The following is a 113964-nucleotide window of genomic DNA, read 5'->3' on the forward strand; positions in this document are numbered from 1 at the left end:
TCACCAGCACGCCAAGGCCAAGCGCCAGCAGCAGTCGATCCTGCTGCTGCAGCAGAAACGCAACCGCGAGCGCATCGTCGGGATTGCGCGACTGAGCCAGTACAACGTAGCCGACCGTGCGGCCGTCCACCTCGACCGGACGGCGGATCGTATCGACGGAGGCAAACGCAATCACCCAGCGCCGCGCGATTGTCCCTGCCAGCAGCTGTTCGTGCGCGTCGAGCACGCCGACGCGCTCGGCCAGGTTTGTCGGTATCGTGGCGCGGGGGGACGGCCGCTTCCCGTGTTGAATCTGTTCGCCCAGCCAGACCGCCGCATCGCGCGGTGCCGGTGGCAGGAACGACCAGTTGCCGCTCTGCCGATAGCGCTCGGCGAGGCCATCGGCGAGTGCGCCCAGGAATACCGCGTCGGCATCGTTCCGGCGTGCGGAAAAATTGTCGAACAAGGTCCAGCGCACCAGTTCCAGGCCGATCGCCGCAATGAGCAGGATGGCGGCGAGCAACGCGACAAACAGGCGATGGCCAATCGACAGCCTCAAGCGCGCATCCCGGCGAAACGATGGCGACACGCTAGACAAGATCTGCCGCAGCCGCAAGCTGCATGCCGACAGGCATCGTTGCTGACGCCTACGCCAGGCGTCGATGTCAAACCGCCATCTTCCGTTGCTGCCTGTTCCAGGCTCGCCGCTGTCTGCTCGCCACGTTGCGTTGCCCCGAAAAGCAGCCGCCGCTCGTGAAAAACCAACGCCCCGGCACACGGCCGAGGCGTTGGCTTTTATAAAGTTACAACACCGAACTTACTCGATGACGAATTCTTCGCCGTCGATCGCACAAATATCCACGCCATATTCTTCCAGCGGTTCGTGGCCAGCGATTTCATAACGGAAATCGTACTTGCAGACCGACGTACCGGCGATGGAGACCGACAGCGTACCGCCGGTCGGAATCGAACCCTGCAGGATATTGCTGCCCCATTCGCCGCTCGACGACGGGCCGCCGTACAGCGCCTTCATCGTACCTGCGGTCTTGTTCACGACCGTGAACTCAACGTCGCGCGCGCTGGCAACGGTAGAGCACAGAGCAAGCGCCGCAGCGACGGCAAAAAGCGTGTTACGCATAAGTTTTCCCCTGTTTGGCGTAGTGCCGGAGCGGAGAGTAGGGCCGTCTACATACGCCTAGCAATGGGGATTTTCGAGCACGGGAATCCGCCGTTCAGGTTCGCGCTGCGCGACGCTGCCGACTCGATGCCTGCTCGTAAGCGGGCGCCGCTTTTCGCTACCCGGCGTCAAGCCGGCCAGCGGCTTCGTACCATGAGTTTCGCCCCATGCCCTCGCCTGCTGCTTCCCGCACAATGCCGCATCGCGCTGACTTTCCTGCCATCGAGGTGACCGTGTTCCCTGCCGCCTGCCGTGCATACGTGGTCCTGCTGTTCGTCGCCATGGCTACCACTGCCACGGCCGCATCGGCAGACAGTCGTCCTTCCCCCGCGGCCAGCCTCGCGCCCTGTACCCTGCCCGGCGTCGCTCACCCGGCACGTTGCGGCAGCATCGAGGTGCCGGAAAACCCCGACAAGCCCGACGGCCGCCAGCTGTCGCTGAACATCGTCGTCCTGCCGGCGCGCAATGGCCATGCCCTGCCCGACCCGGTGGCCTTTCTCAGCGGCGGGCCAGGCCAGGCCGCGACCAGCGACCCGGCCCACCTCAGCACCATCCTTGCCGGCATCAACGAGGAACGCGACCTGCTGCTGCTCGACCAGCGCGGCACCGGCAAGTCCGCGCCGCTGCGCTGCCCGTTGGTGGATGCCGCCGATACCGCGCCCAACCTGCGCGACATTTTTCCGCCGGCGGCGATCAAACGCTGCATCAAGGCACTGTCTGCCACCGCCGACCTGACCCAGTACTCGCTGCGCCACTTCGCCCGCGACCTGGAAACCGTACGTGTCGCCCTCGGCTACGAATCGCTGAACCTGTACGGCTTCTCCTACGGTACTCGTGCCGCACAGGTATACCTTCGTACTTATCCCAAAACCTCGCGAACCGCCTACCTGGGCAGCATGGCGCCGATCGACGCGGACGTGCTGCTGGAATTTCCCGACGCCGCGGAACAGACGCTGGTCCGCACCTTCGACGCCTGCGCAGCCGATGCGGCCTGCCATGCAGCTTTCCCGGCACTGCGCCAGGAATTCGCGACACTGCTTGAGCGGCTGGACAGCGGCAGTGTCGTGGTGACCGCGGCCGGCACGAATACGAAAGTCACCCTGAGCCGTGGACGCTTCGCCGAACGCCTGCGCTCGATGCTCTACACACCCGAGAGTGCCGTCAGCGTACCGTGGGTGCTGCACCAGGCGCATGAAGGCAATTGGCAACCCCTGGCCGACGGCATGCTCGACTTCGCCCGCTCCATGGATGCGCAGGCCAGCATGGGCCTGTTCTTCAGCATCACCTGCAACGAAGACGTCGCCTTCCTGCGCGAAGCGGATATCCGCGCCCGCGCCACGCCACGCCAGTTCGGCGACTTCCGCATTCGCAGCCAGCAGGCGGCCTGCGCGCTGTGGCCGCGCTACCGCGTGCCCGACGGCTATCGCAAACCCATCCAGACCGATGTGCCGACCATGCTGGTCTCCGCCGAGCTCGACCCCGCCACACCAGCCTCGCTGGCTGCGCGCGCCGCGCCAGGCTATACCCGGCACGTGGAAGTGTTGCTGCGCGGCCAGGGCCACAGCGGCTGGACCGATTGCATCGGCGAACGCTATGCGCAGCTGCTGCGCCAGGGCACGGTGGAAGGCATCAGCCGCGAATGCCCGGCCACGCCATGGCCGGCATTCCAGCTCAAGGCCGAGGAAGCACCAGCCGACGGCAAGGGCTGAGCCGTCCTCGTTGCACGGGCTTGCAGCAGACTGCCGCTTCGCCTGCGCGTCGCAGCAGTCTGATCCAGCGAATCACTTCGCCGGCATGAACAGACGCTGCATCGCCCACAGCAGTCCGCCGGGAAACGTGGTTTCGTGGTACGCGCCGTCCACCACGCGCGTATGCAGTTTCAGGCCCGGATACTGGCGCGCCTGCAGCTGTTTCGCCATCGCCTGCTGGTCGCCGACCATGTCGACGCAGTTGCTGCCACCGCACTGGCCGGGACGTTCGTTGCCGCCCACGGCGAAGAAGATAGTTGCCTTCAGATCGCGGTGTTCCTTGGCGTAGTCGCGCTCGGCCTGGAACAGCATGCGCTTGCCGTACCAGAGCGAAGTGCTGGTAAGAATGTAATTCTGGAAAAGAGATGGTTCGTTGAAGGCCACCCACAAGCCGAACAGACCGCCGTACGACTGGCCTGAAAGCGTGCGTCGCGCCGCATCAATGCGGTAGTTGCGTTCGACCTGGGGCAGCACCTGGCCCTTGAGGAAATCCAGATACGCGCGCGCACCGCCGGTGACGTAGGGCTTGCGCGCGTCCACACTCGGCGTGTAGTCGCGGCCGCGGCTGTCGGCCGGCGTATTCTCGCTGGCGTAGCCGATGCCGACGATGATGAATTCCTCGAACAGCTGCTGCGAGAACGGTACGCGCGAAACACCCGAGGCCACCTGGAACGTATACGGCCCGTCGTTCAGATACACGACCGGATAGCGGCGTTGCGCGTTCTCCGGCTTGTCGTAGCCGGGCGGTGTCTTGACGTAGACCTCGTAATGCCGCTGCGAGACATCGTCCTTGAGCGTATACAGCGCGCTGCGTTCGATCTGGTAGGGCGGCGGCGCGGGTTCGTTCTCGGCGCGAGCAGTATCGAAGATGGCGTGCGAAACGAACACGGCGACAAGAACGCACAGCCAATAACGCATAGAGATCGAAGCCATTGTGTCCGAGCTGGGGCGAGATCGTCTGGGATTTTGCCGCGCATCACAAGTGCGTGTGATGACCGCTAGTGAACACTCGTCGACGCAGCGAGTTCCAGTCCGAGCTTGTCCAGGCCTTCCTCGGTACCGCGCAGGCGCAAGGCACGATCCTCGTGCCCGTCCAGATAGGCAAGCTGCTCGGTGTAGACCATGCGCGTGCCGCGCTGGCTGGCGAAGAACTCGACCGTCACCAGCGATGCCGACAAGCGGCGTCCGTCGAGCCGGATGTCGTAGGCGAAGACGATGCGCCGCGCCGGCGCAATGTCGAAGAAGACTTTCTCGATTTCCTGGATGCGGCCATCCGGATACGCCACGCGATGCGTCTCATGCCCCAGCGGGCGAAAGTCGAGGCGATAGCCGGTGGTGTATTCGGCATGGCAGTCCGACCAGCGCCGCTTGGCCTCCGGGTCGGCCCATGCCATGAACACCGCTTCTGGCGTGGCGTCGAACTCGCGCTCGATGACGAAATCGGTATGTGTGCTCGGAATGTGCGTCATCGCGCAGGCTTCCTGGTCTGTTGGGCGAGATAGAGTTCAAGACGATCGAACTGGCTGTTCAGCAGCTTCCTGCGCCTGGCCACCCAGGCCTCCATCGCATCCAGCGCCTTGGGCTCGATCGTGTAGGTGCGCACGCGGCCAACCTTTTCCGAGACGACAAAGCCGCCCAGTTCCAGCACGGCCAGGTGCTTCACGGCGGACGGCAGTGCGATACCGAGCGGCCCTGCCAGGTCGGATACCGATGCCGGCCCGCGACTGAGGCGGTCCAGCATGCCGCGGCGATATTCGTCCGCCAGTGCAAAGAACAGGCGATCCAGCTGCGCCGATTCCGCCACGCGATTCACTTCAGCTGTCCGCCGGATCGAAGAAGCGTCGCGACAGGCCGGCACGGCCTGGATAGAACCTGAAATACGGCCGCGCGTTTTCAATGACAGCGGCCACCGCAGGATGGGTGACCAGGCGTTCGAAATAGGCCGACAGCTGCGCGTGCTCTGGCGGTACTGGCAGATAAGTCACGGCATAGAACAAGGCCGGCGCTGCGGTGCAATCGGCCATGCTGAACGAGTCGCCGGCCAGCCATGTCCGCCGCTGCAGATGCCGGTCGATGATGGCGTAGCTGGTCGACAGGGTTTCGCGCGCACGCGCAACGCTGCGCGGATCGCGCTCGGCTTCCGGCTTCAGCAGATCGGCAGTGAGCGCCTGCATCGGCGTCATCACGTACTGATCCAGCAGGCGGTCCCACAGACGCACGTCGATAGCCGCGTCCGCATCATCCGGAATGAGCTTTGCGTCGCGCTGCGAATGATGGCGCTGCAGGTGCTCGATGATGATGCTGGTCTCGGGAATCGCCCGCCCCTGGTCCACGAGCAAAGGCATTTTTCCCAAAGGCCACAACGCCAGATGGGCGTCGCGCTCGGCCGGGTCGGCCAGATTGAGCAGGCGCTTGTCCACGTCCACACCCAGCATGTCGATCGCGATCAGCACTTTCTGGCAGTGGGAGGAGAGTGGGTGGTAGTGCAAGGTGAGCGTCGTCATGGGCATCCAATACTTTCCTTGAAAGGAAAGTGTCTGGCCATCGAAGCGGCAAGTCAAGCGTTGCGACCAGCACCAATACCGGGAAGCCGATCCGGTGGCCTGGTTGGCGGCGACACTAACGGCGGGTTAGCGATCCCTGCCCGGCAGAGCGGTGGCGGTCTTCTCGTCATCCGCAGCCAACCGCAACAGCAATGCCTGCGATCGCCCGGTATCCACCGCTGCGTCGCCGCCAGCCACCAGAGCGATGCGCCCGACTCCAGGAAAACGGGCCAGATCCGCCCCCGACCTCAACCCGTCACCATACGGCGCTATAGTAGGCCGGCAAGTCTTGCGCTCACGATTTTGGGGAATCGTCCATGCCGTCCACCGCTCTGCCGCGCCTTGTCCGCGCCTGGCTGCTGATCAGCCTGTTGTCCTGCCTGCCTTCGCTGGCTTTCGCCCAGTGCGTCAGCCTTACCACCCTCGGTTCGGCGGTCACACAGAACTTCGACACGCTGTCGAATACAGCCGGCTCGACCACGAACAACCTGACCATCACGGGCTGGTTCCTGACCGAAAGCGGCGGTGGCGCGCGGGACAACGAGCAGTACGGGGTGGATACCGGCGCCTCGACCACCGGCGACATGTATAGCTATGGCGCCGCAGCGGCGACGGACCGCGCGCTGGGCCAACTGCGCAGCGGCACGCTGATTCCGCTGTTCGGCGCCTGTTTCACCAATAACACCGGCTCGACGCTGGCCAGCCTGGCCGTGGCGTATACGGGCGAGGAATGGCGCCTGGGCACGGCGGCGCGCACCGACACGCTGGCGTTCGAGTACAGCACCACCGCGACCGACCTGGTCACGGGCGCCTGGACTGGTGTCACGGCGCTGAATTTCGTCACGCCGGATACCGCGACTGCCGGCGCCAAGAACGGCAATGCCGCGGCCGACCGCACGGCACTGGCCAGCACCATCTCGGGGCTGAGCATTGCCAACGGCGCCTCCTTCTGGATTCGCTGGAACGATACCGACGCCAGCGGCGCCGACGACGGCCTGGCGGTCGACGATTTCTCGCTGACGCCGCAGGCGCCGATCGCACTGCCCAACCTGAGCATCAACGACGTCATTCTCAACGAAGGCAATGCGGGCACGACTTCGTTCACCTTTACCGTCAGCCTTTCCGCGCCGGCCGGCCCGGGCGGCGTCACCTTCGACATCGCTACCGCCGACGGCACTGCCGTCGCGCCGGGCGACTACGTGACCAAATCGCTGACCAGCCAGACTATCCCCGCCGGCAGCAGTACGTATTCCTTCACGGTGCTGGCCAACGGCGACACGACGCCGGAAACCAACGAGACCTTCTTCGTCAACGTGACCGCGGCCACCGGTGCGACCGTCACTGACGGCCAGGGCCAGGGCACCCTCGTCAACGACGACGCGGCGCCCAACCTCACCATCAACGATGTGTCGCTCAACGAAGGCAATGCGGGCACGACGACGTTTACCTTCATCGCGAGCCTGTCGGCACCGGCGCCAGCCGGCGGCGTGACGTTCGATATCGCCACGGCCAACGGCACGGCAATCGCCCCGGGCGACTACACGGCGAGTTCGCTGACCGGCCAGACCATTCCGGCCGGCAGCAGCACGTATACTTTTTCCGTACTGGTGAACGGCGACATCACGCCGGAAAGCGACGAGACGTTTGTCGTCACCATCACCAATGCGACCAATGCCATCGTCACCGACGGCCAGGGTCAGGGCAACATCGTCAACGACGACCTGTCGCGCATCCACGATGTGCAGGGCAACGGCGCGTCCACGCCGATTCCCGGCGCCACGGTGACAGTGCAAGGCATCGTCATCGGCAATTTCCAGGGCGCGGGCAGATTGCAGGGCTTTTTCCTGCAGGAAGCCGACGCGAATGCCGACGCGGATCCGGCCACGTCAGAAGGCATTTTCGTGTCGTGCGGCAGCTGCGCCACGCCGGTCGCCGAAGGGCAGGTCGTGCGCGCCACGGGCGTGGTTTCGGAAAGCAACAACCTCACCCAGATCAGCGCGACCACGGCCGGCGCCGTTGTCGTGACCAACGCGGGCAACAACCTGGCCCAGGTCACGCCGACGACGATCGATCTGCCCGTGGTCGGCGCGATCGACGATTTCTACGAGTCGCGCGAAAGCATGCGCGTCACCTTCGTCGATACGCTCGCCGTCAGCGACTATTTCGAAATGGCGCGCTACGGCCAGCTGGTGCTGATGGAAGGCGGCCGGCCGCGCGCATTCACCGAGTTCGCCACGCCGAGCGTTGCCGGCTACACCGCCTACCTCGACAACCTGGCGCGCCGCCGCGTGCTGCTGGACGACGACAACAACGCGCAGGAGTCTTTCCTCACCCAGCCCAACGGCATGCAGTCCGTCTATCACCCGCGTGCCAACGGCGGTTTCTCGTTCGGCACGCAGGGTACGGATTTCTTCCGCGGCGGCGACCTGGTCAACGGCCTGACCGGCGTGCTGGATTTTTCCGACCCCGCCGGTGCCGCGTCGCCGAGCTGGCGCGTACGCCCCGTTGCCGCAACACCGCCGACGTTTACCGTTGCCAATCCGCGCCCGGCCACACCGCCGGCCGTCGGCGGCGCGATCAAGGTCACCGGCCTCAACCTGCTGAACTACTTCACCACCATCGATACCACGGCCAGCAGCAGCGCCGGCCCCTGCGGCCCGGGCGGTACGCTGGACTGCCGCGGTGCCGACAGCGTGGCCGAGCTGAACCGCCAGCGCGAGCGTGCCTCGGTCGTGATCTGCAGCCTCAACGCCGATGTCGCGGCGCTGATCGAGCTGGAGAACACCACCCCCAGCGCCACCATCACCGACCTGCTCGGCGCGATCAACGCGCGCTGCGGCGGCGCGCATCCGTATGCCTTCGCCAATACCGGCGGCACGCTGGGCACGGATGCGATCCGCGTGCAGCCGATCTACCGCACGGGCATTGTCTCCCCGGTAGGTTCGCCACTGAGCGATCTCGACCCGGTGCATAACCGCCCGCCGACGGCACAGACTTTCGACGTGGTCGACGCGACCAATGCGGCCTTCGGCCAGCGCTTTACCGTCATCGCCAACCACTTGCGCGCCAAGAGCTGCAGCGGTGCGACCGGCGGCGACGCAGACACCGGCGATGGCCAGAGTTGCTTTACCGCCGCACGCACCGCACAGGCCACGCGTCTGCTCAGCTGGATCAGCAGCACGGTCATACCCGCCGCCGGCGATCCGGATGTGCTGCTGCTCGGCGACTTCAACGCCTATGCGCAGGAAACGCCGATCGCGACGATTGTGGCCGGCGGCTATACCGATCTGGAAACCGCGTTCGAAGGCCCGGCCGCGTATTCCTACGTGTTCGGTGGCGCGCTCGGTCATCTCGACTATGCGTTTGCCTCGGCCTCGCTCAACAGCCAGGTGATCGGCGCGAGCGCCTGGCACATCAACGCCGACGAAGTGCCGCTGCTCGACTACAACGACGAAGTGGCCGACGTGGGCGAATCGGCCTTCGAGGAAAAACCCGACGGTTCGGCCCTGGTGCCGCCGCGCGTGGTGTTCCAGCCCGCATCGCCCTACCGCGCGTCGGACCACGATCCGGTGCTGGTCGGCCTGTTCGCGGTATCCGACCTGGCCGTCACCCTGACCGACTCGCCCGACCCCGTCGTTGCCGGCAACAACCTCACGTATACGATTACCGTAAGCAACAATGGACCGGATGCGGCAACCGCCGCGAGCTGGAGCCTTTCGCTGCCACCGGGCCGCAGCTTCGTCTCGCTGCCGGCCGTGGCCGGCTGGACGTGCACCACGCCAGCGGTCGGCAGCGGCGGCACAGTCAGTTGCAGCAATCCAGGCTTCAGCGTCGGCAGCGGCGTGTTCACGCTGACGGCGGCGGTGGACCCGTCCATTGCCGCGGGCACGGTACTGACGGCCACCGCGACAGTGACCTCGGCCAGCGGCGATCCCACACCCGGAAACAACAGCGCCACCGCAACGACGACCGTCGGCACCTCGGCCGACCTCGGCGTGACCAACAGCGCCGCGCCGGCAACGGCGATCAGCGGCCAGGCCATCACCTACACCATCACCGCGAGCAACGCCGGCCCCAGCGACGCGGCCGGCGTGTCGCTGAGCAATCCCCTCCCGGCCAATACCACCTTCGCCTCGCTGGCTGCGCCGGGCGGCTGGAGCTGCACCACGCCAGCGGTCGGCGCGACGGGCACGGTGTCTTGTACTGCCGCGAGCCTCGCTGTCACGTCGGCGGTGTTTACCCTGGTGGTGACCGTGGATGCGGGCACGACCGCGGCGAACATCACCGATACTGCCACTGTGTCGTCAGCGACCAGCGACCCGAACCCGGGCAACGAATCGGCCACGGCAACAACACCGTTGTCGGCGGAAGCGGACCTCAGCGTCACCCATGTCGCCACCCCGCTCTCTGGCCCGGACCTCGCGCCGGGCGAGAGCATCCAGTACGCGATGACGGTGACCAACGTAGGACCGAGCAGCGCCGCCCTGGTGACCCTGTCCAACATCATGCCGCCGCAGACGACACTGAACTCCCTGACCGCGCCGCCGGGCTGGAGCTGCACCACGCCTGCCCTGGGCAGCAACGGCACTATCAGCTGCACCCGGCCCACCCTGGCGCCGGGGTCGTCGACGATTACCTTCGTCGTCCTGCTGGATGCGGGCTACCTGGGCAGTACGGTCGTCGACACGGCGAGCGTCACCTCCGCCACCACCGATCCGGCTCCCGGCAACGAGACACAGACGGCGACCACGCCAGTGCTGGCGTCGGCCGACCTGGCCGTCAGCAATACCGCCTCGACACCGACGGCGATCAACGGCCAGCCCATCACCTATACCGTGACGGTGACCAACAATGGCCCCAGCAACGCCGCCACGGTGGCGATGAACAATCCGATTCCGGCCAATACCACCTTCACCGCCGCAACCACGCCGCCGGGCTGGAACTGCACCCTGCCGGCGGCCGGCGGCACCGGCACCGTGGCCTGCGCCAACGCCAGCCTGGCGCCGGGCTCCGCGGTGTTCAGCATCACCGTCACCGTGAACCCCGGCGCGCCGGTCACCATGATCGTCGATACGGCAACCGTCAGTTCGGCGACGGGCGACCCGGCCACGGGCAATGAATCGGCCACGGCGACGACATCGACGCCGGTGTCGTTGCAGTCGTTCGAGGTGGATTGAGTACTGAAGCGGCTATACGCGGGGTGCCTGCTTCGGCAGGCATTTCGCCCTGTCCATCGACGCAGCTCGCGCACGTTTGCACCGATCAGGCGTGCAGCATCCAAGCAGGAATACAAACCCACGCCGAATGCGGCCCTGGAAACTTCTGCCACCATCCGTTGCCTGCCCGCTGAAACGATTCTGCGCGTTGGTCAGATACGCGGTGGCCATCGTAGCTAGGTCCGGCTTGCGGTCGTAAACAGCAGGCAATCCGCCGTTTCCTACGCCGCGGTATGGCACTACTTCACCAGCTCCACCTCCACTGCCGCGCCTGCCGCCAACCTTCGCGCGCTCTCCAGCGACTTCACCTTGAAAAAGGTACTTGTCAACTCGGTGCCGCTGGACGGCGGCAGCTGGTCGCGGTCGGGTCCGGCGTTGACGATGGCGACGATCTTGCGCACGCCCAGGAACTGCATCGCCACGGGCCGGCCGTCCAGGGCGGCCAGGTTGTCGTCGCTGCCCGTGTATTCCTCGGCCAGTCGCAGCGCTGCACTGCTCGCCGCGTCGCGGTCGGCGGCCTGCAGCAGGAACACGTCTTCGCAGACGTAGATTTCGCCGGCCGGTGCTTCGCGCGGATGGATGGCAAAGGCGAGATGGGCGGTATACCAGGTCATAACGTTTTCCGAACCAAGGGCAGCGATGCAGGCAGCTGCTCGCTACTGCGGTGGACGCGCCAGCAGCGGCAAAACCCCCAAGCACTTAGGCCATTGCTGACGAAAAGCTGTAGCGATCGATGATCCCTGTACAGCCGCGCTTACGTACGTACCTGCACAGGCCCGCTCCGGTGCAGGGCCTGCCCAGGGAAAAGCGCCGGCTGTCTGAGGGGGTGAGTCATGGCCATGCGTTTTCCTGTCGTCGCGCGCGCGTTCGGCGCGCTGTTGCTGCTGCTGTTGCTGCTGCTGTTCGCGCTGCCCGCGCCGGCCGCGGTGATCTGGGCCCAGGGCGGTGCCCTGGTCGCCTGCTATCCGGGCAATCAGGAGGACCTGAGTTCGGCCGGCTGCCCGTGCGCCAGCAACAACGAATGCCGCACCACCTGCTCGCTGCAGACCGGCACCTGCGCCAGTGTCACCGGCGCCGCCGTGTGTGCGAGCGGCAATACCATCAACGCCAGCGTGAACGGCTGCGCCTGCAGCAACGACAACGAGTGCGTCGGCAACTGCAACCAGACCACCCATACCTGCGGCGGCGTGACCAATGCGCCGGTGTGTTCGATCGGCAATGGTGTGAAAGCCAGTACGAACGGCTGCCCCTGCGCGTCCAGCAACGAATGCCAGGGCAGCTGCGTGGCCTCGACCGATACCTGTGGCGGCGTGGTCGGCGCGGTCGACGACAATCAGCCCGCCATCGCCGGCACAGCGGCCAGTGCAGTGATCGCGCTCGGTACGGCAATGACGGATACGGCGACGCTGAGCAGCGGCATCCTCGCACCCGATGGCAGCATCGGCTTCGAACTGTACGGACCCAGTCAAGCGACCTGCATCGGCGCGCCGGTGTTTACCGCGTCGGCGAATGTGGCCGGCAATGGCAACTATGTCTCGGCCGCGTTCATGCCCATCCAGCCCGGCTACTACCGCTGGGTAGCGCGCTACAGCGGCGATGCCTACAACCTGACCGCGGCCACCACCTGCAGCGACGCTAGCCAGCGGGTGCTGGTGCAGGTGCTGGACCGCATCTTCTTCAACGGCTTCGAATTGCCGCCGCCGCAGTAAGCCACTGTCTTCACCACCGCACCGATGGCGGCGAGCGCAGCGGCTCGCCGCCGCTGCCGCGCCTATGCGGCGGCGTTGTTGCGGCGCAGGTCTTCCACCGCGTCGGCACTCAGCCACAACACGGTATTGAGGAAGCTGGCGATATACCCAAGCACCTGCGCACGCGGCCCCTGTACCCAGGTGGCCGAGCCATAGAACGCGTTCTGCTGCATCTGCAAGTCGGCCAGGCTGGCATAGGCGCGCACGAGGAAATAGCAGTCGGGCTCGTGCGGCGAGGGGCCGAAGGCGACGACGTCCATCGCCGGTGCGAGCAGGGGCATCACCTCGCCGACAACTACATTGTGGAAATCAGCCAATGTGCCGGGCTTGAGCCGGTACGCACGGATTTCGATCAGACGCTTCATGGCAGGCCTCGCTGGTAGCGCCGCGGCGGCGGTCTGCACCGACAGTGCCACGCTCAGGGCCGCGCAACCAGGGCTGCGCCTGCGGTGCCGCAGCGCTGCAACAAGTGGCATTTCCGTACTTGTCCGGATTGCTTCGCGCCGCCATCGACTATAGGCAGCGACTATAGAGTTGATCGTATCAATCGATTTCCCCGATACCCAGGCGCGCCTGATACTCGGCCCCGGGAGAGCGGCAGTCCTCGTTCGATAGCAGAGGCATGCCAATGTATACAAACACAACAATGCGGTGGCTGGCGCTGGGTATGGCCGCCATGGCGGGAGTTGCGCAAGCGCAGGGAACCTTGACCCGGGACAACGGTGCGCCCGTCGGGGACAACCAGAATTCGCAGACGGCGGGCGCCGGTGGCCCCACCTTGCTGCAAGACGTGCAATTGATCCAGAAGCTGCAGCGCTTCGACCGGGAACGTATTCCCGAACGCGTCGTACATGCGCGCGGCACCGGCGCGCACGGCGCGTTTGTCGCCACGGCGGATATTTCCGCCCTCACCAAGGCCGCCGTGTTCGCCAAGGGCACGACCACGCCGGTGTTCGTACGCTTTTCCACCGTGATCCACGGCCAGCATTCGCCGGAAACCCTGCGCGATCCGCATGGCTTCGCCACCAAGTTCTATACCAGCGAAGGCAACTGGGACCTGGTGGGCAACAACCTGCCGATCTTCTTCATCCGCGACGCGATCAAGTTTCCCGACATGGTGCATTCGCTCAAGCCGTCGCCGGCAACCAATATCCAGGACCCGAACCGCGTCTTCGATTTCTTCTCCCACGTACCCGAATCCACCCACATGCTGACGCGCGTGTACTCCGACCTCGGCACGCCGGCCGGCTACCGCTTCATGGATGGCAGTTCGGTGCATGCCTACAAGTTCGTCAACGCCGCGGGCGAGTACCGCTACGTGAAGTTCCGCTGGGCCAGCAAGCAAGGCGTGAAGTCGCTCGATGCGAAACAGGTCACCGAAGTGCAGTCGCGCGATTTCAATCACCTGACGCGCGACCTGGTCGACGCAATCGCCCGCAAGGAATTTCCGCAATGGGATTTGTATATCCAGGTGCTCAAACCCGAGCAGCTGGCCGCATTCGACTATGACCCGCTGGACCCGACCAAGATCTGGACCGACGTGCCGGAAAGCCAGATCGGCACGCTGACCCTGAACCGCAATCCCGCCAACGTGTTCCAGGAAACCGAGCAGGCCGCGTTCGCACCGGCCAACCTGGTACCCGGCATCGAGCCGTCGGAAGACCGCCTGCTGCAGGGACGCATCTTTTCCTATGCCGATACCCAGCTCTACCGCGTCGGTACCAACGGCCTGCAGCTGCCGATCAACCGGCCCAAGGGCACGGTGCTCAACGGCAACCAGGACGGCGCGGCGAATTTCGGCGCGACCACGACCGATGTGAACTACCAGCCCAGCCGGCGTTTTCCGATGAACGAGAACGCCCAGGCCAAATACAGCAGCCTGCCCCTGAACGGCACTACGCAGCAGGCGCGCATCCAGCGCACGCTGAATTTCCGCCAGGCCGGCGAGTTCTATCGCACGCTGGACGCGACGGCGAAAAAGAACCTGATTGCCAACCTGGCCGGCGACCTGGGCCAGGTCACCGACGCCACCACCAAGACCACCATGCTGGCGCACTTCTACAAGGCCGATGCCGACTACGGCACACGCCTGGCGCAGGCGGTCAAGGGCGATGTCGCCCAGGTCCGTCGCGTATCCGAATCGCTGGCTGAGTAAGCCGGCGTAGCCCGCCGCCGCCGCGCAGCCGCTCTCCCAAGACGGAGCGGCGGCGGCGGGCACCTTGTAGTTGTCCACATTGAGGAGAATTCCATGCGTATTCTGTTCGCACTGCTGCTGTCGCTGCTGGCTGCAACCGCCTGGGCGCAGCCGGGCACCGGCACGCTGGACGCAGCCAGTGTCCAGCACTACCTGTTCGATGCCGCGCGGGCGGGCAAGACCGACCTCGTCGCCGATCTGCTCAAGGCCGGCGCACCCGTCGATGCGGCCAACGGCGCCGGGCATACGGCGCTGATTCTCGCCGTCTACAACGGCCGGCTGGACACGGCCGACACGCTGCTCAAGGCCGGCGCCGATCCGAACCTCGGCGACCGCCGCGGCAATACCGCGCTGATGGGGGCGATCTTCAAGGGCGAGGAAAGCCTGGTGCAGCGCCTGCTGGCCGATCCGCGCACGCGGGTGGATGCGCGCAACGGCGCCGGCCAGACCGCCGCGATGTTTGCGGCGCTGTTCGGCAAGCGCAGCGTGATCGAACAGCTGGCCGCGCGCGGCGCGGATTTCGCCCTGGCCGATGCGGCGGGACAGACAGCGCAGAAGCTGGCCTTGCAGCAGGGCAATGGCGAGCTGGCGGCGTATCTGCAGCAGTTGTCGGGAAAACCGCGTCACTGACCCGGCACGCCACAGTACAAGGCATCACCACGAGCGCCGCGGCAAGCCGGACACTAGCGCGGCAGATACTTGCCCGGTACACAACGGCTGGCCCGTTCCTGCCGCGGCTTCGCCGCAGCGGCCGGCGACGCCCAGCGCTGGCGCAGCTGCGCACTACGCAAGCACGCCGCACTGATGCCACCACGCACGCGCAGGCCCAGCCACAGCCCGGCCGCCAGGCCGCGATTGAGCCACTCGTTGCGCCGCCCCAGCAGCACCGGCCCCAGCAGCCGCGCAGCAAAGTACAGGTGTTCATAGCGATACAATGGATATAGAGCGGCCTGGTAGCGCCGCGTCACCGCCTTGCGGCCATAGCCCGGCGTCGGCGGCGATTCGACCAGCCAGGCCGCGAACATGATCTGGTCGTCGCTGAGCTCCAGCATGCGGCCCAGGCCGACGCGCAAGCGCTGCCACAGCGACACGCGGCTGCGCTGCCCTTCTTCGTCCAGCATGGCCAGGAACATGCCGTAGTGGCGCGCTTCGTCCTGCGCCAGGGTGTTCAGCAGGGTGCGGCCGGTTTCGTCGCTGCAGGCGTCGCGCAGCACGCGGTAGAAGGTGCTGGCCAGTGCCTCGACCACGCAGCGCGCGATCAGCTCGCCGGCAATGTCGCCGCGCACCGAGCTGCCGTCACAGGCGTGGTAGTGAACGCCGGCCAGATAGGCCTGCATCAGGCCGTCGAAGGGAAACTCGGCGCGCAGCGATTCGCACAGGCGCCGCAGCGCGCGGCCGTGTTCGCGTTCCTCGCCGTTCCAGCCGTCGATGGCTTCGCGCCAGCGCGCATCGCGCGGCGCGAATACGGCGCGCAGGTAGTCGCCGTACTGATCGGCGCGCGACTCCACCAGCGCGGTCGTACGCAGGATATGCAGCAAGGCATCGCCATAGCCCTCGCGCCGCACGCGGGAATAGGCGAAATCGGTATGCCGCCAGGGACGCGCAGCGGGTTTGAGAAAGTTCATGCAAGGCTCCGGCAACGAGGCCTGCAGCGTCACGCCGTCGGCGGCCGCCGGACCGGCGCGGATCGGGCGAGTTCAGGCAAGTTCGGGCGGCGCCGGGGCAGCGTGCATCGCCGCTGGCGGTGGCGTGCGCGGGTTTGCATACTGCGCTTCCGCCCCTGCCGCCGCATTGCCCATGGAAGCGCGCTATTTCCGCACACCGGCCGAGTTCCGCCGCTGGCTGCACACGCATCATGCGAAGGAAACCGAACTCTGGGTCGGCTTTCACAAGGTCGGCAGCGGCGAAGCCAGCATCACCTGGCCGCAGTCGGTGGACGAGGCGCTGTGCTATGGCTGGATCGACGGCCGCCGCCAGCGCATCGACGAGACGCGCTATCGCATCCGTTTCAGTCCGCGCAAAAGCAGCAGCATCTGGAGCGCGGTGAATGTCCGGCGCATGGCCGAACTGGAAAAGGCCGGGCTGGTACAACCCGCCGGCGCCAAGGCATTTGCGGCACTGCGCGCCGACCGCACCCAGGTGTATTCGCACGAGCGCCGGCCGGAAAGCCTGGATTCGCCCTACCGCGAACAGCTGCAGGCCCATGCCGTAGCGGCCGCTTTCTTCGACGCGCAGAACGCGTCGTACCGGCGCGCCTGCTGCAACTGGGTCAATGGCGCCAAGCAGGAAGCGACGCGGCAGCGCCGCAACGACAGCCTGGTCGAGCATTGCGCACGCGGGGTGCACCTGGCGCAATTCACGCGGCGCTAGGCACGCGGCAGGCACCCAACACTTAGCTTTCTATCCTTTGCTGCACCGTCCTCGCTGCACATAGTCCCCTCGCAACGCTCGCCATGACGGCCCGCGTCGCGACGGCGATCCGCTCAGCGGTCGACCAGCTTTTGCAGGTGCTCGGGATAGCGCGCGCCCTGTACCGGTATCTGCGCCGCCGCGGCGGAGATGCTGTCTATCTCGCCAGCACTCAGTTCGACCGTAGCGGCAGCGAGGTTTTCCTCCAGCCGGTGCACCTTGGTCGTGCCCGGGATCGGCACTATCCACGGCTGCTGCGCCAGCAGCCAGGCAATGGCGATCTGCGCGCGGGTCGCCTGTTTCTGTGCGGCGATGCTGCCGAGCAGGTCGACCACGGCCTGGTTGGCCTTGCGCGCCTCGACGGAAAAACGCGGAATGCCGCTGCGGAAATCGCCGCTCTCGAAGGAGGTGTTCTCGTCCATCGCACCGGTGAGAAAGCCCCGGCCCAGCGGGCTGAACGGAACGAAGCCGATGCCCAGCTGCTGCAGCGTCGGCAGGATTTCGGCCTCGGGCTCGCGCCACCACAGCGAATACTCGCTTTGCAGTGCCGTCACTGGCTGTACCGCATGGGCGCGGCGAATCGTCGACGCACCGGCTTCCGACAACCCGAAATGGCGCACCTTGCCCTGGGCGATCAGGTCTTTCACCGCGCCGGCCACGTCCTCGATGGGCACGTTCGGATCGACGCGGTGCTGGTAGAACAGATCGATCACGTCGGTGCGCAGGCGCTTGAGCGATGCCTCGGCCACCTGGCGGATATGCGCGGGCCGGCTGTCCAATCCCTGCTGCTTGCCGCTGGCGGCATCGATGGCGAAACCGAATTTGGTCGCAATGACGACCTGGCTGCGCACGGGTGCCAGCGCCTCGCCCAACAGTTCCTCGTTGGTGAACGGGCCGTAGACCTCGGCGCTGTCGAACAAAGTCACGCCGCGCTCGACCGCCGCACGCAGCAGCGCGACCGCCGTTTTCTTCTCGGTGGGCGGGCCGTAGCCGGAACTCAGCCCCATGCAGCCCAGGCCGATGGACGAAACCGCCAGACCGCCTTGGCCGAGCCTGCGAGTCTTCATGGACTGTCTCCTATTGCCACGGCAGCCGCCCGCTCCGGGCGCCGGCCTGTTTCACGAAACCGACGACGAACCACTACCCGCCTCGCCGACGGCAGCGCACCCACGCCCCGGTAGCCGCACCGGTGCACCGATCGCGCTGTCGGTGCCGCGACGTCAGCCATGCGTTTCCTTGAACGGCGTGCGATGCGGCGCGGCCTCGGGCTGCACGCGGGTGAAGACCTCGCGCACCAGCGCGTTCACCGCCGGCAGGCGGTGGCGCAGCCAGACATGGCTGGAATACGCGCTCGCCCCCAGCGCCGCCTTCGGCTCGGCGGCGGTACGGCCGAAACTCAGTTCGCTGCAGCCCAGCTCGATCGCGTCTTCGATCAGGCTCTGCAGCAGGCGCAGATACAGCGGCACGTTGGCGTTGACGGCGTAGTCCAGGCCGACGTAATAGCCCAGCGCGCGCTCGCCGTCCTTGATCAGGGTGATGAAACCGGCGATATGTTCGTCGTTGCGGATCAGCGTCGTGCGCATGCGCGCCGGGCCGGCCAGCGCCGCCAGCGCGCCGAAGTAGCCGCGCGGCAAGGACGACAGGCGTGTCGTGGCGCGCTGTTCCACCGCGCTGTACAGCGCATGCAGGCGCTCATCGTGCGCCGCCGCGTCGGCATTGCGTTCGACCCGGTAGCCGGCGTCCTGTACCTGCTTGGCCACTTTCTTGGCCTTGCTGCGGTAATTCGAATTGAGGTCGGCCAGGTAAGAAGTGAAATCTTTCCACTGCGGACGAATGACCATGGCCATTTCCGGCTCGGTCGCCAGCGGCCGGTAGCTGAAATCGCGCAGGGGTGCGGCGCCCGCATGCCGCGCGTCGTCGAGGTCCTTGATCATCACGTAGTCGATCTGGCCGTGCAGACGGTCGGCACGGCGGATGCGGTACAGCGCCTCGGCCACGCCGTGCCACAGCACCTGCGGCTCTTCGTCGGCGGCAAAGGCCAGGCCGTGGAAACCGCTGGAAACCAGGCTGCCGCAGACCAGCAGGCGCGTACGCAATTTTTCCAGCGCCTTCTTGCGCACGCGCGATTCGGGCAGGTTGGCCATCTGGTCGCCGCGCACTTCCAGCACCTGGGCGGCCAGCGCCACGATGGGCCGGCCGTCGCGATAGACCAGGGCATAGCGCTGCTGCATGCCCTCGGGCGCATAGGTCTCCAGCAGGCGGCGGTAGTCGCGCGACATGAAGAACGAAGCGCCCCGGGTCAATGCATCCCAATGTTGCGGATTGAGAAAATCCACTTTGTCGGCCAGCGCGCAATCCAGGCCGCCCGGCCGCGCGCGCTTGTCGTGCCGCTGCATGGCGGCCTTGATCTCGTCTACTGCGCCGCGTAGGCCCTTGGCCATGTTTGCATCCTGCTGAGGTCGTGTGGGGCCGATTCAATCAGCCCTGGGGGAAAAACGCACGCTGCGCATCGACAGGGAACCCATGTCGAAGCCTTCGATCGGGAAATCGACGCGGTCATCCGCATCGCTGGCGCCGACGGCGTAGAGCAGCGGCAGGAAATGTTCCGGCGTGGGATGCGCCATGCGGCCGTCTTCGCCGGCGAAGATCTCCGCAACCGTCTCGCGCTGGCCGCCAAGCAGCGCCTGCGCAATGGCGCTGTCGAAACGCGCCGCCCAGTCCGGGGTACGCGTATCCCCGGCCCGCCAGGCGCGGAAGGCATGGCCGAGGTTGTGGGTGATATTGCCGCTGCCGAGAATCAGCACACCCTGGTCGCGCAGGGGCTTGAGTTGCGCGGCGAGGGCTAGGTGCTCGCCCGCGCTGGCGCGGCTGTCGAGGCTGAGCTGCAGCACCGGCACATCGGCAGCCGGATACAGATGGCGCAGTACGCTCCAGCTGCCGTGGTCCAGGCCCCAGTCGTCCAGCGCCTGGATGCGGCCCGGGCTCAGCGCCGCAATCTGCGCCGCCAAGGCCGGGTCGCCGGGCGCCGGGTAGTTCACTTCGTACAGGGCCGGCGGAAACCCGCCGAAATCGTGGATGGTCCTGGGCCGGGCCTGTGCGGTCACGCGGCTGCCCGCTTCGACATAGTGCGCCGACACCGCCAGGATGGCGCGCGGCTGCGGCAGGCTGGGCGCCAGCTCGCGCAGCGCGCGGCTCCAGCGGTTGTCCTCGATCGCGTTCATGGGCGAACCGTGGCCGATAAACACGACGGGCAGGCGGGCATTCATGACAGGCATCCGGCAAAAGAATCCGGGCTATATCGGGGTGCGATCGTGCGCATCAAGCCGGCGAAGCCAGACCTGCCGCCGACGGCACCGGCGACCGCCAACCCGCGGCGGACAACGTCGCCTTTCCGGGTATTGCGGCGGTGGGCTTGGGGGATATGGCGGGTGTCCGCGTCACAGCCTTAGTCAATCCCATGACGCGCGACCGTACGAGAGCAAGCGATGCAGGCGGCGTTCAAGGCGCCCCCGTGAGATGGCGCTGTTAGGCCGCCGCCTGCATCGGCCGCGATTGTGCGCTGGCCTGCGCCGTGGCAGTGCCTGCCAGAGGTCAACATTCGTGCCGGGCCCGGCGTTTCCGCGGGTTTTGCACGGCAAGGCCGCTGCCTGCAGCATCGCTTGGCCTGTGCTAGCGTGCCGGCGGCCGTGTCAGGGAAGTGCGGCGGGTGAATCGGCAGAGAACGTTTGCGGGCTGATCCATGCGGCTGCGCAGCGCTCGCAGCACACGAACTTTGTTTTTCTGGAGATAGCGACATGTTGAAGAAACTACTTGTAATCAGCCTGCTCGGCGCTGCCGCAGCCAGCACTGCCCAGGCCGCATCGCCCGGCTTCTACGTCGGCGCCGGCATCGGCCAGGCGCGCTACGACGACACGATTCCCACGCAGATCCGCGACGCCTACCGCAACGATCCGGGCTATTCCTTCGTTTCCGCCAGCATGGTCGACGACACCGACCAGGCCTGGAAGATCTTCGGCGGCTACCGCATCCTGCCCTGGCTGGGCGTGGAGTTTTCCTGGGTCGACCTGGGCGAGGTGCGCAGCAATTTCGTGCTGCGTTCGCTGGTGCCGCTGACCAACGCCAATGCCGTCATCGACGGCCGCTACAAGATTTCCGGCCCCAGTGGCACGGTATTCGGCGAACTCGACTTCACCGACAATTTCTCCGGCCTGCTGCGCGTCGGCCTGTACAACGCCAAGCTCGACTACAGCGAAGGCGGCCTCAACGCCGACAATTCGCCGCACAGCTACAGCCATTCCGACAGCACCACCAAGATCACCTACGGCCTGGGCCTCAACGTGCGCGTCAACCCGTCCTGGGACGTACGCCTGGACTGGGACCGCTACACCGACGTAGGCCGCCGCTTCGCGCTGCGCAACGAAACCAACGGCCGCTTCGACCATATCGACCTGATATCGCTGAACCTGGCCTACCGCTTCGGCCAGTAAACCCGTTTCGGGAAAAAGAAGCGGGGGGATCGCTGCGGGCAAATACCTCTGGATGGTGCCTGCAGCGGCCCCTCGCTTCTTCTTTTTTCCCGTTGTTGCTTTCTACTCGCGGCGGTAGTCGATATTCATAGTGCGGGTTTCCTTGCCGTCCTTGAATTCGTACCAGTCGAAGCCGTAGTGCTTGTCGTCGTAGATGCGCATGACCTGGCGCACCTTGACGATGTTCTGCGGCTTTAGCGGATCGGGCATTTCACCGAGGAAGGTCCAGGCGTTGCTGGCCTTGTCGTAATCACCCCAGGACAGCCAGAAGCCGGTCGAACCCGAGTCGATCCAGGTGCTGAAGAACTTGCCGCGCAGGTTGTCGAAACCGAGCTGGCCCTGGCCCTGGAACGGCTGGCCGAAGAACAGCCCTTCGAAACTCATGGTCACATAGCGGCCGCCGTAGATCGCCACGGCCTTGGATGACCCCGTGCTTTCCAGCGCCGCTGCGGCCGAGTCCATCCAGACCTGGCTTTTGGTCTTCCAGCTGCCGACGAAATAAGCCAGCTGCTTGTGTTCCGGACGCAACTCGCTCATGCGCTGGTAGGCGTCGGCCTGGGCCTTCTGCTCGGCCGTCATGGGCGGTGCGGCCTTGTCCTCGGCCGCAGCCGTGGCGGCCATTCCTGCCAGGAAGATACTTGCAACGACTGCGACTGCGCGCTTCATGCCTGTCTCCTGTCGGTGCCCGGATGGGCGCGCCGATGATAGCGGCCATCGAAAAAAGAAATCCGCGTCGCGCCAACCCCGCCTGCCGAAAGCCGCCGTTGTACCGCCACCCCACACGACGGAGCACGACCATGCGCAGCACTTCCCTGAGCCTGGCGATAGGCCTCACCCTGGCAATCGGCCTGGCTGGCTGCAGCCAGAAATCTTCCCCGCTGCAAGACGGCGTCGTCAAAAAGGAAGACGACCGCGCCCAAGGCGAAGTGCAGGCGCAGCTGGCCGAAGCACGCGCCGACAAGGAAAAATCCGCCAGCGGCAAGGACGCCGCGATCCGCGACGAGATCGTCGCCGTCAGGCCGGTGACGCACCCCGAACCCGGCACGCCGCCACCGCCGGCGATGTCCCTGCCAAAACCTGCTACCGAACTCGCGGCCCAGCCATTGGAAAGCCGCAAAGCCATCGACAACTATTCCGGCCTGATGCGTCACCGGGCCGTTCGCAGCACGACCCCAGCCGACGCCAAGGCCGGCGCCCCCGCGTTCACCAACGCGGCGCCGATGGTCACCGCACCGCCGGCCACCCCCGAACCAGCCAATACCGAACGCTATCAGGACCACGCCGACAATCCGCTGCAGATTGCCGCCGACAACCCGGTGTCCACTTTTTCCATCGACGTCGACACCGGCAGCTATACCAACGTCCGGCGCATGCTCAATGCCAACCAGCTGCCGCCTTCCGACGCCGTTCGCGCCGAGGAATTTCTCAACTATTTCGACTACGGCTACGTTCCTCCGGCCCGGCGCGACGTACCGTTCAGCGTCACCACCGAACTGGCCGCCGCGCCCTGGAATGCCGGACGCAAATTGCTGCTGGTCGGCATCAAGGGCTACGAAGTACCGCGCGGCGATATTCCGCCGTCCAATCTCGTCTTTCTGATCGACACCTCCGGCTCGATGAACTCATCGGACAAACTGCCGCTGCTGCGCGATGCCTTCAAGCAGCTGGTGCCGAACCTGCGCGAACAGGATCGCGTTTCCATCGTCGTCTACGCCGGCAGTGCCGGCCTGGTGCTGCCGCCGACACCAGGCAACCAGCACCAGCGCATCCTGGAAGCCCTCGACGGCCTTTCCGCCGGCGGCTCTACCAACGGCGGCGCCGGCATCCAGCTGGCCTATGCCATGGCGAAACAGTCGCTGATCAAGGGCGGCGTCAACCGCGTCGTACTCGCCACCGACGGCGACTTCAACGTCGGCACCACCGACGACACGGCGCTGAAAACCCTGGTGGAAAACGAACGCAAGAACGGCGTCGCGCTGACCACGCTCGGCTTCGGCGCCGGCAACTACAACGAACAGCTGGCCGAACAGCTGGCCGACATCGGCAATGGCAACCACGCCTACATCGACACCCTGGCCGAAGCGCGCAAGGTACTGGTGGCGGAAGCCGGCTCCACCTTGTTCACCATCGCCAAGGACGTGAAGATCCAGGTCGAGTTCAACCCGGCCGTGGTCGCCGAATACCGCCTGATCGGCTACGAAAACCGCGCCCTGCGCCGGGAAGATTTCAATAATGACAACGTGGACGCAGGCGAGATCGGCGCCGGCCACGACGTGACGGCGCTGTACGAGCTGAGCCTGGTCGGCGACGGCAGCGGCCAGGTCGATCCGCTGCGCTACGGCGGTGGCGACAAGCCGGCCAACAGCGTCGGCGCGGCAGAAATTGCGTTCGTCAAACTGCGCTACAAGCAGCCGGACGAAGACAACAGCCGCCTGATCGAGCGTCCGGTGCGCAAGAGCGAACTGCGCGACAGCGCCAGCGAAAACCTGCGTTTTGCCGCGGCAGTGGCGGCGTTTGCCGACAGCCTGCGCGGTGGCAGCCACCTGGGCAAATTCGACCTGGGCCAGGTAGCGGCTCTGGCGCGCAACGCCCGCGGCAAGGATGCGGACGGTTATCGCGCGGAATTCATCAAGCTGGTGGAAACGGCACAGCGGTTGAAAGGCGACGAGAAAGCGCAGGCAGTCGCGGTGATTGCGGATTGAGGACGGATATCACGCCGGGTAGCGTCGATCTGCAGCGGTGCGTGAAGCCGTCGATCTGCGCCCTAAGCCCTTTCGTCCAAACGTTTTGGGGGGAGAGGGTTGGGAGAGGGGCAGGCATGGCTGCCAGGCCCGGCGTGTGATTTTCGGCGTACGCCACGCGTGTTTGTGCTATCGGCGACAAACGGAATGTCGAGGAAGATTCAAGCGCCTGCACCCTCTCCCCCACGCTTCGCTTGGGGGAGAGGGTGCTTTCCTGCCTCTGAACCTTGTCGCCAGGACCATGGCTTTCCCTGTCTTTTCCCTATCATCAATAGCAAAAAATCTGATTTTCCATTCGGTACAAATCGTCCGGACAAATCCTTAGTGCTCTACCACCGTCCGCAACAGATCACTGTCGAACATCGCCGCCGGCGAAATCACCGTCTCGTCCAACGGGATGCGCTCGCCGTAGCGCTGGCGCAACTTGGCCTTCACCACCGGCGTATCCAGGTCGAACTGGCGCAGCAGCTGGGTCTCTCCCAGGCGCACGCCGAACGCGCGCTGGTAGGCCTTCCACACCAGCTCGGAGCAATAGATGCGCTGGTCCGACCACTCGAATGTCAGGTCATACGGTTTGCCCTGCAGGGCCAGCGCTTCGCGGCGCAAGCGCGCCGCGCCGTGCGCGTCGAGCCGCGTATCCGCTTCGGTCCAGCGTTTGGCGACGTAATGTCCGCCATCGCCCCGCGCGATCCATTGCGGCAGCGGCGTGAACTTCACCGTGGCCGCCGCTTCCAGCACAAACGGTTTGCCGTCCTGGTGCAGCACCAGCCCCATATGGCTATAGCGCGAGTGCGTGGCACGCTGGATGGCGGCGCTCTGCGCCGAGCGCGAGGTGTGGAAGAGGATGTCGCCATCGCGCAAGGCCGGCTCGGCCGCGTAGGCGCCTGGCAGCAAAACAAACAGGCCCAACAGCAGGGTGCAGATAACCAGAGAACGATGCAAAGTAGGGGCAACCATCGACATGGGTGAACTGCTCCGATGAACGTCCTGCGACGAATGGCCGTGGCCGCGCTGGCCCTGGCCGTTCTGGCCTACGCCGCCTACGCCGCCCTGTTCTATACCGCGCAGCGCCAGCTGTTGTTTCCGCTGGCCGATACCGTCCGCCATCCGTTCCGCACCGCTCTCACGACACCGGCGCAGCTGGTCGAGCCGACCGTATCGTTCGGCCATGCCCGCGGCGTGTTTCTGCCCGCTGCGGCCACACCGGCACCGGCCCTGCTGTTTTTCCACGGCAACGGCGAAACCATCGACCAGCACCTCGATACGCTCGCCGCGCTGAACACGCTGGGCCTGAATGTATTCCTGCTCGAACTGCCGGGCTATGCCGGCGCCGACGGTGCACCGACCTTCGACAGCCTGGTCGAGGCATCGACCGCCGCCTACGACTGGCTGGCCCAGGACAGCCGCGTGGACAAGCGCAAAATCGTCGCCTTCGGCCGCTCCATCGGCGGCGCGCCCGCGGCGGAGCTGTCGCGGCATCGGCCGCTGGCGGCGCTGGTCTTGCTGTCGACGTTTGCCTCCACCGCCGACCTGGCGCGGGATCACTTCTTGCCGCCGTTCCTCGCGCTGGACCCGTTCGACAGTGCCGCGCGCATCCGCGAATTCTCCGGCGCGGTGCTGCTGATGCACGGCGACAACGACGAGGTCATTCCGGCCGCGCATGCGCGCAGGATGGCCGGTGCATCGCCGCGTGCGCAGCTGCACACGGAACCCTGCGGACATAACGACTGCCGCTATTTCGGCGCCGCGCTGCTGCCGTTGCTGCGGACCTTCCTGCAGGCGCACCAGGTATTGCCCACACCATGATCAAGCTATCTGCGCCTAGCCATCGTTGTCTGTCGATAGGCGCGGCGATACTGCTGTCGCTGGTCAGTTTTGCGACGCCGGCACAAAAACCCGCCGCAACGGTATTCCCCGACAACCTGCTCGCCGCCGCGCAGCAGCAGATCGGCGTGACGCTGTACTACGACGCCGCCTACGCGCGCCTGGCCTATCCGAACGGCGACGTGCCGCGGGTGCGCGGTGTCTGCACCGACGTGCTGATCCGCGCCTATCGCGCGCTGGGCATCGACCTGCAGCAGCGCGTACACGAAGACATGCGCGCGGCCTGGGCGGCTTATCCCAAGCTCTGGGGCCTGCGCGGCACCGACCGCAATATCGACCACCGCCGCGTGCCCAACCTGGCCACCTTCTTCACGCGTCACGGCAAGGTACTGAAGGTGAGCCAGACCGATGCCGCCCTGTACCAGGCCGGCGATATCGTCACCTGGCGCCTGCCCAGCGGCGTGCCGCACATCGGCCTGGTTGCCGCACGCCGTTACGGCGGACGGCCGCTGATCGTGCACAACATCGGCGGCGGCACGCAGCTGGAAGACATGCTGTTCGACTACACCATCACCGGCCACTACCGCTTCGAGCCCACGGCCGCCCCCTAGGCGGCCGCGGGCCAAGCCGCGCATCGTTCGCGCTTACTTCGCCTTCGGCAGCAGCGCGGCGCGATCGGGCAGGTTCACCGGTACGCCGTCAGCGTTGCAGCTGCCGCTGGCGCACAGCTGCTTGCGCAGCAGCGGCGCGCTCTGCACGATGATGTGGAAAATGACATTTTGTTCCAGCTCGCCGTGGAAGGCCTGCGCGCCGGGGCCGCGCGCGAAGATGGCCACGTCTTCGCCGCCATGGCTTTCGCTCATGAACGGCACCACCGATTCCTGCATGTAGTCCGGCGCCTGGGTATCGACCTTGCGCAGGTCGGGCCGCGCCGTCGACGGGCCCTGCAGCTTCTTGTAGTAGTGCGGATAGGTCTTGGGGCCTTGCGGCTGGCTGTCGCTGGGGCCGGTATAGCCCGGGCCGTTGGCATAGCCCAGCGTGGTATACGGCAGGCCGAGCTGGTCCAGCGCCAGCGCTTCGCCGGAGTCCTCGAAATCCGACCCGCCGTGGACCAGGCCGAGGATGGGATTGCCGCGCTGCGGATAGCCGGAGAAATACATCGTGTGGGAATGATCCGACGTGACGACGATCAGCGTATCCGCGGCATCGGTATCGTCCATCGCCGCCTGGATCGCGTCGGAAAACGCGATGGTGTCGGTCAGCGCGCGATAGGCATTGCCCGCATGGTGGCCGTGGTCGATGCGGCCGCCTTCCACCATGAGGAAATAGCCCTTCGGATTCTTCTTCAGGATCTTCAGCGCCGTGCGCGTCATCTCGGCCAGGCTGGGTTCGTCGGCGGCGACGCGGCCCTTTTCCTCGGGCGGATTCAGCCGGTCATGGTCAAAGCGCATGTGCGAACGCTCGAACAGGCCGAGCAGGTGCGTGGTCGCACCAATATCCACCTTGTCGAACTGTTCCTTGTTCCACACGTAGCTGGCGCCCGGGCGGGCGCTCCACTGGGCGATCAGGTCGTGCTGGTCCAGGCGCTTGCCCGGGCGGCCGGGTTCTTCCGGATCGCGCTGGGTGGGCAGCATGAAGTTTTCGCGGCCGCCGCCGAGTGCCACTTCCAGGCCGTTGCCGAAGGGCTGCTCCACCAGCTGGCGGGCGAAGTCCAGGCAGTCGCCGCCCTTGGGCGAATTGGCCACGTCCACGTCACCTTCCCAGTTGCGCTCGGGCAGGTGGCCATAGGTCGCCGCCGGCGTGGCATGGGTGATCTTGGTCGTGGTCACCGCGCCGGTGGACAGGCCGGCGAGTTCGGCCAGCTCCAGCCCGCTGAGCAGCTCATCGCCCTTGCTGGAAGCGCAATCGGCGCGGTCGGCGCCCTGGCCCACGCCGATGAAGCCGGCCTTGGTCTTTACGCCCGACATGATCGCCGTCATGGTGCCGGCAGAATCCGGCGTCTGCGAATCGGTTTCGTAGGTGCGGCTCAGCGCGGTGTAAGGCAGCGTCTCGAACGACAGCCGCGCGCTTTCGCCGTCCTTGCCCTGGCGCTGGCCGAGCAGGATATGCGCCGCGGCAATGGTCGGAATGCTCATGCCATCGCCGAGGAACACGATCACGTTCTTCGCCCGCGGCGGCGTGGCGCCGACATTGGCGTGGGCAGCGGCGGCACCGGCAGTGAACCACCACGCCGCGGTTTCCTGCTGCGGCCGCTGGATCTGCGGCACCGCAATCGGCGTCAGCGTAGCGGACGCGTGCGGCGATGCGGTGGGTTGGCTGGCACAGGCGGTCAGGCCCAGCGCCAGCAGGCAGGGCAGCGGATGCAGTCGCTTCACGGTGGTCTCCCGGTCGAATTCGCAAAGTAAGTGGCCAGTGTGACAGCCCGGCGGCACGCGCACTATGGGGCCAGGGTTGGGCTGCAGGCCCATCGGCGGAAGGTGGGCCGTCACGGCCCGGACATGCGGCCAGGCGCATGCCGGTGCTAAGGTGCGCGCCCAACCTCCAGCCTGCGCAGCCGCCATGCACCGTCTCCTGCTTGCCTTCAGCGTCGCCGCCACCCTCGCCGCCTGCACCAGCGGCGGCCACAAGAAAGGCCCGCAACTCGAGGACGGCGCCCGCGCCGACGTGGCCCTGCTGGAGACCACCGACCTGCACGCCAACGTGCTCAGCTTCGACTATTTCAAAGGCGTGCAAGACCCGACCCTGGGCTTCGAACGCGTCGCCACGCTGATCCGCGCCGCACGCAAGGAATACCCCAACACCTTCCTGTTCGACGACGGCGACACCATCCAGGGCACCGCCCTGTCCGACCACCAGGCCCTGGCCGAGCGCCTGCCCTGCACGGAAAAGCTCGCCACCTACAAGGCCATGGATGCGCTGGGCTACGACGCCGCCACCATCGGCAACCACGAATTCAACTACGGCCTGGATTTCCTCGCCCAGGTCACCGGCGCGCGCATGAACGCCGACGGTGTCGATGCACAGGACTGCGTCGGCCCAACCTTCCCGTTCGTGCTGTCCAACGTGTTCTCGGCGCGCGACGGCAAGCCGATCTACCAACCCTTCCTGGTGGTGGAAAAAACCATCACCGCGTACACGCCCGACGGCAGCGCGCTGAGCGTGCCGCTGCGCGTCGGCGTGCTGGGCTTTGCGCCGCCGCCGATTCTCAAATGGGACAAACGCAACCTCGAAGGCAAGGTGACCACGATGGGCGTGGTCGAGGCCGCGCAGAAATACCTGCCGCCCCTGCGCGCGCAGAACGTAGACCTGGTCGTCACCGTGTCGCACGGCGGGCTGAACCCCGACACCTACAGCGACACCATGGAAAACGCCAACTGGCATCTGGCCGGCGTCGCCGGCATCGACGCCATCCTGCTCGGCCACAGCCACGACACCTTCCCCAACGCCAGCAACCCCAAGTCGCGCTTCAACAGCATGGCCGAGGTGGACAACGAACGCGGCTTCGTGCGCGGCGTGCCCGCCGTGATGGGCAGCTTCTGGGGCAAGGGCCTGGGCGTGATCAAACTGGCGCTGGAACGCAAGGACGGCCGCTGGCAGATCGCCAAGGACAAAAGCTACAGCGAAGTGCGGCCGATCTGTCCCAAGGACCACGAGTGCGTGCCCGCCGACGGCGAAATCGCCAAACTGGTCGACCGCGAACACCGCGCCACCATCGCCTGGGTCGAGACCGCGATCGGCCAGACCGACTATCACCTCAGCACCTATTTCGCCGACCAGGGCGACGTGAGCGCCCTGGGCGTGATCAACGCCGCCCAGCGCGACTTCACCCGCGACTGGATCAAGAGCGAACGCCCCGACCTGGCCAACATCCCGGTGCTGTCCGCCGCCGCCGCGTTCAAGGCCGGCTTCGCCGGGCCGGAAGACTACAGCGACGTCAAGCCCGGCAAGGTCACCATCAAGAGCGCGGCCGATCTCTACCTGTATCCGAACACCATCGCCGCCGTGCAGATCGACGGCGCCATCCTCAAGGGCTGGCTGGAAAAATCCGCCGAACGCTTCAACAAGGTCGACACCACCTCGGCCGAGCCGCAGGCGATGATCAACACCCGCGTACCGACCTACAACTTCGACGTGATCCAGGGCGAGCTGCTCTACACCATCGACCTGACCCGCGCCCCCGGCCAGCGCATCGTCAAGCTCGACTACCAGGGCAAGCCGGTAGACCCCAAGCAGCCCTTCCTCGTCGCCACCAACAACTACCGCGCCAGCGGCAGCGGCAGCATTCCGGGGCTGGACGGCAAGAACATCGTGTTGTCCGCCGAAGTGACCAACCGCGACGTGGTGATCGCCTGGCTCAAGGCGCATCCGCAACTCACGCGCCGCGACATCGAAGCCAGCCCGGTGCGCTTCGTGCCGCTGAAACTCAAGGCCCCGCTGACCTTCCGCAGCCGCGCCGGCCAGGCCGACGTGGCCAAGGGCAACGGCGTGCGCGGCATCAGCCAGATCAAGGACAACGGCGATGGGACGGCAACTTATGGCTTCATGCCGTAAGAGCGTCTAGCAAGAAGCTATCCGTTCCGACAGGCTTGGCTTGAGCCCTCTCCTTCAAGGGGGTGAAGGTGAGGGGCTAACGGCTAGCAAGTCTGCCGTTTTGTCAGACGCGCCCAAGACTTGGCAAACAACCGATACCCATGAACACGATGCCAGCGCAGGGCCAAAACCCTGCGCTGAGTCCGCCGCGTCGGCAGCCAGCCTCGCTACACTCGCGGCATGAGCAAGAAGACCGACGCTCCCGGCGGTGACGCCGAAGCCAACGCCAGCCTTCCCAAACCGCGCAGTCGCGCCAGCAAACCTGCTGCAAGCGCCGACGCCGATAATTCCGCCACAGCGAAGCCGGCCGCGCGCCCACGCACTGCCGCACGCAAGACCGCCAGCGAAACCGCAGCAGGCGAATCGCCGCAAGGATCGTTGATCGCCGATACGGGCGAAGCCGCCACCGCGCCGAAGCCGCGCAGCCGCGCAACACGCAGCAGCACAGCCGCAGACGGCGAAGCCGCCGCCACCAAGACACCGGCGCGATCTTCCTCCGGGCGATTTGCGCCGAAGCCGGCGGCCGCTACGCCCGAGGCAACGCCGTTGGCGACAGCGGCCGATGCGCCGCCTGCGGCAGTACAGCGTGCGTCGCCGCCAGTCGCGGCGAAATCCACCCCCGTACCCACCGCCGCCGCGACACCGGCGAGCAGAGCATCCACTGCCGCGCCGGCGACGCCAGCACCGCCCGTCGCACCGGCTGCCGCGACCGCAACGCCAACACCGCCCGTCGCAGCACCACCATCAGCCGAAGCGCCTGTCGTTGCACGCACCGCGGTTTCACCTGCAACAGCAGCGCCGACAGCCGCACCGGCCGCTGCACCACCGCCGTCAACACCAGGCGCGACGGCATCACCACCAGCGGTGGCAGCGCCGGTAGTCACGCGTCCGGCCGACGCATTGCCCACTGCGACGCCGCCCGTGGCAAGACCGACCACCGGTGCGCAGCAGGCCACCGCCCCACCGATCAACACGCCGCCGGCAGCACGTCCGCCGATAGCGCCGGTTGCCGCTGTCACTGCGCCCGTTGCGGCGAAGCCGGCGACAGTCGCAGCGGCGCCCGCATCACTACCGTCGCATGCAGCGCCGCTTGCCCCACGTCCACCGCCGCCGGGTGGGGCGTCCGTCACGGCACCGGCAGCGGTGAAACCCGCGCCGGCGGTGCCAGCTGCAGCACCACCGGTGACCGCGTCCGCGCCTGCCGGGCGTCCCGTTGTGCCGCCGCCCGCGGCGGCCGCGGCAACGCATTCCGCGGCGACCGCATCGCCGGTGCCTCCGGTCACTGCACCCGCGACCGCTTCACGCACAACTGGCGGCGCACACCGCCCTGGCGCCGGACCGGCCTCTGCGCCCCCGGCCGCCAGACCCTTGGCGCCAGCGCCGGCCAGCAGCACGGCACCCGCATCCCGTAGCACCGTCACACCGCCACCGCCGTCCCCACCCGCGCCGGCAACGCCCCAGGCACCCACCCATGCAACCGCCCCTGCACCACCGTCCACCGGCCCGACCCACGCCAGCAGCACACCGGTGCCGTGGATGAATACCGACAAGATTCCACCGCGCAGCGCGACGCCCGCAGCGACCGCCGCCGCAGACCCCGGCAAAGCCAAACCCGCCCACAAGGCCAAACCCGCCGCCGCCAAAGCCGCCGCACCCGCGCATCCCGCCGACGCCTCGGCGCGCTCCCGCGGCGTGCTCGAAGCCCTGCTGCGCCTGCTGCCCGCGGCCTGGCGCGACACCACGCGCGACTACCTCGTGCTGATGCGCATGGACCGCCCCATCGGCGCGCTGCTGCTGCTGTGGCCGACCTGGTGGGCGCTCTGGCTGGCCCAGCACGACTTCCCGCCGCCGCACCTGCTGGTCATCTTCACCGTCGGCGTATTCCTGATGCGCGCCGCCGGCTGCGTCATCAACGACTACGCCGACCGCTGGCTGGACCCGCAAGTCGAACGCACCAAAGGCCGCCCCATCGCCGCCGGCCGCGTCACGCCGCGCGCCGCCCTGGTGCTGTTCGGCGTGCTGATGCTGCTGGCCTTCGGCCTGGTACTGCTGACCAACGCGCTGACCGTGAAGCTATCCCTGGCCGGTGCCGCACTCGCCACCTTGTATCCCTTTGCCAAACGCCACACCCACCTGCCGCAAGTGGTACTCGGCGCCGCGTTCGGCTGGTCCATCCCCATGGCCTTCGCCGCCGTCAAAGGCGGCGGCATCAACGTCGGGTTATTCGATGCCCTGCCCCCGCTGTGCTGGGTACTGTTCCTCGCCAACGTCGTCTGGGCCACCGTCTACGACACCGAATACGCCATGGTCGACCGCGACGAAGACATCAAGGCCGGCTCCAAATCCACCGCCATCCTGTTCGGCGACGACGACCGCATGATCATCGGCGTGCTGATGGGCACCTTCGTGATGGCGCTGGTACTGATCGGCAGCCGCGCCGAACTGCACTGGTCGTACTACTTCGCCGTCGTCGCGGCGGCAGGGCTATGCGGCTACCAGCAGTGGCTGATCCGCACGCGCGAGCGCGCCGCGTGCTTTGCGGCGTTCCGGAATAATTTGTGGGTGGGGATGGTGGTGTGGGCGGGGGTTTGTTTGGCGCTGGCGATAAGGCACTGAGATCGCAAAGGGCGAGCCGCCGAACCGTACATCTCCAGCAGCATCGCAATCGGTCGAGGTGGTGGGTTTCGCGTCCCGTCACGTCGAATTGCGGGTCGCCTGCTGCAGCGTGTTGACCGATCACTCAATCCCGCGCATGGACGTGACGAGGGTTTTGTCGTGGAAGCGGTAGGTTCGGCCACATTCGTTGATCGCAGCAACTTTACGCAGCGCGTCTGGCTCGCTTTCACCAGCTGCGCGCAACGCGGCATAAAGTTGGTGGAATTCGGTTTCGAGATCGCCTGCAAAAATTCCCGGATCGTCGGAACCCAGGCTGACCAGGATCGGAGGGTCTTCAGCCTGAAGATATTCGGGCACCCGCATCCACCGCAACGAATGATGCTCCAGAAAGCTCTGGTACTGACTGATACGCACGTTGCTCGACGGTAACGTTTCGACGATGACACCACGCTGGCCGATATGGCGCATCAACGATTGCTGAATAACAACATATTGCGATGCGTCAAGGAACCCTGCATCGACTTCAATGATCTCGTCGGCACGTTTGATGACATCGGAATCACTTAACCAGCGCCACAGCAACGCAGTTGCGTCAGGTTGTTCACGGACAACACGCCGTACCCGATCGATCTCCAACTGCCAGTGATTGCTAAGAGCGTCACTGGCGGCGCGCGAGCCCGTGCAGCAACGCAATAGGGTCTTCCGACACACGCCGCGCAGCGCCATGGCACGCTCAAGAACAGCTGCAGGTTGCCATTGACCAAAAATGTTTTGTCCCTGACTTTCAAACTCGCGCTGCAACCTAGGCACACATGCCTGCATGCCAGGAACATCCCTCACTAGCTGCCATGCAGCAAGAAGCGCGGTTAGCCATTCCCCGCGCGCGAGCAGGATACGACCCGGCATACGTTGCAACCACAGACTCGGCGAGATACCCATCGCGGTGCCATGGCCTATCCGATCGCCACGCTGCAGTTCAAGCAGGTTGAGGGCGTCCCACATGTAGCTAATGCCAGAAAGCAAATGGCGAAAATCCTCACCCGCGTGAAACGTGCAATGCGGGAGTCCGGCTGCACGACAAACACGAAACACTGGCGCGAACACGTCAGGGGGGGCATGCAGCTCGTTTGCTGCCGCGTCGATACCTCGCACCCACCGAGAAAGACGTGGCCAGCGCCTCAACGCAACCAGCAAGATGCCGGAATATCGGCGAAGTTTTTGATCGAGATCATAGTGTCGATACAGCTTCTCGACCTTAGGGGGCGCCAGCTTGACGAAGTGTACAACCAGCGCAAGTTGCAATACGCGCTGATTGCCTGGTCGCGTCGAATCCAGCTCGACGAGAAGCCTGGACAGAGGACGATAAGACGTGCTCATCGACCTGCGGCCTACCGTTTTCAGGTAGTGCAAATAGCCTTGGAGCACCGCTCTAATTAATTCGCTTAGCTCACGGAGCGTGTCTTTCGGCGCAATTCGTCCTTCAACATAGCCAGTGACGCTATGAAATCCCGATCCATGCATCGCCAGAAAACGTTGCTGGTAGGTACGCTCGGTAGGGTCGCGTAACTTGGTCAGTGTGAGCTTTTGGAACTGGTCAAAACCGTGAGAACTTTCGTTCTGAACGAGTAGCCGATAATACTGATTCTGCAGCAGTAGATACGTGTGGAACATGCCTCCAATCACGCCACTCGGCCGCGTGTCGAGCCTACGTATCAACTGAGTCTGCCACTCCAGTTCGGCTTGAATATCCAGGCCAACTCGCAATGACTGGCGTAGCCCAGCGAATGCTGGCGCCCTTTGGTAGCCGCCGCCGAGTAGTGCTTGGCAGGACTGTGGGAGCGTCATAGTCATGGGCAGACGTTCAGCGGCAAAGCATACAAGCCATTCGCGCAGTCTTGCCGCGAGGCATAGCCGTTTGAACAGCTCAGCCGGCGTCAACTCCGGATCGACCTGTCGCACGAGGTCACGGACACGCTCCCTATCCCTTCCGATGGACCATGCCTGATCGAAATCGCGAGTGTACTTACGTGGCGCGTCGAGAGCGCCAAGCCAGCAAACCTCGGCTTGGCTACTGCCATTCAAATGCAAGTGCGTTTCATGAAGACCTTGCTTTGCAAGGTATTCGTCGATTGACGCATTCGCGGGCTTGAGCAACGGCACAGACAAACGCCCCCAGGAGGCTGAAGGCACTGGCGTCATTCCCAAACGCGCCGAACGATCGTCGCGCCCTTCGCGGCTGGTCGCATTGAGCGAAACGGCGGCCATTGCCTGGATCGGTAGCGATGACATGCGGCTGGCAACTCCTTGTTGCCAGGCGCCGAACTTCAAGTGATCGACGTAAATCTTAAGGTGCCTGTATTCGACAAACTCACTGACCAGCTGGTGCAGCGCGGACCGCACAAGGCATGAGCGATACTGAGCGCCCACGGACACTTGTCGCCATGCCATATCGAAAACGTGATCTGGGTAACGCGCAGCCCAGGGCTGGTACGCCAAGTAAACTGGCTCTCGCAACAAATCCCAAGTCGATCGCCCATTGAACGGCGCAGCGCGCAGATACTTAAGCACGCGGTAGTCCGATAGCAGTAGCGTTGAAAGCAGCGCGCTTGTAGACACCAATTGGCCGTTCATCGGCCTTTTTTGCCCGACGTTACGGCTTTTTTCTTAGCCGGTTCTTTGGTCTCCGGTTTAGGCCGTGCCTTGATGGCGGGTTTTTTTTTCGCGGAAGATCCGCCTTCCTCATTTAGGTACGATGGGTGCGCATTCGTCGCATCCAGCACAGGGGCACGCCGTGTCTGATTCGCTGTGACGATACCATCGTAGCTGGCTTTATTGCGACAGCTACCTTTAGGAAGTAATTGCTCGAACATCTCCCGATACTCCGCACGCTCGTAGAGCAGACCAAGTACTAGCGGACACGTCGCAACGATGGCCATCAACGGCCAGCGCTCAGGCAACAACTTCGTAGCCTTGAGCTTTTTTAGAAAAGGTTTTGGACTAGTTCGCGGATTACCGCGATTGACGGGCTCAGTTTCATTTGTCTGTGCGCCGATGACAAAGTGATGCTCAGCCTCTTCCACAAAAAACGCATTGAGTAGACAGACCGCGAACATTTCTACCAAGTCCGCCGCTACATTGGGCTTTTCCAACTTGGGACCAAATGCTTCGGCAACATTCTCGAGGTTATGTAGTAAGCGGTTCGCGACTTTACCGACAAATATAGAGGATGGTGCCAGAAATCTTTTTAGTAACTCGACATCGCTCAGCCATTCCTCCACAGGTATCAGCAATTTTTCGATTAGTTCATCATCGGCTTCTTCCTCGGTATCTAACCGACTGCTCGCACGTCGCCTAATCTCGGCTTCGGCGGTAGCGCCCCAGCTCGGCGCAGGAATCGTCAGAGTCGGATAGGTCTTTCGAAGTAAGTGTCTAATGTCTTCGATCGACAAACCTTTCCCAGCTTTGTCGTTCTTGGCATTGTACTGCTCGGATAGCAAACGCTCGACCAATCCCAGGAGGGTGAACAGCGAGGCATATGTTCGAATCCCCTTTCTCTCAGAGATTTTTATGAGACTCAGCTGAATCGCGGCCGATTCGGCGGCCGAATCTTTGCTAGAAAGGAAATACGTGCCAAGCTGGACGTCTTTCGACCGTGGCGTCGAGTAATGCGATGCTATTTGGCCTGTGGCGCGGCGCCCCCAATCCAGCGCATATTCGTCACGACCTATGCCGAGGTACTGTCGAAAGCGCTGCCGTCCGAGATCGGATTGTTCGTTATAACCACCGCCATCGCGCGTCAAAACATAGAGTAGGACGTTAAGTGGGCCGCGACAGAGATAACGCAGCATCGCGCCCGGTTGACCATAGCAGAATCGTGCAACTTCGGCGGCAAGGGCGGCTGAACAGTTGCGAATGTCCTCATCGTCCGAGGTCGGCGACAGATAAGGCGCCGTATCTACATCGTCGCCACCACGCGTGAGATCGAACACCGCGCGACAGAGCTCCGGCGAGCTGCGCTCGGACAACGCGTCGGTATCAATACGCAGCTTGTAGAGACTCGTCAGCGTCAACCCCCGCATTGCGGCGCAGAAAGCGTTGAACAGCTCGCCAGGGTCGGTTCGGCCCGAGTCGCAGTTGGGCCATTCAAGATGAGGCGCACAGTGCGCCATCAGATCAATAACGGATCGCAACGGCTGCTTCAACAAGTAGACGCGAAACAAAGCAACATCAGATTTGGTACGAATGCGTAATGCCGAGCGGATCAGTTGATCGATTTGCTCGCGAACATCGCATTTCGCGTTGTCCCAAGAAAACTCGTACCTATACGTGTTCGTCGACTCATCCATCGTGTTCCAGAGCGGCGCTAGCGAAGCGCGCCGATGCGTAGGAAACAGTTTTAGAAGGTATTGCTCTTCAAGCTGGTCGATCATGCGTAGATATTGGTCAGACCGTCCTTTGTGCGCTATGTTTTCTGTATTTGCATTGCCGAATATGACCCTGCCGCCGATGGTTTTCGCGAAATGACGTCGGACTAGCAAAGCATAGAGTTCCATGTCACCAGCAACTACTACCATCATGCGCGGCATATCTAGATACTTACGTATGCATTCAAGCAGACCCACCGCGTGGCCTGCGTGTGTGTCCGCGTCATCGAAAGCCAGCATCAATGCATCGACTTTCAAAATTTCGCAGGCAAGGTCGAACAATTTGTGCAACTTCTTGCGTAAATCGAGACTATCTCCAGCGCGCTCCAATCCCCAATCGAGAAACAGCTCCGGATCAAGATCATTAAGCGCGTGATGTCCCTGTTGGAACAGCGCCAAGCCACCTGCAACGTTTTTAAAAGCTTCGCGCCAGCCTTGGCGAGATTTTTCGCAGTCGAGGCTGCCTTGCACTTCCAACTGCTTATCTACGCATTTGGCAATTTGCCGCAGTATGACAAGAAGCGGGATTTCGCTGTGCTCGATCCGACTCGGGTCAATAAGCGGCAAGAAGCGCATTCGAAATTTTGCTTCTTTCTTTTTCTCGAAAACCTCTTTGAGATGGCGGAGAAAGGTTGATTTTCCCGCGCCACGCGTACCGTCGAGAAAAAAAGTCCACCCACTCGCGCTTGGATAGCTATCCGGTTCAACCACGTATTCCGGCACGCGGAGGTCGTCAAGTCGATCAAGGTGGTCCCTAACACTGCGGCGGAAGCTGTCATATTGGCGGCGGTGAATAGGCTCGCGTGTTTCGGACGGATCGCGACCCGCTCCAGTAGATCCTGATTGCGCTTGCCATTCCGGACGATCCAGTTTGATGACAACCGATTCGAGATTGGGTGCGTGGCCAATAGACGGGGTTGGGACCTGATTCGACACGCCGTTCCTCCTGAATCGAAACCGCAAGTTGATCGAAAGCACACCAAATACCCTAGCCGACGGCGCGCGCTGTGAACCTTACGGCAGTTTGTTGCCGTCGCGCAATGTATACGAGCGGCCCTGGGAGAGAAACGCCGATACCGGCGCAACAGACGATGTGTATCACACATGCGCCGGCGCGAAGTGCTTTGCGGAACTCTCAATACTCGATGTACTGCTGAGGATCTTTTATTGGCTGGGCTGCCGGCTGCGGTTTCTATTCTCCGACGAACTGAAACTATCGTCTCTGGAACCCAATGTTGTCCCGCGCTCAAATGGCATACCGCCACTGATCTGCAGCCGCCATGGACTTTCGCTACCTGACAGAATTTTCGGACGTAGGATCAAGAACAACACTTGCCCGTGCGTTGGACATTCTGGAAGCTCAGGCGAGAAAACCTGGCCCAGCCTTGGCTAGCTCGCACCTCGCAGCAGAGTGGTTCCGAATTCGTCTTTCGCCGCTGAGCCACGAAGTCCTCGCCGTCGCCTGGCTCAACCCCAAACTCCACCTCCTCGAATTCCGCGAACTCGCCCACGGCACCCTGGACCGCGTGATGGTTTATCCGCGCGAAGTGGTGAAGTCCGCGTTGGCGGCCAATGCCTGGGCCGGCATCCTGGCCCACAACCATCCCTCGGGTGACGCGGAGCCGTCGGATGCGGATATCGCGCTGACGCACGAACTGCAGGCGGCACTGCGCCTGGTCGACGTGAAGCTGCTGGACCATTTCATTGTCACCGCCGCGCAGCCGCCGTTTTCGATGGCACAGGCAAGGCTGCTGGTGCCGGAACCCGGCCTGCGCCCAGCGCTGGCATTGGCGGGACGGGTGAAAGGCCGGCGTAAGGCGGCGCGCCCGTAGGAACGCGGCGCACAGCCGGCGCGCTGTCGGTGGGGTTTGCCGATTGACGGTTTATGCGGAAACGCCGCCACGGTGGGCGGCCCGGCCCAGGGATTGGCCCGTTTCCGCTCCCGGCTGCGCGCCCTGGCTTTCGGTCAAAAAGCCCGAAACGCGGCGCTTTTTTTGCGGTGCTCCGCGCTTTTACCGTGGAACTCGGCGCTTTGACGGTCGCGTTCCGCCCTTTTTTCGCGGAACGCCGCGGAGTGAGCGCGGAACCCCGCCGTTTGGGCGCGGAGCACGGCGCGTTGACCGTGGCGCTCCGCCCTTCTGGCGCGGAACGCGGCGCTTCGACCGCGGCCTTCCGCGCGGAAAGGGTGGAACTTCGCGTTTTGACGGCGGAATGCCGCGCTTTGCGGGCGAATGCTTCGGCCGGAATGGCCGGCCGCCCCCCGGCGGCCGCCGGGTCCGGTGCACGGCAGCGTCGGCGGGTTCGCCACACGGTGCAGCCCGTTGGCTGCGGCGTCTGGCACGCCGTTGTTGATTGCTACAAAACAGTTTTGATCAGAAACGCCCGAACTATTCAACGAATGGAATAACACAGCGCCGCGCCCCTGCCACGGGCGCGGCACTGTGCGGCAGGCGCTGGCGGGTCAGGTGGCGGGCGGGTTGCTGCCGCCGTTGTCGCCGGCGGCTTTCTTGGGCTTGCGCGGCGCACGGGCGAAGCGCACCGACAGCTGTTTGCACAGGGCATCGAGCCCCTGCGCCTTGCCACCGGCGCGCAGGGCGCCGTAGCCGCCCAGGGCCAGCACCATGATGTCGCTGCCCAGGGCGGCCTCGGTATCCCAGGCGCGTTCGGACAGGCGTTCCATGCGGCGGAACAGGGGTGTCAGCTGGTCGAAGGTGAGCACGTCTTTCTTGCCTTCGGCCAGGTCGAGAATGGGCGGGATGAGTTCGGGGTTCTGTTCCATGGCCAGCAGCGTGGCATCGCAGAAGGGCTTGGATTGCTGGCCCATGCGGGTAAGGCTGCGGCGTTCCTGCGGGGTGAGGGAGACGAAACCCGCGAACAGGGTTTCCAGTTGGGTGATGGCCGCCTCGGCGGCGGCCAGTTGGTCGTCGGTCAAGGCGAGATCGACAAGGTTCTGGGTCATGGTGCTCTCCGAGTGAAAGGGGCCGGGGCGGCGGTGGGCGCTGCCCGCGCGATGCCGCTGCCCGGTGACGGCCGGGTGGCGCACCGGGCGGCGGCAGGGACCGAGTCTTTCACTGGATGCACATGTATGCAATGGAACTATACGCTGTAGTTAAGAAATACACTTACGTATGGAATGGGCGTATGGACGGCGAGAGGAATACGTTCCGTGCGGGCTGCGGCTTTTGTAGCGGCGATGTCGAATACGGGTGTTCGTCATTGTTTTCGCATGGCGGCACTACGCCGGCGAATCGGCGGCGTGAGTGAGGGCGTGGCGTTTTTCCGGGCGGTATTGCGCCAAGCGGAAGGCCGCGGCGGGCGGGCGGCCCTGCCGGGGAGCGTGCAAGATAGCCCGCACCCACGGGCGCTGCCCCGACGGCCGGACGCCAACCGGCGCCGGTTGCTCATTCCTGCCAGAACGCCGCACCACGCACTTGCTCATACACACGATCGAACACGCGCAGGCCGTCGCCAGGCTCGTGCCGCTCGACGGTCGGCGGTGCCGCCAGTTGCATGACCGCCCCACCCTCGCCGGCATAGCGGGGCCACTGCGGCAGTCCCTTGCCCGACGGGTCGCCGCGCTTGACGAAGTTCACCCAGTAGCTCGCCATCTGCTGCGCCAGGCGCTGGTCGGCGGCGCTCCAGCGCCAGCGGGCCTGGTCCAGGTGATCGAACATGTACCACAGCTCGGCGAAATGGCCCGCGCCCCAGTTTGCGTACACCGACCCGGCCGGAAACGGCGGGCGCTGCGCAAACCGGTAGAAGTACACCGGCTGCGTGCCGGCCAGCGCCTGCAGGCGTGCCCAGGCCCACATATCCCAGCCAAAGCGCAGGTCGCGCTCGAAATCCAGGCGGGCCTGCTGCGCCTGCGCATCGGTGGCAGTTGCATAGGCCGCGAGCAAGGGCGCCGGCAGCTTGCCGAAACGGCGTTCGATATCTGCCGCGAATGTCGCCGCTTTCACGGCGCTCACATCGACCAGCGAGCGCGCTTCCTCGGCGTTGGAACCGATCAGCAGCGGCACAGCGTTGTGCTGCCGCGCGCGATAGGCCGCATACGGCGTCAGCGGCAGTACATCGGGCTCGATCACCGGGTGACTGAGCGCCGCCGCCGCCGCCGTCAGCAACGCCGCCGCGGGCAAGGCGCGCAGTTCGCGTATCGAACCTGCGCCCACCGACGCGGCGTATTTCTCGCCATCGCGTTCGGCATTCGCCAGTTGGTAGGACGGCGCGAGTTGCTCCGGTTCGAACACGCCGCCGCTTTGCCCGATCGCGCCGTGGAACAGACCCTTGGCCCGCGGCGAAGCGAGCAGCAGGCTGACCGACATGGCACCGGCCGATTGCCCGGCAATGGTCACCCGCGCCGGATCGCCGCCAAATGCGGCAATATTTTTTTGCACCCATTGCAACGCGGCCATCTGGTCCATCAGGCCGTAGTTGCCCGAGCCGTGCCGGGCCGATTCCGCCGTGAGCTGCGGATGCGCCAGGAAGCCGAATACGCCCAGCCGATACGCTACGCTGACGACGACGATGCCCCGGCGCGCCAGGCGGTCGCCCCAGTACAGCGGCATGGCCGCGGAACCATTGGTATAGCCGCCGCCATGAATCCAGACCAGCACGGGCAGGCGCTGGCCGGCGCGCGGGGTCGGTGTCCAGATATTCAATGCCAGGCAGTCTTCACTCACCACGGGCGGTGTTTCGCCCGGCATCGACACGCCGGTTTGCAGGCAGGCCGGCGCAAATGCAGTTGCCTTGCGCACGCCTTCCCAGGCCAGCGGCGGCTGCGGCGGCATCCAGCGCAGCGCGCCAACGGGCGACGCGGCGAACGGAATGCCCTTGTACGCGGTGACGCCACCTTCGCGCACACCGACCACGCTGCCGCTTTGCGTCAACACCGGTTTCGCCACGGCCAGGCCGCTACCAAACAGGAAAACTGCGGCCGCCATCGCGGCCATTACATGTATTGCCTTCACCGTCATCTCCGTCGAAACCTCGCCGTAAAGCATTGATGGCGAACGGCGGGAAGGCCAGACCGGTTCACACCCGAAGCGGAGCGGTTCGCCCCAAAGCCCTGTCATTCGCCCTATGGACGAAGCGAAAGGTGCTTGCCAGACTCGAACCATGATGCGAACCGCGCTACCGCACGCCGCCGGCCCGACGCGCGCTCTTCCGGCGTGGCTGCGCCAAGGCGTGATCGGCCTGCTGTACTGGGCCGCGTTCCTGCTGGTGCTGGAGCCCGGCAATATTCTGCGTGCCAGCCAGGCCGGCCACTCGCTGGCGGCCGGCGACGAAGCCTTGCGCATTCTGGCGGCATCGCTGTTGGGCGCCTCGGTAACGCCCTGGGTGTTCCAGTTGACGCACCGCTTTCCTGTGCTCGGTCCCGCGCGCTGGCGCCACGGCCTGATTCATGCCGGCGCCACCGTCGGCCTTACGCTGTGGCTGATTCTGCTGTCGTGCTTCCTCGCGGCCTGGGTCTTCCACGGCCGCTGGCTGCCGACGCTGATCGAGCTGCGCGAGGAATACACGGCGAATGGCTTGCTGCTCGTGTTCGCGCTGCTGGCGTTTGTGGCTGGACTGCACGCGCGCCGGCTCGATAACGTGCAAACGATGGCCGGCACCGCAGCGCCATCGCCACACCTTGCACAGATACCGGTCAAGCACCGTGGCCGCACCCACTTGATCAACGTCGCCGACATCGATTGGATCGAAGCGCAGGGCAACTACGTTGCACTGCATGTCGGCGGTGCCAGCCATCTGGTGCGCGAATCGCTCAGTGCGCTGGAGCGGCAGGTGGATGGCGAGCGGTTCGTACGCATCCATCGCGGTGCCATTGTTGCCCTCGCCCGCATTCGTTCGCTGAAACCGATTGCTAACGGCGATGCGATGCTGGAAATGACCAACTCGGCGGAAGTGCGCGTCAGCCGGAGCTATCGCAAAGGATTGGCGGCGCGGTGGGTAGACGGCAAGTCCGCAGGCTCGCCCTAGCGCTGTCCTCGCTTCGCGATAGATGACGTAGCGATGCGGTGCATGGCATTCACGGCAAGGGAGAAAGAGCCGCCGCGCTGGCGGCTCTTTCCGTGCGCCCGTCAGGACACCGGAAGGCCGTGCTCCCGCGCCATGCATTCGCGGTACGCATCGCCTTTTTCGATGACGATCTGCCGTGCGTAATCGCAGAGGTGTGGAGCGACGAAACAAACGTGTTCCGCTGTCTCGACCGCCGTCTCGAAGTCGTGATACTCCGCCGCGCATTGAGCAGCGCGAGCCGGCACGGGTGTCAGTGCAAACAGCGTCGCGGAGGCGGCAAACGCGAGCGAAAGCGGGATCTTTTTCATGGCAATTTCCTTATGGGGTGCGGCGTGTCAGCGGTTCGGGCCGCCGAATGGACTTGCCGACGGAACGGCGCAGGACGCAGTTGCCGGCCAGGCGAGTCAACGCAATTGCCCGCATGCTCGCCACCCCGATGGGACAGGCTGCGGTTTGCGGGATACGAATGCCACGCTGGCGTGCATCAACGGCACAGGCGATGGCGCCGATACGCAGGCTGCTGCGCAAGCGCACGTGTCGTGTTCGACAGCGGCGCGGCCCTGACACGCAGGCGCCGATTCATCGGCACGTCGCCCGCTTCGAGCCGATTGCCTGCAACAGGCGACGCGGTGAATGAGGTGATGGTGGTGCTGACGATGCCGTGTTGCGTGGTACGGGTAACCGTCAGTGCGTGGCCTCAGTCGTCGCCGGCGTCGCGGCTGAAGTCGCCAGCCAGCGCGAGGAAGGGAGAGCGGGTACGCAGGTCGAACGCCGCCCGCAAGCGCCGTGCACCGCGCTTGCCGCGCTGGCAGTAACAGCAGCCGCAGGGTGTGCGCTCATGCGCATCGGGAAAATGTCGCCAGCCGATATGTTGTGGCAATTGGCGTACTGCCTGGATGTCGCCGGCCGGGACACGCCGCGGCAGGATGACTTCGTAGCCGAGCAAACCCTGCTCGCGCAGCTGTGCCGCAGCCTGGTCGGCCGTGATGCAGTGCTTGTCGTCGTTGTAGTGGCCCGCCCAGACCGGCTCGTTGCCGCCCACCTTGAAATATACGCCGATGGCAGTGCGGAAGCGGCCGTGTTTGATTTCGCGCAGCCACTGGTGCGAAACGACGAAGTTCGGCACTACCGGCAGGGCGAACACGCCGTAGGCACGTGGTGCCTGCACGGGTGGCGATGCCAGTTTCAGGCCATTGCGGCGTATCGATGCGGCGTCGCGAGAGTCTGCAATGTGGACAAATATCGGCATGGCGACGATGGCAGTGGTAGTGGCGACAGCACAGTGTACGACCGTCTGCACGGCGGTCGCGCTGCGCATGACCGCCTATGCGTATACGGCAGCCGTGCTAGCCTCGGCAGCGTTCCGCCGGCCAGGACACTGGATGAGAAGGTTCCACCTCGCTACCTGCGCACTGGCTGCCGCCTTGGGCGCCGCATCGTTCGCCAGGGCGGAGCAAGCAGCCCCGCTCGCCTCTACCGGTGCCGGCGATACCGAATGCACACCGCTGACCATCGGCGCGCCCTTCATCGGTCCAGCGCAATCGGTAGCCGAGGCCGAAGCCGAATCGCTGCAGCAGCTCAAGGGGGCGACCGGTGTTCCCCAGCGGCCGTTCGGCTTCGCCAATGCGGCTTGGCTGGATTTGAAGGCAGGCATGAAACCCGGCGACAGGCTGCATCGCTACAACATCGGCGATGAAGGCGGGCATCTGGTGTTGAGAAATGGGTGTCTGGTCGGGCGGCTGATGGAGTGGGCCCGCTGAAACCGGGCGGGCGGCGTTGCTTGCTACCCGCGGCCGGCCGCTCGCTTACCGAGGGGGCGGTGTCGCGCCACCCGGCAAGTCTTTGCGGCGATCGTCGCGCTCCAGCCTGCGTGCGATGGCCTTTGTCGCCGATTCGGCATTTACGGGGCTTTCGGCTTGCTATACCACAGCGCATTCACGATCAGCCACTTGTCGCCAAAATTTCCCATATGGAAATAGTCGACAAACCACGGTGTCTCCAGGCGCACCGAGGCGGCGTTGCCGGTGATGTCGAGGATGGTGCAGGTGCGGTTCCATTGATCGGCCGGGGTTTTCAGCGCGCCTTGCTTGGTCAGGCCGACCAGTTCTTCCTTGCTCATGCGGCGCAGGCCGAAGCGTTCGTACGGCGTGTCGCCGATCACGGCGCGCTTGGCCAGGTCGGGATGCAGCGAACGGGCGACGCGGTCGGGGTTGGCTTCCAGCTGGCCGTCGATGTAGTCGAAGCAGGTGGCCTTGACGGCCTCGATGGTCTTGGGATCGGCGTTCTCGGCCGGGCTGCCCGCCGCCAGTGCGATGGCGGTGAAGAGGGTGATGAGTGTCATCGGTTTTCCTGGAATGGAGTGAGCCGGCAATCGCGTCGTGCGCGACACGCCAGGACCGTCGAACCGGCGAAGGCATTTCGTTCGATGCCGCGCTTGGGTGCGTACATGCGCCCAAGCGTGCAGCGGGCAGGCCAGGCTGCCCGGTGCACGCTGTGCGGGGCAGTGCCGGGCGTCCGATGCCGGGTCAAGCGGCCAGCGGCCGGCGTGGCAGAACGAAGGTGCGAAAAACATAGCCCCAGGGCACGGCGATCATCGCCAGCGGAATCCACAGGAACACCATGGCCATGGGTTCGGCCGGCGAGCCGGCCAAGGTGCCGGCGCGCCATAGCGGCAGGGCGACCACGGCCAGCCACAGCAGTTTGTAGCCGATCATGAACACCACGATGGGCAGCAGGCGCAGCGGTTGCAGCAGGCCCAGTACCGACAAGGTGGCGTAGGTCGCCCAGACGCAGAATGCGACTGCCCTGAGCGGCTCCCACGGGCCCTGGTGGGTGATGATCGCCGACCACGAATCCCAGCCGACGAAGGCAAACATCAGGAAGTAGAGAAAGCGCAAAAGGTAGATGTTGATCGGCCGCACGCCGTCGTAACGCAGGCGGTCGGGCGTGAACAGGGTCTGGATGAACATGGCGTCAGCCTTCGGTGGATTCGGATGATTCGTCGCCGGCGTCGAACGCTCGCTCGCCGGCTTTGCCCGGGGTGTAGGTGAGCAGGTCGCCGGGCTGGCATTGCAGTGCTTCGCAGATCGCGTCGAGCGTGGAGAAGCGCACGGCGCGGGCCTTGCCGGTCTTCAGGATGGAGAGATTGGAAACCGTGATGCCGATGCGCTCGGACAACTCGGTCAGCGTCATGCGGCGCGCATAGAGAACGTCGTCGAGATTGACCGTGATGGGCATGTCAGACCGTCCCTTCCAGGTCTTCGCGTAGGCGTGTGCCGTGGTCGAACACCCGCGCCAGCACGAACAGCAGCAGCACGGCGAGCCAGGGCGTCGGCGAGAAGCTGCCGTCGAGGTCCAGCGGCATGGCCGGCGACGACACTAACGCCTCGACGAGGCCGACGCCCAGGCGCAGCAGTTCGAGCGCCAGCACGGCCCAGGCGATCTGCTGCAGCCGCGTGGCGTTTTGCGCCACGAACGGATCGCCCTGGTTCACCGTCAGCACGATGGCCAGCAGCCGCGTCAGCGCGATATGGGTGACCGGGGCCGAGACGACACCGACCAGCATGATCAGGCGCATGCCGATGAACAGCGCGGCGCTGCCCTCGTTCGACGGTACGCCGAGGGCGCGCATGACCCAGTCCCCGGCCACCAGCGAGGCAACCAGCAGCGCGAGGATGAGGAAGCCCAGCAGCAGATTGAGCGCGATGAGCAGCCGCAGGGCGCGGCGCGACAGGGCCAGGGTGTTGGGACGGGAAAGGACTTGCGGCATGGGTGCCTCCGTCGGGCTTGGCAGAAGTATCTCGATTAACGATACCAGCGTTATCGCTAATCGGCTAGAAATTTATCGATTATCGATAATTTTCTTGCAAAGCCAGCCAAATCTGCCGGACAGCGTCAAAGGGACGGCGCTGACGGGAGGGAGCAAAGGAGGGACTCGCGCACCAGTCGCCGGCGCGGAATGCGGGGCCAGGACTGCGGCGCGGCCACACGCGGACGCCTATGCGAGCCAACCACACAGTCCGACAAAGCGGCGTTGCGGCTTTGCAACATTCGGAAGTTGTGGAAAACCGGCACGGCTATCCGTCAACGGTTGTCAGGATCGGGGTTGATCGCCACATCGACCACGCGCCCATCGGGCGTGGTGACGGCGACGAGCAGACGGGTATTGCCGGGCTGGCCGATCCGGTAGGTCGACTCCGTGCCGTCTGCGCCGACCTGCCGTGCGAGCAGTTGCGGCGGCGACTGGTCCCAGGCAGGCGGCAAGGCGTGGCGCAGGCCGAGCAGCGTTTCGGCAGAAGGAGCGTAGCCGGTGCCGTCGGCCGCAACGGTTACGGCGTCGCCCGCCATCAGCGGCCGCAGCCTGTTCCACAGCGCCTGGGTGAGGGGCGGGCGGTCGTCGGCAATGACCTGGCGCGGCGCGGGCATCAGCGCGGGCTCGACCATGCCGGCGACAACGCGGGCGATGCCGTTGGGCCAGCTGTGTTGCGAATCGAGGTTGGTCAGCACGACCACGGTGAGGCCGTCGTCGAGATAGCGCGCCAGCATGCTGGTGAAGCCCTGCCAGGCGCCGTCGTGTTCAACCACGCGGTGCCCGTTGACCTGTTGGACGAACCAGCCGAAGCCATAGCCCTCGGCGTTGGGCACGCCGGTATCGAGCGGGAATGGCGTCCACATCTGCTGCAATGTCGCTGGCTTGAGCAGGGCGCTTCCATACAGGGCGCGGTCCCAGTGTTCGAGGTCGCGCACGGTGAAGTAGAGCGTTCCGTCCGCGGTGGCGTTGAAGGTGGGCGATACCCACTGCTGATTGCGCAGCACGCCGCCAGTGATCTCATAGCCCGCGGCGCGATGCGGCACGATATCGAGGTCCGAGATCACGCGGGTGGCCCGCATGCCCAGCGGCGCAAAGATGTTCTGCTGCAGATAGTCGCCGAAGAACTGTCCCGTCACGCGGTGGATCAGAACGCCCAGCAGCACGTAGTTGGTATTTTGATAGGCCCAGTCGCTGCCTGCGGCGAAATCGATCGGCAGTTCGGCCATCGCCGCGACGAGTTCGTCCTCGGAGTAGTCGCGACGCAGATCGAAGGGACCGCCCGCGGCGATGCGTTCCTCGCTGTCGTGGGCGGCCAGACCGGAGGTATGCGACAGCAGGTGAGCGACGGTGATCGGCTGCCAGCTCGCGGGTGCCTCGGGAAAATAGGTGCGGATGCTGTCGTGCAGCCCGACCTTGCCCTGTTCGACCAGCATCATCACCGCGGTGGCGGTGAAGGATTTGCCGATCGAACCCGACTGCATCACCGTATCGGCAGAAACCGGCACCGTGAGTTCGATGTTGGCCAGGCCGTAGCCCTTGGTCAGCACGGCGCTACCGTGACGATAGATGCCCAGCGCCAGCCCCGGAATGCGCTGACGCGCCATTTCGCCGCTGATGTAGCGATCGATGGATGCCATCTGCGCGGCACTCAGGCTGGTACGAGACATATCCGGCATGGCACTCCCCTGGCGGCCGAACAGACCGAAACCGCGCGTTGCACCCACCACGAGCGCCGCACCGGCCAGCGCCACCATCACGACTGTTCGCACTCGCATAGTCATCGTTCCGTGAGAACTGTCGCCGACGCCTGGACAACGCGCAGCGCCCGTTTTGTGGGTAGAGCCGGCGATTGTTTCTGGCCAGGGTGCGGGCCGCAAGTGACGTTCGACAGTAGGATTGCTGCCCTCAACGCCCGCGCGCGTAACGCCCCGGCGCCTGGCCAACGTGCCGGCTGAATGCCGTGCTGAAGGTGCTCGCCGAGCTGTAGCCGACGCGTTCGGCGACCTGGCCCAGCGCCAGATCCTGCCGGCGCAGCAGGTCCTTGGCGACGGCCATGCGCCAGGTCAGCAGGTAGAGCATCGGCGCCATGCCTACGGTGCCGGAAAAACGCTGGAAAAAGGTAGAACGGGACAATGCCGCGGTTTTCGCCAGCTGTGCCACGGTCCAGTTGCGCGCGAGCTGGCCATGCATCTGCTGCAATGCCGGCGCCAGCCGCGCATCCGACAGGCCGCGGAGCAGTCCGGGCGGAGCGTCGCTGCCTTCGCTCGAGCGCAGCGCTTCCACCAGCAACAGTTCCACCAGGCGGGACAGCACGAATTCGCGCCCGGGCTTTTGCCCGGCGGATTCCTCGCCGAGCAAGCGCACCAGCAGCGACAGCTGCGCCACGCCGCGGATATGCAGCAGGGATGGCAGCAGCGACACGAGCAGGCCGGAATCCGGCGAATCGAACAGGAAGGAGCCGCCGAGCAGACGCACGTCGGGCGCGCCGCCCTGGGTGCCATGACGTACTTCGCCGGCCGGGGCGGGCGCCTGCTTCGGGTCGATCTGCTTCGGGGTTGCGCGCGCGAAGCTCGACAGGGTGAAACCCGGCGTCGCCGGCAGCAGCAGGAAATCGCCGGCCTGCAGCGTGAGCGGCGGGTGTCCGTCGACGGCGAGCAGGCAGCTGCCCTCCAGCACCGCGCAAAAACTCGGCTGGCCGAATTCCGTATAGCGCACCGCCCAGCGGCCGGCGCCGCTGATGCCTTTGGAAAACACCGCGCGCGGCCGCAGCAGGCCGACGACTTCGGAAAGCGGGTCGCTCATGACGGGACGATGGCCAATGAAATTCGGACGTTTCCGCGTAGATCGTCCGGGCATGGTCACCTAAGGTAGGCACCGAATCAACCACCCCAGGAACTTGCATGAAAACTGTACTGATCACCGGCTGCTCGTCCGGCTATGGCCTCGAAACCGCGCACTATTTCCATGCCCAGGGCTGGAAGGTGGTCGCCACGATGCGCACGCCGACGACGGAGCCGGCGCCGTTGTCCGATCGCTTCCGCGTGCTGGCGCTCGATGTGACCCGGCCCGACAGCATCGCCCGCGCCGTCGAGGCTTGCGGCCCGCTCGATGTGCTGGTCAACAATGCCGGCATCGGCCTGTTCGGCGCGTTCGAGGCCACGCCGATGACGACGGTGCGCGAGGTGTTCGACACCAACACCTTCGGCGTGATGGCGATGACGCAGGCGGTGCTGCCGCAGTTCCGCGCGCGCCGCGCGGGCGTGGTCGTCAACGTGACCTCCAGCGCGACGCTGGCGCCGATGCCGCTGGTCGCCGCCTATACCGCCAGCAAGACCGCCGTCGAAGGATTCACCGCGTCGCTGGCCCACGAACTGCGGGGCTTCGATGTGAAGGTGAAGCTGGTCGAACCCGGCTATGCGCCGACGACGCGCTTTACCAGCAACGGGCAGGAACGCATGCAGGGACTGATTCCGCAGGCGTATGCGCCGTATGCACAGCAGGTGTTCGCCGCGCTGACGCAGTTGACGGCGGTCACCACGGCCGCCGATGTGGCGCAGGCGGTGTGGCAGGCGGCAAACGATACGACGGGACAATTGCATTTTCCGGCAGGCGCCGATGCGCTGGCGTTGGCCGGGTCGCGGTGATGGCCGTCAGACCGCTTTCAGCGCTGGCGCCCCCGGCAGGCGCTGCAATTTTTCCGGGTTCCGCTGCACCCGGATGCAATGGATCCGCTCGCCGTCGGTTTCGTAGGCCTGCGCCGATTCCAGCACGCCGTCGAAATACCGCAGCAGGCCCCAGCTACCGTTGAGCTGCACCCGTTCGATGCGCATCGCCTGGGTCGGGCGCACGGTTACGGCCTGGAACAGGCGCGCGATGCGCTCGGCACCGCGCAGCGGCGCGGGCACGCTGCGCACCACGCCGCCGCCGTCGCCGAGCAGTTCGGCGTTGTCGGCGAGCATGGCTTTCATGGCGGAATAGTCGCCGTCGGTCATGGCCGCGGCGAAGCGTTGCATCAGGCGGCGATGCGCCTCGGGCGTGGCGCGGTAGCGCGGGCTGGCGTCGCGCAGCTGGCTGCGGGCGCGGTAGACGATCTGGCGGCAGGCGGCTTCGCTCTTGCCCAGGGTGTGGGCCAGGTCGCTGTAGTCGGCGTCGAACACGTCGCGCATGAGATAGGCCGCCCGGGTTTCGGGCGACAGGCGTTCGAGCAGGGTGAGCAGGGCGATGGAGATGTCGCCGCTGTGCGCATGCGCCTGCTCGGGCGTGGCCGGACCGTCGCTGAGCACAGGTTCGGGCAACCAGATGCCGACATAGTGTTCGCGCGCCGCCTGGGCACTGCGCAGGCGGTCGATGGCGCGGCGCGTCGTGGTGGTGACCAGCCAGGCTTCGGCGTTGCCGATGGCGCTCTGGTCGCTGTCATGCCAGCGCAGCCAGACGTCCTGCACGACGTCTTCGGCTTCGGCGACGGAGCCGAGCATGCGATAGGCGATGCCGTGCAGGCGCGGCTGCAGGCGGCTGACGATGTCGCGGGCGTCGTCCATGGCGGCAACCGTCGCCGATTCGCCGCGGCGGGGCAACCGCCCCGCGTCACGGTATCCGGCGCGGCGAGCACAAGGCACGGTCCCTGCCGGCCCCGGAATGTCGCCGGGCCGGCATGCGCCTCAGGCCAGGTTGGCCTTGTCCAGGCCAAAGGCCTTGTCCTGCGTACCGGGCACGCAGCCGAAGGCGACATTGACGCGATTCCAGGCGTTGATGGCCATCACGTGGTAGGTGAGATCGGTGAGCTCCTGCTCGGAGAACTGGCCGCGCACGCGTTCGTAGAGGTCATCGGGCACGCCGTGCGGCGGCAGTTGGGTGAGCACGTCGGTCCAGGCCAGGGCGGCACGTTCGCGCGGCGCAAACAGGGTGGACTCGCGCCACGCGGCAAGGTGATGCAGGCGCAGCGGACGTTCGCCATGGATCGTCGCCTGCTTGATGTGCATATCGAGGCAGAAGGCGCAGCCGTTGAGTTGCGAGGCGCGGATGGAAACGAGGTCGCCGATCGATTCTTCGATGGTCGCGCGTTTGATCAGGGTGCTGAACTCGATGAATTTCCTGAACAGTTCCGGCGATTGCTTGGCGTAGTCGAGACGCTGGGTCATGGGGAGGCTCACTCGGGCTGAAAAGCGGGTCGCTGCGGCGGCGCATCGGCGCACGGTGTGCCGCGTCGGGACGGCAGACTAGGTCTGCGCGGCACCGGCCGCTAGGCGTCTGCATGGACGCACGGTGTTGCGCGCGATGCACCAATCGCGTGGCCCGGTGTTTGCGGCGGCCTCGTCGCAGCCAGCCTTGTTACAAAGGGCTGGTGTCGAACGTCTGATGGGTCATGAACGACGACAGTGTCGCGGGCCTGGCCCGCATCGACGATAGGCGCGGCGCGGGTGCGGATTCCCCGCCGCTGCGACATGACAGCCCGGACACGGCCTCGGCGCAGGGCCGGTCCGCGCCCGAAGGCGCCGATACCCTGGCAGCCAGCTTTTCCGCCAGCTATGCCGGCGTGGTGGCGTTTATCACCGTGGCCGCCGAGGGCAGCTTCGCCAAGGCGGCGGACCGGCTGGGCATAGGCCGTTCCGCGGTCAGCCGCAGTGTGCAGAAGCTGGAAAGCCAGTTAGGCGCGCGGCTGTTCATGCGCACCACGCGCAGTACCTCGCTGACGCGCGAAGGCGAGCTGTTCTACGCCAACTGCAATCCGGGCGTGGAGCGCATCGTGCAGGCACTGGATGCGATGCGCGACCTGCGCGAAGGCCCGCCACGCGGACAGCTGCGCATTGCGTCCACCGTGGGTTTCGGCCGTCGCGTGGTGGCCCCGTTGCTCAACGCGTTTCATGCGCGCTATCCGCAGATGGCGACCGAGCTGGTGCTGGACGACGGCCCGGTCGATTTCGCGGCCGACCGCGTCGACGTGGCGTTTCGCGAGGGCCGCCTGCAAGACAGCCAGGTCGTGGCGAAGCAGCTGATTCCGCTGCAGCGTTGGCTGTGCGCGTCGCCGGACTACGCACGCCGCCACGGCCTGCCGCAGCAACTGGACGATTTGCCTGCACACCGGTGCATTGCCTTGCGCCAGTGTTCGGGACGCCTGTCTGCCTGGGAGTTCAACGTGGACGGTCAGGCGCGCGCGCTGCACCCCACGGCACGGCACACGTTCAACGATGCCGACCTGGTACTGCAGGCCGCACTGGACGGCCAGGGACTGGCACAGCTGGCGGGTTACCAGGCCAGCAGCTACCTGCGCAGCGGGCAGCTGCTCGCCTGCCTGGGGCGTCATGCGCCGGCAGATCGCGGCCATTACCTGTGCTATCTCAGCCGGCAGCAGCTGCCCGCGCGCATTCGCGTATTCATCGACCATATGACGGTGCAGATTCGTGCGCTCGATCTGCATGGCCTGGCGACTTCCTGCCGCCCTGGCCGTCATCACGGGTTGCGTCTTGCTGTCGCCAGCGGGGCGGATTCCGCCCCGCAGTGACAGGCGAAGCGAGCAACTGGAACGCCGCTGGCGGTTTGCCGCGACCTACGCTTTCGGGGCCCTCGCCACCGCCCAGACATCGACCCGCTGCACGCCGGCGCGCCGCAGGGCCAGCGCACATTCGTGCGCCGTGGCGCCGGTGGTCATCACGTCGTCGAGCAGGGCGACATGCGCCGGCAGCGCAGTCCCCGCCGGCACGGCAAAGGCCTTGCGCAGATTGCGCCGCCGCGCCAGCGCGCTCAGGCCGCTTTGCGCGGGTGTGGCGTGCAGACGCTGCAGTCCCTGCGGTACGAGGCTTACGCCCAGGGCGAGCGCCAGCGGACGGGCCAGTTCCAGTGCCTGGTTGTAGCCACGCTCGCGCAGCCGATCCACATGCAAGGGCACGGGTATCAGCGCCTGCGGCAGGGACAGGCCGGATGCGGGCCACTGCGCCAGGGCCAGCTCGGCCAGTACGCGGCCGGCGGCGAGGTCGCCGCTGAACTTGAAGCGGGTCAGCAGGCCGGCCAGCGGCGGCAGGTAGACGAACGGCGCCCAGGTCGCGGTGTAGGCCGGCGGGCGCTTGAGGCAACGCCCGCACTCGGCGCTGGCGATGGCCAGGGGCAGGCCGCAACGCCGGCAGCAGCGGGGATTGGGTTGCAGGTCGGCGCGGCAGGGATCGCACAGGTCGCGCCGTGCCGCACCGGCCGCACCGCAGAGCAGGCAGGTGGCGGGCAGCAGGCCGAAGCTGAGGCGGCGCAGCCAGCCGTCAACTGTCGAACGCGTGTTCAAGTTGACAGCCTCCGCCGCGGCCCGGACACTCGCGCCGAATTTAGCCTGCCGGCACTCGCCCATGACAGCCCTACGCCACGACTGGACGCGCGCGGAAGTCCGCGCCCTGTTCGACCTGCCCTTCGCCGACCTGATGCAGCGCGCGCAGGAAACCCACCGTACGCACCACGATGCGAACGCGGTGCAGATCTCCACCCTGCTGTCGATCAAGACCGGCGGCTGCCCCGAAGACTGTGCTTATTGCCCGCAGGCCGCGCGCTACTCGACCGGCCTGAAGGCCGAGAAGCTGATGAGCCTGGACGCGGTGCTCGACAAGGCGCGCCAGGCCAAGGCGGCCGGCGCCTCGCGCTTCTGCATGGGCGCGGCCTGGCGTTCGCCCAAGGACCGCGACGTGGCCAAGGTGGCCGAGATGGTCGGCGCGGTGAAGGCGCTGGGCCTGGAAACCTGCGCCACGCTGGGCATGCTCGACGGCGGCCAGGCGCGCAAGCTGAAAGATGCCGGGCTGGACTACTACAACCACAACCTGGATACGGCGCCGGAGTTCTACGGCGACGTGATCAAGACGCGCGAATACCAGGACCGCCTGGATACGCTGGACCACGTGCGCGAAGCCGGCATGAAGACCTGCTGCGGCGGCATTGTCGGCATGGGCGAGACGCGCGACCAGCGCGCCGGCCTGCTGCAGACCCTGGCCAACCTGCCGGAACACCCGACCTCGGTGCCGATCAACCGCCTGGTACAGGTCGCCGGCACGCCGCTGGCGGGTACGGCCCTGCTCGATCCGTTCGAATTCGTGCGCACGATCGCGGTGGCGCGCCTGCTGATGCCCACGTCGATGGTGCGCCTGTCCGCCGGCCGCGCCGAGATGAGCGACGAGCTGCAGGCGCTGTGTTTCCTGGCCGGCGCGAACTCGATCTTCTACGGCGAGAAGCTGCTGACCACGGGCAACCCGGACGTGGAACACGACCAGGCCCTGTTCGCCCGCCTGGGCATCCATCCGCTGCAGGTAGTGGAACAAGGCACTACCGTACATGCGGATATTGTGGAAATGGAAACCGAGGCCGCCTGCGGCAACGGCGGCTGCGGCGGAGCCTGCGCCGACACCGGCCTGGCCGCCTGACAGCGGCACCGCCGCGGCCCGGCCGCGGCGAAACCCGGCGCATGAACCGTCCCGACCTGCTTGCCCGCCTGGCGCACAGCCAGGCCGAACGCGCCGAGGCCGGCCTGCTGCGCCGCCTGCGCAGCGTGGAACAGGTGCAGGGCCCGCATATCGTCGTCGGCGGGCGGCGCCTGCTGAGCTTTGCCAGCAACGATTACCTCGGCCTGGCCCAGCATCCGCGCCTGGTGGAGGCGCTGTGCACGGCCGCGCAACGCTGGGGCGTGGGCGCGACGGCAGCGCACCTGCTCGGCGGCCACCGGGCCGAACACGAGGAACTGGAAGTCGCGCTGGCTGCCTGGACCGGGCGCGAACGCGCACTGCTGTTTTCCAGCGGCTATGCGGCCAATCTCGGCGTGCTGGGCGCGCTGCTGCGCGACGGCGACCTGTGCGTGCAGGACAAGCTCAATCACGCCAGCCTGATTGATGCGTCGCGCCTGTCCGGCGCGACGCTGAAACGCTACGTGCATAACGACGTGGACAGCGCCCAGCGCCAGTTGCAGACCCTGCCTGAGCAGGCCGCATTGCTCGCCAGCGACGGCGTGTTCAGCATGGACGGAGACATTGCGCCGCTGCGCGAATTGGCCACGCTGTGCCGCGCACACGGCGCGCTGCTGCAGATCGACGATGCCCACGGCCTCGGCGTACTCGGCCCCGAAGGCGCCGGCAGCGTGGCCGAAGCCGGGCTCGATCAGACCGACGTGCCGGTGCTGATGGCCACGCTGGGCAAGGCATTGGGCGTGGCCGGTGCGTTCGTCGCGGGCAGCGCGAGCCTGATCGACGGACTGGTGCAGTTCGCCCGCGCGCATATCTACACCACGGCGATGCCGCCGGCGCTGGCCGCAGCGACGCGGGTCGCGCTGGATATCGCGCGCTTCGAGCCGTGGCGGCGCGAGCGGCTGCAAGCGCTGATCCGCCATCTGCGCCACGGTGCAGAATGCCGCGGATTGCAATTGTTGCCTTCACGCACGGCCATACAGCCGCTGCTGGTCGGCGACAGCACGGCGGCGCTGCGCCTGGCGCAGGCGCTGGAAGCGCAGGGCTACTACGTGCCGGCGATACGGCCGCCGACCGTGGCGGCAGGCAAGGCCCGGCTGCGCATCGCGCTGTCGGCGCTGCATACGGAAGCCATGGTGGAAGGTCTGCTCGATTCGCTGGCCGCGGTGCGCGCATGAAGGCCGCGGCGGACGATCTGGCGGCACGTGCGCCGGTGTGGGCGGCGCTGTCGCAGCTGTATCTGGACACCGAATCCACGGATGCCTACGCAGAAACGGCGAGCGCGCTTGCCGCCTCGCCGTACAGCCTGGCGGAACTGCGCGAGATCCTGCTCTACGAGGTCAATCCGGTACTGCACTGGAACCTGCTGTCCGCTGCCGGCGAATGGCAAGGCTTCTGCCAGGACTGGCTGCGCGGGCAGATCCTGCGCGGCCAGCGCTGGCCGCGCTGGTGGCGCCGCCTGGCCACGCAAACCGTAGTGAAGAACGACTGGCCGGCGATCGCGCCGCGGATCGAGCAATGGCGCACGGTCCATGGGCTTGGGCCGGGCACCCGGCAAGCCAGCATCCCCACCCCGCCCTTCCGTTGAAGCCGAAGGCTTCCGTACAGCGAAACCTGCGCACTCATGCATATCGAAACACTGGGCCAGGGCCCGGACCTGATCATGATCCACGGCTGGGCCATGCACAGCGGCATCTTCGCGCCGTTGACGCGGCAGCTGGCGACGCAGTTCCGCCTGCATCTGGTCGACCTGCCCGGCCATGGCCTCAGCCCCGAACGCAGCGGTCCGCTGCAGCTGGACGATTGCGCGCAGCGCCTGGCTGCGCAGTTGCCGCGCGCGATCTGGCTGGGCTGGTCGCTGGGCGGACAGGTCTGCCTGCGCGCGGGATTGCTGCAGCCGGCAGCGGTGCGCGGGCTGGTAATGATCGCGTCGAGTCCGCGTTTCGTGTTGGCCGAGGACTGGCCGCACGGCGTCGCCGCCGAGGTATTCCGCCAGTTCGGCACGGGCCTGCGCGAGGACTATCACCGCACCATCGAGCGTTTTCTCGCCCTGGAGGCACACGGCTCGGAGAAGGCGCAAAGCGAATTGCGCGAGCTGAAGGCGCATGTGTTCGACCGCGGCGAGCCGGCGCTGCATGTGCTCTGCGACGGGCTGGATATTCTCGACACGGCCGACCTGCGCGAGTGCGTGCCGCAACTGGCTGCGCCCAGCCTGTGGCTGGCCGGGCGGCGCGACCGCCTCATTCCGCCGGCCGCGATGCAGTGGGGCGCCGAACACAGTCCGCAGGGGCGTTATCGCGAGTATTCCGCCGGGCATGCGCCGTTTATCGGCCACGCCCAGGCCATGGCCGAGGCGATAGCCGAATTTGCCGCGGAGCTGGCCGCATGACGCCGTTCGATCGCGATCACGTGCGCCGCGCCTTCGGCCGCGCCGCCGCCGGTTACAGCGAACACGCCGTGCTGCAGCACGAAGTGGAACAGCGCCTGCTGGAACGGCTGGAGTACGTGACCACGCCACCGGCGCGCGTGCTCGACCTGGGCTGCGGGCCGGGCACGGCCTCGGCCGTGCTGCGCAAGCGCTGGCGCAAGGCCGAGCTGATTGCGATGGACCTGGCCCTGCCGATGCTGCGCGAAGCGCGCCGCCAGGGCAGCTGGCTGCGGCCGTTGAACCGCGTCTGCGCCGATGCACGCCAGCTGCCGCTGGCCGATGCCAGCATCGACCTGCTGTTTTCCAACCTGTGCATACAGTGGATTGCCGACCTGCCCGCGCTGTTCGACGAATTCCGCCGCGTGCTGCGGCCGGATGGATTTCTAGTCTTGTCCACCTTTGGACCATTGACCCTGCACGAATTGCGCGCGGCCTGGGCCGAGGTGGACCGCACGCCGCATGTGAGTCATTTCGCCGATATCCAGCGTGTCGGCGATGCCTTGCTGGCAGCGGGTTTCCGCGATCCGGTGCTCGACGGCGACGATTTCACCCTGACCTATGCGGATGCAACCGCATTGATGCGCGACCTCAAGGCCATCGGCGCGACCAATGCCGACCTGCAGCGCCAGCGCGGCCTGACCGGCAAGTCGCGGCTGCAGGCGGTGGCACAGGCGTACGAACCGTTCCGCCGCGGCGACGGCCTGCTGCCGGCGACGTATGAAGTGATCTACGCCCATGCCTGGGGTCCGCAGCCGGGCCAGCCGCGGCGCAGCAAGGGCGTCGATATAGCGACTTTTCCTGTCGATCAGTTGCGTATCCGCAAAAAGCCGCCGTGAAATCCGTGCGGCCGTCTTTCAGCGGCCGCGCAGCGCATCGACGGCCCTGTTCAGGCCGGCCAGGGTCAGCGGGTACATGCGGTCGTGCATCAGTTCGCGCGTGATGCCGATCGACGGCGTCCATTCCCAGCGCGATTCCTCCACCGGGTTGAGCCAGACGGCGCGGCGATAGACGTCGGTCAGCCGCCCCAGCCAGACCGCGCCCGCTTCCGCGTTGTGGTGCTCGATGCTGCCGCCGGGCGCGGTGATCTCGTAGGGGCTCATGCTCGCATCCCCGACGATGACCAGCTTGTAGTCGGCGGCATATTTGTGCAGCAGGTCGAGGGTGGGCTGGTGTACGTCCCAGCGGCGCGAGTTGTCGCGCCATAGCCGCTCGTAGATGAAATTGTGGAAATAGAAATGCTGCAGGTGCTTGAACTCGGTGCGCGCGGCGGAAAACACTTCCTCGCAGATGCGCACGTGGTCGTCCATCGAGCCGCCGATATCCAGCAGCAGCAGAACCTTGACGGCGTTATGCCGTTCCGGCCGCAGTTTCAGATCCAGCCAGCCGGCATTGCGCGCGGTGGCGGTGATGGTGCCGTCGAGGTCGAGTTCCTGCTCCGCGCCGGTGCGGGCGAGACGGCGCAGCGCACGCAGGGCCAGCTTGATGTCGCGCGTGCCCAGTTCGCGTGTGTCGTCGAGATTGCGGTAGTGGCGCTGCTCCCACACCTTCACCGCGCGGCGATGGGTGGATTTGCCGCCGATGCGTACGCCTTCCGGGTTGTAGCCGGAATGGCCGAACGGCGAGGTGCCGCCCGTGCCAATCCAGCGCGAACCGCCCTGGTGGCGATCGGTCTGCTCGGCCAGGCGCTGCTGCAGGGTTTCGAGCAATTTCTGCAACCCGCCCAGCGCCTGGATGGCGGCTTTTTCCTCGTCGCTGAAGACGCGGTCGATCTCGCGCCGCAGCCATTCTTCCGGTACGGCGCCGTAGAGCTGGTCGGCGGCACCGGCGACGCCGTTGAAAAAACCGGCGAAGGCGCGGTCGTAGCGGTCGAACTGGGTTTCGTCCTTGATCAGGCAAATACGTGCCAGCACATGGAATTCGTCCAGCGACAGGCGTGCGAAACCCGCGCGCAGCGCCTGCAGCAGGGCCAGCAATTCGTTCAGGCCAGGCTTGAGGCCCTGGCTGCGCAGCCACAGGAAGAAACGGATCAGCATCGCAGGGAAATCGCTCTAGCCAAAAGGTCAGGCTGGTGACCTACATCCAGGGGCCGCGCGAGTAGGACATTTCTGCATACCCGGGCGGAGCCGGTTAAACGCTTACGCAACACGGTTGGTGGCATGATTCGACCTTCGGATTCGCGACAGCGGCGGCCAAAGCCGCTAGGCTGCGCGGTCTTTATGCCGACGCAACGGCGCCGGCCACGATTCTACGTTTGCGGAGACCCATCGTGCAGAAGCTTGCCCTTCCCCTGCTGATCGCCAGCCTGGCCCTTGCGGCCTGCGGACAGTCCAACAATTCGGCCAACCAGCCCAAGACGACGGCGCAGGCGCCGGCGCCGACCGCGGTAACGGGCTCGGTCTCGCTGAAAGTGCCGGCTCCGGTCGGTGCAGGCACGGAGCTGAAGCTCGCCCTGGCCGATGTCAGCGTCAAGCCCGAGGCGATCATCGCCCAGAGCACGACCAATCCGGGCCAGCTGCCGGCACAGTTCTCGCTCTCGTTCGAGCCGGGCAAGATCGATCCGAATCATCTGTATGTGCTGAACGTCACCGTCAAGGACGGCGAACGCAACTACGTCGCGCCGCGCCAGTACCCGGTGCTGACCAAGGGCTCGGCGGCCAAGGTCGATGTGGTGCTGACGCCGGAACCGACGCCGTCGGAGAAAGTGGAAACCGAATACGCCGGCCTGCAGCGTGCGGTCGGCGGCATGAAGCGCGCCGAAGGCGCCAGCGAAGACGAAGCCAGCACCACGGCCTGGGACGGCTTCTTCGACAAGAACGGCCTGCGCTACATCCGCGAAATCATCGATTTCGGTGACAAGGGCCGCAACAACTATTTCTACGCCTACCGCGACGGCAAGCCCTTCGCCGTGTTCTTCGAACGCGTGCCGGCCATGGCGGAACGGCCCAATGCGGTCACCCGTGCGGGCTGGGACGAAGCCGGCACGCTGGTGCTCAAGACCAAGAAGGACGGCGGTACGGTCAGCGTGCTGGCCGATGCCGAAGCCAAGACGCTGTACGACCGCGCCGTGGCGAAATACGACGTCATTTCGAAGAAGACGCCGAAGTAATCATCGGGCAACGACCACGGCGCGCCGGCAGGTCCGGCGCGCCGTTGTTTTGTCAGCTGCTGCCGCGGCGCGCCATGAACGCAATGCGTTCGAACAGTTGAACATCGGCTTCGTTTTTCAACAGTGCGCCGTACAGCGGCGGAATCGACTTTTTCGCGTTGCGCTCGCGCAGCGTCTCCACGGCCAGGTCTTCGGCCAGCAGCAGCTTGAGCCAGTCCAGCAGCTCTGACGTGGTGGGCTTCTTCTTCAGGCCCGGCGTTTCGCGCAGGCTGAGGAAGGCGCTCAGCGCCTCGTGCAGCAATTCGCGCTTCAGGCCTGGAAAGTGCACTTCCACGATCGCCGCGAGCGTGTCTGCATCGGGAAAGCGGATGTAGTGGAAGAAGCAGCGGCGCAGGAATGCGTCGGGCAGCTCCTTCTCGTTGTTCGACGTGATCATCACGATGGGCCGGTGCGTCGCGCTGACGGTCTGGCCGGTTTCGTAGACATGGAAATCCATGCGATCCAGCTCGCGCAGCAGATCGTTGGGGAATTCGATGTCGGCCTTGTCGATCTCGTCGATCAGCACCACGGCGCGGGTTTCGCTCTTGAACGCCTGCCACAGCTTGCCCGGCACGATGTAGTTGGCGATGTCGGTCGCGCGCGACTCACCCAGCTGCGAATCGCGCAGGCGCGCCACCGCATCGTATTCGTACAGGCCGTGCTGGGCCTTGGTGGTGGATTTGATATGCCACTCGATCAGCGGCGCGCCCAGGGCGCGCGCCACTTCCTCAGCCAGCAGGGTCTTGCCGGTGCCCGGCTCGCCCTTGATCAGCAACGGCCGCTGCAGGGCGATGGCCGCATTCACGGCGAGCTTCAGTTCGTCGGTGGCGACGTAGCGGTCGGTGCCTTCAAAACGCATGGGCGGGTCCGTCGTTGGAGGGTTGCAGGGGAATGCCGGCGGCACGGCGGAAATGCGCCGCGCCGCCGGAACCCGTCAGTTCCGCTTGGCTTTCGCGAACGCGTCGGCAAACGCGTTGTTCGACGGCGGCGGCGCACCGCCGGGCTTGGGACCGGCATTGCGCGGCGCGTTGTCGCGGCGCGGGCCGCGGGAATCCGGCCGATTGCCACCACCGGGTGCCGCCGGGGCGCCCGGCTTCGCGGCTTCGCCGATCGGATCGTCCAGACGCATGGTCAGGGCGATGCGCTTGCGCGGCAGGTCCACTTCCAGCACCTTGACCTTGACCACGTCGCCGGCCTTGACCACTTCGCGCGGGTCTTTCACGAACTTGGTGGACAAGGCGGAAACGTGTACCAGTCCGTCCTGGTGCACGCCGATGTCGACGAAGGCACCGAACGCGGCGACGTTGGAGACGCGGCCTTCCAGCACCATGCCGGGCTTGAGGTCCTTCAGGTCTTCCACGCCTTCGGCAAACGCCGCGGTGACGAACTCGGGACGCGGGTCGCGGCCGGGCTTTTCCAGTTCCTTGAGGATGTCCTTGACCGTGGGCAGGCCGAAGGTGTCGTCGGTGAACTGCTCGGCACGCAGGGTTTTCAGGAACGCGCCGTCGCCGATGATCTGCTTCACCTCGCGGCCGCAGGCCTTGATGATGCGCTCGACGACGGGATAGGCCTCGGGATGCACGGTAGATGCATCCAGCGGGTTGTCGCCGGCGGCGATGCGCAGGAAGCCGGCGCACTGTTCGTAGGCCTTGTCGCCCAGGCGCGGTACTTTCTTCAGTTGTTCACGTGTACGGAATGCGCCATTGGCGTCGCGGAACTTGACCACGTTTTCCGCCACCGAGGCACTCAGCCCGGCCACGCGCGCAAGCAGCGGCGCCGAAGCCGTGTTCACGTCCACGCCGACGGCGTTGACGCAGTCTTCGACGCGGGCATCCAGCGCCCGCGCCAGCTTCACCTGGTTGACGTCGTGCTGGTACTGGCCGACGCCGATCGCCTTGGGTTCGATCTTGACCAGTTCGGCCAGCGGGTCCTGCAGGCGCCGCGCGATCGACACCGCGCCGCGCAGGCTGACGTCCATGTCGGGAAATTCCTTGGCCGCGGTTTCCGAGGCCGAATAGACCGAGGCGCCGGCTTCGCTGACGACGACCTTGGCCAGCTTGAGTTCCGGCGCCTTCTTCATCAGTTCGCCGACCAGCTTGTCGGTTTCGCGCGAGGCGGTGCCGTTGCCGATGGCGACGAGGTTGACGCCGTACTGGCGGCTCCAGGCCGCCAGCTGGGCAAGCGACTGGTCCCACTGGTTTTTCGGTTCGTGCGGATAGATGACGCCGGTGCCGAGCACCTTGCCGGTGCCGTCGACGACGGCGACCTTGCAGCCGGTGCGTATGCCCGGGTCCAGGCCCATCACGACCTTGGGGCCGGCCGGCGCGGCCAGCATCAGGTCCTTGAGGTTGTCGCCGAATACGCGGATCGCCTCGTCCTCGGCCGATTCGCGCGTCTTGCCGAACAGGTCCAGGGCCAGGTGCAGGTGCAGCTTGATGCGCCAGGTCTGGCGGCAGGTGTCCAGCAACCAGGCATCGGCCGGGCGGCCGCGCTGGGCGATGCCGAAATGCACGGCGACGCGGCCTTCGGCTTCGAGATGGCCCTGGTCTGGCTCGGTGGTCGGCTCCAGTTCCAGATCGAGGATGCCTTCGTTGCGCGCGCGAAACAGCGCCAGCATGCGATGCGAGGGAATTGCCTTGATCGGTTCGGCGTGGTCGAAATAGTCGCGGAACTTGGCGCCTTCGTTTTCCTTGCCGGCGACCACCTTGGCGCGGACCTGGCCGCGTTCGGTCAGCCAGCTGCGCAGCTCACCGACCAGGGCGGCATCTTCGGAGAATTCTTCCAGCAGGATGGCGCGGGCGCCGTCCAGCGCCGCCTTGATGTCGGCGACGCCTTTTTCCGCGTCGATGAAGCCGAGGGCGACTTCTTCCGGCTTTTGCGTCGGATCGCCGCGCAGGCCGTCGGCCAGCGGCTGCAGGCCGGCTTCCCGGGCGATCTGCGCCTTGGTGCGGCGCTTGGGCTTGTAGGGCAAGTATAAATCTTCTAATCTTGCCTTTGTATCGGCCTCCAGGATTTCCTTTTTCAGTTCGTCGGTCAGCTTGCCCTGTTCGGCGATGCTGGCCACGATCGCCGCACGGCGTTCTTCGAGTTCGCGCAGATAGCGCAGCCGCTCTTCCAGGTTGCGCAGCTGGGTGTCGTCGAGGCCGCCGGTGACTTCCTTGCGGTAGCGGGCGATGAAGGGAACGGTGGCGCCGCCGTCCAGCAGCTCGATGGCGGCCTGCACCTGGGCGGGCTTGGCGAGGATTTCTTCGGCAATCTTGCGTTCGATCGTGAGCATGAAACCTGGTCTTCCTGTTTGGACAGCGGCGGCAGACTCCCGCTGCGCGCCGGGGCCGGAATTTTAGTGCCTTTGGCGTCGCTTGGGTCGCCTGCTGCGCAGTAAATCGGCATCACCGCCTCGCTTTGCCCGCATTTGCTGCCGGCGGTTGCCGGTTTGATTCAGATCAAGGGCGCGTACGCGCGGCGCTGCGAGGATGTATCCACCTTTTTCCACGATACAGGCGATCGACGATGCGTATTCAAGCGATGTTTGCCACCCTCGCCCTGCTCGGCGCAAGCGGCAGCGCAATGGCACAGGACTTTGTCTTCAAGGTCGGCGCACACCAGGTCTCGCCGCGCTCGGACAACGGCCGCCTGGCCAACGGTGCGCTGCAGGCCGATGTGTCCGGCGACTGGCGGCCGACCTTCTCGCTGGAGTATTTCCTCGGCGAGAAGTGGGGAGTGGAACTGCTCGCTGCAACGCCGTTCAAGCACGAGGTACGTCTTAATGGCGTGCGCGCTGCCGAGGTGTCGCACCTGCCGCCGACGCTGTCGCTGAAATATCACTTCGCGCGCAACAGCCGCATTTCGCCCTTCGTCGGCATAGGCCTGAACTACACCGCGTTCTTCGACGTGCACGAGAGCGGCCCGCTGGCCGGCACGCAACTGAGCCTGAGCAAGTCCTGGGGTGCCGCCGCACAGGCCGGCGTGGATTTCGCGATCAACGACAAATGGCTGTTCGCCGTCGATCTGCGCTGGATGGACATCGACACGCAGGCCCGCGTCAACGGCACCAAGGTCGGCACGGTCCATATCGACCCGCTGGCCTACGGCATCGCCCTGGGCTACCGCTTCTGAGCGCCGTGCAGACCAGCGCCGCGCCTGGCTGAGCGACTGGCGTGCCGCGATCATGACGTTCGTGGCCTACAGCGTGACGCCCACGCCATGGCCTGCATGTTGTATACAAACGAAAATGAAACAAACGCAGCGCCACGGACAAAGCGGAACTCCACCTGCACGCCCGCGACAGCGTATGAACCGGTACCGCGCGGCCTAGGCTGCGCGGCGCTTCAGGTGCACCAGCAGCAATGAAATCGCCGCCGGCGTCACGCCGGCGATGCGGCTGGCCTGGCCTATGGTCTGCGGTAGCGAACGCGTCAGCTTCTGCGCCACCTCGGCCGACAGGCCGCCGACCAGCGCGTAGTCGAAACCCGGCGGAATGGCCGTGTCTTCGTGGCGGCGCTGGCGCTCAATCTCGTCGCGCTGGCGCTGCAGATAGCCGGCGTACTTGACGCCGATCTCCACCTGTTCGGCCACGGCCGTGTCGCTGACGCCCGGGCCTATGCCGTCGACGACGGCCAGCTTGCGGTAGTCCAGCTCGGGCCGGCGCAGCAGGTCTAGCGCACTGGATTCCCGCGACAAGGCGACGCCGAGCGTCGACTCGACGGCCCGCCCCAGCGCATTGCCCGGCGCCGCCCAGATCGCTGCGAGACGCGCGGTCTCAGCCTCGACGGCAGCACGTTTGGCGCAGAGCGCTTCGTAGCGCGCCCGGTCGACACAGCCCAGCGCGTAGCCCTGTTCGGTCAGGCGCAGATCGGCATTGTCTTCGCGCAGCTGCAGGCGGTACTCGGCGCGCGAGGTGAACATGCGATAGGGCTCGGTGGTGCCGTTGGTGATCAGGTCGTCCACCAGCACGCCGAGATAGGCCTCGTCGCGGCGTGGCGTCCAGGCCGGCTGGCCCTGCGCCGCGCGCGCGGCATTCAGGCCGGCCAGCAGCCCCTGCGCGGCGGCTTCCTCGTAGCCGGTGGTGCCGTTGATCTGGCCAGCGAAATACAGGCCGTCCAGCGCCTTGGTTTCCAGCGAGGCCTTGAGCCCGCGCGGATCGAAATAGTCGTATTCGATCGCATAGCCGGGACGCACGATATGCGCCTGTTCGAAACCCTTGATCGAACGCACCAGCTCCAGCTGCACGTCGAACGGCAGCGAGGTGGAAATTCCATTCGGATAGATTTCCACGGTTTCCAGTCCTTCGGGTTCGATGAAGATCTGGTGCGCGTCCTTGTCGGCGAAGCGTACGACCTTGTCTTCGATCGACGGGCAGTAGCGCGGCCCGACGCCTTCGATCTTGCCCGTATACAGCGGCGAGCGGTCGAGCGCGCCGCGGATGATGTCGTGGGTGCGCTCGCTGGTGTGAGTGATCCAGCACGGCACCTGGCGCGGATGCTCCGCGACGCTGCCGAGGAACGACATCACCGGCATCGGATCGTCGCCGGGCTGCGGCTGCAGGCCGCTGTAGTCGATGCTGCGGCCGTCGATGCGCGGCGGCGTGCCGGTCTTGAGGCGGTCGGCACCGAGGGCGAATTCGCGCAGGCGCAGGGCCAGGGTGGTGGCCGGCGGATCGCCGGCGCGGCCGCCGGCATAGTTGGCGAAACCGATATGGATCTTGCCGGCCAGAAAGGTGCCGGCCGTCAGCACCACGCAGGCAGCGCGGAAGCGCAGGCCCATCTGGGTGACTACGCCGACCACGCGCGAGCCTTCGACAATCAGGTCGTCCACAGCCTGCTGGAACAGGTTCAGGTTTGGCTGGTTTTCCACAAAGCGGCGAATCGCCGCCTTGTACAGGGCACGGTCGGCCTGGCAGCGCGTCGCCCGTACGGCAGCACCTTTGGATGCATTGAGTACTCGCCACTGGATGCCGGCGCTGTCGGCGGCGCGGGCCATGACACCGCCCAGCGCGTCGATTTCCTTGACCAGATGCCCCTTGCCGATGCCGCCGATGGCCGGGTTGCAGCTCATCTGGCCGATCGTGTCGATGTTGTGGCTGAGCAGCAGGGTGCGCGCGCCGCAGCGGGCAGCGGCCAGGGCCGCTTCGGTGCCGGCATGGCCACCGCCGATCACGATGACATCGTAGGAAACGCTGAAATCCATGGCGGCAGCTGAAGTCTGGAGGCGGGGGAAACAGGCCGGATTCTAGCGGCTGCTGCGCCGCGGCGCAGAAAACAACACGGCCGCCGGCTCAGAATCGAACTACGGCGCAGGGTTGGCACGCCCCCTGCATTACCCTTTTCGCACTCCCACCGACGCACGGCGTTTGCGAGCACGTCGATAGTCGGAATTCAGGGGCCGGCTCTGCGTCGGTGGGAGGACGCACCAAGGACAGCTGCGGCGAGGTATCTATTCTCAGGGGGATAGAGGCTGGCGCCCGGCGGTCTTAGGAACAGGGGGAATCCAAGAGGACCGTGTGCCGGGCGCCAGTAACCGGGAAACGCCGCAGATGCGCAAGCACTGCGGCGTTTTGTTTTGGCCCGGACAGAGTAGCCCTGGCCAGCATTAGCAAACCGTGAAACAGATCGAACAATTTTCCAGTAGTGGCAGATTGCAGTCACGGTCAGTAAACGACACACCGCGTCACCTCCTGGTTTTTTCGTGTCAACCGTGATCAAACCTGCAGATTCCCGACGTTGGCACGCGAACTGCATCACAGATTGCGCAGCGAAAAACAGGGGAAAACCAGATGAACGCCATCACCGAATCCACCCTCAAAGTGAATCCGCTGTTCATGCGCGCCGATTTGCTGATCGAAGTGGGCAAGCTGAAACTGGCCATCGCCTCGATCCGCGGCCAGCGTGCATCGAACGAAGCCGAGCCGCTGGTAGCGCCGCTGGCTTCGCGTATCGCCTGCCTCACTGAAGCACTGGGCCGCCTTAGCGCCTGAACCGTCTCTCTCCTCCGCGCCCGACCCGCGCGGACTTGCACAAGGCCTCATGTTTTGAGGCCTTTTTTTTGCGTCTTTTTTTCGCCGGATCTGGCCTTGGCGGCCATACCGGCGAAGCCCTGCCTGCTGCAGGGCTTCGCCGTCGCTCAGCGGCGTTGTTCGCTGCGGCCACCACCACCATCGCGTACCGGCGCACTGCTCGGCACCGAACGCGGACTGAAGCTGGGCGCGCGATCGAACGAGGGGGCGCTGGGTGCGCTGCGTATCGGCTGGGGAGCAAATTCCCGCACCGGCGCCGGCGCGCGGCCCGACGTCGGCGCACGGCCAGGCGCCTGTCCACCGAATTGCGCATCGCGGAACGCGGGTCCGGTACGGATGGGACGGCTATCGCGTTCGGGAATGCCGGCGCCGTTCACGCCGGGCTGGAAGCGCTGCGGCCGTTCGCCCTGGCGCCACTGGCTTTCGCGCATCGGCGCCGATTCGCCGCGGCGCTGGCGCGGCACGCCGTAGTAAGGATCGACAGCGTCTGTCCTAAGCTGCCGCGTTTCGTCAGCGCCGCCCCAACGGTTGGGACCGCGCAGGCGCCCGCCGTCGCTGTTGAGGGGAGCGGCCAGACGCCCCGGACCAGCCAGGGCAGCCGCCGAATCGCGGCTGCCGGGCGGCATTTCGCGCCGCATGGCAGCGATCGCGGCGTTTTCGCCACGCACGTTGGCGACGCGGTTGCGTGCTTCCTGCTGACGCTGCCAGTGCGACCAGTCGTAGAAATTGCCGCCCCACCAGACGTCGTACCAGGGCGAGTAATTCCAGCCGGCGTAGTAGGAGCCGTATCCGTACGGTGACCAGCCGCCATAGAAGCCATGCGGCGCCCAGAACGGATCGTAGAAACCGTAGCCACCGAAGCCGCTGCCATAGCCGTAGCTCAGATAGCCGTAGCTGGACGGCGCGTAATCGCGCTCATAGTAATAATCGGCCGAGCCGTCCCGGTAGTAGCTGGTACTGGCGCAGCCGGCAAGAGCGAGGGCAGCGGTCAAAGCGATCAGGGCGCGGCGCATGGCAATCACCTCATGGCAGTCGTCGGCGGCAGTGTAGCGCTGCCGCCGTTAACTTCTGTTGATACACGGAGCTTATATCTGGCCGCCACGGCGCAGGTTCAACCCAGCGTCCTGCGCAGTATGTCGGCCAGATCCTGCGAGCTGTCGCGCCGGACCAGGCGCTGCAGACTCGCCTGCAGCAGACGGCGCCGGGCGGGTTCCAGTCGCGCCCAGTCTTTCAGCGCCGTGGCCAGGCGGGCCGCTGTGGTCGGGTTGAGTGCGTCGATCTGGGCCAATGCCTGTTCAATCAGGACATAACCCGCACCATCCGGACGATGAAATGCCGGCAGATTGCGCACGGCAAAGTTCTGCAGCAGTGCCGAGACACGGTTCGGATTGCGCAGGCTGAAACGCGGATGCGCCATCAGTGCGGCGACGCGCTCTACCGTATCGCTGCGCGGCGCCTGGGCCTGCAGCACGAACCATTTGTCCAGCGTGACCGGGTCGGCATCGTAGCGGCAGGCGAAATCGTCCAGGGCCGGCTGCGCCTGCTCGGCGCCGGCCGCGAGCAGTGCTGCCAGGCAGGCCAGGCGTTCGGTCATGGCCGGTGCTTCGGCATAGCGCTGCGCTGCCATGGCCGCGGCGGCAATCGGCTCCACGCGCAGCCATAGCCGCAGGCAGCGGTTGAGCAGGCGTCGGCGCGCGCGCGCAGCACCGTCGAGATCGCCACGCTCGGCCTGCAGCAGCTGCGCATGGCGCGCGCGCAGTGCGTTCGCGCCCAGGCGCTGAGCCAAGGCCTGCTCCAGTGCTTCGCGTGCTGTATGCGCAGCGGCCGGATCCAGCGGATCGCAGGACTGCGCCAGATCGTTCAGTTCCGGCGGCGTCAGCAGTTCGGCCAGCAACGCCGGATCGAGCGCCGCCTGCGGGAACAGTTCCGCCAGGGTGTCGCACCAGGTGCCCAGCTCGGGCACCACGGGCGCGCCCGCGAGGCAGCCGGCGAAGGCCAGCCTGGCCAGCTGCTGCGCGGCTTCCCAGCGATTGAATCCGTCGCTTTCGAAACGCAGCAGGAAAGCCAGATCGGCCGCACCCAGGCCTGCGTCCAGGCGCACCGGCGCGGAAAAGCCGCGCAACAGCGACGCCACACGGGGCGCATCGATATCCTGGAATTCGAACCGGGCGCGGTCGCTGTCGAATTCCAGCACGCGTTCGCCCGGCGCATCGGCCGAGTCGTGCAGACGCAAGGGCAAGGCCTTGCCGTCGTCGCCGAGCAAGGCCAGGCGCAGCGGAATCGGCAGCGCCTGCTTGTGCGGCTGTCCCGGCGTTGCCGGCGTGTGTTGCTGCAGATCAAGCCGGTAGCAGCGCTGCGCCGCATCGTATTCGCCGCGTGCCTGCAGCTGCGGCGTGCCGGCCTGGGCATACCAGCGCAGATACGGCGAGAGATCGCTGCCGTCGGCGCTGCCCAGCGCGGCGAGGAACTGCTCTACCGTTGCCGCCTCGCCGTCGTGGCGAAGGAAATATTCGTCCATGCCGCGACGCCAGGCCGCCGCACCCAGGCGCCCGGCGATCATGCGCACCAGTTCCGCGCCCTTGTCGTAGACGGTCGCGGTATAGAAATTGTCGATCGCGCTGTACTGCTCGGGCCGCACCGGATGCGCCAGCGGGCCGGCATCTTCGATGAACTGCGAGCGGCGCAGGATCTGCACGTCTTCGATGCGTTTGAGCGTGGCCGAATTCATGTCGGCGGAAAACTGCTGCTCGCGGTAGACCGTCAGGCCTTCCTTCAGCGACAGCTGGAACCAGTCGCGGCAGGTGACCCGGTTGCCGGTCCAGTTGTGGAAATATTCGTGGGCGACGATGGCCTCGACATGGGCGTAGTCATCGTCGCTGGAATGCTGCGGATCGGCCAGCAGGTACTTCGCGTTGAAGATGTTGAGGCCCTTGTTTTCCATCGCGCCCATGTTGAAATCGTGGGTTGCGACAATGTGGAAAACATCCAGGTCGTAGTTGCAGCCGTACTGCTGCTCGTCCCAGCGCATGGCGCGCACCAGGGCGTCCATGGCGTAGCCGCAGCGGGCGATGGCGTCGCCTTCGGCGAAGATGCGCAGCATCACGGCGCGGCCGTCGGCAGTCCGGTATTCCTGCTCGATCTTTTCCAGCCGGCCGGCGACCAGGGCGAACAAATAGCAGGGCTTGGGATGCGGATCGACCCACGCGACCCAGTGGCGGCCGTCTTCCAGCTCGCCGCTGCCGGCGGGATTGCCGTTGGCCAGCAGCACCGGGAAACGCTGCCGGTCGGCGCGCAGCAGCACGTGGAATTTCGCCAGCACGTCGGGCCGGTCCGGATACCAGGTGATGCGGCGAAAGCCTTCGGCTTCGCACTGGGTCAGCAGGAAGCCGTGTTCGGCGCTGCCCGACAGATACAGGCCGGACAAGGCGCTGTTGGCTGCCGGATCGATCAGGGCCAGCGTTTCCAGCACGCAGACCGCTGGCAGCTGTTCGATGCGCAGCGAGGTTTCGTCGAGCGTGTACTGCGTGTCGGCCAGCTCGCGCCCGTCGACGCGGATGGCCTGCAATTGCAGGCCGGCACCGTCCAGCACCAAGGCCTGCGGCGTGACGCCGCTGCGGCGCAGATGCAGCCGCGCCCGTACCTGGGTAACGGAAATGCCGAGATCGAATTCGAGTTCGACCTCGTCCACGCGCCAGGCTGGCGCAACGTAGTCGGCGAGTCGGACAACGCCGTTTTGAGCAGAGGACATAGCGGGAATCTTCAAAGAATCGGAATCGGTTTGGCAGGTACAACCTGCCCATGTCGCGCAGGCCGCCCATCGCCGGCTGGGCAAGGGTCTGGCCGGGCACCGCAAGACAAGGCCAAGCCCGCAAGCCGCGGCGCGAGAACCCCTTCGTGTCGTCGCCAGCGCTGGCAATGGCGGCGCCGCGCAGGCTAGCACGGCACCGTCGGGCGCTGTATCGTCCGGCAGTCATGCAAACCTCTTTCCGAGTCACCCTCGCCGACGTGCGCGACGCCGCGGCACGCATCGCATCCCATGCCCAGGTCACACCGCTGCTGCGTTCGCGCAGCCTCGATGCGCTGGCCGGCGCCGAGCTGTTTTTCAAGGGCGAACACCTGCAGCGCATGGGCGCCTTCAAATTCCGCGGCGCGTGCAATGCAGTCTGGTCGCTGGACGAAGACACCGCCCGCCGCGGCGTGGTGACGCATTCGTCCGGCAACCACGGCGCTGCGCTGGCACTGGCCGCGTCGACCCGCGGCATCGCCTGCCACGTGGTGGTTCCCGCTGGCGCGGTCAAGGCCAAGCTCGATGCCATCGAACGCTACGGCGCCACCTTGCATCCCTGCGCCGCCACGCTGGCCGCACGCGAAGCCACGGCAGCACAGGTACAGAGCGCCACCGGCGCCAGCCTGGTACACCCATATACCGATGAGCGCGTGATCGCCGGCCAGGGCACTGCCGGCCTGGAGCTGATGCAGCAAAGCGGCGGCATCGACGTGCTGATCGCCCCGGTCGGCGGTGGTGGCCTGATCAGCGGCTGTGCCATCGCCACGCGCGGCATCGACGCTGGCGTCAGCGTGTATGCAGCCGAACCCGAAGGTGCGCCCGATGCCTACGAATCCTTCCGCCGCGGTGAACGCTTTACCGACATTGTGCCGGACACCATCGCCGACGGCCTGCGCGGCGCCATCGGCGAAATCAACTACAGCCTGATGCGCGAACACGTGAAAGCGGTGCTGCCGGTCAGCGAAGCCGAAATCGTCGCCGCGATGCGCCTGATCTGGGAGCGACTGAAACAAGTGGTGGAACCGTCCAGCGCGACAGCGCTCGCGGCCATCCTGCGCCATCGCGACTATTTCGCCGGCAAGCGCGTCGGTGTCGTGCTGTCGGGCGGCAATGTGGATATTGACGCACTGCCCTGGATCAAGGCGCAGGGCTGACGCCTGCGCGGTACTGTCGAAGATGCCGCATTCGGCCCACCGACGCCGTCTCGCCCATCAGGTTCGCGATGGCCGGCTGATACCGAACAGGGCCGCGCCGATCAGCAGCATGCCGGCGGCTTCGGCGGCATCGGGCCGCTCGCCCAGCAACAGCCAGGCCAGCAGCACGCCGCCCAGCGGCACGGCCAGACTGACCAGGCCAGCCAGGGTAGCGGGCAGGCGCTGCACGATCAGCGCCCACAGCACCCAGGCCAGGCCCGAGGCCAGCACCGCGTTATAGGCCAGGCCCCAGCCGAAACCCGCCGTCCAGGCGATTTCGCGCTCGGGCACGCAGGCGGCCAGCAGGCACAGGCCGATTGCACCGGCCCCCATCTGCCAGGCAGTCAGGCGCAACGGCGTAACGCTGCCGTCGGCGAAGGCCTTTTTGGCAATGACCACAGCCACGGCCCAGGCCAGTCCGCTGATCAAGGCGAGCAGTGCGCTGCGCAGGCCGCCAAGCCCGGCCCAGGGCTGCAATACCAGCAGCAGGCCCGCCGCTGCCACGGCAGCGAAGGCGAGCCGGCGCCGGTCGGGCCGCTCGCGCAACAGCGGCCAGGCCAGCAAGAGCAGCCAGAACGGCATCGTGTAGGCGAGCAAGGCGGTCTTGCCGGCGCCGCCGTCGACCAGCGCCCATTGCACCAGCGCCTGGAATGCCGTGGTCTGGGCCAGACCCAGCAGCAGGACCGCACGCCAGGGCGGTGGGCGCAGGGTTTCACGCCGCAGCAGCAGTACCAGGAACAACACCAGCGTCGCCAGCACGGCGCGGATCGCGGCAAACTCGAACGGTCCCGAGTACGCCAGCACCTGCTTCATCACGACCCAGTTGTAGCTCCACACCAGGGTCAGCACGGCGAGCGCCAGCAAGGCACCGCGGCGGGAAGCAGATTCGGTCATGACGAGGCGGCAGCCAGGAAAACCGCGATGATAAAGGCAAGCACCGCACCAGCCGGACTTCCCGCGCGATTGCGCCGCCGCGCCGGCCTGCGCAAAACGGCTGCAAGCACCGGGCATGGCGGCTATGCTTGGGCTCCCCGCCACCTAGCGGCATCGATCGCCGGCCGGAGCTGTACATGATCATCGACGGCGTGCGCGCCATGGATCGCGCAACCGAACTGTTGCTGCGCTATTACACCGCGTTCAACCGCGCCGACTGGGACAGCATGCTGGGCTGCCTCAGCCAGGACGTGAAGCACGACGTGAACCAGGGCCAGCGCGAAATCGGCCGCGACGCGTTCCGCGTTTTTCTCGCCCGCATGAACCGCTGCTACAGCGAGCAGCTGCGCGATATCGTCGTGATGGCCAATGCCGACGGCTCACGCGCCGCGGCGGAATTCGTCGTCCACGGCCAGTACCTGGCCAGCGACAGCGGCCTGCCCGAAGCGCATGGCCAGCACTACATCCTGCCGGGCGGCGCGTTCTTCGAGATCGCCGACGGCCAGATCGCCCGCGTCACCAACTACTACAACCTCGACGACTGGCTGGCACAGGTGCGCGCGTGATCAGGCGCTGCAGCTGGGCCGAGAGCAGCGACAGCGAACGCGACTATCACGACAGCGAATGGGGCCGGCCCTTGCACGGCGACCAGGCTCTGTTCGAGTTTCTTTGCCTGGAAGGCGCCCAGGCAGGACTGTCCTGGCGCACTATCCTGGAGAAACGCGCCAACTATCGACGCGTCTTCCACAATTTCGACATCGACCGCTGTGCGCGCCTGAGCGACAAGGCTCTGGAAAAGGCCCTGCTCGATGCGGGCATCGTGCGCAACCGGCTAAAGGTATATGCAGTGCGGCGCAATGCGCTGGCCGCCCAGGCGGTGCAGAAAGAACACGGTAGTCTTGACGCTTATCTGTGGTCCTTCGTCGATGGCAGGCCGATCGACAATGCCCCGCGCCAGCGCGGCGACGTGCCGGCCAGCACCGAGTTGTCCGACCGCTTGAGCAAGGCACTGAAGAAGAAAGGCTTCACCTTCGTCGGCACCACCATCTGCTACGCCTTCCTGCAGGCCACGGGCATGGTCAACGACCATTTCGCCGACTGTTTCTGCCGCACCCAGGCCACGCCATGAACGAACTCGCGCCCAGCCGCTATTCCCGCGCTGTACGCCTGCTGCACTGGACTACGCTGGCGCTGCTGATCGTCGTCTATGCGACGGCGGAATTGCGCGGCTTCGCCCCGCGCGGCAGCGGCCTGCGCGCGCAGGTGATGCAATGGCACATGTTTCTGGGCGTGCTGGTTCTGCTGCTGGTGCTGCCGCGCATCGGCGCGCGCCTGGCGCGGCCGGCACCAGCCATCCTGCCACCACCGGCACGGCTGCTGGCGCTGGCGGCGAAGGCGACGCATCTGCTGCTGTATGCCTTCCTGGTCTTGCAGCCGCTGCTTGGCCTTATCACCGCGCAGAGCGGTGAGCGCGCCGTGGTGATTCCGCTGCTGCAATGGCCGCTGCCGCTGCTGTTCGGCCCCGACCACGACCTGCACGAAATCAGCGAAGACCTGCACGTCGGCCTGGGCAAGATCTTCTACGCCGTGATCGGCCTGCACGCAGTTGCGGCGCTCTGGCATCACTTCGTGGTCAGGGACAACACGCTGCGGCGCATGCTGTAGCCACGCCGCAACGATATTCGCTATTTGGAAGAAATATACTTTTCACGGCGGATATGCGGCACCGGCAGGCCGGCTTCCTTGAGCAGGCCGAAGGACTCATCGACCATGTTCGGATTGCCGCACAGATAGGCGATGTCGCCTTCGGCGCTGGGCGCCAGTTCGTTCAGCAGCAGCTGCACATGGCCGCGGCGGTCCTGCGTACGCGGCAACGAACGCGCATGGCGCGACAGGCAGGTGTAATAGCGGAAACCCGGTACCTCGCGTTCGAACGCGCTGAAATCGGCGTCGTAGAGCAGTTCGTGCTCGTTGCGCGCGCCGAAGATCAGGTTCACTTCGCAACCGCGCGCGGCGATCACCTTGCGCAATTGCGGCAGCATGGCGCGGTAGGGCGTGATGCCGGTGCCGGTGCCGACCAGCAGGTAGCGCTGGTTGGCATCGTTGTCGAACAGGCAGAAGCGGCCATAGGGGCCGCTGGCCGTGATCGTCTCGCCTTCCATCAGGTTGGCCAGCAGGGCAGTGGCCGCGCCGCCTTCCACGTAGGAGACGGCAATCTCGATCTGGCCGATCGGGCTGGCGTCGCCGGCGCCGATCGTGGCGACCGAATAACTGCGCTTGGTCGGCTTGCCGTCGGCGTAGTGAAAATGCACCTGGATGAACTGCCCCGGCGCAAACACGAACGGCAGGCCGTCGGCGCGCTCGAACACGAGATGGCGCACCGCTTCGGCGAGCATATAGCTGGAGACGAGGCGCAACGGAAACTGTTCGGCCACGGGACGAGACCAATCGGCGGCAAAGGGGGCCGTATACTACCCGCCCCCACCCCAACCTGCAGCCCATGAGCAACGCTCCCGCGCTGGAAGTCCGCGACCTGACAAAAACCTATGCCACCGGCGTGCAGGCCCTCAAGGGCGTGTCGCTGCAGGTGGAGCCCGGCGATTTCTTCGCCTTGCTCGGCCCCAACGGCGCCGGCAAGTCCACCCTGATCGGCATCCTGTCGTCGCTGGTCAACGCCAGCAGCGGCGAAGTGCAGATCTTCGGCCGCTCCGTCCACCGCGACCGCGGTGGCGCCATGCAGCTGATCGGGCTGGTGCCACAGGAACTGAACTTCAACCAGTTCGAGTGCCCGTTCGACATCTGCGTCAACCAGGCCGGCTTCTACGGCATTCCGCGGCGCATCGCCTGCGAGCGGGCGGAGAAATACCTGCGCCAGCTCAGCCTCTGGGAAAAGAAGGACGTCGCCGCGCGCACCCTGTCCGGCGGCATGAAGCGGCGCCTGATGATCGCCCGGGCGATGATGAACGAGCCCAGGCTGCTGATCCTCGACGAACCCACCGCCGGCGTCGACATCGAAATCCGCCGCTCGATGTGGAAGTTCGTCAGCGAAATCAACCGCGCCGGCACCACGGTCATCCTGACCACGCACTATCTCGAAGAAGCCGAGCAGCTCTGCCGCAACATCGCCATCATCGACAAGGGCAACATCATCGAGAACACCTCGATGAAGCAGCTGCTGGCCAAGCTCGATGTGGAAACCTTCGTGCTCGACGTGGCCCATCTTCCCGATCCCCTGCCCCAGGTCGCCGGCGTGCGCCTGACGGCAGTCGATGCGCATACGCTGGAAGCGGAAATGTCGCGCACGCACGACCTGAATTCTCTGTTCGCCGGCCTGAGCGCGCGCGGTGTCACCGTCACCTCCATGCGCAACAAGGCCAACCGGCTGGAAGAACTGTTCGTACGCCTGGTCGAAGGCAACAACGGCAAGGCGGCCGCCTGAACGCCGCGTGCAGCACAGCGGCGCCGCCGCAGCGCCGCTGCGGCGGCGGGAAATTGTCTTTTTGTATCTTTCGCCTCTTTTGACAAGACCCCATGCAGACCCAAGCAAACCTGGTTGCACTAGGCACCATCGTCAGGCGCGAAGTCGCGCGCATCCTGCGCATCTGGGGCCAGACCCTGCTGCCGCCGGCAATCACGATGACGCTGTATTTCTTCATCTTCGGCAACATGATCGGCGGACGCATCGGCGAAATGCAGCCGGGCATCAGCTATATCGATTTCATCGTGCCGGGCCTCATCATGATGAGCGTGATCCAGAACGCCTACGGCAATATTTCCAGCTCGTTCTTCGGCTCGAAGTTCGGCCGCTACGTCGAGGAAATGCTGGTGTCGCCGATGCCGAGCTGGGTGATCCTGGCCGGCTACGTCACCGGCGCAGTGGTGCGCGGGCTGATGGTCGGTGCGATCGTGCTGGGCGTGGCGATGTTCTTCACGCATATCCGCCTGCACCACGTCTTCGTCACCCTGACCACCTTCCTGCTCACCGCCGTGGTGTTCGCCCTGGCCGGTTTCGTCAACGCGGTATATGCGAAGAAGTTCGACGACATCGCCATCGTGCCGACCTTCATCTTGACCCCGCTGACCTACCTGGGCGGTGTGTTCTATCCGGTCAGCAGCCTGGCCGAACCCTGGCATACGATTTCCCTGGCCAACCCCATCGTCTACATGGTCAATGCCTTCCGCTACGGCCTGCTCGGGGTCAGCGACGTGAACCTCTACGTGGCCTATGGCGTGATGCTGCTGGCGGCGGCGGTACTGGCAGGCTTTGGCCTGTTCCTGCTCAAGCGCGGTGTCGGCCTGCGTGCCTAGTGGCGTCCAGCGGATGAACCGGACGAGCGAGCAGCTGCCGATTTGCCCGTTACAGGCGACTGGCCGCGGCCGCTGGCCTGCCCGGAAGCCTGATGTAAGATGACCGGTCATAACAGCGGTTCCCCGGGGGATTTCGTGGTCATGGTCAGTCCTGGAGCTTCCTTGGCGGAATCCGCGACCCCCGGCAATGCCTTCGCCCGCACCCGACCTAGCTTCCTGCCACGGCAGCTGTCAGACGCGGAACTCGCCCTGTTCGTCAGCGCTGGCCAGCGGCGCGAGCTGATTCCCCGCGAGATGATTTTCCGCAAGGGCGAACTTGGCCGCGCCATGTTCGTGATCGAATCGGGCACGATCCAGCTGGAATTCGGCGACGGCATGCCCGACAAGCTGATCGGCGCGCGCGAATTCTTCGGCGAGCTGGCGCTGTTCATCGGCAACCACGCACGCGTGGCCAATGCGGTCGCGGCCGAGACCTGCGTGCTGCGCGTGATCGAGCACGCCGCGTTCGAGAGCCTGCTGCAGACCGAGGCGGCGTTGCTGGCGCAGTTCATGCGCCGCTCTTTTTCCTACCTGGTCGCAAGCGAGCAGCAGCTGATCCAGAGCCTCAAGCGGCGCAACGAAGACCTCATGGTCACGCTCGATTCGCTGCGCCATACCCAGACCCAGCTGTCCACCGCCGAACGCCTGGTGCGCACCGACGAGCTCACCGGGCTGTGCAACCGGCGCGGGCTTTATCACTACCTCGACGAGCTGGGACTGCGCCGCGCAGCGGGCATGCGCCTGGGCCTGCTGCTGATCGACATCGACCGCTTCAAGCAGATCAACGATCACTACGGCCACCTGACGGGCGACCTGGCCCTGCGCGCGGTGGCGGCCGAAGTGCAGCAGGCCGCCGCTGCCTGCGACCTGCCCTGCCGCCTGGGCGGCGACGAGTTCGCCCTGCTGGTGCTGGTGCGCGATGCGAACGAACTGCGCGATCGCGCCATGCAGATCGCCGAAGGCGTGCGCGCGCTGCGGTTTCGTGCACCGGCCGAAGGGCTGCAGGTATCGGTCAGCATCGGCGGCAGCCTGTGCCACGAAACGGCCGAATGGTCGGCCTGGTATAGCGATTCGGACTGCGCCCTGTACCTGGTCAAAGGCGAGGGCGGCGACAATTGCCGCGTGATTGCCTAGGCCATCGCCCCCTGCCGTCGCCAGTCTGCACAGGCCCAGGCCGGCGACGGGCAACACCTGCGCATTGCTCTCTTTCACTACAAAGTAAAGTTTTCACCTCTGGCGCAAGACTTGCGCACGTTGCAAGATGCCGCATTCTGTACTGCCCCGGACGGCCGGAGGCTGCATGCGTGCGGTGGAAGCACCTGAACTGATCAGTCCGCCGCCTGGCGGCATGCCGGTACTGCGCACCCTGGCATTGTGCGATCTGGTCGATTCGACTTCCCTGGTCGAGCGTCTCGGCGACCAGGCCGCTGCGGCGTTGCTGCGCCGGCACGACCGCGTCGCCCGCGACCTGGTGCTGCGCCACTACGGCCATGAAATCGACAAGACCGACGGCTTCCTGGTGCTGTTCGAACGGCCGGTCCAGGCGATCGCCTTCGCCCTGGCCTATCAGCGCGCCTTGTGCGGGCTCAGCCGCGAATTCAACCAGCCACTGCGCGCTCGCATCGGCCTGCACGTCGGCGATGTGTTGCTGTGGCAGAACTCCAGCGACGATGTCTCCCACGGCGCCAAGCCGGTAGAGCTGGAAGGCCTGGTCAAGCCGGTGACTGCGCGCCTGGCTGGCCTGGCCCTGCCCGGGCAGATACTCATGTCGGGCGTGGCTGCTTTCCTGGCCCAGCGGCCACAACAGGAACTGGGCCCGGCCAGCGTGCGCTGGATCAACCACGGCCGCTATCGCTTCAAGGGCGTGCCCGAGCCGCTGCACGTCTATGAGGTGGGCGAAACCGGTGTCGCGCCGCTGCGCGCGCCGCCGTATTCCGGCAAGGCCTGGCGCGAAGTGCCCTGGTGGCGGCGGCCGGCCAGCCTGGCCATCGAGGCCAGCCTGCTGCTGGTGCTGCTGCTGATGGGCGCCTGGTCGCTGCTGCGCCCGGAGCCGGCAATCGCCTTCGCCGAACGCGACTGGGTGGTCATGGGCAGCCTGGCCAACCTGACCGGCGAGACGCGCTTCGACGACGCCTTGCCGACCGCATTCCGCATCGGCCTGGAGCAGTCCGGCCACGTCAACGTGGTAGCGGACCTTCAGGTGCGCAATGTCTTGCAGCGCATGGAGCGCGACCCGGCCAGTACGCCGGTCGATCGCCAGGTCGGCGCGGAAATCGCCCTGCGCGACGGTGCCCGGGCGGTGATCCTGCCGTCGCTGGCCGAAATCGGCGGTCGCCTGCGCGTTACCGCCGAAGTGATCGATCCCAAGACCCAGGCCACGGTGTATTCGGAAACCAGCGACGGCCTGGGGCCGGACTCGGTGGTCGAATCGGTAGACCGGGTGGTGCACAAATTGCGTGCGCGCCTGGGCGAGGTGCTGATCGACGTATCCAGTCCGTCGGAACGGCTGGACAAGGTCACCACCGCCAATGTCGAAGCCCTGCGCGCCTATTCGCTGGGCGAGCGCGAACGCGTGCATGGCAACCTGGACGAAGCCATCGTCTACTTCGAACACGCCCTGCAGCTGGACGAACATTTCGCCGCCGCCATGCTGGGCGTGGCCAAGGCCTACCACGACAGCGGCAAGCCGGACCAGGCACAGCAGACCCTGGAGCGTGCCGCCAGCCTGCGTTCGCGCCTGTCTTCGCGCGATTCGCTGCACGTCGACGCCATGCAGGCCAGCCTGCGCGCACCGGCCGAGGCACTGGTGAAGTGGCGCGTGCTGGCGCGGCTGCATCCGGATTTCTATCCAGGCCACGGCGCGCTGGCGTATTTCGGCTGGCGCACCGGCAACCGCTTCGACGAGGCCATCGCCGCAGCCCAGCGCTGCGCCGATCCGCACAATCCGCATGCCGCTGCCGCGCAGCTGTTGCTCGGCCTGCTGCAACTGGGGCAGGAGCATTTCGCCGATTCCGCTGCCAGCCTGCGCGCCGCCGCTGCCGCCGGATTCAGCCGGCCCGAATATCTCGCCGCCACCCAGGCCGCGCAACGCCAGTTCAGCCAGGCCCAGGCCACCCTGGCCCAGCTGCAGGCCAATGCCCAGCGCGCCGGCGATCCGGAAATCGAGCGCATCCGCCTGACCGTCGCAGCCGACCGCGGCGATGCGAAGCAGGTACAGGTTTCCTACAAGGCGCTTTGCGCTGCCGCCGACAGCAGCCCCACGCCCTGGTGCCACAGCCTGGGCCTGGGCCTGGCCGCAGCAGGATTGCTGGAAGCGCCCGCCACAGGCGGCGCCGATGCGGCCGGCGGCGGCGGCCAAGCCGACGCGCGCTTCATCGCCGCAGCCGACGCTTACTGGCATGCACGCAGCGGCAATGCAGCCGCCGCGCGCGCGCGGCTGCAGCAGGCGGTTGCGCCCGACACGGGCAACTACCCCAGCCTGGCCGGCATGCGCGAGGTGGCAGCGGCAGAGATATCCCGCGCCGCCGGCGGCGATGCGGCAAAAGCCGTGGCGCAGCTGCGCAAACTGGTCGACGGCGACGAACTGCTGCTGACCCATATCGCCCTGCTCGACGCGCTGCGCGCGGGCAAGGACTGGGCTGGCGCACGCGAGCAGGCGCAATGGCTGACGACGCGACGCGGCCGCGCCTACGCCGAATACAACGGCGACTGGCTGCTCAACCCGTTCTATGCGGCCTATTCCAACCTGGCGCAGCTCGACCTGGCCGAGATCGAACTGGCCGCCGGTAACCGCAGCGCCGCGCGTGCCGCACTGGCGCAGTTCCGCAGCGCCTGGCCACAGGCCGCACAACGGCCGGCGCTGGCCGGCCGGCTGGACAAACTGGAAACCGCGCTGCGCTGATGCGCCGCTGGCTATTTGCCGAAGCCCAGGCTAGGCCCGGGAATCACCATGCACATGCAGCGCAGGTTGCGCACCGATTCGTCGCTGAGTGCATCGGCCAGCGAGTTCAAGGTGGCGGCATCGGCCAGCGTGGACGGATCGATCGCTGCCGGCGGTATCGCCTGCGCCACTGCAGCGGATACGCCGACTTCCTGTAGCGCCTCCACCGGCGACTGTTCGAAGCGCCGGCGATAGGCATCGTCGCCGGACAGCCTGCGCAGGAAATCGACAGCCTGTTGCGGAGTCAGACCTGGTGCACTCATGCTGTTTTCCCCGACCGTGTTTACTGCAGTCTAGACGCTGGCTTTTCCCGTACGCCAGCCTTTGCAGGCATCCATGAAAGTTCACACATGGAAGTTCACAAATGCCGGAATTTGCCACATTGTTTCGCCGCTGCGCCGTACTGATGCTGGAGGCCCAGGAACGCATCAGCTATCAGCCACAAGACCTCATCGCCGGACGCCTGGTGCCGCGCGTGCATACGCAATGGATGGCGCTGGCGCCGCACCTGGGCGAAGCGATAGCGCTGGAGGCCGCCGAAATCGACGCGCTGGCGCGCTGCTCGTCCAGCCAATGGCTGCCCGTGCACGAACTGGGCATCGCCGCGGAAACGATCGACGCACTCTGCGCCAAGGGTCTGTTGCTGACCCAGCAGCCGGGCGATGCCGCAGCGCAGCGCGACGACATTCTGCGTGGTATGCACTGGAAAGGGCTGTCTGCCGTCGCGCATCTGTTTTCGCGCTGGCGCGGTGTGGACGCGCGCGCGGCCGAACGCCACCTGGCCGCACAGGGCATGGCCCTGCCTGCCGATACGCCGCCGCCCAGCGTCGAGGCCAGCGCTGTTGCGCCGGCGCTGGCCCTGCCGCAGCCGGCCGACAGCGCGCTGGAACAGCTGCTGCTGGCGCGCACCACCTGCCGCAACTATGCCGATGCGCCATTGCGCGCCGATCAGCTGGGCCATGTTCTGCAGCGCAGTTTCGGCGCGCGCGCCAGCGGTGCTTTCGCCGCCGGACTCACGCTGCTGAAAAAAGGCGTGCCTTCCGCCGGCGGCCTGCATCCGGTCGAAGCGCTGCTGCTGTTGCGCAAGGTCGACGGCCTGGCCTGCGGCCTGTATCGCTACCACCCGGTCGAACACACGCTGCTGCTGCAGCAAACCCTGCCTCAGTCCGAGGCCGACGCATTGGCGCTGCGGTTTGTCGCCGGCCAGGAGTATTTCGCCGGCGCGCCCGTGCTGCTGGCGCTGACGGCGCGGTTCCAGCGCAACTTCTGGAAATACCGCGAACATGCCAAGGCCTGGCGCGCCGTGATCCTCGATGCCGGCCACCTGTCGCAGACCCTGTACCTGGCGGCGACCGAACTCCAGCTTGGCGCCTTCATCACCGCCGCGGTCAACGAAGCCGACATCGAACAAGCCTTCGGGCTGGACCCCCTGCAGCATGGCGTCATCGCCGTCTGCGGCTGCGGCATTCCAGCACGGCCGGACGAGGTCGAGTTCGATCCGCTGGGCCGGGCCGCCGGACGGCCGCCGTCCCCGGCGTGACCGGCACTGCCGGAACGGCGATACTTCCGCGTACTCTTTTGCGCTAAGTCTCACTGTTTCGCCCCGGCGCTTGTGCTTGGGTGGCGGACGATGGCCATCGGTCTTTGGAGTGGTAGGCATGAACGCGTTGGTTTCCGCGCCCGAACCGCTGGCTGCACAACGCACAGGAGCGCCACTGCTGCGCAGCCTGGCGCTATGCGACCTGGTCGATTCCACCGCGCTGGTGGCGCGCCTGGGCGACCAGCGCGGCGCGGCGCTGCTGCGCCGGCACGACCGGCTCGCCCGTGACCTGATGCTGCAGCATGGCGGCCAGGAGATCGACAAGACCGACGGCTTCCTGGTGCTGTTCGAGCGCCCGATCAATGCCGTCGCCTTCTCCCTCGACTACCAGCGCGAACTCAAGCGCCTGGCGCTGGACGAAGCCGTCGCGCTGCAGGCGCGTGTCGGCGTACACGTCGGCGATGTGGTGGTGTGGCAGAACGAGCCCGGCGACGTGATCCAGGGCGCCAAGCCGTTCGAGGTCGAAGGCCTGGTCAAGCCGGTGACGGCACGGCTGGCTTCGCTCGCCCTGCCCGGCCAGATACTGGTTTCCGGCGTGGCCGCCAGCCTGGCCCAGCGCGCCCATGGCGAACTCGGCGCGAACGCCGATCGTACGCGCTGGATCAATCACGGCCGCTACCGCTTCAAGGGTGTGCCCGAGCCGGTGGTGGTCTACGAAGTCGGCGAAGCCGGCATCGCGCCGCTGCGCCAGCCTCCGTATTCGGGCAAGGCCTGGCGCGAAGTACCCTGGTGGCGCCGCCCCGGCACCATGTTCATCGAAGCGTCGATCGTACTGGGCGCACTGGTGCTGGGCCTGTGGCTGCTGCTGCGCCCGCCTGCGGCGATCGCCTTCGCCGAGCGCGACTGGGTCGTGGTCGGCGACGTGCGCAACCTGACCAGCGACGCTTCGCTCAGCGAAACCGTGCGCGTCGGCTTCCGCATCGGAATGGAACAATCCAAATATATCAATGTGGTTTCCGACCTGCGCGTGCGCGACACGCTCAAGCGCATGCAGCAAGACCCCGACCGCACGCCGGTCGACCGCCACCGTGCCGCCGAGATCGCCCTGCGCGAAGGCGCCCGGGCGGCGATCCTGCCGGTCGCGACCGAGGTCGGCGGCAAGCTGCGCATCACCGCCGAAGTGATCGACCCCACTACCGAAGCGACCGTTTACAACGAATCGGCCGAAGGCAGCGGCGCCGAATCGGCGCTGGACTCGGTCGACGCCGTCAATGCCGCGCTGCGCCAGCGCCTGGGCGAGAGCCTGGCGTCGATCGAGGACAACAGCGTTCCGCTGGAGAAGGTGACCACGTCCAACCTCGATGCGCTGCGCGCTTATTCGCTGGGCCGGCGCGCTCATGTACTAGGCAACTTTGGCGAGGCGTTGGCGCTGTTTCGCGAAGCGACTGAACTCGACCCGGATTTCGCGCTGGCGTACGTTGGCATGGCCGGGGTCTATATCAGCGGCGACGACAAGCGCGAGGCGCGCACGGTAATCCGCAAGGCACAGCAACTGCGTGCCAAGCTGCCCGGCCGCGAAAAGCTTTATCTTGACGGCATCGCCTCGACCCTGGACACACCGGCCGAGATGTACCGGCGCTGGAGCCTGCTTTACAAGATGTACCCCGATTTCCATGGCGCCTACGCCAATCACTCACTGATGCTCTGGACCTACGGCAATCGGGTGCGCGAGGCCATCGCGGTGATGACGCCCCTGGATACGCCACACAACGCGCGACTCGGCTCGTCGCTCTACCTGCTCGGCACGCTCAATCTCGCCAATGACGATTACGACAAGGCATTGCACTACCTGTCGCGCTCGGCCGACCTGGGTGGCAACAGCCTGGGCCTGGTCAATGCGGAATGGTTCGCGGTACAGCGCCGCTTCGACGAAGCCGCCGCGGAACTGCGCAAATCGGACAAAAGCGGCATGGCCAGCAACGACATTTTTCGCTGGCGCCCCCGGCTGGTGCTGCCGCTGGACCGCGGCGACTTTGCCGAAGCAGGCAAGATTGCCGACGAAGCCATCGCCGATGCGCGCAAGACCGGACCGTTGTACCTGCGCATCTTCGAAGGCATGCGGCTGGGCATCGCCGACGTGCTGCCGGCAGGAACGGTCAAGGCCGAAGACCTGCAACGCTTCGTCCGCACCGAACTGGCAGCAGCCGCGGACAGCGACGACCCCGATGTCGATCATGCTGTCACCGCCGCGCTCTACGGCGCCTACCTGGCCGCCCGCAGCGGCGACGCGAAACTGGCCACGCAGGTCATCGACAGACTCGGCAAACAGGCCGATGCGAGCGCGTTTCCCAGCAACAACGACATGGCAGCCATCGCCCGTGCGGAGCTGGCCCTGCAGCGCGGCGACGCCGATGCTGCCGTCAAGCTGCTGCAGCCGGTTAGCGGCGACGAAAACCTGTACCTGGCCCACGTAGCCCTGCGCGATGCCTACGCCAAGGCCGGACAACCGGAAAAGGCCCTGGAGCAGGCACTGTTTCTGGCCAGTCGGCGCGGACAGGCCTACGAGCAGTTCGGTGCCTTGCACATGCTGGTGCCGATCAATGTAAAAGAATCTACAATTTCTCTTTTGTGTGCCGCAGAATACAGCCGTACCCTCGGGCGCGAGCAGGATGCAGCACGCTACGCGGACGAATTCCGCCGCGCCTGGCCCGGTCCCCTGCCTCAAGCCTACGCGAAGCGGATGACCCAGGTTCAGGCAGAAGGGAAAGCGGAAGCGCCGGCACCGTAGCACGGGCGCACGCTGGGGCGGCTCGTGTTCTCTAGCGCCTGACGAGGTTGTGAGGCACCTGGCCCAGCGTGGTCAACGCACCGGCACGCAAGGTATCGGCGGCGTTCCTGGCCGCCGCCTTGTCCGGCAAATCGGACGCGGCGAAGCAAGGCGCCAGTGCTGCCGGCAGACCGATGGATTGCAGCGCCGTCGCCGGGTCTTTCTGCAGCGCACTGCGGAAGTCGTCATCGTTGGCCAGCTTGCCCAGCAGCGTCTCGACTTGTTGCGGATTCAATTCATTCGCCATGGCTCCCCCCTGATGTGGGCCAGAACAGAACATGCGTCCAGGGCCGGTGCCACGGCTGCCGCATCGCCGGCAGTGCCGCCCAACTCCGCAGGCAACACCCAACCGCTTCAACGGAGCTGACAGCACGAAACGGCGAACGGACACGGTTCGCCGCCGGCAAAAGATTGAGCTTAGCCGTGGTGTCCTATAGCAACAAGCGCGCCAGTATGGTGAATTGAGTCGCAATAGGGCACACGCGTTGCCCCCGCCAGTACGAGCCGCTAGCCTGGACACTTTGTTCGGGAGAACGCCGTGCGCCTGCGCCGCTGCGCCGTATTGCTGATCGAACCGCGCGAGAGTATTGGCTTCGACCTGGACTCCCTGCTCGCTGGCGGCGACGGTCTGGCCGCAGGCCACCGCCTGCTCGCGCTGGCACCGCACCTGGACCGCGAGGTGGAACTCGTTGCCGGCGATGCCGACGTGCTGGCCGCCGTGCCAGTGCAGCGCTGGACCGAACTCACCGTACTGCAAGCCGCGCACGAGCCCGCCGTGCTTGCGCGCCTGCTCGACTGTGGACTGCTGCTCAGCGACGACCACACCGGCACGCACTGGCGCGAACGCGACGAGCGCCTGCGTGCCACCGGCTGGCACCCGCATGCCGCGGTCGCGCAGTTGTTCGGGCGCTGGAGCGACGTGAAATCCGGCGAAGCGGCGCAACAGGCCGGCTATGCCACGCTGAACGAACTGCTGGAAAAGCTCGGCCCGCCGCCGCCAACGGTGGGCGAGCGCAGCACGGCGGCGCAGCGCATGGCCCTGGCGCTGCCGCCGCCGAACGCATTCGACGCGCTACTGCGGCGCCGCGTCACCTGCAGGAACTTCGACCCCGCCGCCTACCTGGACAATGAATTATTTTGCACAATGCTGCATCGCGTATTCGGCGCCCAGGCCATGCTCGACATCATGCCCGGCAACAGCGTGATGAAACGCAACAGCCCGTCCGGCGGCGGCCTGCACCCGACCGAGGCCTACCTGCTGGTGCAGCGCGTGCAAGGCGTGGCGCCGGGCCTGTATCACTATCATCCTGTCGCGCACGCGCTGGAACCGCTGGCGTCGCCGGCGAGCGCGGAACTGGGCGACTTCGCCCTGCGCTGCGTCGCCGCACAACGCTATCTGGCCGATGCGCCGGTGCTGGTGATGCTGGTATCGCGCTTTGCGCGCAGCTTCTGGAAATACCGCAACCACGCCAAGGCACACCGCGTCGTCGTGCTCGACGCCGGCCATCTGTCGCAAAACCTGTATCTGTCGGCGACAGAACTCGGCCTCGGCGCCTTCGTCACCGCGGCGATCAACGAAACCGCGATCGAACGCGCCTTCGGCCTGGATCCACTGCACGAAGGCGTGCTCGCGGTATGCGGCTTCGGCATGCGCGGCAATACCCAGCGCGACGACGAACTGGACCCGCTGCACACGGTATGGCCGCGCGAGGCCGACCACACCGAATGACTATTTCACCTGTATGCGCACATCCACGCGCAGGCCAATCGGCAGCGGCGGCTGGCCTTCCAGTTCGATCAGCGCTTCGAGGATTTTCGCATCCTGCTTCTCGGCCGGGTCGCCGGAGATGGAATTGCGCCGGCCCATGCGCTGGCTCACGCGCACCACCTTGCCAGCGAACTGCTGCTGCACGAAGGCGTCGCTGCTGATCGTCGCCGGCTGGCCGACGCGGATGCGGCCTATGTCCAATTCGTCGATGTCGGCACGCACGTAGCGGCGGCTCAGATCGCCGATGCGCGCCAGCGGCAGCGGCGACAGCGCGACCACGGTCTCGCCTTCATTCAGATCGCGCTTGAGCACGTGGCCGCTGACCGGCGCGTAGATCCGCGTCTTTTCCAGCAGCGCCTGGGCGCGATCGCGCTCGGCCCCGGCCGCGGCGACGGCAGCCGTGGCGGCGGCCAGTTCCTCCGGACGTGCACCGGCGCGCAGCAGATCCAGGTCGGCGTCGGCACGCGCACGGCGCGCCGCGGCGGCCGCGGCCTGGGCGCGGGCCTGCTGCGCAATTTCCACGGCAATCGACTTGTTCCTGAGCAAACCCTCGCGGCGGTCGCGCTCGGCCACGGCCTGCTGCTCGAGTGCGGCGGCTTCGTCGCGCGCCGCGCGGGCGGCGGTCAGTTCCTCGCTGCGCGCGCCGGCGCGCAGACGCGCCAGTTCCGCTTCGCGCCGCTGCACCTCGGCAGTCGCGGCGGCCAGCGCCGCGCGGTATTCGCTGTTCTCGATCTCGGCAATGAGCTGGCCGGCCTGTACCGCATCGCCTTCGCTGATGGTCACCTTGGCCAGGCGTCCCGACAATTGCGGAATGATCACGCGCTCCTCGCCGGCCGGCTCGACCAGGCCACCGGCCGCTATGGCCTCCAGCGACGGCGTGTGCGGCGGCGGTGGCGTGCTGCCGCAGGCAGCGAGCGCCAATGCGACAACCACCAGGGCAAGGCGGGCAAGCAGCAACAGCACATTCATGCGGAACTCCGCGACGGCCGGCTGTCGTCGACCAGACGACCGTCTTCAAGATGCAGGACGCGATCGCCAAACGGCTCTACGCGCGGATCATGGCTGACCACGACAACGGCAACGCCTTCGCGGTGGGCCAGCTCGTGCAATGCGGCGGCAACGCCCTGGCCAGTCTTGCCGTCCAGCGCCGCAGTCGGCTCGTCGGCGAGCAGAATGCGCGGCGCACCGGCCAGCGCGCGGGCAATCGCCACACGCTGTTTCTGTCCGCCGGAAAGCTCGCTCGGATAGTGGCCGGCGCGATCGGCCAGGCCCAGTCGCGCCAGCAGGGCCAGCGCCTGTTCGCGCTGCTGCGCCCGCGGCACCTGCTTGATGTCCAGCGCCACGGCCACGTTTTCCCAGGCCTTCAGCGTGGGAAACAGGTTGTAATGCTGGAACACGAAACCGATATGCGCCAGGCGCAGTGCGGCCATCGCTTCGGCGCCGACGTCGCGGGCCAGTGCCTGGCCGAACAGCTGCACGCTGCCGCAGCTGGCGCGCAGCAGGCAGCCCATCACCTGCAGCAGGCTGGTCTTGCCCGAACCGCTGGGGCCGAGCAGCAAGGTCATTTCGCCGCTGGCAATATCCAGGTTTATACCTTGCAGCGCAGCGAACGCAGTGGCGCCGCGACCGTAGGTCACGCCGACATCGGCGAGCGTCAGCACGCGGTTCACTGGAACACCGAGGTCGGGTCGATGCGCATCACGCGGCGTATCGACACCAGCGCACCCAGCGCACACATGCCGGCCGTGAGCAATGCCAGCACGCCGATCAGGCCCGGCGGCATTGCCACCGCCACGGTGCTGCCGGCGCTGGCCAGCATCACCAGCCAGACCATCAGCATGCCGCCGGCGAAGCCGAATACCGCGCTGATGGCGGCCTGCTTGAGGATGACCGCATACAGATAGCGGTTTGGCGCGCCCATCGCGCGCAAGGTGGCGTATTCGGGCAGGCGGTCGACCGTCGTCGCATACAAGGTCTGGCCGACGATGACGATACCGACGACCAGGCCCAGCAGCGCCGCCAGCAGCAAGGCCGAGCCCGCGCCGGTAGTCACCAGCCAGTAGCGCTGCGCCTGCGCGGCGAAATCTGCCGCGCGCCAGACATCGACCCGGCCCAGGCGCGCCTGCAAGGCCAGCCGTGTCGCCTCTACATCGGCGCCGGGCCTGAGCTTGACCAGCAGGTAGGTGGTCTCGTCCGGGCGGAAAAAAGTGAAATTCTGCGCATTGCGATGGATAGTGAAGACGTAGGGGCTTTGGGTGAACGTGCGTATGCCCTGGGTAAAACCGACCACCCGCGCGCGGCGGTTGTTGATTTCCACCGTTTGCCCCAGCGCTGTCACGCCGAGCTTGCGCGCATACAAGGTGTCGATGATCACCGCATCGTCCTGCTGCAGGTCGGCGATGCTGCCCTTGACTAGGTTCCACGGTGCGCCCTGGCCGTTGGCCAGGTTGAAGCCGACCATGCTGACGCTTTCGGTACCGCCGTCGGGCTTGCGCCAGAACGCGAACTGCATCATCAGGCGATCGACCTGGGCTACGCCGGGCACGGACATCGCCTCGAAGCGGCGGCGCTCGTCGAGACGGCCAGCAATATCCACATTGGTCGTTCCGGCCGGCGTTATCCAAAGGTCGGCCGTGGTGTGGTCGACCAGGCCCGAGGTCGTGCGCGCAAAGCCCAGCAGCAGGCCCAGTTCCACCCCCATCAGCAGCACCGCGAACAGCACGCCGACCAGGGTCACGACGAAACGCGCGCGGTCATGGCTGAGGTTGCGCCAGGCCAGCAGGCTGGTGCCGCTGACACGCTCCGCCGCCTCGGTCATGCCGATCCCTTGTCGCGCTGGCTGCCGGCCAGCACGAATTCGATCTTGGGCACCAGCCGGCGCAGGGCCGCCTGCTCGTCGGCGCCGAACAGCTGCTGCAGCCCCAGGTAGGCAGCGTAAGTCAGCGTGGAAAGATCGCGCGACACTGCCGGCGGGTTGCCCTCTTGCCGGCACAGCTCGACCAGATAGTCGATGCGCTGGCGGTCCACCGCCTGTACGACCTCGCGCGCCTGGGCATCGTGCGCGGCCCAGTTGCGTACGGCGCGCTCCAGCCGCAGGTCCAGCGCCATCGCCAGCCTGTCGAGCACGCGGGTCTTGTCCTCGACCCTGGCCTCGCGCTCGGTCTCGGCGATCAGGCGTTCGGTATTGCGTTCGCGCCAGGCATCCAGCAATGCCGCGCGGAACAGCGCCATGTCGGCATAGTGGTGATACAGCGAGCCCTTGGTGCGGCCGCTGCGCGCGCACAGGTCGGCCACTGTCAGGCGCGTATGCCCCAGCTCGGCCAGCAGGTCCAGGCCGATGGCGATCCAGTCGACGTCGCTCTTGCGCGCCATCATGGCCTCAGGCCAGCCCGGCCGCGCTCAGCAGCGCGATCACGACGAAGAACGACCACTGCGGCATCAGCCAGGCACTCACGCGAAAACGCACGACCAGGGCCAGACTCAAGCCGGCAAAGCCAGCCGACAGCGCCAGTACCAGCAGCACCAGCGCGACATTGGCCTGGTACGCCGCCCAGCCCAGTGCCGCGGCCATGGCCAGCAGCAGCAACGTCACCATGTGCCAGCAGTAGTAGACCGTCAGGCGTGGGATGCGGGCCAGCGAACGCGCCTGCAGCAGTGGCGCAGCGATCTGCCGGCCACCTACGAAGGTATGCACCAGGAATGTCGCAAACGCCGCTAGCGACGCGGCGACCAGCCAGGCATTCATGTCCGCTGCTCCAGTTTGGGGGACGCAATAACATACCATGCCTGATGGAATGTTCAAGAGGCCGCGACAGCCGGCGTCAAGTCGACCAATGTATTCGTGTCAACTGATTCACTTATCTGCATATGTAACCTTCGTCATATTTTTCTGACGCGCAATTGGTTAACCTATGTGCACTTTTTACGCGGCTGGCGCTTTCGGCACCCGGGCCTGACCAGGCTTTCCGGGGCACAGGCGTCTGCGCCGTGCATTCCGGCCGCGGCGCCTGTTGCCGCTGCTGTCGTTGCTTGCAGGTTGCCGCACCCGCGGCACAGGAGGAACCATGCTCGACATGCTGCGCAGACTCATTGGCCAGCCGGCCAAACCCGCCCCCGCGCCGGCGCCCTCGCCGCTGCGCCATGGCGGCATGCCCCCACCGCGCGCGCCGAGCTACGACTCTGGCCTGGTGCCTTCGCTGAAGAACGACCACCAGGAACTGGTGGCGCTGTTCGAGCAGATCGGCCGCACCTACGAGGCCCGCCGCTTCCACGAAATCCCAGCCCTGCTCACGGCGTTCAAGACGCGCCTGGAAGCACACCTGCTGACGGAAAATGTGCGCTTCTACAACTATGTCGAGTCGACCCTGCGCGACGACGCGGAAAACCTCAGCCTGATCCGCGATTTCCGCCGCGAGATGAACAGCATCGCCCGCGGCGTGATCGACTTCGTGAAGAAGTACCAGGCCAACCACGATCCGGACATCCTGCAGCATGGCTTCCTGGCCGACTACCGCGCTGTCGGCGGCCTGCTGGTGCAGCGCATCCAGCGCGAGGAAGGCAACCTCTATCCGCTGTACATGCCGACCTGAACAACGGCCGACGCCGGGCGAGACCGTAAACGCCGGCAACAAATCGACGCCACGCCGCACACCCGTGCCGCGTGGCGTTTTTTGTTCGCGTACCTGATGGCGCCCGCGCACAGACGCGCTCGCTGCGGGCCGGCAATGCCGGCCGCTTCGATTCGGCAACAGATATGAAAAAACTGCCCGCCGCAGGCAATCAGAGTCACTGTCTCCAGCCTCTACGACTCTCGGGAAAAGGGACAAAAACGGCTCATCGAAACCGCCAAAGCAATCACAATATATCTTTTATATTTTCGCAATTCCCGATACACGTATACGATTGCAAATAGAACATTAGGTGCTAGGATCGATTCACAGCCGCAGCCACGCGGCGGTTTCGCCCCCGGAGACCGCATGTTTGCAGCCATCCGCAAGCTGTTTGGCAGAGGCGAAGCAGCCGCACCCAGCGCGCGCCCGGCACCGCTGTCGCACGGAACGGCACGCACGCCGCGCTTCGATGCGCGCCTGGTGCCCCAGCTCACCCAGGACCACCGCGAACTCGTCCACGCCTTCGAACAGATCGGCATGCTGCCCGAGCGCGACCGCTGGGATCTGCTGCCGGCGCAACTGCTCGCCTTCAAGTCGCAGCTGGAAGCACACCTGCTCGCCGAGAACGTGCGCTTCTATAACTACGTCGAATACACCTTGCGCGACGATGAAGAAAATTTTGGCCTGATCCGCGATTTCCGCCGCGAAATGAACACCATCGCGCGCGGCGTGATCGACTTCGTCAAGAAGTACCAGCACCCGCTGGTGACTTCGGTCGAGCGCAGCGCTTTCCTGGCCGACTACCGCAGCGTCGGCGCGCTGCTGGTGCAGCGCATCGAACGCGAGGAAGGCAGCCTCTATCCGCTCTATCAAACCAGTTGAGTTGTTCCGCGCGATGCCCGCACGGCGCCGTGGCGGCGTCCGGCCGGCCCGCGCATCCATAGAAGGAGTCAGCCGTGTCCGCACTACTCGAACAGGTGTTCACGCCGCAGGTGCGTGAGCTGCGCGACGCCCTGCACACGCACCGCGTGTTCGACGCCATCCGTGATCTGGAGACGTTGCGCGCGTTCATGCAGGTGCACGTATTCGCGGTCTGGGACTTCATGTCCCTGGCCAAGCGGCTGCAGCGCGACCTCACCTGCGTAGAACTGCCCTGGATGCCGCCGGCCGACATCGAAGCCGCCCACCTGATCAACGACATCATCCTGGCCGAGGAAACCGACACCGGTCCCGACGGCCATCCGATCAGCCATCTGGAGCTTTACCTCGCCGCGATGAAAGAAGTCGGCGCCGATACGCGCCAGTTCCAGCAGTTCCTCGCCCTGGTACGCGACCGCGTGCCCGTGGAGAACGCGCTCGGCCGCGTCGGTGCACCGACCTGCGTGATCGACTTCGTCACCAATACCCTGCGCGTCGCCATTGGCGAACGCACTCTGGTGGTGATGGCGAATTTCTTCTACGGCCGCGAAAACGTCATTCCGGGCATGTTCCAGCGCCTGCTCGACAGCTGGGGGCTGGACCGTATCGAGGCACCGTCGTTCGTCTACTACCTCGACCGGCATATCGAGCTGGACGGCGATGCCCACGGCCCTGCAGCCGAGGCGATCATCCTGCGCGCACTGGAGCGCGAGCCGGAGATGGTGGAAACCGTGAGCCGCGCTGCGCTAGCCAGCCTGACCGCACGCCAGCGACTGTGGGACGGTACCGAAAAGGTGCTTGGCAAACTGGCTCGCACGCCGCGCCGCGCCCGCGCTTGACCAGGCCTGGCGCCAGGAGCCGCCGCCCCTTGCAGCGGCGGCTCTTGTTTAGCCGCCCCGCCATCCCTACCTTCCGGGTTCGATACCCGGAGGCCTTATGGCGGAAAGTTTCCATGCAACGACCATCGTGTCGGTGCGGCGCAATGGCAAGGTAGTCATCGGCGGCGACGGCCAGGTCACCCTGGGCAATACCGTGGTGAAGTCCAACGCGCGCAAATTGCGCCGCCTCGGCCGTGGCGATGTGATCGCCGGTTTCGCCGGCGCCACCGCCGACGCCTTCACCCTGTTCGAACTGTTCGAAGACAAGCTCTCCAAGCACGGCAACCAGCTGGTGCGCGCCGCAGTGGAACTGGCCAAGGAATGGCGCACCGACCGCCGCCTCGGCCGGCTGGAAGCCATGCTCGCGGTGGCGGACAAAGATGCCTCCCTGCTGATTTCCGGCAACGGCGACGTGCTCGAACCCGAGCACGGCCTGATCGCCATCGGTTCCGGCGGACCGTTCGCCCAGGCTGCGGCCAAGGCGCTACTGGACAACACCGAACTCGATGCACGCAGCATCGTCGAGCGCTCGCTCAAGATCGCCGGCGACATCTGCATCTATACCAATCATTCCATCGTCATCGAAGAACTCGACGGCGGCACGGCCTGAGCCGCGCCCTGCGCGCGCCGCCCCTCTTTCCGAAAAGCCCATCATGTCCGAATTGACTCCGCGCGAAATCGTCAACGAACTCGACCGCCACATCGTGGGCCAGCACGCCGCCAAGCGCGCCGTCGCGATTGCCCTGCGCAACCGCTGGCGGCGCATGCAGCTCGACCCGGCCCTGCGCGACGAGGTCACACCCAAGAACATTCTCATGATCGGCCCCACCGGCGTGGGCAAGACCGAAATCGCACGCCGCCTGGCCGGCCTGGCCAATGCACCGTTCATCAAGGTGGAAGCAACCAAGTTCACCGAGGTGGGCTATGTCGGCAAGGATGTCGAATCCATCGTGCGCGACCTGGCCGACATGGCCTTCAAGATGACACGCGAACAGGCCAAGAACCGCATCCGGACCACCGCCGAAGACCGCGCCGAAGAACGCATCCTCGATGCCTTGCTGCCGCGCCGCACCACCGGCTGGGAACAGCAGCAGCCGGCCCAGGCCAGCGATACCGACACGCGGCAGAAACTGCGCAAGCAGCTGCGCGAAGGCAAGCTCGACGAACGCGAGATCGACCTGGAAACCAGCATGAACCTCGGCGTCGAGATTGCCGCGCCGCCAGGCATGGAAGAAATGAGCCAGCAGCTGCGCGGCATGTTCCAGTCGCTGGCCGGCGCGCGCACGCAGCAGCGCAAGATGAGCATCAAGGCCGCGCGGCCGGTGTTGCTGGAAGAAGAAGCCGGCAAGCTGCTCAACGACGAGGAACTCAAGGCCGAGGCGCTGCGCAACTGCGAGCAGAACGGCATCGTGTTCATCGACGAAATCGACAAGGTCGCCCAGCGCGGCGAGTGGCACGGCGCCGGCGTCAGCCGCGAAGGCGTGCAGCGCGACCTGCTGCCGCTGGTCGAAGGTTCTACCGTCTCGACCAAGTACGGCGTGATCAAGACCGACCATATCCTGTTCATCGCCTCCGGCGCGTTCTCGCTGGCCAAGCCGTCCGACCTGATTCCCGAACTGCAGGGCCGCTTCCCTATCCGCGTCGAACTCGGCGCGCTGACCAGCGAAGACTTCGAACGCATCCTGCGCGAACCGCACAACGCGTTGACCAAGCAATACACCGCGTTGCTCGCCACCGAAGGCGTGACCCTGGAATTCGCACCCGACGGCATTGCCCGCCTTGCCGCCATCGCCTTCCAGGTCAACGAACGCACCGAGAACATCGGCGCCCGCCGCCTGCATACGGTGCTGGAGCGCCTGCTCGACAACATCTCCTACGAAGCGCCGGACAAGAGCGGCAGCCACTATCTGGTCGATGCCGCCTATGTCGACGCGCACCTGGGCGAACTGGTCAAGGACGAAGACCACTCGCGCTACATTTTGTAAATTGCCGAAGCGGCGCTGCGCTTTGGCGGGGCGCCGATGATCGCAGCGCAATGCGCCGCGGCATCGTGCGCTGGAAGCCGGCTGAACCACCTCGCGGTGCAATTCGCGTACGCTCATCGCACCCTACGAAGGCAAAGTCCGCTTTGGTAGGGCGCCGATGAGCGCAGCGAACTGCGCCGCAGCGTCATGCGCTGGAAGCTGGCTGAACCACCTCGCGGTGCAATTCGCGTTCGCTCATCGCACCCTACGAAGGCAAAGTCTGCTTTGGTAGGGCGCCGATGAGCGCAGCGAATTGCGCCGCAGCGTCATGTGCTGGAAGCCGGCTGAACCACCTCGCGGTGCAATTCGCGTTCGCTCATCGCACCCTACGAAGGCAAAGTCCGCTTTGGTAGGGCGCCGATGAGCGCAGCGAATTGCGCCGCAGCGTCATGCGCTGGAAGCTGGCTGAACCACCTCGCGGTGCAATTCGCGTTCGCTCATCGCACCCTACGAAGGCAAAGTCTGCTTTGGTAGGGCGCCGATGAGCGCAGCGAATTGCGCCGCAGCGTCATGTGCTGGAGGCTGGCTGAACCACCTCGCGGTGCAATTCGCGTTCGCTCATCGCACCCTACGAAGGCAAAGTCTGCTTTGGTAGGGCGCCGATGAGCGCAGCGAATTGCGCCGCAGGACGCTGCAACGGCGACCGTCGCAACCGCCTAAGTACCGCGCGGCTTCGCCCGCGCCGTCGCGGTGGCGGTCCAGGGATCGTCCGGCCAGGGATGGCGCGGATAGCGCCCCTTCATCTCTTTTTTTACTTCTGGATAAGTTCGCTCCCAGAAGCCCTTCAGATCCTGCGTCACCTGGATAGGCCGCTGCGCCGGCGACAGCAGATGCAAGGTCAGCGGCACGCGCCCCTGGGCGATGCGCGGCGTATCGGCCAGGCCGAACAATTCCTGCAGTTTCACCGCCAATACCGGCGGCTGCCCGGCGACGTATTCGATGCGCCGTTCGTTGCCGCTGGGCACGCGTATCGTCACCGGCGCCTGCGCGTCCAGCGCGCGGCGCTGCTCGAAATCCAGCATCGCACTGAGCGCCTGCGACAACTCATCCGCGCGCAGCGCATCCAGCCGCGACTTGCCCTGCAGATACGGCGCCAGCCACTCGTCCAGGCGCAACAGCAAGGCCTCGTCGGATACATCGGGCAGGCCGATCTCCGGACACCACTCGCGCAACGCCTGCACGCGGCCGCGCAATTCCCGCGCGTTGTCGCTCCAGGGCAATAGCTCCAGTCCGCCTTCCCGCACTGCCGACAGCAGCGCCGGCACCGCATCCGCCGACGTCACCGCCACCTGGCGGCGCGCGATCAGCAACGCGGCAAAACGCCGCTCTTCGAACGCCTCGACCGCACGCTTGGCTTGATTCCAGCGCACGACGCGATGGTTGCCGAAGCGTTCGGGAAAATCGCGTTCGAGCAGATCCGCATCGAACGGTGCGGCGGAAAGAATCAGGCTGTCCTTGTCTTCCGCGCGCAGATCCAGCGCAATCAGCCAGGGCTCGCCGTAGAGCGCGGTGTTTTCGTGCAGGCGCGCGCCGCGGCCGTTGGACAAGGCATAGCGGCGCGGATTGGCCGCGTCCTGCCTGGCCACGCGGTCGGGAAACGCATGCAGCAGCAGATCGCCGATCGCATGCGCATCGCCGGCCTCGCGCGCCGCTGCCGCGCTGCGCAGCCGCCGGCGCCAGCCGGAACTCGCCTGCTCCAGGCCCGACAGCGCGCCGATGTCGGCCTCGCGCGCAGCACGCGCACCGTCGCGGCGCCAGGCTTGCAAGGCCGCAATACGCTGACGGAAATCGTCGCTGCGCCCCGCCTCGCCACGCAGCGGACTGCGCGCCTCGACCGCCGCGAGCAGATCGGCCACCAGCGCCTGATGCTTGGACGGCGCGCGCAAGGCCGCGGCAGCCAGGCGCGGCGTGGCGCCCAGCTCCAGCATCTTGCGCCCCAGCGCCGTGATGCGCCGGTTCGCATCCAGCGCACCGAGCAGCACCAGCAGTTCGCGTGCCTGCGCCAGATTGCCCGCGGGCGGCACATCCAGCCAGGGCAAGGCATCAGCGCCCCAGGCCGCCAGCTCCAGTGCAAGACTGGACAATTCCACCTGTTCCAGTTCCGGCCGGCGCGACGGTTCCAGGCGCTGGCTCTGCGGCCACAGGCGATAGGCACGGCCGGCGGCGACACGGCCGGCGCGGCCGGCACGCTGGTCGGCCGAGGCCTGCGAAATCGCCACCGTCTGCAGTTTGGTAAAGCCCGAATTCGGATCGAAGCGCGGCTCGCGCGCCTGGCCCAGGTCGATCACGGCGCGGATACCCGGCAAGGTCACCGACGATTCCGCCACATTCGTCGCCAATACGATGCGCCGCGTACCTGCCGCTGCGGGCGCCAGTGCCGCACGCTGTTCCTGCAATGGCAATTCGCCGTGCAGGGCCAGCAGCTGCAATCCCGACCAATTGTCCACAATGCTACTCAGCAGCCCACGTGCCTTGTCGATCTCGCGCTTGCCTGGCAGGAATACCAGAATGTCGCCGTCGGTTTCCGCCAGCGCCTGCTCGGCCACGCGGCGCAGCTGCAGCAGCACATCCTCGTTGCCGCGCGCGGCTGGATAACTCACTTCGACCGGAAAACTGCGCCCCGCACTGGTCAGCCGCGGCGCATCCAGCCAGCGCGCTATGCGTTCGCCGTCCAGCGTGGCCGACATCACCAGCAGGCGCAGATCCGGCCGCAAGGTGCTTTGCACATCCAGCGCCAGCGCAGCACCAAGGTCGCCCTGCAGATGCCGCTCGTGGAATTCGTCGAACAGAATCGCGCCGACGGCGCTCAATTCCGGATCGCCCTGCAACAGCCGCGTCAATATCCCTTCCGTGACGACTTCGATGCGCGTCGCCGCCGACACCTTGGCCTCGAAACGGATGCGATAGCCGACCGTAGTGCCAACCTCTTCGCCCAGCTGCCGCGACATGAACTCCGCCGCCGCGCGCGCCGCGATGCGGCGCGGCTCCAACAGCAGGATCTTGCGGCCCTGCAGCCAGGGCTGATCCAGCAAGGCCAGCGGCACCTGCGTAGTCTTGCCGGCACCGGGCGGGGCTTCGAGCACAGCGCGGCTGCCCGCAGCCAGGGTGGCGAGCAGGGAGGGGAGGATTTCGTGGATGGGGAAGTCGACAGGCGAAGGCGTGCTCACGGGCCCAGCCTACCCCAGCACTTGCAACGCTGGCAAAGCGCGGCAGGCCCACATAGCCCGCACTACCGATACCTTGTCTCGATCATGGCCGAACAGGCTCGTCAACCCAGACGACCGTGATTCCGTCGATGGCCTGGTGCGCTTCATCCAGGACCGCACACAGCAACAGCCCTCCATCCACGGAACGCATTTGCCGGCGGCCTCGCACCTCGATCATGGCTGGCAAGCCAATCCCGCCGACCAGGCAGTCCCACAACGCATCGGCATTGCGGCCGTAGTAGCCAGGCAATTGCAGCGAACTCGCCAGCAGGTCGTGGGTGCCTTCAATAGTTGCCGCAGCAGAAAAGCCACCCGAGAAGTTGTACAGAAGTTCACTACGCCGCTCGCCGGGTTTTCCCGCAAAAGAAAAGGCTGCTCGAAGGCCAATGCCGTCAGATAATCCCTGAACCGGCGAATAGAAGTAGAAGGGGGGCATGTTCGGCATGCTCTTTTGCTTTGTATCTGCTCCAGAAAACGCTGAATCCAGCGTTGCAGCATGTGCCATGCAGAAGCACGTGGACAGCTGGGGCAGTTGAACGACGTCCGCTGGATCGAGCAGGCTCTGTCCGCCAGGAGCAAGGCCAGCATTCGACAACGCGAGTTACCGGCTCAGCATGCGGTGTGGCTGTTGATCGGCTTTCAGTGTATCGGCAGTTTCCAATGTGGCAGACGATGCAGCAACTCCCGCCGAGTCTGGATACCCAGAGCGTGCCGGCGTCGAGCGCCAGCGTGCTGGCCCGCCAATGTCTGGGCAGGGAACCGCTGGAGCCATTGTTCCCGCGCGCGAGACCAAAAACCGCGCACTCGGTTTCCCAACGAAAAATGCCAGTCAGCGTCAGCTGACTGGCATTGCCCAGCTGGGCGGCTTTTCGTAGCAGATGGCGTGGCGATTATTCGCAGGTAAGTCCGTTCGTATCGACCGTACGCGTCCACACCTTTTCGCCGGTACCACGCGGCACACCATTGGTATTATGGGTGCTGTTGTAGCGGAACTTCATTTCGTAGCAATTGTTAAAGGTAAACTCCACCGTTCCCCAGGTATTGGTCTGTGCGCTCGCACCGAAATTGCCGGCGAAACCACCACCGGAATTGAAGATTGTCGGCACGGAAATCCTGCCCCGCGTACCGCGGTCGACCGCTGTCGAACCGAACAACCAGAACGGCACGCCATTGCTGTCATAAGTGAACCAGGCAAAAGTAAATAGCAACTTGTTATCTGGTATTTCGAAGGTCTGTACGAGCATGCCTTCGCCGGAATGCGCTTCGTCGAACCAGTTGCCGGTGAGATAACCCGAGATCGGCAGGCCGCGGAAGGCATCGGGGAAGGTGGCCTCGGTCGGGTTGTAGGCCGGGATAGTCAGTGACAAGCCGTTATCGCCGGCAAAGAAATTCAGCAGGGTCAACGTGAACTGATTGTTGAAATCCCAGCGTGCCGTGTCGCTGCTGGTGGTAGGGAAATTTTCCAGCACGAAAGTGCCACTGTAGTACAGCGGTTCGTCGGCGAAAATCGTCGAGACGAATGTGTTGGGCTCGTCCGTCACGCGCACCAGCAGCCTGGGCGCGCTGTTGCCCTGGGTAATGCGTGCACCGGGGAACAACGGATAGCGGGCGGTATTGCCTTCCATATTGGCATCGCGGTCGAGCGCAATGACAGTGGCTGAATCGTAAAACTGGCCGCTGCTGCTGCAGGGAATACGCCATACGCGCAGCGTCACGTACTCGGTTCCGTACTGGCCCAACGAATTGGGCGGATACTGCGCCAGCAGCACGCGGGACGAATAGACCGGCGTCGGATCGTTCGCGGCCGGCAGGCCCGGCATCGGATAGTGCAGGCAGCTGGGCGCATAGACGCGATAATTGTTCGCATACGGTGTCGAGGCTTTAGGCCCCGCGCCCGCGGAAACCCGCTCCGCCCGCTTGGCCGCATCGGCGCGAAGCAGATTGCGCACAGCAGTGTTCTCCTCCGCGACGGCAGTCGCTCGCGCTTGCGCAGCAGGACTGACCGCCTCTGCTTGCGCCGCGACAACCGCGCCACCGGAAAACGCCGATCCAACCAGCAACAGGCTGCCAGCCGCCCAGGCTTTTAACGTACGCATAACAATTTCTCCCTAAACGAAAATGTGCGAGCCGCAAACGTCCTTGAGAGTGTTTTGCAGCAGATGAATTACCTGTGAACTTTTACCTGGTTTTTCCGGTCGCGCCAGCCCAAAACTGCACCGTGGGTGAGGCCCGCGGACGCATCCTGCGATAATGCCGGTCTTTGCCCCGGCGATTCCCATGCACCTGATCGATATCGGCGCCAACCTCACTCACTCCTCGTTTCAGCACGACATCGGGCAGGTTCTGCAACGCGCCCGCGCCCAGGGTGTAGACCAGCTCGTGATCACCGGCGCCAGCCGCGAAGGCAGTCCGCAGGCGCTGGAACTGGCACGGCGTCATCCGGGCCTGTATGCCACTGCCGGAGTGCATCCGCACCATGCGACGGAATACGACGGCGAGACCGACGCGCTACTGCGCGAACTCGTCGCAGCGCCGGAAGTGCGCGCGGTCGGCGAGACCGGGCTGGACTATCACCGCGACCTTTCTCCGCGCGCCACGCAGCAGTTCGCCTTCGAACAGCAGCTGCAGATTGCGCTGGACTGCGGCAAGCCGCTGTTCCTGCACCAGCGCGATGCGCACGACGACTTCATGTCCATCCTCAAGCCCGTGCGCGACAAGCTCGCGGCCGTGGTGGTGCATTGCTTCACGGGTACGCGCGCGGAGCTGTTCGACTATCTCGATATCGACTGCCATATCGGCATCACCGGCTGGATCTGCGACGAGCGCCGCGGCACGCATTTGCGCGAGATCGTCGGCAATATCCCGGCCAATCGGCTAATGATCGAAACCGACAGCCCCTACCTGCTGCCGCGCAACGTCAAGCCCATGCCCAGCCACCGGCGCAACGAGCCGATGTATCTGGCGCATATCTGCGAGGAAGTGGCACGCGACCGGCGCGAGGACACGGCCGTGACCGCGGCCGCCACGACGGCGACGGCAAAGGCGTTCTTCGGTATCTGAGCGGGCCGGCGCCGGCGCGCCGCGCCCGGTCGCAACCGGACCAATCTGGCCGGCAGCTGAGCGCAGGAACCAAGCCGGACGCAACCTGTCAGAGCCCTCTGGCATCCTACGGGAGACCTGGGCAGATCCGGCACCAACGCTGCTCTGGCCGGCAGCATTCCCCACAGCCCGCCAGTCCTGCAATGCGAAGGTCTGGCTGTCTCTGCTCAACAGAGATTGCGTGGCAACAGACACGTTTCGGTTCTTTCACTGGTTCCCAGGGCAGTCCCCGCGAGACATTCCATGACACGACCTACCCGCAGCCTGATCTGGATCGCCGGCTTCCTCGCCGCCGTGTTTGCGCTGGCCGCCCTGATCGCGCCGCGCCTGTACCAGGCCTTCATGGCCAACCCCTTCTTCAATTGCGTGATCCTGCTGGTGCTGCTCGCCGGCATCGCGGTGAACCTGCGCCAGGTGCTGGCGCTGAACCGCGACATCGACTGGATCGAACACTTCCGCCGTGCCAATCCCGAACGACCCGTGCCGGGCCAGCCGCGGCTGCTGGCGCCGATGGCGCGCATGCTGTCCGGGCGCGACCGCAACAAGCTGGCGCTGAGCCCCAGCTCCATGCGCACCGTGCTCGACGGCGTCTATCTGCGGCTGGAGGAAGCACGCGACCTGTCGCGCTATCTGATCGGCCTGGCCATCTTCCTCGGCCTGCTCGGTACGTTCTGGGGCCTGCTCGCGACGATACGTTCAGTCGCCGACATCATCGGCTCGCTCGGCGTCGGCACCGATTCGGTAGCCATGTTCGGCGCCTTGAAGGACCAGCTACGCGAGCCGCTGGCCGGCATGGCGACCAGCTTCTCCACTTCGCTGTTTGGCCTGGCCAGCTCGCTCGTGCTGGGCTTTCTCGACCTGCAGGCAGGCCACGCGCAAAATCGCTTTTACAACGAAATGGAAGAGTGGCTTTCCGGCGTGACCAAGCTGTCTTCCTCCAGCGGCATCGGCGGCGACGGCGACAGCTCGGTGCCGGCCTATGTACAGGCACTGCTGGAACAGACCGCCGACGGCCTGGAGCGCATGCAGCGCGCCATCGTCGAGAACGAACGCGAACGCCGCGGCGCCAGCGAGCAGCTGGGCGAACTCAATGCCCAGCTCGGCCGCCTGACCGAATTCCTCAGCCGCGACGCGCGCGAACGCCATGCCGCCGCCGAGGTGCAGGAAGAACTGCGCACGGCGCTGAAATCCATCGCCAGCCACAACGCGCCCAGCAGCACGCTGTCGGACGAGCTGCGCAGCGAGTTCCGCCTGCTGTCGCGCACCATCGCCGCGGCCATGGACAACCAGCGTCGCGCCGGCAACGACCGCGGCCACTAAGGGCAGACCATGCGCAATCTCGCTGCCCGCCGCCGCGGTCTGGATATCTGGCCCGGCTTTGTCGATGCCCTCACCTCGCTGATCATGGTGATGATCTTCGTGCTGATGCTGTTCGCGATCGGCCAGTTCGTACTGACCGACTCGCTGGCGGGCAAGAATCGCGCGCTGGACGATCTGAATGCCCGCGTCGCCGCGCTGGCCAAGACCCTGTCGCTGACCCAGGACAGCAATCGCCAGCTCGATGGCAAGGTGAAAGAGCTGTCGGCCTCGCTGGGTTCAACCGGCGCCGAACGCGACCAGGCCCGCACCGAACTGACTGCCGCCCAGGCCGAGGCCGCGCGCCTGAACACCGACATCGCCGCGCTGGCCCAGCTCAAGGCGCAGCTGGAAAGCGAAGTCGCGCGCCTGGTCAACGAACTGGGCCTGAGCCAGGGCGAAGTGGCCAAGGGCAAGGAGCTGTCAGCTGCACAAGTTGCACAACTGGAACTGTTGAACCGGCAGATGCAGGCACTGAATGCGCAGCTGGCGCAGATCCAGGCCGCGCTGGACGTGGCCAGCAAGGACATCAAGGCCAAGGACGCCAGAATCGCCGACCTGGGCAAGGAGCTGAACATCGCCCTGGCCAACCGCGTCGGCGAACTGGAGCGCTACCGCTCCGAGTTCTTCGGCCGCCTGCGCGCAGCGCTGGGCGACCGGCCGGACATTCAAGTCGTCGGCGACCGCTTCGTCGTGCCGACGGACATCCTGTTCGACAGCGGTTCGTCCGAACTCGGCCCTACCGCGCAAGCCTCGCTGGACAAGCTGGCCGAGACGGCCAAGCTGGTTGCCGCGGAGATTCCGTCCACGCTGGACTGGGTATTGCGCATCGACGGCCATACCGACGCACGGCCCATCCACACCGACCGTTTCCCGTCCAATTGGGAGCTGTCCTCGGCGCGGGCGGTGTCGATCGTGAAATACCTGGTCGTGCAAGGCATCCCGGCGCACCGGCTGTCGGCGAACGGCTTCGGCCAGTTCCGCCCGCTCGATCCGGCGCAGACGCCGGAAGCGTTTACGCGCAACCGGCGCATCGAGATCCAGCTGACGAATCGCTAGCAGTAGCCAGGCTTTGAAATTGATGCGAATGCTTCAAAGGCGGGTAGCCAGCGAAACCGGCCGACAACGGCGGTCGCAGGCGGCCAGCTTCCGGCGCGACTACTTTTCGCCTTTCTCGCCTTTGCCACCCTTTTCGCCCTTGTCTCCCTTCGCCGCCTTGCCGGCTTTATCGGCTTTTCCCGCCGGTGCTGCAGAAGCCGCATACGACGCCCATCCGCCGAATTGCAGGCCGATGACCTGGTCGACGACGGTCGCCATCTTGTCGAAGGCATGCGCTGGCGTGCCGCTGACGCGGTAGGTGACGACAGCCTCGCTGCCTTCGTCTTTCGCCGCGATGGCGATGCTCAGCACGCCGCTGACGGCCATGTCCTGCATCGGCCCCAGCGCTGCATTCAGGCGCAGCAGCTGCTCGCGCTTGAACATCACGACGCGGCCATGCTCGGCGCCGCCGTCTTTCCAGCGTTCGCAGAAGCAGCCGCCCAGCGCGAGATCCATACTGAGATTGGCCGCGTCGCCGGACCAGGTATGTTCCTTCGGCCACCATTTGCCCGGCTGCCCCAGCGCCGCCCAGGCCTGCGCCGGTGGCGCGGCAATGCTCAGCCGATGCTCGACGATGAAGCCTTCCGGCGCCGACTGCTTCACTGCCGCATTCGCCGTGCCCGCTGCGAGCAGCAGCGCGGTAACGCCCAGACCGATTCGCATAAGCCGTACTCCTGCAACAAATGCCGGGCATACAGGTTGGAGCGCGCCTGGCGGCTTACTCCAACCTGCGCATCCTTCTCAAGTACACCGCCCCACGCGCATGGCCAGATCCCAATGCACTTCCCTGGCCTCGGCTGGATCGCCCCAGGCGGCGGCGAAGTCGGCGGCGAGATCGGCGACCGGATCCTTGCCCAGCGCTTTCATGTAGCGCTGCGTCGCCGACCAGCTGCGCAGATAGGCCAGAAAGCCGGCCAGATCCCAGCTGGCGATAAGGTCGAAACGCGGTGCTTCGATGCGTTCGAACGGAAATTCCAGCTCGGCATAGCCGCTTTCGACCAGTCGGCGTTCCGGTGGCCAGTAACTGTCGAGCAGGTCTACGTACAGGTGCCGCTTCACTGCATCCACCGCTGCATCGACGCGGCAATCGGCATATGTCCACTCCGCGACAATGCCGCCCGGCTTGAGCACGCGCTCAACCTGGGCATGGAATTCCTCGATGTCGAACCAGTGCAGCGCCTGGGCCACTGTGACCAGGTCGGCGCTGACTTCGCGCAGGGAACAGTCTTCGGCGCGCTCCACGCAATAGTCGATATTCGGTGCCGCCACGGCCTGGTCGATCTGCGCCTTGCTCGGATCGGTAGCGTAGACACGCCGGAACTGGCCGGCCAGGCCGACACTGGCCTGGCCGCTGCCGCAGCCGGCGTCCCAGGCCAGTTCGCGGCCCGGTGCCTGCTGCGCCAGCCAGACGAACAGTTCTGGCGCGTAATGCGGCCGCGAGGCGCGGTACATCGCCGAATGCGTGGAGAAGTGGTCCTTGAAAGTCATGGCAACCGGGCACCGTCGGGGCTGGGGTCTCAGCCCAATAGTGCGATGCGGCGGCGCCGCAGACAATCGGATAACGCCGGCGACTTTGGGACAGGCAGGCCGCAGCAGGATTTCAGCCACATCGACCCGCCGCGCAGAACCGCCGCGCGCGACGCCATCAGCCCAGTTCGCGCCACTGCCCAGGCTGCAGGCCTTCCAGCGCATGGCCGCCGATACGCTGGCGGACCAAGCGCAAGGTGGGCAGGCCGACGGCGGCGGTCATACGCCGCACCTGGCGGTTGCGGCCTTCGTGCAGGCTCAGTTCCAGCCAGCTGTCGGGCACGCTCTTGCGAAAACGCACGGGTGGATCGCGCGGCCACAGTCCGGCAGGCTGCTGTGGCAGCGCGCTGACCTGGGCCGGCAGGGTCGGTCCGTCATTGAGCAGCACGCCGCGGCGCAACTGCGCCAGCTGCGCCGCAGTGGCAACACCTTCCACTTGTACCCAATAGGTTTTTGCCTGCTTGTGACGCGGGTCGGTCAGGCGGTGCGCCAGCGCGCCGTCGTCGGTAAGCAGCAGCAGGCCTTCGGAATCGAAATCCAGCCGGCCGGCGGGATAGACGCCGGGCTGGACGATATGCCCGGCCAGGGTCGGCCGTGGCGGCACGCTGCGGTCGGTGAACTGGCACAGCACGCCATAGGGTTTGTTGAACGCGATCAGCATAGGCAGCTGCGGCGTGCGCAGGCACTAGTGGCCTGCACACGCCGGACGGCTTACTGCTTGACCGGCTCCACCGGCGCACCGGGCGGGGTCGGCGCATTCGGCTTGACGAACTTCAGCGTCATGCGGTCGGACTCGCCGATCGCGACGTACTTGGCCTTGTCGGTTTCGCCCAGGGCCAGCGACGGCGGCAGGGTCCAGACGCCCTTTTCGTAGTCCTTGGTGTCCTTGGCATTGGCGTTGACCTCGCTCTTGCCTTCCAGCACGAAGCCGGCGTCGGTGGCGAGCTTGATCACGTACTCTTCCGGGATGTAGCCGGAATCCTTGGTCTTGGCCAAGTCCGCCCCGGCCGCCGCACGATGGTCGGTGACGCCGAGCACGCCGCCAGGCTTGAGCACGTCGAAGGCCGACTGGAACATCGCCTTGTCGCTATTCCACATCATGAAGTTGTGTACGTTGCGGAAGGTCAGCACCACGTCAGCACTGCCCGGTTCGCCGAGCTTGGGTGCGGCCTGCGCGAATTCGCGCAGTTCCACTTCGCTGTAGCGTTCCGCATCGGCGGCAATCTTGTCCTTGAGGCCGCCGTTGGACTTGGTCAGGTAGTTCTTGGTCCCTTCCTTTTCCACGCTGGCCGGGTCGATCACGGCGGCCACGAGCTTGCCCTGGCCCTTCATCAGCGGGGCGAGGATTTCCGTATACCAGCCGCCGCCCGGCGTGATTTCGATCACCGTCTGGCCGGGCTTGAGGCCGAAGAAGGCCAGCGTTTCCTTGGGGTGGCGGTAGGCATCGCGCGCCTTGTTCGCGTCGCTGCGCCAGCTGCCGGCAAGGACGCTGCTCAGGCGCGCATCCCACTGCGCGGCGGGGTTGGCGACGACGGGCGCGGCCGGTGCGGCAGCGGCGGGCGCCGGCTTGGCGGCCTCGGGCGCTGCAGCCGGCTTGGCCGGTTCGGAATTGCCGCCACCGCAGGCGGCGAGGACGAGGGCAAGGGCGAAGGGCAAGGCGAGCTTCTGCATGGGGTCTCCGTAGTGTGGCCGGGGCTGATCAGGCGGCAGGCTAGCACGGCCGGTCGGGAGCGGCGATGACGCTACGCCAGGCGGTGCGGCGAATGCGCCGGAACGGCACTAGCGCCGGCTGCGCCGCGAACGCGGCGCCGGCGCATGTACCGCAGCCGTCGCGGAAATATGCTGCGCGGCCTCTTCCAGCAGCCAGGTGCGGAACGCGGCCACGCCCGGATGCTGGGCCGAACGCGGCGGATAGACCAGGTAGTGCGACCACTCTGCGCGCAGGCGCTGCGGCATCAGCGCGACCAGGCGGCCGGCCTCGATCAGCGGCTTGACCATGGTCATGCGCCCCAGGGCCACGCCCAGGCCTTCCAGCGCCGCGCGGTGCAGGGTTTCCGTGTCGCCGAAATTCGCCACGTAGCGCTTGGGCGGCGCGCCGCCGAACTGCAGAAACCAGTCTTTCCAGCGTTCGCCCGGGTCGCCCAGCAGCGGCCAGCGCGCCAGCTCTGCCGGCTCGGGCACACGGCTGCGCCGCTTGAGGAAATCCGGGCTGGCCACCGGCGTAATCCACTCGTCGAACAGGTGTACCGCGTCCAGCCCCGGCCAGGTGCCGGGGCCGAAGCGCAGCGCCGCGTCGATGGCTTCCTTGTTGAAATCGACCAGGCTGCTGCCCGAGTGCAGATGCAGTTCCAGTTCCGGGTGGCGCGCAACGAATCGCGGCAGCCGCGGCACCAGCCAGCCCGAAGCCACGGTCGGCAGCATCGACAGGCTCAGCGCGCCGTCGCGGCTTTGCCGCGGCGGCTGCAGCGCGCGCGCTATCGCATCGAGCGGCGCGGCCACGGCATCGAGCAGGCGCTCGCCGTCGGGCGTAAGGCTGACACCGCGCGGACCGCGCACGAACAGGGTCTGCTGCAAGCGCTGTTCCAGCGCGCGGATCTGGTGGCTCAGCGCACTCACGGTGAGGCTCATGCCCAGGGCCGCACGCGACAGATTGCGCTGCTGCGCCGCCAGCACGAAAGCCTGCAGGGCGGTCAGCGGCAGTTTTGCCATGTTGAATTTTCCTCAAGCCTGGCTTGCAAAGATGTCGCTTTTTACGCCACCGGCGCCGGCCTAACCTAGCAACACCTTCAAGTCGTGTCGATCCCGGCACGCCTTCCCCGGAGACCCGACATGAGCTCGATCTGGAAAGACCTGTTGTTCCTGCATGGCCATTTCGTACGGCCCGAAGACCTGCTCGATGCGGCCGTGGACAGCGCGTCCCGGACAGCAGCACAGCGCGAGCCGGTAGCGGCTACGCCGGCGCAGCAGCACGACAGCGATCTTGCTTGCGGCGGATGCGCGTGAGCGTCGACCTTCTGGTCACCACACGGCCGCTGTCGTCGTCAGCTGGCAGCGCCATTCGCTTGCGCCCATCGTCCCCCACGACGTCAGTGCGCAGCGTGCTTCCGTAGGGCGCGATGAGCACAGCGATTGCGCCGCAAGGTATCCCCCCACCGAACGCCCGAGGCTAGTCCAGCGACTGCCCCAGCAACGCCACCGTATCCAGGCAGGCACTGGCCGGGTACGGCGGCACGTCGATGCGCTCGCCCTTGGCCATGCGTTGCTGCAGCTGCAGCCACCAGCGCACGTCGAAGATCTCCTCGTGCTTGCTCAGCAATGCCGCGCGCAGGTCGTCGTTGAGGCCGAGAAAGCGCGGAAACTGCTGCGGGAACACATCGTTCGGCCCCACGTACCAGGCATCGCCACCGCTGGCGCCGTCGCCTTCGTCGTCGGGCAGGGCACGGAAGCGGCATTCGTGCACGAAGCACAGTTCGTCGTAGTCGTAGAAGATCGCACGGCCGTTGCGCGTGATGCCGAAATTCTTCAGCAGCAGGTCGCCCGGAAACACGTTGCTGCGCGCCAGGTCGCGAATCGCCTGGCCGTAGTCGAGGATGGCGCGCCGCGCCGCTTCCGCATCGACCTCGCGTAGGTACAGGTTCAGGGGACGCAGGCGCCGCTCCACGTAGCTGTGCGCGATGACCAGGTCGCTGCCGTCGACATAGGCGCTTTCGCGGCACTCGGCCAGGATTTCCGCCAGCAGCGCCGGCGCGAAGCGGCGTTGTGGAAAACGCAGGAAACGGAATTCCTGTGCATCGACCAGGCGGCCGGCGCGGTCGTGATGGAAGACCAGGCGGTATTTGCCCATCACTTCCTCGCGCACGCTTTCCTTGGGAAAGGCGAAGCGGTCGCGGATCAGCTTGAACACCAGCGGATACGACGGCAGCGTGAACACCAGCATGACCATGCCGCGCTCGCCGTCGGCATGCACGAACTGCTCGTCCGGATCGCGTTCCAGATGGCGGAAGAAGTGCCGGTAGCGTTCGGTCTTGCCCTGCTTGGCGCGGCCGAGCACCGTATACAGCTCGTCGATGGGCTTGGACGGCAGCAAGGTGCGCAGGAATACCACTGCGTCGCCGACCGTTGCCAGGTCGGCATGGAAGTAGCTGCGCGTGTAGCCGAAGGCCTGGGCGACATGTTCGCGTTCGGTCAGCACCGCGTCGGCGCGGATGCCGCCGGGCTCGTGTACCAGCGCGATCAGCAGCGGCGTGATGCGCTCGGCGCCGAATACGCGGCCGACCAGGTAGGCGCGCTGTTCGCGATAGAACACCGTCTGCATCAGCTCGATCGCGCGCACCGGATCGCTGCCCCAGGATTCCAGCCGGCGCGAAATCGCCTCGGCGATGCGGATCGCGCACAGGCCCGCATGGGCGTAGGCGGCAGCGAAGGGATAGTCGTCGAGGATGGCCTGGCAGACTCGCGCCAGATTGCTCCAGACCGCATAGCTGTGCCGCGCCACCGGATGCGTGATGCGGTCGGTCGGTTCGATGTCCAGCGCGACGAATTCGATATCCGCGTCGACGCCGCGGGTCTTGAAGTAGCGCCGGGTCAGTGTGTTGTACCAGGTCTTGTACAGCTCCTGGTCGAGCAGATTGGCGATGGCGCGGCTATACGCGGCGTGGATGCCGTGCCACAGCGCGCGCTCGCGCAGGCGCTCGCCGAGCAAGGCTTCCAGCGGTGCAGCCAGGCCGGCGATGCAGGTGTCGTACAGCTCGATACGCTCTACCGCATCGGCAGTGGCCGCGCTCCAGTCGCGCGTTTCGAAGCGCCGCTGGGCGCGCTGGGTGATGGCGCGGAAGCGTGCGTGGTAGTTGGCAAAGCCGGCGTGGATCAGTTCGGCCGCCTGGGCCGCAACAATGCTGTCGGTCATAGTCGGTCGTTCGCAGGAGGCTGAGGCGAGTATCGCGGCAATGGCGCAGCTGGCAAGCGCTGTTGCGCGGCATACGCTGACGAAGTGCACGTGCCGTAACGGTTTCTTATCGGCCAGGCCGCAGAGACACCCCTAGAATTGCCCCGCTTCAGGGGAGATTTCGCATGTGCAAGACAACCGCCAGCCTGCTCGCTGCAGGCCTGATCGCCGGCATCGCCACATCGGCGCTTGCACAGAGCGCCGGCGAGCTGCAGCTGCCGCAGTGGTCGCAGACCTTTCGCTTGCGCGCAAACACCGCGGAGCGTCCGCTGCAGACCTTGCAGGGCAGCTGGCTGCGCCTGGGCGACGGCACGCACCTGGTTGCCGCGCGGGATATGCCCGGTTCGGACGGCTTTCGCCTGCGTGCACTGGAGCCGGACGGCCGCGAACGCTTCACGCTGCCGCTGCAGCCAGAATCCTATGCCGGCGAAGCGGTGGTACAGCTGGCGCACGATGCCGCTGGCGGCGGTGCATTCGTCCTCAGCGATGTCGCCGGCGACTGGCGTCCGGCCCGGCTCGATCTGCTGCAGCCTGACGGCACAGGCCTGTGGCAGCAGGCAATGCCGGAAGGTGCAGGCGATGCAAAGCAGCTGAGCACCTATGGCAACGCTGCAGTCCTGGTCCTGCAGGACGCCGTTTTGCAAGCCATAGACCGCAGCGGAACGGTGCGCTGGGCGTTCTATCCGGGACAGAACGAAAGCCTGCTGCATCACGGCGGCGTCGCCTTCGACGATGACAGCGGCACTACCTGGCTGGCCGGCAGCGGCGGTCTGCGCGGCATGCCGGATGGCGACCGTGTTGCCGCCGTGCGCCGCTTCGATGCCAGCGGTACGCTGCTGTCGCTGGATACTTTCCGTTGTCCACAATGCAGCCAAAGCCGCGCGACCGCGATCGACCTGCTGCCCGACGGCGAAGCCGTCGTCGTCGGCCGTTCCGGCGAGGGCGAGCCCGGCTTCGTCGCGTTCTACCATGCCGACGGCACACGCCGGCTGCGCTTGGATACGCCGCCCGGGAGCGGCTACGACCGCCTGGTACACGATGAACTCGGCACGATCTATGCTTTTTCCGCCAGCGACAGCCGCGTCGTTGCGCTGGGCCGCGACGGCAGCGTGCTGTGGCAGCGCGAAGGTGCCGACATGGCAGCGCTGGACCAGGGTGTGCTGGTTTCGCCACCGTTTCCGCGCCGCGCCGGTGCACTAGGGGTCGATGCGTACAGCGCTTCCGGCCAGCTGAGATGGTCGCGTCAGATCGAAAGCAGCGACGGCCTGCGGGCCGGCGGCGCACGCTGGGACAATGGCCGCATTACACTGCTGGCGCAGATCCAGCGCAGCGACAGCGGCTGTGGTATCGCTCCGCATGTGATCAGCCTGAACAGCCAGGGCGCCGTGCTGGACGATCT

101 protein-coding genes and 1 pseudogene (2 of these 102 running past the window's edge) are annotated in these 113964 nt (G+C 66.0%); 47 read left to right on the plus strand and 55 right to left on the minus strand.

Annotated features, from left to right (window positions below; genetic code table 11):
• Together DFR29_RS17345 and DFR29_RS17350 are read right to left on the minus strand one after the other, a co-directional pair.
• Positions 1-538, minus strand: the 5' portion of a protein-coding gene (locus DFR29_RS17345) for an ATP-binding protein (protein ID WP_133819890.1). 860 nt of this gene lie to the left of the window's left edge; only the first 538 of its 1398 coding nucleotides appear in the window; it begins with the start codon at positions 536-538; the stop codon falls past the left edge of the window.
• 258 nt (positions 539-796) lie between these two features.
• Entirely contained in the window at positions 797-1117 is a 321-nt protein-coding gene (locus DFR29_RS17350; protein WP_133819891.1) for a hypothetical protein, read from the minus strand.
• A gap of 233 nt (positions 1118-1350) precedes the next feature.
• On the opposite strand from DFR29_RS17350, the gene DFR29_RS17355 reads away from it, so the two are divergent.
• Positions 1351-2865, plus strand: coding sequence for an alpha/beta fold hydrolase (locus DFR29_RS17355; protein WP_166654170.1), 1515 nt, complete (start codon positions 1351-1353; stop codon positions 2863-2865).
• 72 nt (positions 2866-2937) lie between these two features.
• Here DFR29_RS17355 and DFR29_RS17360 read toward each other — a convergent pair whose 3' ends face one another.
• The 4 genes from DFR29_RS17360 to DFR29_RS17375 all read right to left on the minus strand — a co-directional run bounded on the left by DFR29_RS17360 (position 2938) and on the right by DFR29_RS17375 (position 5414).
• Positions 2938-3822, minus strand: a complete 885-nt coding sequence (locus DFR29_RS17360) for an alpha/beta hydrolase (protein ID WP_208113628.1) — start codon at positions 3820-3822, stop codon at positions 2938-2940.
• A gap of 80 nt (positions 3823-3902) precedes the next feature.
• Complete coding sequence (locus DFR29_RS17365) at positions 3903-4373, minus strand: SRPBCC family protein (RefSeq protein WP_133819894.1); 471 nt, start codon at positions 4371-4373, stop codon at positions 3903-3905.
• Positions 4370-4717, minus strand: coding sequence for an ArsR/SmtB family transcription factor (locus DFR29_RS17370; RefSeq protein WP_208113629.1), 348 nt, complete (start codon positions 4715-4717; stop codon positions 4370-4372). The genes DFR29_RS17365 and DFR29_RS17370 overlap by 4 nt, the downstream gene beginning before the upstream one ends.
• Before the next feature lies 1 nt (position 4718).
• A complete protein-coding gene (locus DFR29_RS17375; RefSeq protein ID WP_208113630.1) occupies positions 4719-5414 on the minus strand; it encodes a glutathione S-transferase family protein in 696 nt (231 codons plus the stop codon).
• Positions 5415-6487: 1073 nt separating this feature from the next.
• On the opposite strand from DFR29_RS17375, the pseudogene DFR29_RS17380 reads away from it, so the two are divergent.
• Positions 6488-10624: pseudogene (locus DFR29_RS17380) on the plus strand (ExeM/NucH family extracellular endonuclease); the annotation flags it as partial.
• Positions 10625-10902: 278 nt separating this feature from the next.
• On the opposite strand, the gene DFR29_RS17385 reads toward DFR29_RS17380, so the two are convergent.
• A complete protein-coding gene (locus DFR29_RS17385) occupies positions 10903-11277 on the minus strand; it encodes a DUF4288 domain-containing protein (RefSeq protein WP_133819896.1) in 375 nt (124 codons plus the stop codon).
• A 225-nt stretch (positions 11278-11502) separates the two neighbouring features.
• Between DFR29_RS17385 and DFR29_RS17390 the strand changes: the two genes are divergently transcribed.
• Positions 11503-12372, plus strand: a complete 870-nt coding sequence (locus DFR29_RS17390) for a hypothetical protein (protein WP_166654171.1) — start codon at positions 11503-11505, stop codon at positions 12370-12372.
• 62 nt (positions 12373-12434) lie between these two features.
• Here DFR29_RS17390 and DFR29_RS17395 read toward each other — a convergent pair whose 3' ends face one another.
• A complete protein-coding gene (locus DFR29_RS17395; RefSeq protein ID WP_133819898.1) occupies positions 12435-12776 on the minus strand; it encodes an NIPSNAP family protein in 342 nt (113 codons plus the stop codon).
• 290 nt (positions 12777-13066) lie between these two features.
• Between DFR29_RS17395 and DFR29_RS17400 the strand changes: the two genes are divergently transcribed.
• Together DFR29_RS17400 and DFR29_RS17405 are read left to right on the plus strand one after the other, a co-directional pair.
• Positions 13067-14566: a catalase gene (locus DFR29_RS17400; RefSeq protein WP_425598848.1), complete on the plus strand. Its 1500-nt coding sequence runs from the start codon at positions 13067-13069 to the stop codon at positions 14564-14566.
• A gap of 93 nt (positions 14567-14659) precedes the next feature.
• Positions 14660-15235 (plus strand): ankyrin repeat domain-containing protein, encoded by a 576-nt coding sequence (locus tag DFR29_RS17405; RefSeq protein WP_133819900.1) that lies wholly within the window; start codon positions 14660-14662, stop codon positions 15233-15235.
• Positions 15236-15288: 53 nt separating this feature from the next.
• On the opposite strand, the gene DFR29_RS17410 is transcribed toward DFR29_RS17405, so the two are convergent.
• Positions 15289-16230, minus strand: a complete 942-nt coding sequence (locus DFR29_RS17410) for a ferritin-like domain-containing protein (protein ID WP_133819901.1) — start codon at positions 16228-16230, stop codon at positions 15289-15291.
• A 172-nt stretch (positions 16231-16402) separates the two neighbouring features.
• Between DFR29_RS17410 and DFR29_RS17415 the strand changes: the two genes are divergently transcribed.
• Positions 16403-16975 (plus strand): YdeI/OmpD-associated family protein, encoded by a 573-nt coding sequence (locus tag DFR29_RS17415; protein WP_133819902.1) that lies wholly within the window; start codon positions 16403-16405, stop codon positions 16973-16975.
• 113 nt (positions 16976-17088) lie between these two features.
• On the opposite strand, the gene DFR29_RS17420 is transcribed toward DFR29_RS17415, so the two are convergent.
• The 3 genes from DFR29_RS17420 to ygiD all read right to left on the minus strand — a co-directional run bounded on the left by DFR29_RS17420 (position 17089) and on the right by ygiD (position 20280).
• Positions 17089-18081, minus strand: coding sequence for an aldo/keto reductase (locus DFR29_RS17420; RefSeq protein WP_133819903.1), 993 nt, complete (start codon positions 18079-18081; stop codon positions 17089-17091).
• A gap of 153 nt (positions 18082-18234) precedes the next feature.
• Positions 18235-19455: a GNAT family N-acetyltransferase gene (locus DFR29_RS17425; protein ID WP_133819904.1), complete on the minus strand. Its 1221-nt coding sequence runs from the start codon at positions 19453-19455 to the stop codon at positions 18235-18237.
• Positions 19456-19488: 33 nt separating this feature from the next.
• Positions 19489-20280: a 4,5-DOPA-extradiol-dioxygenase gene (gene ygiD, locus DFR29_RS17430; RefSeq protein WP_133819905.1), complete on the minus strand. Its 792-nt coding sequence runs from the start codon at positions 20278-20280 to the stop codon at positions 19489-19491.
• 528 nt (positions 20281-20808) lie between these two features.
• Here ygiD and DFR29_RS17435 point away from each other — a divergent pair.
• On the plus strand, positions 20809-21501 hold the full coding sequence (locus DFR29_RS17435) for an outer membrane beta-barrel protein (RefSeq protein WP_133819906.1): 693 nt from the start codon (positions 20809-20811) through the stop codon (positions 21499-21501).
• Positions 21502-21603: 102 nt separating this feature from the next.
• Here the strand turns inward: DFR29_RS17435 and DFR29_RS17440 are convergent, their stop codons facing one another.
• Complete coding sequence (locus tag DFR29_RS17440; protein ID WP_133819907.1) at positions 21604-22206, minus strand: DUF1579 domain-containing protein; 603 nt, start codon at positions 22204-22206, stop codon at positions 21604-21606.
• A gap of 131 nt (positions 22207-22337) precedes the next feature.
• Here DFR29_RS17440 and DFR29_RS17445 point away from each other — a divergent pair, with 131 nt between their 5' ends.
• Positions 22338-24242, plus strand: coding sequence for a vWA domain-containing protein (locus DFR29_RS17445; protein ID WP_133819908.1), 1905 nt, complete (start codon positions 22338-22340; stop codon positions 24240-24242).
• Between the two features lie 360 nt (positions 24243-24602).
• Here the strand turns inward: DFR29_RS17445 and DFR29_RS17450 are convergent, their stop codons facing one another.
• Complete coding sequence (locus DFR29_RS17450) at positions 24603-25244, minus strand: YiiX family permuted papain-like enzyme (protein ID WP_208113631.1); 642 nt, start codon at positions 25242-25244, stop codon at positions 24603-24605.
• Between the two features lie 15 nt (positions 25245-25259).
• Here DFR29_RS17450 and DFR29_RS17455 point away from each other — a divergent pair, with 15 nt between their 5' ends.
• Positions 25260-26087: an alpha/beta hydrolase gene (locus DFR29_RS17455; protein WP_133819909.1), complete on the plus strand. Its 828-nt coding sequence runs from the start codon at positions 25260-25262 to the stop codon at positions 26085-26087.
• Positions 26084-26716: a DUF1287 domain-containing protein gene (locus DFR29_RS17460; RefSeq protein WP_133819910.1), complete on the plus strand. Its 633-nt coding sequence runs from the start codon at positions 26084-26086 to the stop codon at positions 26714-26716. Before DFR29_RS17455 ends, DFR29_RS17460 begins: the two co-directional genes overlap by 4 nt.
• 33 nt (positions 26717-26749) lie before the next feature.
• Here the strand turns inward: DFR29_RS17460 and DFR29_RS17465 are convergent, their stop codons facing one another.
• The gene (locus DFR29_RS17465; RefSeq protein WP_243746093.1) at positions 26750-28480 is read right to left on the minus strand and encodes an alkaline phosphatase; all 1731 of its coding nucleotides are present in this window, start codon (positions 28478-28480) and stop codon (positions 26750-26752) included.
• Positions 28481-28664: 184 nt separating this feature from the next.
• On the opposite strand from DFR29_RS17465, the gene DFR29_RS17470 reads away from it, so the two are divergent.
• The gene (locus DFR29_RS17470) at positions 28665-30656 is read left to right on the plus strand and encodes a bifunctional 2',3'-cyclic-nucleotide 2'-phosphodiesterase/3'-nucleotidase (RefSeq protein ID WP_133819911.1); all 1992 of its coding nucleotides are present in this window, start codon (positions 28665-28667) and stop codon (positions 30654-30656) included.
• Between the two features lie 206 nt (positions 30657-30862).
• Here the strand turns inward: DFR29_RS17470 and DFR29_RS17475 are convergent, their stop codons facing one another.
• Positions 30863-32245, minus strand: coding sequence for a hypothetical protein (locus tag DFR29_RS17475; protein WP_133819912.1), 1383 nt, complete (start codon positions 32243-32245; stop codon positions 30863-30865).
• 142 nt (positions 32246-32387) lie between these two features.
• Between DFR29_RS17475 and ubiA the strand changes: the two genes are divergently transcribed.
• On the plus strand, positions 32388-33311 hold the full coding sequence (ubiA, locus tag DFR29_RS17480; protein WP_425598849.1) for a 4-hydroxybenzoate octaprenyltransferase: 924 nt from the start codon (positions 32388-32390) through the stop codon (positions 33309-33311).
• 120 nt (positions 33312-33431) lie between these two features.
• On the opposite strand, the gene DFR29_RS17485 is transcribed toward ubiA, so the two are convergent.
• Positions 33432-35879, minus strand: a complete 2448-nt coding sequence (locus tag DFR29_RS17485) for an amidohydrolase family protein (protein ID WP_208113632.1) — start codon at positions 35877-35879, stop codon at positions 33432-33434.
• 59 nt (positions 35880-35938) lie between these two features.
• Complete coding sequence (locus DFR29_RS17490) at positions 35939-38671, minus strand: hypothetical protein (RefSeq protein WP_133819915.1); 2733 nt, start codon at positions 38669-38671, stop codon at positions 35939-35941.
• A 344-nt stretch (positions 38672-39015) separates the two neighbouring features.
• On the opposite strand from DFR29_RS17490, the gene DFR29_RS17495 reads away from it, so the two are divergent.
• Positions 39016-39567 (plus strand): JAB domain-containing protein, encoded by a 552-nt coding sequence (locus DFR29_RS17495; RefSeq protein ID WP_133819916.1) that lies wholly within the window; start codon positions 39016-39018, stop codon positions 39565-39567.
• A 629-nt stretch (positions 39568-40196) separates the two neighbouring features.
• On the opposite strand, the gene DFR29_RS17500 is transcribed toward DFR29_RS17495, so the two are convergent.
• Together DFR29_RS17500 and DFR29_RS17505 are read right to left on the minus strand one after the other, a co-directional pair.
• The gene (locus DFR29_RS17500; protein WP_133819917.1) at positions 40197-40694 is read right to left on the minus strand and encodes a hypothetical protein; all 498 of its coding nucleotides are present in this window, start codon (positions 40692-40694) and stop codon (positions 40197-40199) included.
• Positions 40695-41136: 442 nt separating this feature from the next.
• Positions 41137-42702: a carboxylesterase/lipase family protein gene (locus tag DFR29_RS17505; RefSeq protein ID WP_208113633.1), complete on the minus strand. Its 1566-nt coding sequence runs from the start codon at positions 42700-42702 to the stop codon at positions 41137-41139.
• Between the two features lie 148 nt (positions 42703-42850).
• Between DFR29_RS17505 and DFR29_RS17510 the strand changes: the two genes are divergently transcribed.
• A complete protein-coding gene (locus DFR29_RS17510; protein WP_166654172.1) occupies positions 42851-43714 on the plus strand; it encodes a LytR/AlgR family response regulator transcription factor in 864 nt (287 codons plus the stop codon).
• 101 nt (positions 43715-43815) lie between these two features.
• Here the strand turns inward: DFR29_RS17510 and DFR29_RS17515 are convergent, their stop codons facing one another.
• Positions 43816-44061 carry a hypothetical protein gene (locus tag DFR29_RS17515; RefSeq protein ID WP_133819919.1) on the minus strand — a complete coding sequence of 82 codons (246 nt, stop codon included), beginning with the start codon at positions 44059-44061 and terminating at the stop codon, positions 43816-43818.
• Positions 44062-44450: 389 nt separating this feature from the next.
• Positions 44451-45071, minus strand: a complete 621-nt coding sequence (locus DFR29_RS17520; RefSeq protein ID WP_133819920.1) for a hypothetical protein — start codon at positions 45069-45071, stop codon at positions 44451-44453.
• A gap of 106 nt (positions 45072-45177) precedes the next feature.
• Between DFR29_RS17520 and DFR29_RS17525 the strand changes: the two genes are divergently transcribed.
• Positions 45178-45513 carry a hypothetical protein gene (locus DFR29_RS17525; protein ID WP_133819921.1) on the plus strand — a complete coding sequence of 112 codons (336 nt, stop codon included), beginning with the start codon at positions 45178-45180 and terminating at the stop codon, positions 45511-45513.
• A 140-nt stretch (positions 45514-45653) separates the two neighbouring features.
• On the opposite strand, the gene DFR29_RS17530 is transcribed toward DFR29_RS17525, so the two are convergent.
• From DFR29_RS17530 to DFR29_RS17555, 6 genes are all read right to left on the minus strand, one after another.
• Positions 45654-46094, minus strand: coding sequence for a nuclear transport factor 2 family protein (locus DFR29_RS17530; protein ID WP_133819922.1), 441 nt, complete (start codon positions 46092-46094; stop codon positions 45654-45656).
• A 184-nt stretch (positions 46095-46278) separates the two neighbouring features.
• Positions 46279-46722: a hypothetical protein gene (locus DFR29_RS17535; protein WP_133819923.1), complete on the minus strand. Its 444-nt coding sequence runs from the start codon at positions 46720-46722 to the stop codon at positions 46279-46281.
• Positions 46723-46726: 4 nt separating this feature from the next.
• Entirely contained in the window at positions 46727-46990 is a 264-nt protein-coding gene (locus tag DFR29_RS17540; protein WP_133819924.1) for a helix-turn-helix domain-containing protein, read from the minus strand.
• 1 nt (position 46991) lies between these two features.
• The gene (locus DFR29_RS17545; RefSeq protein WP_133819925.1) at positions 46992-47522 is read right to left on the minus strand and encodes a DUF2975 domain-containing protein; all 531 of its coding nucleotides are present in this window, start codon (positions 47520-47522) and stop codon (positions 46992-46994) included.
• Between the two features lie 314 nt (positions 47523-47836).
• Positions 47837-49339, minus strand: coding sequence for a serine hydrolase domain-containing protein (locus DFR29_RS17550; protein ID WP_208113634.1), 1503 nt, complete (start codon positions 49337-49339; stop codon positions 47837-47839).
• A gap of 130 nt (positions 49340-49469) precedes the next feature.
• Entirely contained in the window at positions 49470-50366 is an 897-nt protein-coding gene (locus tag DFR29_RS17555; RefSeq protein WP_133819926.1) for an AraC family transcriptional regulator, read from the minus strand.
• A gap of 98 nt (positions 50367-50464) precedes the next feature.
• On the opposite strand from DFR29_RS17555, the gene DFR29_RS17560 reads away from it, so the two are divergent.
• Positions 50465-51208 carry an SDR family oxidoreductase gene (locus DFR29_RS17560; protein ID WP_133819927.1) on the plus strand — a complete coding sequence of 248 codons (744 nt, stop codon included), beginning with the start codon at positions 50465-50467 and terminating at the stop codon, positions 51206-51208.
• A gap of 6 nt (positions 51209-51214) precedes the next feature.
• Here the strand turns inward: DFR29_RS17560 and DFR29_RS17565 are convergent, their stop codons facing one another.
• Positions 51215-52102, minus strand: a complete 888-nt coding sequence (locus DFR29_RS17565; protein WP_133819928.1) for an RNA polymerase sigma-70 factor — start codon at positions 52100-52102, stop codon at positions 51215-51217.
• A 120-nt stretch (positions 52103-52222) separates the two neighbouring features.
• Complete coding sequence (locus tag DFR29_RS17570) at positions 52223-52702, minus strand: carboxymuconolactone decarboxylase family protein (RefSeq protein ID WP_133819929.1); 480 nt, start codon at positions 52700-52702, stop codon at positions 52223-52225.
• A 224-nt stretch (positions 52703-52926) separates the two neighbouring features.
• Between DFR29_RS17570 and DFR29_RS17575 the strand changes: the two genes are divergently transcribed.
• Entirely contained in the window at positions 52927-54063 is a 1137-nt protein-coding gene (locus DFR29_RS17575; protein WP_133819930.1) for a LysR family transcriptional regulator, read from the plus strand.
• Positions 54064-54108: 45 nt separating this feature from the next.
• Here DFR29_RS17575 and DFR29_RS17580 read toward each other — a convergent pair whose 3' ends face one another.
• A complete protein-coding gene (locus DFR29_RS17580; protein WP_133819931.1) occupies positions 54109-54831 on the minus strand; it encodes a ComF family protein in 723 nt (240 codons plus the stop codon).
• A 61-nt stretch (positions 54832-54892) separates the two neighbouring features.
• Between DFR29_RS17580 and bioB the strand changes: the two genes are divergently transcribed.
• Genes bioB through bioC form a run of 5 tightly spaced genes read left to right on the plus strand, consistent with a single transcriptional unit; the run spans position 54893 to position 59248 of the window.
• Complete coding sequence (gene bioB, locus DFR29_RS17585; protein ID WP_133819932.1) at positions 54893-55951, plus strand: biotin synthase BioB; 1059 nt, start codon at positions 54893-54895, stop codon at positions 55949-55951.
• A gap of 41 nt (positions 55952-55992) precedes the next feature.
• The gene (gene bioF / locus DFR29_RS17590; RefSeq protein ID WP_133819933.1) at positions 55993-57162 is read left to right on the plus strand and encodes an 8-amino-7-oxononanoate synthase; all 1170 of its coding nucleotides are present in this window, start codon (positions 55993-55995) and stop codon (positions 57160-57162) included.
• A complete protein-coding gene (locus DFR29_RS17595; protein ID WP_133819934.1) occupies positions 57159-57572 on the plus strand; it encodes a DUF7079 family protein in 414 nt (137 codons plus the stop codon). Before bioF ends, DFR29_RS17595 begins: the two co-directional genes overlap by 4 nt.
• Before the next feature lie 36 nt (positions 57573-57608).
• The gene (bioH, locus tag DFR29_RS17600; protein ID WP_133819935.1) at positions 57609-58373 is read left to right on the plus strand and encodes a pimeloyl-ACP methyl ester esterase BioH; all 765 of its coding nucleotides are present in this window, start codon (positions 57609-57611) and stop codon (positions 58371-58373) included.
• Positions 58370-59248, plus strand: coding sequence for a malonyl-ACP O-methyltransferase BioC (gene bioC / locus DFR29_RS17605; protein ID WP_133819936.1), 879 nt, complete (start codon positions 58370-58372; stop codon positions 59246-59248). The genes bioH and bioC overlap by 4 nt, the downstream gene beginning before the upstream one ends.
• Before the next feature lie 18 nt (positions 59249-59266).
• On the opposite strand, the gene DFR29_RS17610 is transcribed toward bioC, so the two are convergent.
• A complete protein-coding gene (locus DFR29_RS17610) occupies positions 59267-60445 on the minus strand; it encodes a vWA domain-containing protein (protein WP_133819937.1) in 1179 nt (392 codons plus the stop codon).
• 233 nt (positions 60446-60678) lie between these two features.
• Between DFR29_RS17610 and DFR29_RS17615 the strand changes: the two genes are divergently transcribed.
• Complete coding sequence (locus tag DFR29_RS17615; RefSeq protein ID WP_166654173.1) at positions 60679-61518, plus strand: YbaY family lipoprotein; 840 nt, start codon at positions 60679-60681, stop codon at positions 61516-61518.
• 52 nt (positions 61519-61570) lie between these two features.
• On the opposite strand, the gene DFR29_RS17620 is transcribed toward DFR29_RS17615, so the two are convergent.
• Together DFR29_RS17620 and DFR29_RS17625 are read right to left on the minus strand one after the other, a co-directional pair.
• Positions 61571-62416, minus strand: coding sequence for an AAA family ATPase (locus DFR29_RS17620; RefSeq protein WP_133819939.1), 846 nt, complete (start codon positions 62414-62416; stop codon positions 61571-61573).
• A 75-nt stretch (positions 62417-62491) separates the two neighbouring features.
• Positions 62492-64834, minus strand: a complete 2343-nt coding sequence (locus DFR29_RS17625; protein WP_133819940.1) for a Tex family protein — start codon at positions 64832-64834, stop codon at positions 62492-62494.
• Positions 64835-65067: 233 nt separating this feature from the next.
• On the opposite strand from DFR29_RS17625, the gene DFR29_RS17630 reads away from it, so the two are divergent.
• Entirely contained in the window at positions 65068-65673 is a 606-nt protein-coding gene (locus DFR29_RS17630) for an OmpW/AlkL family protein (protein ID WP_133819941.1), read from the plus strand.
• Positions 65674-65868: 195 nt separating this feature from the next.
• Here the strand turns inward: DFR29_RS17630 and mnmG are convergent, their stop codons facing one another.
• Positions 65869-67743 (minus strand): tRNA uridine-5-carboxymethylaminomethyl(34) synthesis enzyme MnmG, encoded by a 1875-nt coding sequence (mnmG, locus tag DFR29_RS17635; RefSeq protein ID WP_133819942.1) that lies wholly within the window; start codon positions 67741-67743, stop codon positions 65869-65871.
• 586 nt (positions 67744-68329) lie between these two features.
• On the opposite strand from mnmG, the gene DFR29_RS17640 reads away from it, so the two are divergent.
• A complete protein-coding gene (locus tag DFR29_RS17640) occupies positions 68330-68530 on the plus strand; it encodes a hypothetical protein (RefSeq protein ID WP_133819943.1) in 201 nt (66 codons plus the stop codon).
• 146 nt (positions 68531-68676) lie between these two features.
• Here DFR29_RS17640 and DFR29_RS29690 read toward each other — a convergent pair whose 3' ends face one another.
• Together DFR29_RS29690 and pepN are read right to left on the minus strand one after the other, a co-directional pair.
• On the minus strand, positions 68677-69582 hold the full coding sequence (locus DFR29_RS29690; protein WP_208113635.1) for a hypothetical protein: 906 nt from the start codon (positions 69580-69582) through the stop codon (positions 68677-68679).
• A gap of 98 nt (positions 69583-69680) precedes the next feature.
• Complete coding sequence (pepN, locus tag DFR29_RS17650; RefSeq protein WP_133819944.1) at positions 69681-72317, minus strand: aminopeptidase N; 2637 nt, start codon at positions 72315-72317, stop codon at positions 69681-69683.
• Between the two features lie 224 nt (positions 72318-72541).
• Here pepN and DFR29_RS17655 point away from each other — a divergent pair, with 224 nt between their 5' ends.
• Positions 72542-73510 (plus strand): pyridoxal-phosphate dependent enzyme, encoded by a 969-nt coding sequence (locus tag DFR29_RS17655; protein ID WP_133819945.1) that lies wholly within the window; start codon positions 72542-72544, stop codon positions 73508-73510.
• A 57-nt stretch (positions 73511-73567) separates the two neighbouring features.
• Here DFR29_RS17655 and DFR29_RS17660 read toward each other — a convergent pair whose 3' ends face one another.
• Positions 73568-74443, minus strand: a complete 876-nt coding sequence (locus DFR29_RS17660) for a DMT family transporter (RefSeq protein ID WP_133819946.1) — start codon at positions 74441-74443, stop codon at positions 73568-73570.
• A gap of 176 nt (positions 74444-74619) precedes the next feature.
• Here DFR29_RS17660 and DFR29_RS17665 point away from each other — a divergent pair, with 176 nt between their 5' ends.
• The 3 genes from DFR29_RS17665 to DFR29_RS17675 are packed head-to-tail and all read left to right on the plus strand — an operon-like array spanning position 74620 to position 76147.
• The gene (locus DFR29_RS17665; RefSeq protein ID WP_133819947.1) at positions 74620-75048 is read left to right on the plus strand and encodes a ketosteroid isomerase-related protein; all 429 of its coding nucleotides are present in this window, start codon (positions 74620-74622) and stop codon (positions 75046-75048) included.
• Positions 75048-75611, plus strand: a complete 564-nt coding sequence (locus DFR29_RS17670) for a DNA-3-methyladenine glycosylase I (protein ID WP_208113643.1) — start codon at positions 75048-75050, stop codon at positions 75609-75611. The genes DFR29_RS17665 and DFR29_RS17670 overlap by 1 nt, the downstream gene beginning before the upstream one ends.
• Positions 75608-76147, plus strand: coding sequence for a cytochrome b (locus tag DFR29_RS17675; RefSeq protein WP_133819949.1), 540 nt, complete (start codon positions 75608-75610; stop codon positions 76145-76147). The genes DFR29_RS17670 and DFR29_RS17675 overlap by 4 nt, the downstream gene beginning before the upstream one ends.
• A 20-nt stretch (positions 76148-76167) precedes the next feature.
• On the opposite strand, the gene DFR29_RS17680 is transcribed toward DFR29_RS17675, so the two are convergent.
• Positions 76168-76917, minus strand: a complete 750-nt coding sequence (locus DFR29_RS17680) for an FAD-binding oxidoreductase (protein WP_133819950.1) — start codon at positions 76915-76917, stop codon at positions 76168-76170.
• 65 nt (positions 76918-76982) lie between these two features.
• Here DFR29_RS17680 and DFR29_RS17685 point away from each other — a divergent pair, with 65 nt between their 5' ends.
• The 4 genes from DFR29_RS17685 to DFR29_RS17700 all read left to right on the plus strand — a co-directional run bounded on the left by DFR29_RS17685 (position 76983) and on the right by DFR29_RS17700 (position 82730).
• On the plus strand, positions 76983-77921 hold the full coding sequence (locus DFR29_RS17685) for an ABC transporter ATP-binding protein (RefSeq protein ID WP_133819951.1): 939 nt from the start codon (positions 76983-76985) through the stop codon (positions 77919-77921).
• Between the two features lie 92 nt (positions 77922-78013).
• Positions 78014-78790 (plus strand): ABC transporter permease, encoded by a 777-nt coding sequence (locus tag DFR29_RS17690; protein ID WP_133819952.1) that lies wholly within the window; start codon positions 78014-78016, stop codon positions 78788-78790.
• Positions 78791-78952: 162 nt separating this feature from the next.
• Entirely contained in the window at positions 78953-79963 is a 1011-nt protein-coding gene (locus DFR29_RS17695; RefSeq protein WP_166654174.1) for a GGDEF domain-containing protein, read from the plus strand.
• A 166-nt stretch (positions 79964-80129) separates the two neighbouring features.
• On the plus strand, positions 80130-82730 hold the full coding sequence (locus DFR29_RS17700; RefSeq protein ID WP_166654175.1) for a putative peptide modification system cyclase: 2601 nt from the start codon (positions 80130-80132) through the stop codon (positions 82728-82730).
• Positions 82731-82741: 11 nt separating this feature from the next.
• Here DFR29_RS17700 and DFR29_RS17705 read toward each other — a convergent pair whose 3' ends face one another.
• A complete protein-coding gene (locus DFR29_RS17705; RefSeq protein ID WP_133819955.1) occupies positions 82742-83032 on the minus strand; it encodes an NHLP-related RiPP peptide in 291 nt (96 codons plus the stop codon).
• Positions 83033-83133: 101 nt separating this feature from the next.
• Between DFR29_RS17705 and DFR29_RS17710 the strand changes: the two genes are divergently transcribed.
• Both DFR29_RS17710 and DFR29_RS17715 read left to right on the plus strand, forming a co-directional pair.
• On the plus strand, positions 83134-84309 hold the full coding sequence (locus DFR29_RS17710; protein ID WP_133819956.1) for a putative peptide maturation dehydrogenase: 1176 nt from the start codon (positions 83134-83136) through the stop codon (positions 84307-84309).
• Between the two features lie 118 nt (positions 84310-84427).
• Positions 84428-87097 (plus strand): putative peptide modification system cyclase, encoded by a 2670-nt coding sequence (locus DFR29_RS17715; protein WP_166654176.1) that lies wholly within the window; start codon positions 84428-84430, stop codon positions 87095-87097.
• A 31-nt stretch (positions 87098-87128) separates the two neighbouring features.
• On the opposite strand, the gene DFR29_RS17720 is transcribed toward DFR29_RS17715, so the two are convergent.
• On the minus strand, positions 87129-87383 hold the full coding sequence (locus tag DFR29_RS17720) for an NHLP-related RiPP peptide (RefSeq protein WP_166654177.1): 255 nt from the start codon (positions 87381-87383) through the stop codon (positions 87129-87131).
• 291 nt (positions 87384-87674) lie between these two features.
• On the opposite strand from DFR29_RS17720, the gene DFR29_RS17725 reads away from it, so the two are divergent.
• Positions 87675-88865: a putative peptide maturation dehydrogenase gene (locus DFR29_RS17725; RefSeq protein ID WP_133819959.1), complete on the plus strand. Its 1191-nt coding sequence runs from the start codon at positions 87675-87677 to the stop codon at positions 88863-88865.
• Here the strand turns inward: DFR29_RS17725 and DFR29_RS17730 are convergent, their stop codons facing one another.
• The 5 genes from DFR29_RS17730 to DFR29_RS17750 are packed head-to-tail and all read right to left on the minus strand — an operon-like array spanning position 88866 to position 92649.
• Complete coding sequence (locus DFR29_RS17730) at positions 88866-89873, minus strand: HlyD family secretion protein (RefSeq protein ID WP_133819960.1); 1008 nt, start codon at positions 89871-89873, stop codon at positions 88866-88868.
• Positions 89870-90574 (minus strand): ABC transporter ATP-binding protein, encoded by a 705-nt coding sequence (locus DFR29_RS17735; protein WP_133819961.1) that lies wholly within the window; start codon positions 90572-90574, stop codon positions 89870-89872. Before DFR29_RS17735 ends, DFR29_RS17730 begins: the two co-directional genes overlap by 4 nt.
• The gene (locus tag DFR29_RS17740) at positions 90571-91722 is read right to left on the minus strand and encodes an ABC transporter permease (RefSeq protein WP_133819962.1); all 1152 of its coding nucleotides are present in this window, start codon (positions 91720-91722) and stop codon (positions 90571-90573) included. The genes DFR29_RS17735 and DFR29_RS17740 overlap by 4 nt, the downstream gene beginning before the upstream one ends.
• On the minus strand, positions 91719-92279 hold the full coding sequence (locus DFR29_RS17745) for a TetR/AcrR family transcriptional regulator (RefSeq protein WP_133819963.1): 561 nt from the start codon (positions 92277-92279) through the stop codon (positions 91719-91721). The genes DFR29_RS17740 and DFR29_RS17745 overlap by 4 nt, the downstream gene beginning before the upstream one ends.
• Positions 92280-92283: 4 nt before the next feature.
• Entirely contained in the window at positions 92284-92649 is a 366-nt protein-coding gene (locus DFR29_RS17750) for a hypothetical protein (protein ID WP_133819964.1), read from the minus strand.
• Between the two features lie 319 nt (positions 92650-92968).
• Between DFR29_RS17750 and DFR29_RS17755 the strand changes: the two genes are divergently transcribed.
• From DFR29_RS17755 to hslU, 5 genes are all read left to right on the plus strand, one after another.
• Positions 92969-93493 carry a hemerythrin domain-containing protein gene (locus DFR29_RS17755; protein WP_133819965.1) on the plus strand — a complete coding sequence of 175 codons (525 nt, stop codon included), beginning with the start codon at positions 92969-92971 and terminating at the stop codon, positions 93491-93493.
• 387 nt (positions 93494-93880) lie between these two features.
• Positions 93881-94396, plus strand: a complete 516-nt coding sequence (locus DFR29_RS17760; RefSeq protein ID WP_133819966.1) for a hemerythrin domain-containing protein — start codon at positions 93881-93883, stop codon at positions 94394-94396.
• Between the two features lie 74 nt (positions 94397-94470).
• The gene (locus DFR29_RS17765) at positions 94471-95271 is read left to right on the plus strand and encodes a DUF3050 domain-containing protein (protein WP_208113636.1); all 801 of its coding nucleotides are present in this window, start codon (positions 94471-94473) and stop codon (positions 95269-95271) included.
• A gap of 97 nt (positions 95272-95368) precedes the next feature.
• On the plus strand, positions 95369-95920 hold the full coding sequence (gene hslV, locus DFR29_RS17770) for an ATP-dependent protease subunit HslV (protein WP_133819967.1): 552 nt from the start codon (positions 95369-95371) through the stop codon (positions 95918-95920).
• A 43-nt stretch (positions 95921-95963) separates the two neighbouring features.
• Complete coding sequence (gene hslU, locus DFR29_RS17775) at positions 95964-97295, plus strand: ATP-dependent protease ATPase subunit HslU (RefSeq protein ID WP_133819968.1); 1332 nt, start codon at positions 95964-95966, stop codon at positions 97293-97295.
• 695 nt (positions 97296-97990) lie between these two features.
• Here the strand turns inward: hslU and hrpB are convergent.
• Positions 97991-100501 (minus strand): ATP-dependent helicase HrpB, encoded by a 2511-nt coding sequence (gene hrpB / locus DFR29_RS17780; RefSeq protein WP_243746094.1) that lies wholly within the window; start codon positions 100499-100501, stop codon positions 97991-97993.
• 82 nt (positions 100502-100583) lie between these two features.
• A complete protein-coding gene (locus DFR29_RS17785; RefSeq protein ID WP_208113637.1) occupies positions 100584-101045 on the minus strand; it encodes a barstar family protein in 462 nt (153 codons plus the stop codon).
• On the opposite strand from DFR29_RS17785, the gene DFR29_RS30535 reads away from it, so the two are divergent.
• On the plus strand, positions 101037-101444 hold the full coding sequence (locus DFR29_RS30535; protein ID WP_133819969.1) for a transposase domain-containing protein: 408 nt from the start codon (positions 101037-101039) through the stop codon (positions 101442-101444). The two genes, DFR29_RS17785 and DFR29_RS30535, sit on opposite strands and share 9 nt — an antisense overlap.
• Here the strand turns inward: DFR29_RS30535 and DFR29_RS17795 are convergent.
• Entirely contained in the window at positions 101431-102489 is a 1059-nt protein-coding gene (locus tag DFR29_RS17795) for a hypothetical protein (RefSeq protein WP_133819970.1), read from the minus strand. The two genes, DFR29_RS30535 and DFR29_RS17795, sit on opposite strands and share 14 nt — an antisense overlap.
• Before the next feature lie 328 nt (positions 102490-102817).
• On the opposite strand from DFR29_RS17795, the gene DFR29_RS17800 reads away from it, so the two are divergent.
• From DFR29_RS17800 to DFR29_RS17810, 3 genes are all read left to right on the plus strand, one after another.
• Positions 102818-103600: a TatD family hydrolase gene (locus DFR29_RS17800; protein ID WP_133819971.1), complete on the plus strand. Its 783-nt coding sequence runs from the start codon at positions 102818-102820 to the stop codon at positions 103598-103600.
• A gap of 282 nt (positions 103601-103882) precedes the next feature.
• Positions 103883-104959, plus strand: a complete 1077-nt coding sequence (locus tag DFR29_RS17805; RefSeq protein ID WP_133819972.1) for a flagellar motor protein MotA — start codon at positions 103883-103885, stop codon at positions 104957-104959.
• Positions 104960-104968: 9 nt separating this feature from the next.
• On the plus strand, positions 104969-106054 hold the full coding sequence (locus DFR29_RS17810) for a peptidoglycan -binding protein (protein WP_133819973.1): 1086 nt from the start codon (positions 104969-104971) through the stop codon (positions 106052-106054).
• 99 nt (positions 106055-106153) lie between these two features.
• On the opposite strand, the gene DFR29_RS17815 is transcribed toward DFR29_RS17810, so the two are convergent.
• The 5 genes from DFR29_RS17815 to DFR29_RS17835 all read right to left on the minus strand — a co-directional run bounded on the left by DFR29_RS17815 (position 106154) and on the right by DFR29_RS17835 (position 110329).
• Positions 106154-106756, minus strand: a complete 603-nt coding sequence (locus DFR29_RS17815; RefSeq protein WP_133819974.1) for a hypothetical protein — start codon at positions 106754-106756, stop codon at positions 106154-106156.
• A gap of 78 nt (positions 106757-106834) precedes the next feature.
• Complete coding sequence (locus DFR29_RS17820; RefSeq protein ID WP_133819975.1) at positions 106835-107581, minus strand: class I SAM-dependent methyltransferase; 747 nt, start codon at positions 107579-107581, stop codon at positions 106835-106837.
• Between the two features lie 157 nt (positions 107582-107738).
• Positions 107739-108281: a pseudouridine synthase gene (locus tag DFR29_RS17825; protein ID WP_133819976.1), complete on the minus strand. Its 543-nt coding sequence runs from the start codon at positions 108279-108281 to the stop codon at positions 107739-107741.
• Positions 108282-108331: 50 nt separating this feature from the next.
• A complete protein-coding gene (locus DFR29_RS17830) occupies positions 108332-109291 on the minus strand; it encodes a class I SAM-dependent methyltransferase (RefSeq protein WP_133819977.1) in 960 nt (319 codons plus the stop codon).
• Between the two features lie 108 nt (positions 109292-109399).
• Positions 109400-110329 carry a LysR substrate-binding domain-containing protein gene (locus tag DFR29_RS17835; RefSeq protein ID WP_133819978.1) on the minus strand — a complete coding sequence of 310 codons (930 nt, stop codon included), beginning with the start codon at positions 110327-110329 and terminating at the stop codon, positions 109400-109402.
• Positions 110330-110449: 120 nt separating this feature from the next.
• On the opposite strand from DFR29_RS17835, the gene DFR29_RS29260 reads away from it, so the two are divergent.
• Positions 110450-110623, plus strand: a complete 174-nt coding sequence (locus DFR29_RS29260; RefSeq protein ID WP_166654179.1) for a hypothetical protein — start codon at positions 110450-110452, stop codon at positions 110621-110623.
• A 163-nt stretch (positions 110624-110786) separates the two neighbouring features.
• Here DFR29_RS29260 and aceK read toward each other — a convergent pair whose 3' ends face one another.
• Positions 110787-112526, minus strand: a complete 1740-nt coding sequence (gene aceK / locus DFR29_RS17840; protein ID WP_133819979.1) for a bifunctional isocitrate dehydrogenase kinase/phosphatase — start codon at positions 112524-112526, stop codon at positions 110787-110789.
• A 164-nt stretch (positions 112527-112690) separates the two neighbouring features.
• Between aceK and DFR29_RS17845 the strand changes: the two genes are divergently transcribed.
• Positions 112691-113964 carry the 5' portion of a hypothetical protein gene (locus DFR29_RS17845; protein WP_133819980.1) on the plus strand. 1201 nt of this gene lie beyond the right edge of the window, so only the first 1274 of its 2475 coding nucleotides appear in the window; it begins with the start codon at positions 112691-112693; its stop codon lies off the right edge, out of view.

The sequence above is a fragment of the Tahibacter aquaticus genome, assembly GCF_004363655.1.
GTDB lineage: Bacteria > Pseudomonadota > Gammaproteobacteria > Xanthomonadales > Rhodanobacteraceae > Tahibacter > Tahibacter aquaticus.

Excerpts from the sequence above, each read along its gene's own strand:
- DFR29_RS17350 (WP_133819891.1), bottom strand. The coding sequence starts at position 1,117 with ATGCGTAACACGCTTTTTGCCGTCGCTGCGGCGCTTGCTCTGTGCTCT.
- DFR29_RS17355 (WP_166654170.1), top strand. The coding sequence starts at position 1,351 with ATGCCGCATCGCGCTGACTTTCCTGCCATCGAGGTGACCGTGTTCCCT.
- DFR29_RS17360 (WP_208113628.1), bottom strand. The coding sequence starts at position 3,822 with ATGCGTTATTGGCTGTGCGTTCTTGTCGCCGTGTTCGTTTCGCACGCC.
- DFR29_RS17365 (WP_133819894.1), bottom strand. The coding sequence starts at position 4,373 with ATGACGCACATTCCGAGCACACATACCGATTTCGTCATCGAGCGCGAG.
- DFR29_RS17375 (WP_208113630.1), bottom strand. The coding sequence starts at position 5,414 with ATGCCCATGACGACGCTCACCTTGCACTACCACCCACTCTCCTCCCAC.
- DFR29_RS17385 (WP_133819896.1), bottom strand. The coding sequence starts at position 11,277 with ATGACCTGGTATACCGCCCATCTCGCCTTTGCCATCCATCCGCGCGAA.
- DFR29_RS17390 (WP_166654171.1), top strand. The coding sequence starts at position 11,503 with ATGCGTTTTCCTGTCGTCGCGCGCGCGTTCGGCGCGCTGTTGCTGCTG.
- DFR29_RS17395 (WP_133819898.1), bottom strand. The coding sequence starts at position 12,776 with ATGAAGCGTCTGATCGAAATCCGTGCGTACCGGCTCAAGCCCGGCACA.
- DFR29_RS17405 (WP_133819900.1), top strand. The coding sequence starts at position 14,660 with ATGCGTATTCTGTTCGCACTGCTGCTGTCGCTGCTGGCTGCAACCGCC.
- DFR29_RS17410 (WP_133819901.1), bottom strand. The coding sequence starts at position 16,230 with ATGAACTTTCTCAAACCCGCTGCGCGTCCCTGGCGGCATACCGATTTC.
- DFR29_RS17415 (WP_133819902.1), top strand. The coding sequence starts at position 16,403 with ATGGAAGCGCGCTATTTCCGCACACCGGCCGAGTTCCGCCGCTGGCTG.
- DFR29_RS17420 (WP_133819903.1), bottom strand. The coding sequence starts at position 18,081 with ATGAAGACTCGCAGGCTCGGCCAAGGCGGTCTGGCGGTTTCGTCCATC.
- DFR29_RS17425 (WP_133819904.1), bottom strand. The coding sequence starts at position 19,455 with ATGGCCAAGGGCCTACGCGGCGCAGTAGACGAGATCAAGGCCGCCATG.
- ygiD (WP_133819905.1), bottom strand. The coding sequence starts at position 20,280 with ATGAATGCCCGCCTGCCCGTCGTGTTTATCGGCCACGGTTCGCCCATG.
- DFR29_RS17435 (WP_133819906.1), top strand. The coding sequence starts at position 20,809 with ATGTTGAAGAAACTACTTGTAATCAGCCTGCTCGGCGCTGCCGCAGCC.
- DFR29_RS17440 (WP_133819907.1), bottom strand. The coding sequence starts at position 22,206 with ATGAAGCGCGCAGTCGCAGTCGTTGCAAGTATCTTCCTGGCAGGAATG.
- DFR29_RS17445 (WP_133819908.1), top strand. The coding sequence starts at position 22,338 with ATGCGCAGCACTTCCCTGAGCCTGGCGATAGGCCTCACCCTGGCAATC.
- DFR29_RS17450 (WP_208113631.1), bottom strand. The coding sequence starts at position 25,244 with ATGTCGATGGTTGCCCCTACTTTGCATCGTTCTCTGGTTATCTGCACC.
- DFR29_RS17455 (WP_133819909.1), top strand. The coding sequence starts at position 25,260 with ATGAACGTCCTGCGACGAATGGCCGTGGCCGCGCTGGCCCTGGCCGTT.
- DFR29_RS17460 (WP_133819910.1), top strand. The coding sequence starts at position 26,084 with ATGATCAAGCTATCTGCGCCTAGCCATCGTTGTCTGTCGATAGGCGCG.
- DFR29_RS17470 (WP_133819911.1), top strand. The coding sequence starts at position 28,665 with ATGCACCGTCTCCTGCTTGCCTTCAGCGTCGCCGCCACCCTCGCCGCC.
- DFR29_RS17495 (WP_133819916.1), top strand. The coding sequence starts at position 39,016 with ATGGACTTTCGCTACCTGACAGAATTTTCGGACGTAGGATCAAGAACA.
- DFR29_RS17500 (WP_133819917.1), bottom strand. The coding sequence starts at position 40,694 with ATGACCCAGAACCTTGTCGATCTCGCCTTGACCGACGACCAACTGGCC.
- DFR29_RS17510 (WP_166654172.1), top strand. The coding sequence starts at position 42,851 with ATGATGCGAACCGCGCTACCGCACGCCGCCGGCCCGACGCGCGCTCTT.
- DFR29_RS17515 (WP_133819919.1), bottom strand. The coding sequence starts at position 44,061 with ATGAAAAAGATCCCGCTTTCGCTCGCGTTTGCCGCCTCCGCGACGCTG.
- DFR29_RS17520 (WP_133819920.1), bottom strand. The coding sequence starts at position 45,071 with ATGCGCAGCGCGACCGCCGTGCAGACGGTCGTACACTGTGCTGTCGCC.
- DFR29_RS17530 (WP_133819922.1), bottom strand. The coding sequence starts at position 46,094 with ATGACACTCATCACCCTCTTCACCGCCATCGCACTGGCGGCGGGCAGC.
- DFR29_RS17535 (WP_133819923.1), bottom strand. The coding sequence starts at position 46,722 with ATGTTCATCCAGACCCTGTTCACGCCCGACCGCCTGCGTTACGACGGC.
- DFR29_RS17540 (WP_133819924.1), bottom strand. The coding sequence starts at position 46,990 with ATGCCCATCACGGTCAATCTCGACGACGTTCTCTATGCGCGCCGCATG.
- DFR29_RS17545 (WP_133819925.1), bottom strand. The coding sequence starts at position 47,522 with ATGCCGCAAGTCCTTTCCCGTCCCAACACCCTGGCCCTGTCGCGCCGC.
- DFR29_RS17550 (WP_208113634.1), bottom strand. The coding sequence starts at position 49,339 with ATGCGAGTGCGAACAGTCGTGATGGTGGCGCTGGCCGGTGCGGCGCTC.
- DFR29_RS17555 (WP_133819926.1), bottom strand. The coding sequence starts at position 50,366 with ATGAGCGACCCGCTTTCCGAAGTCGTCGGCCTGCTGCGGCCGCGCGCG.
- DFR29_RS17560 (WP_133819927.1), top strand. The coding sequence starts at position 50,465 with ATGAAAACTGTACTGATCACCGGCTGCTCGTCCGGCTATGGCCTCGAA.
- DFR29_RS17565 (WP_133819928.1), bottom strand. The coding sequence starts at position 52,102 with ATGGACGACGCCCGCGACATCGTCAGCCGCCTGCAGCCGCGCCTGCAC.
- DFR29_RS17570 (WP_133819929.1), bottom strand. The coding sequence starts at position 52,702 with ATGACCCAGCGTCTCGACTACGCCAAGCAATCGCCGGAACTGTTCAGG.
- DFR29_RS17575 (WP_133819930.1), top strand. The coding sequence starts at position 52,927 with ATGAACGACGACAGTGTCGCGGGCCTGGCCCGCATCGACGATAGGCGC.
- bioB (WP_133819932.1), top strand. The coding sequence starts at position 54,893 with ATGACAGCCCTACGCCACGACTGGACGCGCGCGGAAGTCCGCGCCCTG.
- bioF (WP_133819933.1), top strand. The coding sequence starts at position 55,993 with ATGAACCGTCCCGACCTGCTTGCCCGCCTGGCGCACAGCCAGGCCGAA.
- DFR29_RS17595 (WP_133819934.1), top strand. The coding sequence starts at position 57,159 with ATGAAGGCCGCGGCGGACGATCTGGCGGCACGTGCGCCGGTGTGGGCG.
- bioH (WP_133819935.1), top strand. The coding sequence starts at position 57,609 with ATGCATATCGAAACACTGGGCCAGGGCCCGGACCTGATCATGATCCAC.
- bioC (WP_133819936.1), top strand. The coding sequence starts at position 58,370 with ATGACGCCGTTCGATCGCGATCACGTGCGCCGCGCCTTCGGCCGCGCC.
- DFR29_RS17610 (WP_133819937.1), bottom strand. The coding sequence starts at position 60,445 with ATGCTGATCCGTTTCTTCCTGTGGCTGCGCAGCCAGGGCCTCAAGCCT.
- DFR29_RS17620 (WP_133819939.1), bottom strand. The coding sequence starts at position 62,416 with ATGCGTTTTGAAGGCACCGACCGCTACGTCGCCACCGACGAACTGAAG.
- DFR29_RS17625 (WP_133819940.1), bottom strand. The coding sequence starts at position 64,834 with ATGCTCACGATCGAACGCAAGATTGCCGAAGAAATCCTCGCCAAGCCC.
- DFR29_RS17630 (WP_133819941.1), top strand. The coding sequence starts at position 65,068 with ATGCGTATTCAAGCGATGTTTGCCACCCTCGCCCTGCTCGGCGCAAGC.
- mnmG (WP_133819942.1), bottom strand. The coding sequence starts at position 67,743 with ATGGATTTCAGCGTTTCCTACGATGTCATCGTGATCGGCGGTGGCCAT.
- DFR29_RS17640 (WP_133819943.1), top strand. The coding sequence starts at position 68,330 with ATGAACGCCATCACCGAATCCACCCTCAAAGTGAATCCGCTGTTCATG.
- DFR29_RS29690 (WP_208113635.1), bottom strand. The coding sequence starts at position 69,582 with ATGCGCCGCGCCCTGATCGCTTTGACCGCTGCCCTCGCTCTTGCCGGC.
- pepN (WP_133819944.1), bottom strand. The coding sequence starts at position 72,317 with ATGTCCTCTGCTCAAAACGGCGTTGTCCGACTCGCCGACTACGTTGCG.
- DFR29_RS17655 (WP_133819945.1), top strand. The coding sequence starts at position 72,542 with ATGCAAACCTCTTTCCGAGTCACCCTCGCCGACGTGCGCGACGCCGCG.
- DFR29_RS17660 (WP_133819946.1), bottom strand. The coding sequence starts at position 74,443 with ATGACCGAATCTGCTTCCCGCCGCGGTGCCTTGCTGGCGCTCGCCGTG.
- DFR29_RS17665 (WP_133819947.1), top strand. The coding sequence starts at position 74,620 with ATGATCATCGACGGCGTGCGCGCCATGGATCGCGCAACCGAACTGTTG.
- DFR29_RS17675 (WP_133819949.1), top strand. The coding sequence starts at position 75,608 with ATGAACGAACTCGCGCCCAGCCGCTATTCCCGCGCTGTACGCCTGCTG.
- DFR29_RS17685 (WP_133819951.1), top strand. The coding sequence starts at position 76,983 with ATGAGCAACGCTCCCGCGCTGGAAGTCCGCGACCTGACAAAAACCTAT.
- DFR29_RS17690 (WP_133819952.1), top strand. The coding sequence starts at position 78,014 with ATGCAGACCCAAGCAAACCTGGTTGCACTAGGCACCATCGTCAGGCGC.
- DFR29_RS17700 (WP_166654175.1), top strand. The coding sequence starts at position 80,130 with ATGCGTGCGGTGGAAGCACCTGAACTGATCAGTCCGCCGCCTGGCGGC.
- DFR29_RS17705 (WP_133819955.1), bottom strand. The coding sequence starts at position 83,032 with ATGAGTGCACCAGGTCTGACTCCGCAACAGGCTGTCGATTTCCTGCGC.
- DFR29_RS17710 (WP_133819956.1), top strand. The coding sequence starts at position 83,134 with ATGCCGGAATTTGCCACATTGTTTCGCCGCTGCGCCGTACTGATGCTG.
- DFR29_RS17715 (WP_166654176.1), top strand. The coding sequence starts at position 84,428 with ATGAACGCGTTGGTTTCCGCGCCCGAACCGCTGGCTGCACAACGCACA.
- DFR29_RS17720 (WP_166654177.1), bottom strand. The coding sequence starts at position 87,383 with ATGGCGAATGAATTGAATCCGCAACAAGTCGAGACGCTGCTGGGCAAG.
- DFR29_RS17730 (WP_133819960.1), bottom strand. The coding sequence starts at position 89,873 with ATGAATGTGCTGTTGCTGCTTGCCCGCCTTGCCCTGGTGGTTGTCGCA.
- DFR29_RS17740 (WP_133819962.1), bottom strand. The coding sequence starts at position 91,722 with ATGACCGAGGCGGCGGAGCGTGTCAGCGGCACCAGCCTGCTGGCCTGG.
- DFR29_RS17745 (WP_133819963.1), bottom strand. The coding sequence starts at position 92,279 with ATGATGGCGCGCAAGAGCGACGTCGACTGGATCGCCATCGGCCTGGAC.
- DFR29_RS17750 (WP_133819964.1), bottom strand. The coding sequence starts at position 92,649 with ATGAATGCCTGGCTGGTCGCCGCGTCGCTAGCGGCGTTTGCGACATTC.
- DFR29_RS17755 (WP_133819965.1), top strand. The coding sequence starts at position 92,969 with ATGCTCGACATGCTGCGCAGACTCATTGGCCAGCCGGCCAAACCCGCC.
- DFR29_RS17760 (WP_133819966.1), top strand. The coding sequence starts at position 93,881 with ATGTTTGCAGCCATCCGCAAGCTGTTTGGCAGAGGCGAAGCAGCCGCA.
- hslV (WP_133819967.1), top strand. The coding sequence starts at position 95,369 with ATGGCGGAAAGTTTCCATGCAACGACCATCGTGTCGGTGCGGCGCAAT.
- hslU (WP_133819968.1), top strand. The coding sequence starts at position 95,964 with ATGTCCGAATTGACTCCGCGCGAAATCGTCAACGAACTCGACCGCCAC.
- DFR29_RS30535 (WP_133819969.1), top strand. The coding sequence starts at position 101,037 with ATGTGCCATGCAGAAGCACGTGGACAGCTGGGGCAGTTGAACGACGTC.
- DFR29_RS17785 (WP_208113637.1), bottom strand. The coding sequence starts at position 101,045 with ATGGCACATGCTGCAACGCTGGATTCAGCGTTTTCTGGAGCAGATACA.
- DFR29_RS17800 (WP_133819971.1), top strand. The coding sequence starts at position 102,818 with ATGCACCTGATCGATATCGGCGCCAACCTCACTCACTCCTCGTTTCAG.
- DFR29_RS17805 (WP_133819972.1), top strand. The coding sequence starts at position 103,883 with ATGACACGACCTACCCGCAGCCTGATCTGGATCGCCGGCTTCCTCGCC.
- DFR29_RS17810 (WP_133819973.1), top strand. The coding sequence starts at position 104,969 with ATGCGCAATCTCGCTGCCCGCCGCCGCGGTCTGGATATCTGGCCCGGC.
- DFR29_RS17815 (WP_133819974.1), bottom strand. The coding sequence starts at position 106,756 with ATGCGAATCGGTCTGGGCGTTACCGCGCTGCTGCTCGCAGCGGGCACG.
- DFR29_RS17820 (WP_133819975.1), bottom strand. The coding sequence starts at position 107,581 with ATGACTTTCAAGGACCACTTCTCCACGCATTCGGCGATGTACCGCGCC.
- DFR29_RS17825 (WP_133819976.1), bottom strand. The coding sequence starts at position 108,281 with ATGCTGATCGCGTTCAACAAACCCTATGGCGTGCTGTGCCAGTTCACC.
- DFR29_RS17830 (WP_133819977.1), bottom strand. The coding sequence starts at position 109,291 with ATGCAGAAGCTCGCCTTGCCCTTCGCCCTTGCCCTCGTCCTCGCCGCC.
- DFR29_RS17835 (WP_133819978.1), bottom strand. The coding sequence starts at position 110,329 with ATGGCAAAACTGCCGCTGACCGCCCTGCAGGCTTTCGTGCTGGCGGCG.
- DFR29_RS29260 (WP_166654179.1), top strand. The coding sequence starts at position 110,450 with ATGAGCTCGATCTGGAAAGACCTGTTGTTCCTGCATGGCCATTTCGTA.
- aceK (WP_133819979.1), bottom strand. The coding sequence starts at position 112,526 with ATGACCGACAGCATTGTTGCGGCCCAGGCGGCCGAACTGATCCACGCC.